Consider the following 115,343-nt stretch of genomic DNA (forward strand, 5'->3'; position numbering starts at 1 on the left):
GCGGAACTGGACCGAGACCGATTCACCCCGCGTCTGGTTCCGTATCCGGCGGACTACGGCAGGAGTGTTCCGTACGCCGAGAGCCTCGCCGCGGGTGGACGGGCACTGATCGCCGCCGTCGAAGCGACGCCGAACCGTGTGGTGCTTGCGGGGTATTCCCAAGGCGCGGCCATCGCGGGTGACGTCGCCGCCGCGATCGGGCGCGGCGAACTACCGCACCTCGAGGTGATCGCGTGCGCGCTCATCGCCGATCCCCTGCGTCCGGCCGGACAATGCCTCGGGCCGGATCCGGGCGGGTACGGCATCGCAGGCGAGCGGAATGTCGAGGGTGTTCCGACGTATTGGGTCGCGGCGCCGGGCGATCCGATCACCGCGCTGCCTGCTGGAAACCCGCTCCGCTCGATCGCCGACGTGAGTGCCTACTTCTGCGTCGCCTCCCCGCAGGCCATGCTGCGCTGGGGAGAGAGCCTGGTCGAGGTGGCGGTGCACCGTCGGTTGCAACGATGGTGGTCGCCGCAGCACTGGCGAAGCTGGGGTTCGGCCGCGGCCTTCGCTCGGGGCTACCTCGTGGACGGGCGGCATACCGACGACTACATACGGCACGGACATGCCCGCCGCCTCGCCGAGGCGATCAACCGCGACTGCTCTCCTGCCACCAGGGCGGCCATCCGGTGACCGAGCACCTCGACCACCTCTTCCTGGATCGCTCTCAACTCCGCGCCCTCGCCGAACTTCTCCGCGAGATACCCGGCATCGCTGACGATCTCGAGCTGACACGCACCCGTCAATCACGGCTGAGCACTCGCGGCGGCTACCGGATGGATCGCAGGGCGAGCGAACAGCCGTTGCCCTTCAACCCCGCCGCGGCCGCCGCGGCCGACGAACTCCACGCGGTACTGGTCTCCTGGGCCCGTCTGGTCTGCGAAGAGCGGGGACTCGCCTACGACGGTTCGCCCTCCACCGCCGGCCTGGCCCGATGGCTCGATCGGAATCTCGTCGCACTCGCTATGACCGCAGGCGCCGAGACGGCGCTCGACGAGATCCGGTCAGTTGTTCAGGCCGCACTGCGGGTCATCTGCCCGCCGGCAGCGCCGATCGTGTGGGACGAAACGAAGGTAAAGCAGGCCCGCGAGCATCGACTCAACGCGTCCGGGATAGCCACATTGGCAAAGGAACTGGGCGAGGAGTACCGAAATCTCACCGTCCGGCGGATCCGGACGCTCAGGGATGCCGGAAAGATCGCGCCGATACCGGGGCCGTGGGCGCCAGAGTGGCCGGAAATGTTCGTGGTCGGCGAGGTAGTGGACGCACACCTGGCATATCCGACGCGAGGGCGGCTGCCTGCTGACAACAGGAAGCGAAGGTAAAGGCTGCAACGCAGTGTGTCACTACATATTTGACTCGGAGGCTTATCGCCCCATCTCTGTCGAGATGGGGCGATCTTCGTTTGCAGGGTCGAATAGCCGCTCTGCCTGGCATTTCTATGCATTTCGGTATTCGGGGGTTGACATCGTGCGCGCTATAGGCCAAGCTTTGTGCAGCGCCAGAGCTGCGCCCTCATCCCGGAACCCTCCCGGAATCCCACTCTCCCAAATCTTCTCGATATCACTCGTCGTGGCCCTGTGCGTCCGAACCCGGACGCCCGGGGCCACAGTCGTTCCAACCGGAGTTCCCCAGCTCCCGCGAACATGCGGCACGCCCCCGAAACCCTTCCGATGTCGATTGACAAGCGGGGCAGAGCTTGCCGCATCAGCCCGGACCCGCCGCCGTCTCCCGCCACCTCGGTGCGCTGTCGCAGACGCCGGGCCGATGGCCGGGCTGCCGCTCCACCCCCGGCCTGCCCCTCCAGGCCGAGGGTGGGGCCTCCATCCCCCGGCCGTGCTCCGGTCGGCCATCCGCGAGGAGGCAGCGATGGACGACGCCGTGCGTGAACTGCTGGAGTTGAACGCTCACGGCGCATTACCGACGACGCCCACCATCGACCTGGCCCACCAAATCATGCGCGTACACCGCGAATGCGCCACCGACTACTGCCGCCGCAAGGACCAAGCGCTGCGAGCCCTGATCACCCTAGGCCGCATCGTCCCCGACTCCTCACGCAGCCGCTGACCCCACCAGACCCGCCCCGCCCGGCTCCCCTCTCCCGCAACGCAACCGCGGTCGCAGGCGGTCCGAGCCGCGGGGCGCCCGCCCCACCCCCGGTTTTGCTACGAGCCGGGGGTGGGGCATCCCATCCACGGAGAGGAGGTGAACCCCGATGCTCGCTCTCGCCTTCGACCTACTCGAACTGGTCTGCCACCTCGTGCCACTGATCCGGCCTTTCGTCGGCATCTGATCCAGCCGGTGGCGCCACGCCGGAAACCTTTCCGCCAGCCTCTCGGTACCCCGCCAGAACGCTCTCGGCATGGCCGCACTCTACGCCGCGTCCTGCACGGTCCAACGCTCGGAATGCCGACGTTCCATCCAACGGCATCACGGGATCTGAACGGGTTCTCGTTTCACCGGCTTCGGTCCGGGCGGCATTGCCGCCTCCGGACTCCAATTCAACTGATAGATGAGGTGATTTCGCATGGCGAGATTCGCATCCAGCTCGGAACGGTCTGTCTCCGGACCGCGCTGCGCGACAGGGCCGGCGGTGTGAGGTGGATCTGTCTTGGGTTCGCGACAACGCGGGCTGGTTCGCGAGGCTGATTCCGAAAGTGAATACCGGTTCGGGTTCTTCGAGTCAGGCTTCGGCCTCACCGGGCCGGGTCGAGAACTTTCACGGAATGACGCCGGAGAGTGCGGCTCGGATGGTCGGGCGGATTTTCAATGTGCAGGACATGGTGCGGGCCATCGAGCGACAGATCGATCCCAAGTCCGATGTGCCGCAGGTGAAGCCGATTGTAGACCCGCAGGCGTTCACGGACTTGGACGAGAACGGCAAACGGATTCCGAAGCCCGATACGGTGCCGAATCCGCAGGGTCCGCGGTGGGCGCCGACCGATCCGGTGTTGACGGATCTGCCTCCGGCGATCACGACGGTGGATCCGAAGGTGACGCCGACGGATCCACCGTACTACTCCGATAGCCCTGGTCTTGCGCCTGCGAAGCCGGAGCCGCCGCGGTTCAGTTATGTGGATCCGGATACCGGCGAAGTCAAGCCGATGAAGCTGCCTTCCACCGAGCCGGAGCCCGGTGTGCTGCGGTCACCGGGTGGCACGGTGGGTGTGGACAACTTCGACGGCAGCACGTGGGAGCTCCAGCCGGTCAATCCTGATTCCGCGAGCGCCAATACTACTCGGCATCTGATCTATAACGGAGCCGATGGTGAGCAGAAGACGTTCACGGCGTCCTATGACGAGAACGGCAAGCTCATCGGCATTTTCGATCCGCAGACGAGTGCCTACGTCAGTTTCGGTTACCAAGATGACGAGCTCATCGTCACCGGAACCGGGCGGCTCGATCCGGGCAGCGTCGTGGCGACCACCGATGAGGTGGAGTCCTTCTTTCAGCTGGTCGTGCCGCCGCTCAGGGGCGCCCGGCCCGCGATCCAGGGTGGAAAGGGGCTGTACAACCTCCTCAAAGACGAACCGCCCCCCGCAGCACCGGCGGCACCTGCCAAACCCGATATCAATCGGCCGCCCGTCGTCAGGCCGCCGTATCCGGACGGTCCGGAGATCCCCGACGTCCCGGACCTCCCCGAGATCCCCGGATTACCGAGCGGGCCCGAGCTTCCCTTTGTCCCGGACAAACCCGAGATCCCCACCGCCCCGAAGAAACCCGAGATCCCCAATCCCTCTGGCACGGGGGGAGATACGAGTCCGGGTGCACCCACTGTCGAGTCTGTGCCGAACCCTCCGCCGGCCACCACACCGCCGAAAGAGTTGCCCACGCCGCCCGAGTTCGGCCCGGTCGATCCGGGGGATCCCGGTGGGCACGATCCGACGACGCCGCCGGAGATAGAGGGTGACGAGGAGGCGGGGCCGAGTCTTCCGTCGGACTCAGGACCTGTCGATGAATCCGGTGATGATGGACCGCCAGAGGACGAGTGGGCGAGGTACGAACGGCAGGAGGCAGAGCGACGGCACCGCGAACAAGAGGAGGCGTGGGGTGATCAGCAGGAGGAGGAGCGCGAGCCGGAAAGGCAGCCGCCCCCTGTCCATAGACCGAATCAATGGGATCGGACCAAAGGTGGAAGGAAGAATTTCGGCCCGGATGACATCGACGCCCTCACCCAGGCCAATTTGGTACACATCCTCCGCGGTGACTCCAATGCTGAAAAGGATGACGAGAATGGGATCGGAGGCGGGCACGGCTTCGGCAGCGGTGTCCCGGGCAAGACCGTGTTTCCCGAGCGCTGGGGCGACCCCGAGGATGTGGATAATCCCAGTACGCAGATCCTCGATGTCATCGAAGATATTGCCAGAAACCCGGACAGCCCGCCGACGTGGCAGCCTCAGAATAAGACGTGGTTGGCCGAAGGAGTGCGTGAGGGCGTCCGTATCCACGTCGTCGTCGATCCGAGCGGTCATATTGTTACGGCTATCCCCAAGGATGGTCCCGGGGTCATGCGCAACGATGAGAACGGGGTACCGCGACCGCTCCGATAGTATGGTCGAATGCCGTCGGCGATTACTCGTCACGTGGCAGTGAAAGAGGAGGGGCCTGCTGTGGCTCGAAGTAAGATCGGATTGCACGATAGATCGACAGCTCTGCTGGAGAAGCTGGTCAATCGACTGCCCGCCGGGGATGTCGAATACGCCGAAATAATGTCGTTCGGCGGGGAGACGGGCTTACTCGTCGACGTACTCGCGGGTTCCCTTTTCAATCAGAGGATACCGATAACGCCCGACGAGTATGCTGAACTGTGCGATATACTTTCCAAGTTCAAGATCCCGGTACGGCATGGCAGATTCATCAATAATCGTGACGAGGTGATCGCGGACCTGGTTGTGCGCGATCGTTTGGTCGAGGGCCCGGTATTCGCGGTCGTTGCGAGTGAACTGCCGGGTTTCGATGCCTTCGAGGCGTTGGGCCATGACGAACTGCGCCATCTCGAATCGATTGAGCATCGAGTAACCGGATTGCCGGTGAAGACGTTCGACTGGGTTCTGCTGGAATGGGCCACCAGTGTTCTGAGACTGGAAAGCGATTCGACGCGGAAGAGTGACGAGTGGAATGCTTGGACGGTTGACGATCTGCTAGACGAGTTGCGAATTAGAGACGCTATCGAAGCCATTCTTCCAGAGTTGGACGAGCCTCTTCGCCTGGCGGTCGAGAGATGGGTTTCCGAATATGATCGGATATATTTATCATTCACCGTGGAGGATTCTCGGCGCTGGATAGCGTGGAAGGCGAAACGCTCGAAGCTCGAGCTGGCGTGGTGGTGGTATCGCATTCCGGAATATGGGCCGGTGGCGGTGGAGTACGAGAGTTTTATCACGGGCTTCGAGGAATGGAAGCGCAAGCGCGCAGCCGCGGGCGGTACTGCCGAGTATTGATCGGCCTGAGTGCTCCCGGCACCTTGACTATTCGACTTCGTCGTGTCCCGCTGACCGGATATCGACGGCCGGTCCTGGTCCGAGCAGGAAAAGTCCGATTCCAAGCCGAATCGGAACCTTTGCTCGCGGCGTAAGGCCGACGAAGTGTGGGCGGAGCAGGTTCCTCAGCGGCGGAACGACGAGTAGGCCACTCGCACAACATTTTCGATCCTCATCGAGACGGAGCCTCGAACCGTAACGGTTCGAGGCTTCTCGCATTCCCGGATCGAAATTCACTTCTCCTCGGACCGCTTCGGCGTGTCCGGCGTTGCGAGATCGACAACTATCACTACCAACCCAACAGAGCGGCACGCGAAAACTATGTCTGACAGAGAAATCGTTCGATCCGTACGGTTCGGTAACCATCAGCCACCGTCGGGCTACACCAAAACCGATACCGGGCAGCTGGTTACGCCGGAGTTCATGGCTTTGATCCAGCATGCGCTGTCCGGCAAGCTCGCCGAATCCGAGGCGACCGCGGAACTCGATCCGCAGGTGCGCGCGCTTGCGGAGGAGTTGTCCGTGATCCACCTGCCGGAATGGCGCGACAGTGTGGGACGCAAGCGCGCCGAACCCGCTGTCACGAGTATCAAACAGGCCACCCGGGTCGCGGACTACCTCGTCAAGCGTGGCGTGCGAGTGCATCCCGAACTGGAGGAGATCCGTTGGACGCCGACTCCGGGTGGAATGCCGGGTGCGTTCGATATCGGGTTACACGTCACCAAGGACGAGGACGGGCAGTGGCCCGCACCCGACCCGGAATCGTTCTACGACTTCGACGATATCGAGGTCGAGCAGACCGATGAGGGGCTTTGGTGCGCAACCCATCCGCGTGGACTCGCCGTCGAGGCCACGACCAAGACCGAAGCCTACGCCGGGATCGTCGATCGACTGCGCGAGCGGATCGAGCGGGCCCGAAAAGCCGATGAAAGGCGGCCGCACGATGAGTGAACGAATCATGTTCGCCGATATAGAGAAGACGCTTGTCGACTACCTGACCACCGAACTGGCCGCGCTGTCGGATACCGCGCAGGTCGTGACACGGGTTCCCGACCCGCGACCGACGCGGATGGTGCGCGTCCTCCGGAACGACCGCAAACGTCGTAACGACCGTGAGGATCGCGAGGGCATACGCGGACCCAACCTGATCTTGGACCGACCACGGGTAATCCTCGAGTGCTCCGATGATGCCGGAGCCGCAGGCGGTTTGGCCGCGACGGTGCGCGCCATACTGTCGGTCGCGTCGCCCGGTTACCTCGGCACGGTGTGGTGCGACTACATCGATGACGTCGGCGTGGAGAACGATACCGACCCCGCGACGAACGCCCCGCGGCAGCTGATCATCGTCGATCTGTGCGTACGAGGGAAGCTTCTCGCCTGACTTCGGCACTGGCATGTGCCGACACAATTGTGCAGAGCATCGCTCTCACATGACTCCCGTCCGGGAGTCGCACAACTGAAAACCGAATCCCTAGGGCCTGCGCAACAATCCCGAAGGGAAAATCGAAATGGCACTGCCTTCCAGCAAGTACATCGGCGCCGGCACCCCGGACATCGCCGTGACCGGCGGCGTTCTGGTGGCCCCCCTGGCCACTGCGCTGCCGACCTCGGCCTCGGACGCACCGAATGCCGCGTTCAAGGCGCTCGGCTACGTCTCCGAGGACGGTATCGAGTCCAAGGGCGAGCGCAAGATCGAGACGATCAAGGACTGGAACGCCGACATCATCGCGCAGCTGCAGACCGAACACTCGGTGCGCTTCGCACTGACCCTGTACGCGGTCTGGGACCAGGACGTCCTGAACGAAGTGTTCGGCTCGAACAATGTGACGGCCACCGCGGCCACGTCCACTTCGGGCAAGCTGATCAAGGTCGAGGAGACCGGTTCGGTGCTGCCGCACCGCGCCTGGATCTTCGACATGAAGAACGAGGACAAGAAGCTCCGCATTGTCCTCCCGAACGCCAAGATCACCGCGGCGACCGAGAAGAAGTTCGTCTCGAAGGAGCTGGCCGGCTTCAACATCACCATCGAGGCGTTCAAGAACGACGCCGGTGTGAAGGCCTACCGCTACCTCGACGACGGTAACCGCACCGCCTGATAAGCCCCCAGCGGCGGCGGGAATCGAACCTATGCGCAGGCCCGCCCGCCGCCGCTGGGCCTCTCCATCGAAGCCTGCGCACACATATGAGATGAAAGGGTCCGCGAACCAATGGCCTCCCCGAAAGTGCCGAACACCATTGACGAGATCACCAGGGTCAAGGAGGACTTCGTACATCGCATCGGCGACGTCGAGGTTCGTCTTCCCTCGCTGTCCTACCTGAAGCCTGGCTTCATTCGCCGTATCCGGCGTATGAACAGTGTCGATGCGATGTATACCCTGATCGAGATGAGCGCATCTCCTGCCGCGCTTGCGGTACTGGACGACATGGATCCCACCGAATACCAGGCATTGCTAGATGAATGGCGCGCGCATTCGGGGGTCGGCCTGGGGGAATCCTGAGCCTCGATGCTCTGGTCGAAGAGCACACCGAGGCAATTGAATACGACTTGATCGCACTCGGACTCAGATTGCGTCAGCTGGGGTCGGAGGAACTGAGCTGGCGTGACCTCAAAGCCATCGTCAGACTGGCGCCGGTCGACTCGGCGCTGTCCCGGGCTATGCGGCCCGACGACTATCGGTGGCAACTCAACGAGCACCTGCTCGCCTCGATGGCCGACTCGCTCCGGTGGCTGGTGTGGTCCAAAACCACCGCGGCCCAGCAGAATCGCGACCGGCCCGAGCCGATACCCCGGCCCGGGTTGAAATCGACCACCGAGCGTATCGGGACTTCAGTCGGTGTCGGTGAACTGAACAGGTTTCTCGGCTGGGCTGATCGCCAAGAGTGAAGTATCAGCTCGATCGAGCGCGATAAATTCGCGCCATCTCCTTACGATCCTCCCAAGAGGGCGGTGTGAGCATGGACTTCAATTCGGAGGTCGATATGGTGCGAAGTTTCTCCGGTTGATTCTGAAAGTATCGAAGAGTGGATAAGAGTGAATTTGCATTGTCCACCCAGAGCGTAGTTGGTACTCGCCAGGGGCCACTGTCAGAGGAATTAGGCGGTAGCCATTTCGACAGAGGCCTGGACGGCGCGGGGCGCGAAATCATTGCTCCCGTGGAGCACTGTAGTGTGATAAAGGCTTCGGACGAGCCGACGTCACCACCTATTTCGGTCAATGATATCCACGGAAACTCCCAGTCGCACCTATGTGTGGAGATGCGCAGACTGTGTGGTGTCAAAATCAGAAGACCGGTACGGATGTATCTGATATCGTGCCAACCGATGTAAATTGTTATCGAGAACATTATGGCCCCTGCGGCGATCAGCAAGGCACTTCGCTCGATGAATCCGGATAGTGTGGCACCGAGGCTCAAAGTCGTCAATCCGCCGAAGAACACTAGAGTTCTGACCGGCCGGAACCTGTGCCGTAATGAGAATGTTTGCAATTCTCTGTCTGATTCTATGGATGGGGAGCGGGTGCTACGCGCAGCGGTGTCCAGGATGATCCCGAACGCCGCTCCAGATACGCCGATCAGTGCAACCGCCAGCGGCACCGGATCTCGCCGCTGAATGGCGACGGCAGTGACTAGAACGGCCAGCAAAGCAAATGGCGACATCAGCAACAGCCAGCTGATTCCTCGGCCTTCCGGCCAGACATACTGCCATCGATAGTCTGGTGGCGAGCCTGCCGTGCCGGGCATGCTGGGTGCATCCATGGAACCCCTCCGTGTAACTAAATCGTCAATCGTCATGCCTGGTCGGATCGGTCGTCGCAACCATGACGGGTCGATTGTCGCACAAGGGTGAGGGATTTGCAGTACATATTTCATCAATAATTGTCGACAGGAGTGTGGTCATGTCGGATGACGAATTCAGCGGCAGCCTTCTCGATGTGTTGAAGACAGTGAAAGAAGGCAAGAATCGGTCGGAGAATCCGAGTTCTCAGACGGGGGGCCCGTCGGCAAACGCCGCGCCAACCACGACCGGCAGTAGCAGCGAGGTCATGAACATCCTTGTGCCCCAGGCGCGGCCCCCGGCTGCTCCGGCGCCGGCGCAGAACCTTCCCTACCCCGTCGGTGGTGGTCCAAAGTTGGATCCCGGTCAGAGTGTGACGCCGCCGGGTGGCACGACTATACACAACGGCGGCGTGGGCGATATCGGTGCTTCCCCTGCGGCGCCATCCGTGTTGGGCCTTATCGATGTTCTGGCGATTGTCAAAAATGATGACATCGCCGCGCATACCGGCGCGAAGATCGATCTCTCTGATGCGAATCGAACAAACCCGAGGCCAGTGACGGTTACGCTGCCCTCAGGAGGCAAGTTCTCGATCCGGACGAGTATGGGCGACGATTTCTATACGCGATCCGTGGTAATGACCGGGCCGGACGGTCAGCCATACGTAGATTTCGATTCGACGACCCGCCGATTCAATGAGCCGATACTCGGCTTCGGTACACATTTCGATATGGAAGAGGATGCCGACGGAAATCCGAAGCGGGCAATCATATATGGGTCTTCGTCCGCTAAGGAGATACTATTCGGACCTGAGGGGCTGACGATCGTTCCGCTGGATCCGAAGCAGCGGGAATTCAAATTGCTTCCAGCTCCGCTCGACACCGGGATCATTGCTGTCAATGGTACCCAAGTAGGTTCGCTAGAGGGGGTGCGGGTTGTTTCTAACACGACAGCGTCGGAAATGCAGACAGGCGCCAATTGGCTGGATAGATACGCGTATCGTCTATTTCCTGGAGCGATCGATAACGTTGAGCTTGCGACACGTGACCTGACCGTCACAGCTCCGGGGGGAAAGTCTGTTCCGCTAGGCGTCGGAAGGCTTAGTGGTGCGATCGGAGCAACAACACTGCCGCTGGCGATCTGGGGTGATATGCAGGGTGGTGATTCCTTTCAGCGGGCATCAGTCCGTGAGGGTACTGGACTGTTGACCGGATTGGCACTCAGTGCCGCCACGGGTGCTGGGCTCGGATTTTTTGCGGGCGGCGTCGGAGCCGTTCCTGGTTTCTTTGCAGGTCTGATTGCTGGGATGGCGGGCTCGTACGCCGGATCGAAGGCGATGGACTACGTTCTTCCTCCGGATTTCGGCGGACCGGACGGCAGGGTCGAGAATCCGCCGCCCACGTGGTTGCTGCCCGACGATCCGGCATCTCTGCGGGAATATATCGGTGCTCTCGAGCAGTCGGAGCCTGAGAAACCGACGAACCACGGATATGTCGGCCGCGGTCCGGCGAACTATGATTCGTACAACACCAAGAAATATCTGCACGACGAGTGGCAAACACAAATCGATGCCGCACGCGAGAAACTCGGTCAGGTCGAGAATCCGAAGGCGGAACATCGTGCGGCCGGTGGGTACATCTCGGGCCCGGGCGGGTCTACCGACGATTTGATCCCCGCCTGGTTGTCCAACGGTGAATATGTAGTCAATGCTTCGGCAACAGCCGATAATCTCCCGATCCTGCAGGCGATCAACTCGGGGTGGGTGCCTTCCGCCGATCTGCTGCACGGCCTGGTTCCGGGATTCTCGCCAGTGGGGTGGACCGGCGTGTACACAACTCCGAAACGAACACTGGATCCTGCGGAATGGTCATCGATCATGCCGCCGCAGCCCGAGAGTGGGGGCAGCGGGATAGATCTGGAGGCGCTGATCGAATCGTCGCGAATCCAGCCGATCAAGACACTGGAGTCCCCCGGTCCCAGTCCGTGGAAGCTGAAGACGCTGGAATTGCCCGGTCCGAGTTTGAGTGTGCCAGATGATTCGCGGCAACGGCCGGCAACCTCCGATGAGAATGCGGGCCCGTTCGGACTGGACCAGAATGTCCTGGCCCGGGGCTTCCTCGAGGGTGCGATCGCCGGAGCGAAGGGCGGGCCGTTCGGCATGCTCGGGGGCGGCGTTTCCGGACTTGCCGTCACTGCGGGGGGCGCGATCGGCACCGCCATCGGTACGGCGCTGATGCCCGCCCTGGGCCCCGCGGCACCGCTCGGCCCGGTTATCGGCGAGGCTCTCGGCTCCACTATCGGCCAGATGGGCGCGGAGGCGCTGCTCGAACCGGTCGAGCAGGTTGTCGGCTACGCGGCCGATACCGCGAAGGAGGTTATCGGTAACGGTTTCGGCCTCGTCGATCTGGCGGAAGGCCCCGGCGGTTACACACCGCGACAAGACATTTACAACTTCAACGGTATGGATCCGAAGAGCGCCGCGATTGCGGTCGAGCGGGTCCGCCGGCGCCGTTCATTGGCGCAGCAACGTGGAGGAGGGCTCGGGCGATGACCTACCAGCTCTTGGATAGACACGATACGAAGATCGTCGTCTGGGACGTCAACGGACGGGTCTGGCACCTGTCCGGGGCGAACGGCGGTCGTGAGGGCGTGCGATTGTCGAAGCAGACCGGCAATATGTTCGCACCGGTGAAGCTGCTGGTCTCCGAAGGGGCGCGGCAGGACGGGGCGACCTTCCTGCGATCGGTGCGGTCGAAGAAGGAGTGGGATTTCGTCGTCATGATCTCTGCCGCCGCGAAAAACGGCAGCAACAACACGGTGCGGGATTTCTACGCCGTGCACGACGCCTGGTTCCGCGGTTGGTCCACCGACAAACCGGTCACTGTCGGGTATTACACCCGCCATCAGGGGTGGCGATTCCAGCAGGCGCAGGTCGATGCGCCGCCCGAGGCGATCGGCGATGTCGATCCCGCGCGGAATGCTCTCGCGATCTACAAGATGTCGGCTGTCGCGATGGACCCGCTGGAGCGGCACTTCGACGAGACCGCGGTGTGGACCAACTCCAGCGGCATCGGCGAAGGTATCGTGCGGGCCCGCAACGCCGCCGATCAGCCCGCTTGGCCGCGGTACACGATGAACGGACCGGGCCGCTGGTCGATTCTCGACCCGGTCGGCGGCGATCTGCTGCGGATGGTGCAGACCCCGACGCTGCCCGCGAACGCGACACTGCGCATCGACACCCATCCGCGGCATCGCACAGCGCGCACATACACCTCCGGTGACAGTGATCCCGTCAACGTATGGGGACAGCTGGCCGGTCGCCGCTGGCTGGCCGCGCTGCCGCCGTGGAGCGCGACCGATATCACGGTCAAGGTTGAGGGCGGCAACACGCAGTCCAGCCTGATCGTGGCGATCACCCCTCGATCCTCCAGGCCGTTCTGATGAGTACGCAGATCTGGGACCCGCACGCCGAATCGCGGCGGATGGACGAGGCACACCGGGACGAACAGCGAGAGAGTCGCAATCCCGATGTGCTGGTCCGCTATTGGGACAAGTTCATGCGCGAGGTCGGAGAGGAGCACAGCTACCTCTCGCTGGAGTTCACCTATCCGCGCAACGCCGCCGGTGGCCTCAAGATGATCTGCCCTCGTGACATGGTCCACTTCGACCATCTGTTCAACAACGAGGACGAAGAAGACGCGACCATCCCGATCACGGTGAACACCAAGGGTTTCCGCTGGGATGGTTACATCACCAAGGCATCGATCGTGCGCGACGAGCACGGCGTGGAGACGGTCGACATCGAGGCCATCCACTGCTGGAACCACATCGCGACGATCTGTTGCTGGGCGAGCCCGTTCGCGCCGATCCTGGCGCAGTTCCCGCGCCATCACATCCTGTTCGGCCCCGCCCGCAGCCTCATCACCACCTACCTCACCACCAATCTGATGCGCTTGCAGGCGCCGGGCTGGGCGCCACCGGGTACCAGCGACGACCCGGACTGGGCGGGCGTGGGCAACACGCTGTTCCCGATCGCGGTCGTGCCGGTGAACCCGCTGACCGACACCAGCCGATGGAACGCCGCCTCGGCGCGATTCGACATGGCGGACAAGCTGTTCGGGCCGATTCTGGAAGACTCCGGCGTCAACCTGACCGCGCGGTTCTTCCTGCCCGGCGAGGACGAGCAGCCCGCGCCCGAATGGTTCTATCTCGAACGGCCGACGGTGGTACTGGAGACGGTCGACAAGTCGGGCGTCACCGGTCCCACGGGCACGCTGATCGACGGAATCATCTCGTGGATCGAGGAATTCACCGACGACGGCACCACGCCGGTCCGGTATCCCAATTTCGACTCCACCACCGAGTACGAGGCGGTCTACGGACATCGGGGCAGGCTCGGCACCACCAGGAACTTCCCCTGGGTGTGGTACTTCGAGGGCGAATACTCCGGTATCGGGCCTTCGGAGGTGGCGCTACACAAGCCGACAGCCACCGATGTGATCATCGGCGGCCGGTCGCCGGGCTGGGTGAACGCGGGCATCGAGATCGCGATCAAGAGCCTGCTCGGGCTGTTCGGCCTGGACTGGCTGTATCGAGGTCAGCTCAACGACGTGTTCCTCGCGTGGATGGTCTACCGGGACATGCGACGGGTGGAGCGCGCGGGGCCATATGCCTTCCGCGAGCTGTACATCACGGGCAGCGACAAAGCTTTCACGCTCGACGGCCTCGTCGCGGGCCTGCAAGGGCTGCATCTGACGCGCGGCTACACGAGCAAGCGCGTCACGGTGGAGGACAACGCGCCATACATCCTCGGCAAGGACTTCGAACTCGGCGACCAGATCGGCTTCGCGCTCGGCAAGCACATCTTCACCGACTACGTCACCGAGCTGACCTTCCTCGACGACCGCGAGACCTCCGCGAAATGGCAGATCGTGGTCGGCGACGGTTCCGACGAAGAGGACTCGACGGTCAAGGCGTGGCAGCGCCTCGGCCGCGTCGCCGCGGCGATCAAGGATCTGGCCACCGACGTCGGCGCCGATCTCGACCTGCTCATCTTCTGAGCCTTCGAACAGGAGAATCCATGGCGGACATCACTTTTCCCGCCCATATCACCATGCTCCGGGAGACCGACGTCGACGGTCTGCCCATGCTGAACGCGCAAGTCTCACTCACCGACGACGTGGCTGCACTGCCGCTGCCTCCTGGCCCGGCGGGTGAACCCGGTCCGCGTGGTCGGCCGCGATCCACGTTCCGCAAGATGGGCGCGATCGCCGACGCGGCCGCCCGCCCCTCCGGCCTCGGCCCCGAGGACCGCGGCAAGTGGTGGCACCGGCTCGACGACAACGGGATGGACGTGTGGACCGGGGCCGAATGGCGGCATTCGCCGGCCGCCGTCGGGCCGCGAGGCCCGATAGCCGCGGCGAACTCCATCACGGTGACTTCGACGGTGCACCAGGAGAACCTGACCGTGCCCGCCATCGAATTCACCGGCCAGGGCGCAGAGCAGCAGCTCGAAGTCACCGTGCCCGCGGGTGAGCCCGGCCCGAAGGGGCCGCCGGGTGCGTCCGGCGCGATCACCGCCTCGCCCGACTACGATTCGACGACCGTGCCCGGCCGGGGTTCGGTCTTCGCCTACCACCGGGCAGGGCGGAAGTTCCGCGCGGCGCCCACACCGCTCGGCACCGGCCCCTGGTCCTGGTATCAGGAGGATTTCGCCGCCGAACAGGTGGCGGCTACCAGCCGGATCGAGGCGGGCACGTTCACGATTCCGGCGCAGCCGTTCGACTGGCGGCCGGTCGTGTACGGGCACGGCTATTCCTATTCGGTCAACAACGGCTCGCAAGGTGCGGAGCTCCTGGTACGGCTGCACCACGCGCAGGGTCCGATCGTCGGGACGGGAGCAGCGGCCTCAGGTGGCTGGATGTACCTGCCGATCCTCCCGTGCTTTCGAGACGGGAGCACCACGAAGGCGATGTCGCCCACGTCGGATTTCGCGATCGTGCCCGCCGGACAACCCGCCAACTTGGTGGTCTCGGCGGAGCGCACCGGGAACGGTAGCGGCGACATCGGATTCAGCAACACGCGAGCATCGCTGGTCGTGTTCGCCCGACCCATTGAATGAGGTGACATGTCCACCGTAGGCGATTACTTCGCGTCGACCGCGATCCGCGGAATCGACGAGGGCATCGGAACGCGAGGCGTGGTGCAGGCGATGCACGGCACGCCGAGCGACGGCTCCCTCGAACTGATGACCGGAACCCCTGGCCCGCAAGGCGAGCAGGGAGACGCCGCACGGCCGTTTCGCTGGGAAGGCGACATCGCCGACCATACGGCGCTGACGGCGTTGGCCGCCAAACTGACAACAGCGCATGCAGGCAAGGCGTGGCGGGTGGTCGCGACCGACACACTGGTGTACTGGAACGGACGGGGATTCGACTCGTTCGCGCAGGCGTTCGGTGCGCACGGTCCCGACGGCGAAACCTGCACCGTCAGCATCGGCACGGTCGATACCGGTCCGGTGGGCTCCGAACTGCAAGTGACGGTCGTGGGCGAACCACCAGACCTGGTGCTCAACCTGACCGTTCCCCGTGGCGTGCAGGGGCGCAAGGGCGATCCTGGCGGTCCGGGACCGTTGCGGAACGCCCCCGACTACGCCGATGGCATCCACGCCGACGGTGCCGTGCCGGTATGGGACGACACCATCGGGAAGTGGAAGCCACGCCCGTATCCGGGTTTGCGTGGCCCATGGAGCATCGTGGAGGGCCAGGCTTGGGACGGCGGCGCAGGCTTCGCCGCGTCGCAGCTCAACATCGCGACGGCTACCAAGACCGTTGCGCAGCTGAATATTCCGGCACAGGATGTGGCCTGGCGGCCGATCGTCACGGGCGGCGTGGTGGTCGGCACCACCGAGGCGTGGAATCAGTTCACCACCCGTGTAGACGCGGAAGTGCGCATCGGCACCGCCGACGGCCCCATCGTCGCCCTCGGCGCCGGCATGGTGACAGGCGCTGACTCATACAACCGTTTCCAGCCGTTCTACGCGACCCGCGGACTCACGCCGGACAGCGCAGTCGGCGTGGTCGCGGCCGGTCAGGCGGTGACGCTGTACGTGGTACTGCGTCGCAATGCGGGCAGTTCCAATTACGACTACTCCATGTCGCGCGCTCGGATCGTGTGCATGGCCCGACCTGTGGGGGCGCTCTGACAATGGAAAATCAGACGAATGATGCGCCGGTCGTCTTCGACGACGACGTGATGATCACCATGCGTGGGGTCGCCGACTCCGTCGGGTTGCCGTACACGGTGAATTCGCTCGAGTTGGTCGATCGCGAAGCGTTGGCCGAGCTGCGCGAAGGGTCGGTAGGGCCGATCGGGCCGGAGGGCGCGGCGGCGTGGCCGTGGCAGTGGCAGGGCGACGTCGCCGACGTGGCGGCCCTGACCGGTCTCGGACTGACGACCGCCGACGCACGTAAGGCCTGGCGTGTGGTCTCCGAGAACGCCGTCTACTTCTGGACCGGCCTCGAATTCATCGCCTTCGACAATGCGTTCGGCAAGGCGGGTCGGCGTGGACCGGCCAACCAGCTCACCGGAGCAGCGAGCGCGGGAGCACCGGGGTCCGCCGCATCCGCGCAGATCACCGGGATCGCACCGAACCAGCGGCTGGAGATCACCTTTCCGCGCGGTGCGGCGGGTGACATCGGCGACCCAGGCGCCGAAGGTCGTATCCAGGACGCTGCCGACGTAGCGCTCGATGCGGAGCATTCGCTCGGCGAGGGGTTCGTGCTGCGCTGGGACGCGGCAGCGCAGAAGTTTCGTCCTGCGCCGAACCCACGCCTCGGCGGCGCATGGGTCATCGGCGAAAAGCAGTTCGCCGACGTCACGAATATCGCCGAAGCGTCGAAAGTCGTCGCGGCCATCACCATTCCGGCGCAACCGATGGCATGGCGGCCGATCGTCGAAGGCGCCGTGGTCCAGAGCTCGCCGAGCGGCACACGCTGCGATGCCGAGGTCAGGATCGGCCATCCCGACACCGGCGACCTCGTCGGCTACGGGTGGGGATACGCCGTCAGCACGCTGGCGTACGTGACCCTGAACTCGGTGTACGAGTATCCGATGCAGCCCGGCGCGACCGCCGCCGTGGTGCCCGCCAATCAGACCGTCACCCTCTACGTGGTGGTACGGCGAGTGGTCGGCGCGGGAACGTACACGGTTCGCTCCAACTACTCGCACCTCATCGTGCAGGCGCAGCCCCTCTGAGCCAACGCGCTTCTCCGTCACCGGCGTACACGACGTCGGTATCTCCCGATCCGGCATGCCGCTGGGCTGCCCGATGTTCGAAAGGCACTGATCCATGGCTGATCTGCCCCCTCTGAAATACGGCAAGGTCGTCGGGCGTTTTCTCGCCAACGTCATCGACGGACCCGACCTTGGCGACCATCCCGAATTCCTGCCGCTGAACGGCATCGTCACGTTCACGGCCGAAGCGCCGAAAGTACTCGTTTCGCAGGCACTTCCGGCTCCGGCGACCTATGTGCAGCTGCCGAAGCACTACGAATGCCCGCTCGATGAGTTCGGCTACCTCACCTGGCGTGGCAAGCGTGGCGTTCGGCTGGTGGCGCCGAGCGCCCACACCAACCCGTCCGCGTGGACTTGGCGGGTGTCCTTCGAGCTGTCCTACGACGGCGAGCGGGTGCCGATGGAGTCCTTCAGTTTCACGGTGCCCGAATATGTTCCCGGACCGAACCCGGAGGATCCGGATACCGACTCGACCGGTCTGGTCGATCTGACGCTGGCTTCGCCGGTGCCCGGTTCCGCAGGTGATGCCGTCGTCATGGGACCGCGCGGCGCGGGCATCCAAATCGACGGTCAGGTGGCGACCTATGCGCAGTTGCCCGCTTCGCCCGCCGAGGGCGCGCAGTACGTGGTGCAGGCCGATGGGTTGCTCTACGTGTACCACGCCGCGGCGGGCGGGTGGTCGCCGAACGGCCAGGGTGTGGTCATTCGCGGACCGGCGGGGACCACGCAGTGGTCGGGGATCTCCGGCAAGCCGGCCACGTTCCCGCCGACCATCGGTGACACCGCGACAACCGCTGTCGCGGGCGACGATCCACGCCTGACCAATGCGCGCACGCCGACCTCGCACACGCATCCGGCCAACCAGATCTCCGATTCGTCGGCGCTCGGCCGATCGGTGCTGACCGCCGCTGACGCCGCGGCAGCGCGTACCGCGCTCGCGGCCGTGTCGAGCACCGATCCGCGGTTGTCCGACGCTCGCACCCCGACGGCCGCGGGCCAGGCGTACGACATCGCCTTCAAGTCGCATAGCGGCTCGCGTGCCGTTGGCGCCGGTAACTCGATGCCGGAGGGCCTGCGGATCGAACGGCCGATCAAGATCACTTCGGTGACCTACCGCGGCGAGACCGCCGGCACCGGCAACCTCGTGGTGGAACTGCGCAAGAACGGCTCGGCCATCACCGGCACCGCCGCCACCATCGCGGCCGCCAACCATGCGCTCGACACCACCGTGACCGGCGACTGGAACTTCGCGGCGGGCGACCGGCTCACGGTGCACGTCACGACGGCGGACAACCCGGCGGGCCGTGGCTTGCAGGCCGCACTGAAGGGGGTGACCCTCTGATGCCGGGCTTGCAGATGGGCGGACCGTTCTTCCAGCCGCCGCAGGAACCGCCGCCGCCCGAAGGCGAGGTCCCGGGTTGGGCGACCGCGGAGGCGGGATATCCCGGTGCGACGACGCCCGAGGAGGTGCCGACAGAGCCGGAGCCCGCAGGGCCGGAGCAGCCCGCTGAGCCAGAGCCGTCGGCGGAGCCGGATCAACTCACGGAGCCGGTCGCGGCGGATAGCGCACGACCGGTTGCCGGGGAAGTGAGCGGGTGATGCCGCATGTGATTGTCAACGCCAACGGGTTCACGCCATCCGCGATGACCAAAAGCGCCGCGTCGAGCATGGGCGGCGCCAATCAGTGGACTGTCGTCGCCGGTTGGACCGCGGACCCGGCCTACCCGGGCTCCACCGTTTCCGACAACGGGTTGCGCGCGCAGGGCAGTGCCGCCGCGAATGTCTCGGCTGTGCTGCCCTTCTCGGGGGCGGCAATGAGTGGGAACCATCAAGCGCGATTACTGGTCAACAACGTGGTTGTGGCGACAGGGCCGGTCGCCACCGGTACGGCCGGAACGATGACTGTGAGCGCGAACGTCTCCGTCTCGGTGGACGATCTGGTGACGGTCGAGACAACGCACGACGTCAATGGTGCCGGTTGGCAGGCCAGCATCACCGCCGGTTCGGGCACCTACGTGCGGATCAGCTGACCTGCACACCGCGCGTGTCCAAACGGCCGGGGCAACGGCCTGGCCGCACCGTTTCGGGAAGGGAGAGTGCGATGCCGTTTCTCATATTCGGCGCCCCGCCTGTGGTCGTAAGCCCCATGGGTATGAACAAGAGCGGCGTCCAGTCCATTGCCGGCAACACCACGAATCAGAAGATCACCGGGTGGACGCCGCGTACCGGCTACACCCAGACGGTCGTCACCGGCAGCGAACTGATCGCCGACGGCCCCGGCCCTGTGGTCGTGCACGGCCGGATCGAACTGACCCAGAGCTGGGCGACCAGCAGCCAGTTGAGCGTCATGGTCATGAAGAACGATGCCCAGGCCGCCTCGGCCGTGTTCGTCACGCAGACGTCGTCGCTGACGCTTCCCGGCACACCACTGACGCTCGTTGCCGGTGACCGGGTCTGGGTCCGTATGACCAATAGCGACCTTTTCGCGAATGCCACCGTGCAGACCGGTGCAGGAACCCATCTGTCCTTCGATCCCACATGAACACAATGCCGCGTGGCTCACGAGCCCATGGTGCTCGGCCGTGCGGCGAAAGGCAGGACAACCATGACATGGACCGGAGATCCGGTCTGGCTCGCAGACGTGCTTCGTGACGAGGGTCTGCGAGTCGTGGAGTTTCCCGGATGGCGCGAACGCGGCCACGGCGACTTCGGCGAGATCTGGGGCATCGTCGCCCACCACACCGGCGGTTCACATACCCCGGCTTCCGAAATCGCCTACGGATTCGCCCATTTGGAGGGGCCGCTGTCGCAACTGCACCTGGCGAAGGACGGGACCGTGACGGTCGTCGCCGCGGGCGTGTCCTGGCATGCGGGGCGCGGGCGATGGCCGGGCCTGCCGGAGGACAACGCGAACTATCACACGATCGGCATAGAAGCCGCGAACAACGGCACCGAGGGGTGGTCGCGCGAGCAGTACGACGCGTACGTCGGCTGCTGCGCCGCGATCCTGCGCAAACTCGGCCACGGTGCCGATCGGGTGATCGGACACAAGGAATGGGCCGGGCCCAAACAAGGCAAGTGGGATCCCGGCGCCATGGATATGGACATGTTCCGCGCTGATGTCGCGGAACGATTGAAAGGCGGTGTGCTGATGGCACTTTCCGACATGGAGCAGCGTGAGCTGCTGGACATGCTGCGTCGCGTGCACTACGAGCTGACCTACGATTTCCCATCGCGGGTCGCCGACTCGGAATACCGCGACACGTTGGCCGGGTATGTGCTGAACTCCGATGCCTCGGACTACCGTACCGAACAGCGTTTGAAGGCGCTCGAGCTCAAGCTCGACCAGCTGCTCGCGGCTCGAGACAGTGCACAGTGATGCGGATCAGCAGCCTTCCCGAACCCGCCCTCGTCCGCTCGGTGCTGGTCACCGTAACAGGCGTCATCGCCTTCGTGCTCGGCCGTGAAGTCGACACGGCGTGGATCGAATCCGTGCTCGCCATCTACGGCCTGCTCACCCCGGTGATAGCCGGTCTGCTCATCCGACCTGCGGTCACGCCGATCGCCGATCGGACAGCGAGCGACGAATGACGGCTTCGTGGCTCAGCCCTGAGCTCGTGCAAGCCGCCGGGATGGCACTTGCCTCTGTCATCGGCACGGTCACCGCATGGCAGGCGCGCGAGGTCGCCAAACTGCGCGCGCGGGTCGAAACACTGGAAAATCAAGCGCTGGACGACAAACGGCGCTTCCGCGACGCGATTCGCTTGATTCGGGCACTCCGGCAGCACATCGACGAACTGCGCGGCTTCCTGCGCATCCATGTGCCTGGCCAGGAACCTCCGGAGGCGCGGTACAAGGTACCTGAATCCTTGCAGGAAGAAATCTGACAAGGTCCTTTCGCCCCGCGCGGCAATAGCCGTCATTAGATCCGATTGCAGGCAGAGCTGTCCTGTGTTCCGTATTCGATCGTGGCGCAATTCGATCGGTGGCGCAACGGCATCGTATCCGTTCGGCTCGCCGCACCAACGCGGCCGGTCACGGCGCCAACGGCAGCGCGGTTCTCGATCGCATGCCGAATGCGGTGATTCCCAGGCAGTTTATCGATCGGCTGCCCAAGAGGTTCATCCCCGCGTCGCCGCAGTCCTGCCCGCGCCTTTGGGGTGTCTGCGCGTCAATGCGGCAGTCGCCCTTGCCCGCGTTGGTCGACTCGCGGTCGCAGGCCGTATTCGAATGCGGAATGGGCGATTTCATCTAGAACGCGGCCGCTGCGGAAAAGGCGGTAGCCGACGCGAATGCTATCGATTTCTATGAGGTGTCATTGTGGTGCGTCCGATTGTGGAACAGAACCTTTCGTGGGTCGGTGACCGCGCAATCTGGTTCAGGAGTGTCTCTCTCGCCGCGATGGCGGGTCCGACACCGCTGAGAATCCGAGGACCTTCGATTACCACGGGATGACACCGGCCAGCGCCGCGCGGAAGCTGGAGCGAATCGATGCCGCAAGAAACCTGACGCTGACGGCCGACACCGTCGGTACCGCCGCTCCAGTCCGCGCCAGCTCGATCGCCTTTAGCAGTCAGTCGATTCCGGTCGTCAGACCGGTGGGGAAGCCGTCCGATCCGACCGGGGTCGGTGAGCCTGGCGGCCGGTACCGCACCGGCCGATGCGGGACGAAGAAGGAATCCCCGCTGTACCCGTGGCACCGAAGCAGGACAAACCTGCGACGCCCCCACCCGTCGCGCAGCCGCCCGCCACGGCTCCCGCGCCCGCTCCAGGTTCCACCTTGCTGGACATGCCCGACACTACTGGGCACGCTCCAGGCGATACCTGGACCGGGACGACGCTGGACGAACGTCCCGTCAAATACACCATTCCCGAGGGAAACGGCGGGAACACGGTCGATCTCGAGATTCAGAACCCCAACGGCACGGTCGATCGGTGGCGAATCGTCCGCAATGAACTGGGCGGACTGAAGCACTGGCACGACGATGCCGACGGCAATTCCTCGTATGCGGAAAGACCGACAGCGGACGGTGACTGGTATTTCCAGAGCTTCCGCCCCGGAACCTCGACATCGGGAGCGCCGAGCCGCGAGTTCACGGCCGAAGCGGACCTCAGCAGGATCTATACCCCGTCCTACGGCGCGGATGGCGACTATCTCGGTACCGACGTCGGCGTTCTTAACGGGCGCGGGCTGTATGACAACCAGCACGTCGACCAGTACCAGAACACGACGTTCACGAGAACGGTGCCGAACGACGCAGGCGGACTCGACAGCGTTCTCGTAGGTCAGGTCGACAACACCGGGCACGGCTGGTGGGCAGACGAACTCGATCGCCGCTGGGACGTGTACGTCGACGACAACGGAAACCCCGCCAGGCGCCGGTACGACCCCGTCACGCAGCAGCGAAGTTTCGTCTACCAGGACGGGAACAACACGAAGAACGAGACGATCGATTCGTCCGGACGAATCGTGAACTCATTGACGTTCGGCCCAGGCAATGAACTGCTGTCCTCGCTTTCGCGCGACAGCGGCTTGTTGATCGAAGGGAAACCGGGCAAGAACGGCGAGCTCGAATACACATTCCGCGACGAGCGCGACCGGCGCAGAGGCCGTCTCACCTACCTGCCCAACGGTGGAATGCGCTTGTACTACGACGGCTACGAGGTGGTCGAGTACGACGGATCGGGCCAGGAAGTCAAGCGCTACAACAGAATGGGCGACCGCTCTGTCCAAGCCTGGCTGGGAGAGGAAGCAACGTCTGCGTTCCTCCGCGCCGCCGGAGGCGCTGCCGAAGGCATCGGCGGGCTGACCGGGATCAACAGCTACATCAACATGGCCGGCCAGGTGCTCGGCTACAACCCGCGCCTCGCCACGCGAGACGAAGTACTCACCGGGCTCGAGCAGGGCTTGCGGTCCTTCCACCACGCCACCCGCTACTTCCACCTGGTCTCCGCGCGCGAGCTGACCATGTACCGCACCGGCAACCAGGGCCTCGCCGAAACACTCGCCAACATCCGGCCGAGCTTCCTCGCCGCCGCCAACGAGGAGTCCAAGCTCCTCATCGGCACCGACTGGACCGGCATTTCCGACAGCCCGGGCGCGGTCCTCGGTAACGCGACCTTCGGCATCGTCTCGTGGTTCGTCCCGACCAGGGTTCCGAGGATCCCCAAAGCCGTTGTCGGACGCGGAACCGACGTGTTCACGCCTACACCCCCGACTGCGCTGACAACTCGCTGGTCGGAGGAATTTGTCTTTCACAGCGACCTCATGTCGCCTCGAAACCCCGGTGCAACTGCACGCACTTCGAGGACGAGACCTACTGAACCGACCACGCTTACCAACCTCTCCGGTCGGACACCCGCATGGGTACCGAGTTTTGCGGTGAACGGTTTCGAAGCGTTGAGACGCGCTCCTCGCCAGGTTTGGGCAGGGATCGAGCAAATGGGCGCTTCGGTAGTTGTAGCCGCGCGACAGACTTGGGAGGTCCTATCGAACCCCCACGGCGAATTGGTGACGCCGGAGGGCATCCGAGTTCATTCAAGTTCGCTTGGGAGCGGAGGACGTCCATGGTCACCGCGGCCGTACCAGCCAGCTCTCGAACCGGGAAGGGCGACCAAGTCCATCCGGCAGATCAGAAATATCCGGGACCGTGTGCAAAGATGGACGCAGGGCGAAGTCAACGCCAGGGAGCGGACCGGTGGAGGGCCTGAGCGCGCATATAAGGTACCCAAGAACAGCGACAAGAACTTTCCGATCGAGCAGGATACAGTCAGGAAAGTTGATGTACCGATAGACCTTCCGGACGGGGGCGTCATCGCGCTGGAAGTAAAGATGTATCAGCGTTACCGGCGCGTAGAAGTAGCACCCGGTCAGTGGGTGACGCGGGAGTTCGAAGTCCCCTTGAGTGATCACATCAAGAATCAGATCGCAAAAGATGTGGCGCTTCGTAAGGCTGACCCTGGTTTCCGTCCCTTGTGGGAATTCATGTGGGCTGGACCGAGTCCGGAGTTGCGCGCTGAACTGATTCGTGCTGACATTACTTTCGTCTGGCATCTATAGCGACGGAGAGAAATGGACTCGAAGGAAATCAGTATTGCCGAATGGGAGCGCGGGCGGCGTGAAGCGCTGCGCGGACTTCTCGATGCCCTGGGGGTGGATGACATCGATCTGGAGACGGATCCGGTAGCATTCCTTTCCATTTTGGACGAGTTTGTCGCCGCTCAGGATTATTCGAACATGGACGAAGGTGATTGGATATGGTTGCACACTATCTTGGCAGCCTATGTGGCTCAGGTTTTCATCGTCGAGTACCGGGCAAAATGGGATCTCATCACCGATGAGCGCGGACCTAATTATGTTCTTCTAGTTGCTGGGCGTGATGGAGTGGAACGCGCTATCTCGCCTATGGACATAGTCTATGAAGACTTGCGCCGATATTCGCCGCCGGAGCTTGCTCGGATACTGGCCGTTGCGGAGGAGGTCGGAGGGCTTTAGCTCGAAGAACGTTCACATGTATCGCTTCACATTTGAAACCGATGACAAATCCGAAAACTTTTTCATGGGCGTAGTGGATGAAATGGTGGACATTTTCGGCATATCCGAAAGCGAAGCCATAGCTCGGATAAACTATCACTTCGATGGTCGAGTCATAACTGGGCCTGACATGTGATCGGCTCTGAGCCGGAAGACTTCTGGGCCAAGGACATCATGTATGGACACCATACTTTGTGGTGGCGCAACGAAGATTCAGCCACGCCGCTTTCGCTTCCTCCTGAGTGATCGCTTCCCCGAAGGGGCGGGATTCAGATGTCTGAAATGTGAATTGACGAACTGAGGAAGCTCGATGAACAGTGAAGCGGAGGAACAATTCGAATTCGAAGAGGTTATCGAGGAAGAGAAGGCCAGAGCCGTGGAAGCCGTCGAGCAATACAAGCGGGACCTGGAGAAGTACAAGGATTCCCATTTGTCCGACGAAGATAAAGAGAAGTTCAATGCCCCGTGGGGGCCTTGGTAGCCGCGACCGGCGCTGGCATGTTCGGCGGGCTGGCCAGGACTCTCGTCGTGGGCTGTGCACTCGGCCGGGTTCTGCCGGGAAGAGATCGTCGAGTTGACCGAGCTGGTAGAGCAGTTCTGCGCTGACGCCGGTGAGCTGATCGGCGCTCCGCCGTCGCTGGGGCTGTTCACCTCGATCTGCGTGACACTGACCTCTGCGGCACAACCGAACTCAGGCCGAGCTCGCCGAACAGTACGAGACCTCGCAGCCGACGATTTCCCGGGCGATCACACATCTCACGCCGTGGCTGGAACGTGCGGTGGCATCGGCGGTGCCGGTAGCCGAGGAACTCGCGCGGTTGAGGTTAGGGGCGACCTTTTTCATCGTATGACCGAAATCAACGGGGTACCGTCGCCAGTGGTAGCCATCGGCGGAGGAGTACGCGATGAACGACGTTCCACCGAATGAAGTCGGGCGCAGGCTGCGCGAGATCCGAGCCTGGCGTGGGCAAAGCCTCGAGGTCGTCGCGGGTCTGGCTGGTATCAGCTTCGGGTACCTCGGCCGCCTCGAGCGCGGGGAGCAACCGCTATCGAATCGCGCCACCCTCGAGGCGCTGGCGCGGGCGCTGCAAGTAGCACCATCCGAGTTCACTGGTCGACCATGGGAAATACCCGATGGCCCTGGAACGGAAGCCTACGCGGGCGTGGTTGCGGTGGAAGAAGCGCTCGACGTGTGCCAACTCGGGGAGGACCCTGGCACGCAGATCCGGGAATGGCCGACGGTTCAGGCGGACCTCGCTCGACTGGAGCAACTTCGGGCCGTAGCCGGGTACCAGGAGATTGGTAACCAATCTCCTGCCCTACTCATGGAACTGCACGCCATGTATGTCCGGCAACCCGACCTTCGTCAGCAGGTCCTTAGAGGAATGATTGGCTGCTACTTCGCGATGATGGTGATGGCGAAGCGCCTGGGCGTTCGGGGGCTACCACTACTTGCCGCCAGAGCTGCCCAAACCTGTGCGGAGGAGCTCGACTCGCCTGCCTGGCGGGGAGCGGCTATGTGGATGCGAGGCAATGCCACCGGTTCACTGTCCCGCCCACAGCAATACAGTCGCGCAGTCACGTTGGCGGATGAGCTGACTAGCAGTTTGAACGACCAAAACGTTCTTCAGGCGTACGGGATGTTGCACCTGTCGGCGGCGCTTGCTGCCGCGGTTCAAACCGATCGGGCCACCGCCGATACTCACCTCGGCGAAGCGGCGGCCGTCGCCGGTCGGATGGACAAGGACGTGGGTGAGTTCGGGCGCATGTGGTTCGGCCGCGTCAACGTCGGAATCTGGCGCTCCTCTATCGGCATAGAACTGGGCGACGGCCCCAAGGCCGTAGAAGCTGTGCGGGGACTGGCCATCGAATCCATACCCGATGCGGCCCGACTCGCAGGCTTCTACGCCGAGGCTGGTCGCGTAATGCTCGCCGATCCGAAGCATCGGAACGCCGGGCTTGATCTTCTTCTCAAGGCTGAAGATATTGCTCCCCAACGTATTCGCAGCGATCTTTTTGTCCGGGAGGCTGTGGCCGGCCAACTTCGCATCGCTCGCCGGGATGCGGGCGGCCGGAATCTGCGCGGCCTGGCCTGGCGTCTCGGAATTGCGCCCGATCTCGCGCCGGGGAACTGACCTCGTCTCCCCCTGCCCTTCGAGGACAAATCCCTTGTGGCCCAGCTCATAACGTCGACCTCGGCCCCGACGCGGGGGTGGATCGCCGATTCCTCCTCTCGGCTGCATCAGCGCGGCTATGGCTGCTGTAGCTGGTGGTGATGCCCTCGGCGTCGGGTGCTTCCAATCGGATTGCAGGGAGGCGCAGGGGAATGGATACGAGCAATGGCTGGGGATTGTTTTCGGCGGGGGTTGCCGAGCTGGAACGGATAGTGGCGTATCTGAAAGACGCAGACGCACACGCCGATGAATGACACAGAGATCCCGGCGTCGCTAGAGAGCAGTTAGGCAATCCGCCCCGTCTCGCAATGAGACGGGGCGGATTTTCGCGTTGCAGGAGCGAGGATCACCTCGCCGTATCGGGGCACCGTCACAAGGGTGTTCGCATCAACAGAACGTTGTACTGGGTGTGCTGGGTGACCAGGAAATAGAGGTCGCGGCCGGTTTGGTACGGGAAGATCATCGGTGCGTACGCGGTGGGAAGGGCGCGGGCCTCGATGAGGACCCTGGGTTCGCTCCATGGTCCTTCGGGGGCGGCCGCGGTACGCATGACGACGCTGTTGAACGGATCGGTGGTCAGCATGACGAACTGACCGAGGTAGTCGTTCCACATCACCGATAGTTCGGCCACGCCGCCCAGGATGGGCGCCGCGGTCTTGGCGTCGCCGGGCTTCCACGCTTTGCCGTCCCAGTATTCATAGGCGTCGATATTGGCGATATCGGATTCTTTTGCGCGGGAGACGAATCCGGGATTATTGCGCCCGGCGGGGGTGCCGTACCGGTAGATGTAGCCGCCGGCCTTCAGGAAGGCGTTCTGCTGAAAGTTCTCGTGACCGTCGACGTTGGCGCGGCGGGTGTGCGTGAGCGGCGTCCACGTGGTGCCGCCGTCGTGCGAGGCGGCCAGCGTGGAGAAATTGGTGTGCCACTTGCCGTGGTCGCCCCATTCCCGGACCGACATCAGGCTCATGTACTGCACACCGCCCACCGAGATGCCCGCCGTGGGAATCAGACTGATCTCGATGCCGGGGATCTTCGGGCTGGGCAGGGGGTTCGGCACCACGTCCTCGAAGAGGATGCCGTTGGCGGGGTCGTGTGTCGAGCTGCGGAAGAGCACGTTACTGGTCCAGGCCCAGATGCTGCCCGCCAGCAGATTGGGGAAGCCGAGTCCCGCGCTGTCGCCGAACGCGGTGATCATGCGGCCGTTGCCGTCGTCCCACATGATGCCGAGATCGGTGCCGAGCACGTTGAAATTCTGCGTGCGGTTCGGGCTGTCCATGCCGGTCACCTGGAAGACGGCCTTGGTCGGGCCGGGCAGGTTCGGCAGTCCGTGGATGCCGTTGAGGGCCGGGATCGGTATGACGTTGTTGGGATCGGCCCCGGCCGGCGCGGCGGCGGCGAGGGTGAGGACCGCGGCGAGCGCACCAGCACCGGCGAGTGCGGACAGCGAGCGAGTCATCCGGCAATTCCCTTCTTCTGGGACGCAGTGTGCTCGCTCATTGTGCCTGTTCGCGGCCCCGATGTCGCTTACATCGGCGCACGCGCGCCACGGGTTCGGCCGATGGTTACCAGTCGGTAAAGCCACCAAGGCCGTTCGGGAAGTTCAGGGCTGTAGACGCGCATGCTCATGGTGCGTACCCGGCGCGTGGCGAGGTCGCGCACCAGCAGCCTGCCGCGCGGGATGTTTGCGGAGCGCACTTCGCTGGTCCACATGCGGTCCCAGTCGGGGGAGCGGCGGCAGCGCTCGGCGATCTCCTCGACGCGCTCGCGCGGCGCGAGCGGGGACAGCATGCGAAACGCGTCGACCAACAGGTGCGCTTCGACGGCCCACTCCACGATCACCCGTTTGGCGGCCGAGTCCAGAAACATCCACTCCAGCATGTTCGATCGAGCCGCGGCCCCCGGAAAGGTCCGTTCGTAGGCGGAGTTCGCCGCGACCAGATCCTGCGTCGGCATTCGCTGATAGCAGGCCGGATCGGGCAGGCTGTCCAGGTCGTCCAGGTCGTCGGGAGTCGGCACCCCCGGTCCCGGTCCGTAGGCGGCCTCGAAGAAGTTCGGCAAGGTCAGCACGACAATGTGCCTGCGGTACCAGGTCGGCACTTCGAGCGCGTCGAAAAGCCGTTCGAGCAGGGGGTAACTCGGCGTAATCGCACCCGTTTCGACTCGGTCCAGCACCGGCTCGGCGAGCCCGGCTCGTTCGGCCAGATGCGCGGGCGCCAAGCCAGCGGCGAGTCGTCGTTCGCGCAAATAAGCGCCGATGCCAGTCGCGTTGCGCATCACCTCGGGCACCTCTGCCGACACCTTCCGCGCCGAACTGTGGGAGTCGGGAGGTTCCTGCCGCCTCCCGGGAGCACGCAATCTACCGGAGAGCATCGGCGTCGAGCGCTGATCGGACGTCACGAATCGACAACCTAGACGACAAACGGCCCGGAGATGATCTCCGGGCCGTTTTGTCGTGTGCCTGTTATGAAGATGCGTCAGAACGCCGCTTCGTCCAGCTCCATGATGTCGTTGTCCAGGGTGGACAGCACGGCGCGGGTGGCGGTCAGCTCCGGCAGGACGTTGCGCGCGAAGAACTGCGCGACAGCGATCTTGCCGTGGTAGAACGCCTGGTCGGCGCCGGTCGCGCCGTTGTCGAGCGCGGCGATGGCGATCTCGGCCTGACGCAGCAGCTGCCAGCCGATGAGCAGGTCACCCACCGAGAGCAGGAAGCGCACCGAACCGAGGCCGACCTTGTACAGCTCGCTCGGCTGCTCCTGGGCGCCCATCAGGTGGCCGGTGAGCGTGGCGGCCATGGCCTGGACGTCCTCCAGCGCGGTGGCCAGCAGCTTGCGCTCGCCCTTGAGGCGGCCGTTGCCCGCCTCGGACTCGATGAACTTCTGCACCTGGCCGGCCACGTGGGCCAGCGCGACGCCGCGGTCGCGGGCGATCTTGCGGAAGAAGAAGTCCTGCGCCTGGATCGCGGTGGTGCCCTCGTACAGCGAGTCGATCTTCGCGTCCCGGATGTACTGCTCGATCGGATAGTCCTGCAGGAAGCCGGAACCACCCAGGGTCTGCAGCGACTCGGTCAGGTACTGGTAGGCCCGCTCGGAACCGACGCCCTTGACGATCGGCAGCAGCAGGTCGTTGACGCGGGCGGCCAGGTCGGCGTCCGCACCGGAAACATGCTGCGCCACATCGGCGTTCTGGTGCGCCGCGGTGTACAGGTACACCGCGCGCAGGCCCTCGGCGTACGCCTTCTGCATGGCCAGCGAGCGCCGCACGTCCGGATGGCGGGTGATGGCCACGCGAGGCGCGGCCTTGTCGGTCATCTGGGTCAGGTCGGCGCCCTGCACACGCTCCTTGGCGTAGTCGCGCGCGTTCAGGTAGCCGGTCGACAGGGTCGCGATGGCCTTGGTGCCCACCATCATGCGGGCGTGCTCGATGACATCGAACATCTGCGCGATGCCGTTGTGCACCTCGCCGACCAGCCAGCCCTTGGCGGGGATGCCGTGGCCGCCGAAGGTGACCTCACAGGTGGCCGAGACCTTCAGGCCCATCTTGTGCTCGACGTTGGTGACGAAGACGCCGTTGCGCTCACCGAGCTCGCCGGTCTGGTGGTCGAAGTGGAACTTCGGCACGAAGAACAGCGACAGGCCCTTGGTGCCCGGTCCCGCGCCCTCGGGGCGAGCCAGCACCAGGTGCATGATGTTCGGGAACAGGTCGTCGGCGTCGGCGGAGGTGATGAAGCGCTTCACGCCCTCGATGTGCCAGGAGCCGTCCTCCTGCTGGACCGCCTTGGTGCGGCCTGCGCCCACGTCGGAACCGGCGTCGGGCTCGGTGAGCACCATGGTGGCGCCCCAGCCCTGCTCGGCGGCGATGGTCGCCCAGCCCTTCTGCTCTTCGGTGGCGTTGTTGTAGAAGATGTTCGCGAAGCCAGGACCCGCGGCGTACATGAAGGCGGCCGGCTGCGAGCCCAGCAGCAGTTCCGCGATGGCCCAGTAGGCCGCGCGCGGGATCGGCAGGCCGCCGAGCTCCTCGGCGACGCCCAGCTTGTCCCAGCCGCCGTCCTGCAGCGTCCGGTAGCTCTTCTTGAAGGATTCGGGCAGCGTGACCGTGTGGGTCGCGGGGTCGAAGACCGGCGGGTTGCGGTCGGCGTCGGCGAAGGACTCACCGAGCGGGCCCTCGGCAAGGCGGCGTACTTCGTTGAGCATCTCCTTGACGGTGTCCGCATCGAGGTCGCCGTAGGCGCCGCTGTCCAGGATGGAACCAAGGCCCAGAACCTCGAAGAGGTTGAACTCCAGGTCGCGGACGTTGCTCTTGTAGTGACCCATTGTCAGTACTCACTCTCCGTTGAGTTGGTGCGGTCGGTTGGTGCCGTTCCCGCCCGTTGTTCGCTCCACCGGGTAGTCGTGCCGGTTTTCCGCATGCTACTCGCGGGTAACTTATGCGCCATATTACCGGTCGGTAATGAGGACGCAAAGAGCTGAGCAGGCAGTGTGATGCGTTTTACAGCGTTTGATGGGCGCGTCGTCGGCGCGCCGTGCGACGGAAGCCGCCAGGCGCAGCGAACGCGCAGCGTCCCCGGGTGCGAAAATGAGCGCGATGCGCATCGAGACGAGTGCCGGACCGGCCGAGGTCGAGCTCGAGCAGCCCCGCAGGCCCGCGTTCCTGCTGCTGCTCACGCATGGTGCGGGCGGCGGGGTGGACACGAAGGACCTCCTCGCGGTGCGTGATTCGGCGCTGCGTCTGGGTGGCGCCGTGGCGCGGGTGGTGCAGCCCTATCGGGTCGCCGGGCGCCGGGCGCCCGGCTCGGCGGTCAAGCAGGACGAGGCGTGGCTGGAGATTGTCGCTCGGCTACGCGGCCGCAAGCGCATTCCGCTGATCCAGGGCGGGCGCAGCAATGGGGCGCGGGTAGCCTGCCGAACCGCCGTCGCGGCCCGGGCTCGCGGCATTCTCGCGCTCTCGTTTCCGCTGCATCCGCCGGGCAAGCCGGAGAACTCTCGCCGGGATGAGCTGCTCGCCCCCGGCGACATCGAGGTGGTGGTCGTCAATGGAGCCAATGACCCGTTCGGCATTCCCGACCCCGCCGATGCCGCCGAAGTGCGGATCATTCCCGGACAGCCGCACTCGTTCCGCGCCGGATTCGATCTGATCGCGGAGACCGTCACCCCGTGGTTGGAGCGCTGGTCCTGAACCCCGGGCTCTCGGCGCTGTGGGTGAGCGCGCTCGTCAACCGTGTGCCCAGCCCCTGATCACGCGGTCCGGGTGCTCGTCAGGCAGGTTCGGTGGGCGTCTTGCTCGCGTGTCTCACTCGGCCGACGCATACTCGGCCGGGCGAGTGGCGATGACCAGGGCGTCGATGGCATCACGGGTTTCGGTGGGCCGGTACACGCGGTCGGCGATGCGCACGCGAATGCCGTGGGCGGCGATCACCGGGCCGAGGTCGGCGACGATGTCGTCCGGGGTGAAGAGGATGGCTGGGTCCTGTGGCCCGCCGCAGCCGTCGGTGAGGTTGGTGGTGTCGTGGCCGAGGACGAGCAGGGTGCCTTCGGGAGCGAGCAGGCCGGCCGCCTTGCGAACCACCGCGCGGCGGTGCTCGGGGGGCAGGTGCAGGAAAACCATCAGCACCAGCTCGAACGGCCCGGTGATACCCGCCGAGTCCAAGTCTGTGACGTCGGCGCACTGCCAGGTGATGCGACCGCGGACCGAGCGGGACAGCCGGGACGCCACGGTGCGTCCTTTGTCGATGCCCACCTGGGAGTAGTCGACGGCATGTACCTGCCAGCCGTGCGTGGCCAGCCAGAGGGCGTTGCGACCCTCTCCGCACGCCAAATCGAGTGCGCGGGGGAACTCAGGTGGCTCACCGTCGGGTGTGGCGGGCTGCAGCGGCGTCCGCCGTTCCAATCCGTAGACGTGTTCCACCACGGTGTTGTTCGGCGGTGCGCCCCAGACCAATTCCGTTTGCGCGTAGCGCTCGTCCCAATCGGCCGCATCCATATCGTGAGTCTATTGATCCGCGATCGGGGGTTCGCAAGGTTGCCAGTAGGTACATCCGGGCGCGGCGAATCAGGGTCGTCCGGATGGGCCAGGTTGTACGCGCGAATCCAACGCAGCGCCGCCACCGATTCCTCGGCCCGCCGCGGGCGCCATGCACCGGCGAGCACTGTTTCCGGGTCGCCCTCTCCGGCGGTGACGAACCGGTCCTGTTGAGGTCGAGCCGCGTCGGATCGGCACGTCGCGAGTTACAGCGTGGTGCGCATCAGCACGACGTTGTATTGGCTGTGCACGGTCGTGAGGAAGTACAGATCGCGGCCCGTCTGGTACGGAAAGATCGATGGCGCGTAGGCACTGGGCAATTCGCGCGTGTCGATCAGCACTTCCGGTTCGCTCCAGGGGCCGACCGGAGAGGGTGCGCGGCGCATCACCACGGAATTGAACGGGTCGGTGGTGAGCGAAATGAACTGCCCGAGATAGGAGTTGTACATCACCGACAGCTCGCCGACGCCCCACATGATGGGTGCCGCGGCATTCACGTCGTTCTTACGCCAACCGTTTCCGTCCCAGTATTCGTATTCGCTGAGATCGGCGATGTCCCGCGCCCGGACGCGAGCCACGTGGGCGGTGTGGTTGCGCCCGGACGGGGTGCCGTATTCGTAGATGTATCCGCCATCGGCGAGAAACGCGTTCATCTGGAAGTTGGCGTTCCCGCCCTCGTTCGGGCGCCGGGTTTCCGGTAATTCGGCCCAGGTCTCGCCGTTGTCGCCGGAGACGGCCAGCCCGGAGAAGTTGGTGCTCCATCGTCCGACATCGTCCCAGCTCCGCACCGACATCAAGCTCATGTACTGCACCCCGTCGACCGAGATGCCCGCGGTGGGAATGCGGCTGATCTCCAGGAAGGGAATCTTCGGGCTCGGGATCAGGTCACGTGCCTGGCCGAACACGTCGCGGACCACGCTGTCGAAATAGATGCCCTCGGCCGGATTGGTGGTATGGCTGCGGAGGAGGATATTGCTGCGCCAGGCCCACATGCTGCCCGCGAGCAGATTCGGGAAACCGAAACCGGCGGTGTCGCCGAACGCGGTGAGCATTTCGCCGTGCCCGTTGTCCCACATGATGCCCAGATCGGTCCCGAGCACGTTGTAGTTCTGGGTGTTGTTCGGACTGGCCATACCCGTCACTTGGAAGACCGCCCTGGCGCGGCCGACCAGATTGGGCAGTCCGGTCGTGCCGTTGAGCACCGGAATCGGGTTGATGGCGTTCGGATTGGCGATGGCGGGGGTAGCCGCTGGGCAGAGCAAGGCCGATACACCCGCCAGCGCCGAGAGCAGCAAGCATGCGGTCTTGATCAAGTCTGTGAGCCCTCCGGTTTCGTGCCGGGAGCGATGCGAAACACAGACGTCCCGCGATACACAGACTCCTTCGCAGTGTGCCTCGCACCGCTAGTTGGACTGGCTGGCAAATCGTGCAAATGGTAGCAGCGGAACCGGCGGACACGGGGCTTCCGTCTCAGACTGGTTAGCGTTCAGCTACCTTGCTGTTAGATTGCTGACTGCCTTCCGCAGGATCAGCGGGAGTTGGGTGGCGCGCTCGACGGCGAAGGTGCGCCGCGGCGCGGCGTGCCAGGTCTTATCGAACAGCCGCTTGGCGGCCGCGACGGCGTGCTGCGGCCGGGCCGCGATCTGGCCGGCCAGTTTCTCCGCCTCGGCGACCGGGTCGGCCGCCACCTCGGTGACCAAGCCGATCTTCGCCGCGTAGGCGGCGTCCACGGTGTTCGCGGTCATCGTCAGCAGGAGCGCCTTATCCACGCCTACCAGCCGGGATAGCGTCGCCGCGCCGGTCATATCGGGGACGAGGCCGTGCTTGGCTTCCATCACGGAGAACTCCGCGTCAGGGGTGGCGAAACGGACGTCGGCGGCGAGCGCGAGCTGGAGTCCGCCGCCGTAGCAGCGTCCGTGCACCGCCGCGATCACCGGGACCGGCAGGCGACGCCACGCCCAGCACGCTTCCTGGAAGGCGTTCGTGCCGCGCCCGGGCAGCGGCACGAAGTTCCGCACGATTGCCAATGGATCGCTGGAAGCCGCCGCGATGTCCATTCCGCTGCTGAAGCTGGGTCCGTTGCCGGACAGGATTACCACGCGTACGCCCGGGCGGCGAGCCACTGATTTCGCGCTAGCAATCAGTTCGCTAATCATGTCGATGGTCAGGCCGTTGTGCTTGTCGGGCCGGTCGAGCGTGACGTAGGCGCGGTCGTTGTCGAATCGCAGCGCGATGGTGGTGCCCATTCTCGAATCTTACTCACGAGTCAGTTCGGCTGGAAGTCGTCGTGGTGAGCGCGTCGGCGCCCTCGGGAGCCCGCATACTGGTCCGGGTGTCGGATGCCGGCGCCACCGCGGCAGCCGCCTCCTCCGTGCGGTCGGCGATCTCGCCGCGGACCCGTTCACCCTGCTCACCGAGAGGAGCGCCCGATGACCGACCTGGTAGGTGTCGAACGGCGCGATGCGATCACCGTGCTGACGGTCAACCGTCCCGAGGCGCGTAACGCGATCAACCTGATCACCGCGCAAGCCATCGAGGTCGCCGTCGACGAGTTCGAAGCCGATGCCGCCGCACGCGTGCTCGTACTCACCGGTGCGGGCGGAACCTTCAGCGCCGGAATGGATCTCGTCGCCGCCTCGAAGGGCGAGATGCCCATCACCCAGCACCGCGGTCCGCTCGGCATCACGGCGAAACCACCGGCGAAGCCAATGATCTCGGCCGTCGAGGGCTTCGCGCTGGCCGGTGGTTTCGAGCTGGCTTTGTCCGGCGATCTCATCGTCGCCGCCCGAGACGCGCAGTTCGGCATCCCGGAAGTCAAGCGCGGTCTGGTCGCCGCGGGCGGTGGTGTGCTGCGGTTGACCCAGCGGCTGCCGCGCAGCATGGCCGCGGAATTGGCGCTCACCGGCGGACGAGTCGGCGCCGAGCGGCTCTACCAGCTCGGCTTGGTCAACCGGGTCACCGAGCCCGGTGCCGCGCTGTCCGCAGCGCTGGAGCTGGCGGCCGAGATCGCCGCGGCCGCCCCGCTCGCGGTGGCGGCGAGCAAGCGGATCATCGACGAGTCACCGGATTGGCCGGTCGCGGAGGCGTTCGCGAAGCAAGGCGAGATCGCGTTGCCCGCACTGTTCTCCAAGGACGCTGCCGAGGGTGCGCTGGCGTTCGCGCAGAAGCGCGAGCCCCAATGGCAGGGCCGCTGAACCGAACGTCACCGCGCCCGCGTGATCGTCTCGAATAGGACCTGTGCGCACGCGGCGGGATCGTCGGGGAATGGACTGTGCCCGCTGCCGTGCAATGTGACGTGCTCGGCGGCGGGCAACGCGCGACGCGCCCTGCGGCTCTGGGTGGCGTAGGTGAGCAGGATGTCGCGGCTGCCCCAGGCAATTGTCACGGGAATGTCGGTGAGCGAGCCGATTTCGTGCAGTCGCGCGTCGGTGAACGAGGCGAGCGCCTCGTCGAATCCGGTCGCTTCGACCGCGCCGACGGCCGTCTCCAGCGCCACCTGCGGGTCCAGGGCCCAGGGCTTGCCGAAGATCAGTGAGAGAAAGACGGTCCGCCCCGCGGCGTTCCCGAGGATGAACGGCAGTGTGGGCCGGACCAGCCGCGCGAGCGCCTGCGACTTACCCAGCGACTGCTGGCACCATACGCGACCCGCCGTGTCCCAGAATCCGATCGGCGAGTACGCGGTGACCGAGCGGGCCAGACCGCGCGCCCCCATATTCAGCGTGATCAGACCGCCCATCGAATTACCCGCCAGATGCGGCCGCTCGATTCCCTGCACTTGGAGAAATTCGGTGAGCGCGTCGGTGAGGGTGTCGACGGTTGTGTGTGCGAGCGGGTTCGACCCGCCGAATCCCGGTAGGTCGACCGCGATCACGTCATACGACGCGGCGAGGGTGTCGATGATGGGTTCCCATATTTGCCAACGGCTTCCGACCCCGTGCACCAGCACGAGCGGTTCTCCCGCGCCGACCCGGTGATGGTGCAACGTCGTCATGCTCGTCGTCTCCATTCGTCCGCGGCCTGCGCCAACCCTAACAGCAGTCAGCGGCCATCAGTTCGAATCGACCGAGCCGTGCTCCATAGCGTGACTACCGCTGGGTGCCGTTTGCGCTGGAAAACCGGCCTGGTGCCGGGTGCCGCACCCTGGGTACGATAATTGGTATGGCAACCCGTAAGGTGACCCTTTCGCTGGACGAAGCCGCTTGGTCATACGCCGAGCAGGCGGCGGCTCGCGCGGGGATGTCGCCCTCGGCGTGGATATCGAAGGCCGCGCGCCGGGAAGCTGTGCGCACCGGTGTCGGCCCGGTGTCGGATGTGACCGCCGAGGCCGCGGCAGACGCGGCCGAGCTGGCGGCCGCCGAGGAGGCGATGCGTGCGTCGGGGTGAACTGTGGATCTACAACCCGCATGGTTCGCCGCGTCGCAGAACGGTCGTGCTGATCAGCAGTGATGGCATCAATGAATCGCCGCGTCCGTGGCTGATCGCCGCCGAGGTGATCGAAGAGGATCCGCGCGACATCCTCGCGGTTCCGGTGCAGGAGCACGGCTGGGTGCATGCGGGCAATATCGGGCGCATCTTCCGCGGATGGCTGGCCGAGCGGGTCGACGTGGTGGACACCGACACCCTGGAGCGGCTCGACACCGCGTTGCGAGCGGCGATGGATCTGTGAACACCGTTCATGGAAATCGTTGTGCAGCAAGCTCTCCGCTGCTTTTCGGCGCGTACGACTACCGCGACGCGCCGCGGGGCATTATGGTGGCGACGCCACTGACGGTGGCCAGTCGAGGAAGAGGAGTCAGGTGCGGATCTGCATGATCGCCGCGGCGCTGATCGCGCTGCCGGTGCTCGCGGCATGCGGCAGCGACAAGGACACGGCGGCGCCCACGGTGACGCAGGCCGAGCTCGCCCAATCGCTGCAGGACAAGGGCCTCAAGAACAAGCAACTGGCAGACTGCGCCGCCAAGGTGTTCATCGACCAGGGTATTTCGCAGGCCGGACTGCGGGTCATGGTCAGCGACGAGTACGACGTGAAGGCTCCCAACCAGGAGACGCTGGGAATGAGCAAGGAAGACGCGGACAAGGCGCGCTCGGCCAGCGGTCGCATCGCCAGCGAGTGCATGTCGGCGGCGCAGCCGCGCTGAGTCGACGGTCCGGATGCGGGCGCTGACGGCGTCGACCGGCAGCTTTATCGCGGCAGATGCACACCCCGAGCAGCAATCGACGTTTTGGTGGCGGGCCGGTAGTGCGCAGCGTCCGCGTTGAGCGGCCCTACCGCCTCTTACAGCGCGACAGTGAGTTCCACCCGCGCCGCCGAGCCCGCTTCGAGCCCTTCCGCGACCCGCACCGCCTTCTTCACCGGCAGGACATAGGTCGCCCGGGACTTGTCCGGGAACAACGACGTCGACCATCGGCTGTTGCCGACGACCACATGCACCCGCACGGCCCCGAATCCGCCCGCCCGATGCGCGTACCGCTCCTCGATCTCGTCGGCCACGTCTTCGGGCACCGACACGAAATACCATGCGGCATCCCCTTGGTGCTCCCACACCTCTGCCGTGAACGAGTACCGCGAACCAGCCACGCCGCGACTGTATCGGTAGGCACCGACACCCCGACCTCCACCGCCGACGGCCACCACATAGCAGCACGTCTACACCGCGTGCTCTTCGGCTTGCTGCGGAAACTTGTCGGCATAGCGCCCGTGCCGCCCGCCGAAACCCAGTAGCGTTCAGCGGCAATCGGGAAGCGGACACCGTATTTCGATCGCGCTGCGCGCAACCCGTGAGCCTCTGGCGGGGATGCGCGATCGTGGGGTGATGACGACCACGGCGAAATCCACGAGCGACGCCGAACCGGATGCGAAGGTGCTTCCTCCGGCGCGCGAGCTGGAAGCCGCGCAGCGGAAAGTCACCGTCGTCGTCGGCAATCCGAAACCCGCTTCCCGGACCCTGACCGCCGCCACCCTGGTCGCGAAGGGGCTGCGGCCGGACGCGGAGCCCACCGTGATCGATCTCGTCGGTTTCGGTCCGGGTCTGCTGAGCTGGGGCGATCCGGCGGTGGCCGAGGCGGTGCGCACCGTGGCCGACTCGGAACTCGTGGTGTTCGCCAGCCCCACTTTCAAGGCGACCTACACCGGTCTGCTCAAGCTGTTCCTCGAACGGTTCGACAATGGAACCGGGCTCGCGGGTGTGCTCGCGGTGCCGGTGATGCTCGGCGCTGGGCCGGCCCATGCCCTGGCGCCGGACTTGCTGCTCGAGCCCGTTCTGGTCGAGATCGGGGCCACCGCGGCGTTGCCGGGGCTCTATCTGTCCGACCGCACTTTCGCCGAGGACGGCGTCATCGACCGGTACAGTGGGCGGTGGCGTTCGGTCGCCCAGGCACTGACCCACAGCTCGAAGGCTGCGAACCATGCATGACCTGTTCGAATTCCCCGCCGACGGAGCCAGTCTGCGTCGCGCGTTCGCCAACTTCCCCAGCGGTGTCGTCGCGGTCTGCGCGGAGATCGGCGGCGCGCCCCACGGCCTCGCGGTCAGCACATTCGTCCCCGTCTCGCTCGACCCGCCGCTGGTCTCGTTCTGCGTGCAGAACTCCTCGGCGACCTGGCCCAAGCTGGCCGCCGCCAGCCACCTCGGCCTGAGCCTGCTCGGCACCGATCAGCAGTCCGCCGCCCGGTCGCTCGGCACCCGCGACGGCGACCGCTTCCGCGGCATCCACCTGCACCGCGGCTCCGGCGACGCCGTTTTCATCGACGGCGCTTCCGCCTGGATCGAGGGCGTCCAGGAAGCCAACGTGCCCGCCGGCGATCACGCCGTCGTCATTCTTCGCATCCACCGCATCGCCACTCGCGCCGACGTCGACCCCCTGGTGTTCCAGGGCAGTCGCTTCCGCCGGTTGCATGCGGAACCGGCCAACGGCGCGGCCTGAGACCCGAGCGCCCAGGCTTTCTCCTACCTCTGCACGCGTTCGCGAGTCTTTCTCACGGGGAGGGGTGTTCGTCATCCGCGACGAACATCCGATCCTGGGGGCGATGGCCTTCCGGCCCTGGGAGATCACCGACGACTACCTCGGCGGCGGTGGCAGCCGCATGGATTGGCGCGGCTTCCCCGAGCTCGTTCCCTGCCCACGGGGGTGGACGCTGCCGGACGGGGCGCCTCGGATCCCACTGAACTTCGTCGTCGCCGCCCGGCGGCCGGGATGATGGCACGGTCCTGGGCGACGTTCGACGAGCAAAAAAACCCGCCCTGGTCTGGGCGGGTTCTGGTTGGAGCCGATGACGGGAATCGAACCCGCGCTGTCTGCTTGGGAAGCAGAAGTTCTACCATTGAACTACATCGGCCTGCGTACCGAGATACATCGGAGACTGTAGCAGAGTCCGCCGGTGCTCCGGGAAAAGTCCTGGTAGATGCTTCTGACCTGCGGTGATTCGCTCCGGGTCGGTCGGGTTGAGGACGCGGCTGCCGCCCAGTCTTGATCTTGCTGTCAACCGTTCGGGCGATTCGCGCCCGAACGGGCGGCCGCTGTTTCCGGACGAGCGCCGACCGAGGCCAGCGAGCCGGGTGGTTGATGCGGCATTGCGGGCCTAGCGTGCGCTCGGACGACGTAGTCTTGTCGTCGGAGGAATCCGAAGATGACCGTATCGCTCGACGATCCTCACACCGTTCCGACGAGGCACTGGCACCGGCTCGACGACGGCAGGCTGCAGTGCGACGTCTGCCCGCGTGCCTGCAAGCTGCGCGAGGGGCAGCGCGGGCTGTGCTTCGTGCGTGCCCGCATCGACGACCAGATCGTGCTCACGACTTACGGCCGTTCCAGCGGGTTCTGTGTCGATCCGGTCGAGAAGAAGCCGCTCAACCACTTCCTGCCCGGCTCGGCGGTGCTGTCTTTCGGGACAGCCGGTTGCAACTTGGCGTGCAAGTTCTGCCAGAACTGGGACATCTCCAAGTCGCGCGAGATCGACACCCTGTCCGGCCGCGCGGAGCCCGATGAATTAGCAAGCGCCGCAGAGAATCTCGGTTGCCGCAGTGTCGCGTTCACCTACAACGATCCGACCATCTTCTTCGAGTACGCGGCCGATATCGCCGACGCTTGCCGTGACCGCGGCATCAAGGCGATCGCGGTGACCGCAGGCTACATGTGCCCAGCACCGCGCGCCGAGTTCTACTCCCACATCGACGCGGCCAACGTCGACCTGAAGGCGTTCACCGAGGACTTCTACCGCCGAGTATGCGTCGGACACCTGGACGACGTGCTGGACACCCTGCGGTACTTGCGGCACGAGACCGACGTGTGGTTCGAGATCACGACGCTGCTCATTCCCGAGCACAACGACAGCGACGCCGAGATCGCCGCCGAGTGCGCGTGGATCCGCGACGAACTCGGCGACGACGTGCCGCTCCATTTCACCGCGTTCCACCCGGACTACAAGATGCTCGACATCCCGCCCACGCCGCCCGCGACGCTTACCCGAGCACGCCACATCGCCCTCGCCGAGGGCCTGCGCTTCGTCTACACCGGCAACGTGCACGACACCGACGGCGGCACCACCTCCTGCCCGTCCTGCGGCATCGCCGTCGTCACACGGGATTGGTACGTGATCCGCCGATACGCACTCACCGACGACGGACGCTGCGCACAATGCGGAACGCAACTGCCGGGTGTCTACGAGGGGCCGGTCGGGCGGTGGGGAAGCAAGCGGTTGCCGGTGCTCATCGCGTGACGCCACCGAGCAGACCTCATGGGTAAACCTCTTCGGTTTCCGTGTGATCGGAACCGTGCGCCTGCCGGGCCGATCCGCAGGTCAACAACCCCGTGCGGCTTCGCTCATCGCCTCCGTCAGCGACTCGCCCAATGCGGTCAATGAGCCGGACTCGCGCAGTTGGCGCAAACCTTCCGCGGTGTGGCCGGACGCTTCGGCGAGCCGATGTGCGGCAGCCTCGCGTGCTGCCGATTCGGTCGCCAGTGTTTGCCGCACTCGCCAGAAGTCGGCGATGGCGAGGTGGGCGTAGGTGCTGTGCAGGACGCCTTCGATGGGCCGCGGATGCGAAAAACACGGCGGGTGATAGCGCGGCTCGGTATCCGAGCGGTCGTACAGTTCGAAGGCGTCCATCATCGCGCCCAGCTTCACATGCTGAAATTCGTGCACCAGCAGTTCGGCGAGTGCGACCGGGTCCAGCCGCAGGGCCGCGATGCCGACTGCGCCGAATGCCAATCTGGCCGAGGCACTTCGGTCTGTCGGGCCGTCTGCTTGCAGCGGCAACACGGTGCGCAAACCGGCGCGAAGGCCGGGAGCGTATGCGGGCAGATGGGTATCGATGAAGTCGACGGCGTCCGCGAAGGCTGCCTGCCACTGGCGCGACTCGGCATCGCTCAGCCGCCCCGTGGGGTGGATCTCGCTGCCAACGTACGGGAGCATGCGATAGGGGTCGGTGTCTTCCAGAGTGACAGTCAGACCCGCGGAGGTCAGCCGACGCAAGGGCTGGGCCATGGCGAGCCCGGCCACCGCACCGGTTTCGATCCATACCTGTTCCACTGCACTGGCTTTCAGTGCCCCGAACATCGGCAGCGGCGCCACTCCGTCCCGGACGGGCACCGGTAACCGCATATCCCTGCCTGCCCGCACTGCCGCGCTCGCCGCGACCGCTTCCAGGTGATGGACGTCCGCAGGCGCGAACTCACCCTCGGCGGCACCTTGAAGCAACCGCACCGCCCACACCCGCGTGTACGGGTGCGCCAGCACGTCTGCCACCGCATCCGGTGCCGATGCGTCCAGAGAGACCAGAACGTCCCATGCGGCGGCGAACCGCGGGTCGCTGCGCGGTCCGAATGTGCCTACCGCCGCCAATAACTCGCGCTGCAATGACGACTGAGCCTGCACCAGCCAACTCACTGCGGCGGTGTCGCCGAAACCCGATGCCAGCTGGGCGAATTGATTTTCCGACAGACTGTGCGTCGATTCAACGGCCGTCATGGCCCTCCTTCATGCGCTCGTCGAACGCGGCACGGTGTTCCGCGGCAGCGCGCATGGCGGCAGTTTGCGCCTCGGCCGCGACCGGTTCGGCCAGCCATGGCTGCATGGTCTCGCTCATGCCCTGCACGAACCGTTCTCCCAATGCGGTCAATGACCCGGACGCCTGGAGTTGGCGAATCGCCTCGGCGGTCATCATGCGCCACCGCACGAATTGTTGCTCCGATTCCTCGCGCTGCGCACCCTCGGCCTGCGTGCGATGCATCCGCCAGAAATCGGTAACGCCGATGTGGGCATAGGTGCCCTGCAACAGTCCTTCGAGCGGACGAGGATCCGGGCGCCATGGCGCATAGTGCACCGGCGCGGTGTCGGAGCGGTCGAACAGCTCGAACATGTCGAGTACCGCACCCATCTTCACGTGCTGGAATTCGTGGATCAACGGCAGGGCGGCCGACACACACGTACGGCGCAAGCCGATACCGACAGCACCGAACGCCAGCCGCATAGAGGCGCTTCGATCGTATTTTTCCTCCGGCTCCATCGGCATCACGGCACGTAATCCGGCGCGCAAGCCCGGTGCGTACACCGGCAGGTGCGCGTCGATGAAGTCGATCCCTTCGGCGAAGGCGCGCTGCCACCGGTTCGCTTCGGCAGCGCTCAACCGCTCGGCCGGGTAGGTGTGGCCTAGTCGATAGGGGTCGGTGTCTTCCAGCGGGACAGTCAGCCCAGCGGCGGTAAGGTGCCGCAACGGCTGTGCGAAGTCCAGTTCGTCGACGGAGCCGGTATTGATCCACACTCGATCGTCGGCCCCGGCTTTCAGGGCGCCGAAGGTCGGCAAGGGCGCTACCCCGTCCCGCACCGGGACAGGCAATCGCAGATCCTTGCCCGCACGCAGCGCCGCGCTGGCGGCGATGGCCTCCAGGTGGTAGATGTCCTCGGCGGCGATCTCGCCGCGACTCACGCCTTCGAGTAGTCCGACTGCCCACACCCGCATGTAGGGATGTGCCAGCACCTCGGCCACTGCGGCCGGAGCGGTGGAGTCCAGCGATACCAGTACGTCCCACGCCGCCGTGAAGCGCCGGTCGTTCTGTGGGCCGAATCTACCCACCGCGGCCAGCAACTCGCGCTGCAGCGACGATTGTGCCTGGGCCAGCCAATTCACCGTCGCGGCATCACCGAAACCGGCTGCCAGCTGGGCGAAACCATCTTCGGTCAAGCTATGCGCAGCTTCATCGGCCGCTCGTGCCGAAGTCTGCGCACCACCGCGGCCTGCTGCTGATTCTGTCGCTGCCACGTGATCGATCATCTCCTCGAGATCGGCGCAATAAACGGAAGGACTGTCGAAGCCGGCACCCGGCCGGTAGCGGTGCGGATAGAAGCCCCCACCGCACACCTGGACCAGACGGCACGATCGACAGGTAGCGCTGACACCGTCGATGCCATCCCGTCGGACGGTGATACCGGGAAGCACGGCCGCCTCGTCCAGGGAGTTGTCCCACACGTTCAAACCGGTGGCCGCCGCGCCGTCGTAGGCGGTCTTGAGCGAGTCGACCTGCTCCAGGGTTCCGTCGGTTTCGATCACCAGCAGGTCCACCGGATCGAGCCCGATGGCTTCGGCGGTGCTCGGCCGGCCGTACATCGCGGCCACTACGGATTCGAAGGTGCGGATCGGCACCGGTCGGCCGTCGGCGTTCCAGGCGTCGAACATCGCTATCAGCCATTTCGCATACTCGCCGCCGCCGTTCGTCGGGTTCGCCGGGTCGCGCGGGGTGTGCAATCCGGGCGGCTGATGCTCCCAATTCGCATGCGGAAGAAGGAGGTCCATGCGCGGAGGTTCCTGCTCGAGCAGCCCCCGATAGACGGCGATCGGGTCGTTGGCGATATCCACAGTGCACAACAAGCCCGAATAGAGCGCGCGGTACTGCGGCTTCCGCAGCAGGTCCAGACTCCCGAGCACCTGGTCATAGCTGCTTCGGCCGTTGCGGTACAGCCGATGCCTGTCGTTGGCGGCGCGATCGCCGTCGAGCGAGACACCGACTCGCACGTTGTATTCGGTGAACAAGTCGAGGTACTCCTCGTTCAGTTGCACCGCGTTGGTGTGAATGTGCAGATTGAGACGGGAAACCGGGGAAATGGCCGTGTCCAATGCGGCCAGGAAATCCCTGGTGCGGTCCACGCCGAGCAGCAATGGCTCACCGCCGTGCAGCACGATCGCGACTTCGGGCAGCGAATGCCGCGCCGCGTGTTCGGCGATACGAAACGCAATCCTGGCGGCCGTCTCCGGGGCAAGCCCCATCGGGCGGCCGCGCCAGGATTGGTCGGCGTGCTCATACATATAACAGTGATTGCACGCCAAATCGCACCGGCTGTGCACCTTGATCACAAACTGACGGAATGGAGACGGTCTACGATTCATGTGGCAGCCGGTGTCGACGCTGATCTAGACGAGTGCGGAACTGAACGAAATTCCGGTGGTCGAGGAGTTGCCCAGGCTGGACAGCAGTTCGGGCAGACTCTGTGACGAGAGCTGGCCGAGCGGCGTGTTCCGCAGATCGGTCACAGCGGAAACCACGGTCTGGTCATTCGGCTTCATGATCATTCTCCTTGTGAGCGAAGCCCTTTGGGGCTCGAGTCGAATGTTACGCACACCGGCTTCGACGCTCGTTCCCATCCATGGGGATTTCAAACATACTGGAGGACAGCAAATTTCATGAAGTGCCGACCGAAATGCACTCTGTCCATGTATGTTTCGATCGCGTACCTCTGCACGTAGCTCTGGATCGTTCACGTTGTTTCGCTCCGTAGTTCGGACCGGGCAACAACCCCAGGTTCTCAGAAATGTCGTCGTCCACCGTGAACCGGGTTTCTGGCGACTATGGCGCCGGCCTCGATCTTTCGCCGACGTCGGCGGATGGATTCCCCCGCGTCGCGTGGAAGATGCTCGCGGGGATGCTCGGCAAGTCGTGTCGAATGCTGGTCCGAGTGCGCGGATCGCCGCCAGCTGTCGCTAATCGACGAAATGCTGAACAGCTACCTCGGGAGGATCGCCGTTGCGTCAACCTCGATGCGGTGCCTCTGGCCGGGCTGTGCTGGTCTACTCAGACCTTGTGACCGGAGGACTGGCGCGACCGGATCGAACGCGACTCGATACCGGTTGGTGATCGCATTTCTTCTCCGGATTCCCCGCCCATATCGGCGAAACCCGCCCGATTGCCCCTGGCCACGAAGTTCTTCTGGACAGGCTCCGAGTAGCGGTAGATGGTCAGGCAGAGGATGACCCACAGTGTGCTGATGCACCAACCGCCGAGGATGTCGGTGGTCCAGTGGACGCCCAGGTAGATGCGGGACAGGCCCACCGCGACGATGAACACGGCGGCGGCGGTCGCGGCGAGGGCACGCACAGTGGCGGCGCGCACACTGGGAAGGGCCACCACCGTGACGACGCTGATCACGACGAACGAGCCGACGCTGTGGCCGGATGGGTAGGACAGGTTCTCCACCGAGATGAGGTGGTCCTCGATGGGTGGGCGATCCCGGCCGACCAGGATTTTTCCGCCGCGGACGAGTAGCCCGGCTCCTAGGCTCGCACCCGCGACGAGCGCCGCCGAGGACCAACGCCGCCGCCAGGACAGAGCGAGGCACGCCAGGGTGGCCAGCACCGTCATGGCTACGGTGCCGCTCAGCAGACTGACCGTTACCGCGATCGGTGTCAGCACACCGTTGCGGTGTGCGATGGCCCACTCGGTGATTGTTCGGTCGATTCCACCGTGGCCGTCGTCGCCGAGCGCGACCATGGTGAAAGCGGCGGTGCACACCATCAACAACGCAGTGAGCACCCCGATTGCGATGGAAATCCGTCGGGAGGTCACTCCTCCACGGTGCCACTACCAGCCGCTGGAGGTTGACCGGGGTCCTTCGCACTGCCGGGAAGTGCCGAATCATCGCCCCGATGTCGGCAGGCTGAAGTGCGGCGACGAGCAGGCGCTACGCTCGTCGGCGTGCTGCTTTCCGATCGTGACATCCGTGCGGAGATCGCCGCTGGGCGTCTCGGCGTCGAGCCGCTGCTGGAGAACCTGATCCAGCCGTCGAGTATCGACGTGCGTCTGGACCGGATGTTCCGGGTGTTCAACAACACCCGATACACCCACATCGACCCGGCGCAGCGGCAGGACGAACTGACCAGCCTGGTCGAGCCGGAAGAAGGCGAGCCGTTCGTCCTGCATCCCGGCGAGTTCGTGCTCGGCTCCACGCTCGAGGTGTGCACGCTGCCCGACGACCTGGCCGGACGGTTGGAGGGCAAGTCGAGTCTTGGCAGGCTCGGCCTGCTGACCCACTCGACCGCGGGTTTCATCGACCCGGGTTTCAGTGGCCACATCACGCTGGAGCTGTCCAACGTGGCCAATCTGCCGATCACGCTGTGGCCGGGGATGAAGATCGGCCAGCTCTGCCTGCTCAGGTTGACCAGCCCCGCCGAGCATCCGTACGGCAGCGCCGTGGCGGGCTCGAAGTATCAGGGCCAGCGCGGACCGACGCCGTCGCGGTCCTATCTCAACTTCCCGATTCCGGCGGCGGCGATCGACGCCGCCGAGTCGCGCTGAGCCAGCGCCGGGTCCGCTTCGTCGACTGTGCGGAAGCGGTCCCGGCGGACGGCAGCGGGAACTGATCGCGGAGGTGATCAGTCCCCGCCGCCCGCTCCCACCGCGAGCGCCGTAGTGAGGATGACGGACAGCGGCGGAAGCGTGTCACCGCGGCTCGGCGGGTTGACCCAGAAGCACCCTTCCCGGGTCCAGCGGCCGAGGCCGGTCGGCAACATCACGGCACTGCCGACGGCCGGCAGCCCGATATCCAACCGATTGAGCACCTCGAGCACCTGGGGTCCCGGTCGGCTGTCCGGCTCGGCGAGGAAGCTCCATCGGATCTGTCTGGCCAACATGGGACCCCTCATCCCCTGTTGTTCCAGTGCGGTGCGCACCTTTTCGGCACGTGCGGTCGGCAAGTGAACGACGCAGACGCGCCCGGTGACCGGGAGCATGGCGAAACCACCACGCTCGGTGACCGGTAGCCCGAACTCGTGGCGATAGAAGGCCACCCAATCGTCCACGGTCCTGAGCTTCTCGACATTCACGGCGAACTCCTTGCCTTTCCCCTCAATGGTCCCGTCCCGCCCGCTGATTCGGCATCGCCCGAGAGCGTGCCTTCCGCTGCCCTTCCGCTGCCTTTGATAGAGCGCGTATTTCAACTGTGGCTCTGCTCACAAACCCCTCGTACTCTGGAAGGAATCCGTTCGGAAGGGATGAACCGTGGTCAGGCATTGGTCAGGCAGAGAGGCCCGAGCCCTTCGCGATGCCAAGCGGATGAGCATCAGAGAGTTCGCCGCCCATCTGGGGGTGCACGAACGTTTGGTGTCCAAGTGGGAGGCCGGGGGCGTCCGGGTCCACCCACGACCGATCAATCAGGCCGCTCTGGACACGTCCTTGGCCAGGTCCGACGAAGTGGTGCGGGCGCGGTTCGCGGCCTTGATCGATCAGCCTGTGATCGATCGAAGCATCCCGCCGGGTTTCGACGCGCGGGGCGGCGCCTCGGCACGCGGCCCGTATTCGACCGACGCGGATCTTCTGGCTCTCATAGACGCCGGTGCGCTGAGAGGTGCTGCACTAGCAGCGATTTCGGAGAGGGATCTGATCATGGCGGCTGCCCACGAGGCCAGCGAGCACGCCGGCAAGGCCGAGAGTACCAATGTGGGTGCGACCACCCTGGAACAACTCGACGCGGATGTCGCACGGATCGCGAACGATTACGTGCACATCCCGCCGGTTCCGATGATGGTGGAGATGTTGCGGGTGCGCCGCCGGGTGTACCGGCTGCTGGAGGGCCATCAGCGGCCTGCGGATACCAGCCATCTGTATCTGCTGGCGGGCACGCTCTCGGGCCTGCTCGCCAACGCGAGTACCGATCTCGGTCATTACGACGCCGCGGGCGAACAGGTCCGGGCGGCTTGGGCTTATGCGGAACTCTGCGGGCACAACGGACTTCGCGCCTGGACCCGCGGCATGCACGCCTTGATCGAGTACTGGTCGCAGCGCCCCCGCCGGGCGGTCCAGCTCGCGCAGAGCGGGCAGGAGTTCGCCGAGTCCGCGACCGCGCATGTGCGACTGCTCAATATCGAGGCGCGGATCTGGTCCGCGCTCGGCAGTGCCGCCGACACCGACCGATGCATCCGGGCCGCCGCCGACGCCCGCGAGATCGGCGCGACCGACGCCCTGCACGACGAGGTGGGTGGCGTCTTCGGGTTCAACGACGCCAAGGCCAATTACTACGCCGGAGCGACCTACATCCACCTCGGTCAGGCGGAGCACGCGCTGAACGCGACCAAGCGGGCCATCGAACTGTATGCGAAAGGGCCTTCCGAGCAGCGTTCCTACGGCGCGGAGTCCTTGGCGAGGGTGGACTGCGCGGCCGCTCACCTGATCAACGGCAGTCTGGACGGGGCGTCCGAGGCGCTGCATCCGGTGCTCGCCCTCGATGAGGACAAGCGCATCGCGCAGCTCGAGGAACGGTTGAACGGCGTGCGCAGACGGATCGCCACCCCGGCCTTCAAGGACGCCGTGGAAGCGCGGCGTCTGGACGAGCGGATCGAGGAGTTCTGCGGCTCCACGGCGGCCAAGGGCATCCCGCCGGGCAACCCGTGTTGATGTATGACGCGTCACATTCAACCGCGCCGGGGCCGCCGTCGCGGCCGCGGTCACCCGATGGTCGCGCGGACGCGTGACTTATCCAGTTGCGACGGATGGCACCATGGGACGCGTGAGTCCTAGTCAGCATCCGCACCGCCCCCCGCGTCTTCTGGAGCAGTCCACGAAGCTGCAGAACGTCGTCTACGAGATCCGTGGACCGGTACACGCGCACGCGGCACGGCTGGAGGCCGAGGGCCATCGCATCCTCAAGCTCAATATCGGCAATCCCGCCCCGTTCGGGTTCGAGGCGCCGGACGTGATCATGCGCGACATCATCGCCGCGCTCCCGTACGCCCAGGGCTACTCCGAATCCAAGGGCATCCTGTCGGCGCGGCGGGCGATCGTGACCCGCTATGAATTGGTGCCCGGCTTCCCCGAACTCGACGTGGACGACGTCTACCTCGGCAACGGCGTCTCCGAGCTGATCACCATCACCATGCAGGCGCTGTTGGACAACGGCGACGAGGTGCTGATCCCGGCGCCGGACTATCCGTTGTGGACCGCCATGACCAGTCTGGCGGGCGGCACCCCGGTGCACTATCTGTGCGACGAGTCCAACGGCTGGCAGCCGGATATCGCCGACATCGAATCGAAGATCACCGACAAGACCAAGGCGCTGCTGGTGATCAACCCGAACAACCCGACCGGCGCGGTGTACTCCGCCGAGGTGCTGCAGCAGCTGGCCGATCTCGCGCGCAAGCATCAGCTGCTGCTGCTCGCCGACGAGATCTACGACAAGATCCTTTACGACGACGCCAAGCACATCTCGTTGGCGACCATGGCGCCCGACCTGCTGTGTCTGACCTTCAACGGGCTGTCCAAGGCCTACCGGGTCGCGGGCTATCGGTCCGGCTGGCTGGCGATCACCGGTCCCAAGGAGCACGCGGCCGGTTTCCTGGAGGGCATCGACCTGCTCGCCTCGTCGCGGTTGTGCCCGAATGTGCCTGCGCAGCATGCCATTCAGGTCGCGCTCGGCGGACATCAGAGTATCGAGGACCTGATCCTGCCCGGCGGCAGGCTGCTCGAGCAGCGCGATGTCGCCTGGGAGCGGCTGAACATGATTCCGGGTGTCTCCTGTGTGAAGCCGAAGGGCGCGCTGTACGCGTTCCCCAAACTGGATCCGAATGTGTACGAGATCTACGACGACTCGAAACTGATCTTGGATCTGCTGCTGCAGGAGAAGATCCTGATGGTGCAGGGGACCGGCTTCAATTGGCCCAACCATGACCATCTCCGGATCGTGACGCTGCCTTGGGCACGGGATCTCGCGGTCGCCATCGAACGCTTCGGCAACTTCCTGTCCAACTATCGCCAGTGAGGGCGGGCGGCCGGCGGGGCTCGATAGACGCCCCGCTTCGAGCCGGTAAACAAACCATATGTACGAATATCTGTCGGATTTGGCGACTGCCTAGCGCAAAAGAAGTACTTTTGTGTACAGTAGTCCTCGGCACCACAGAGTGCCTGGTCGGATTGCCTACCCCCCTGGGCACATCCGACCTCGGGTTCGGCCGCCTACCCCCCTGGGCCGCCAGCCCGCGGGCGGCGGAGACATCCCCCTGCTCTCCGCCGCCCCCTCCAAAATCCGCCTTTCTTTTCGATCGGATCGCTCCGTCTGTGTATCGTGGCCACCGCTCTGATCTTGAAAATGAAATCCTTTAGGCTCGGCCCGGGCAGAAACACGTCGGACAGGTAGGAGCGCGGTGAGCGACCACCACCATCACCACGATCACTCGGGACCGATCGCGATCGGTGCCACCGCGGCGCGCGTGGTCATCGGGTTACTCACCGTGATCGGCGTCGCAGTCGTCCTCGGTGCGATCGCCCTGTGGCCGAGCGAGCAGCACGTCGATATCCCACTGCCGATGCAGAACGCCGGCGGCGGCGCGGTAGAGACCGAAGCGGGCACCGTGGTGATGCAGGACATCGGCCCGTGCGGCAGCGCGTCGCTGGGCAAGGTGTTCCCCGACAAGCCCGAGCCGCCACGTACCAATGCCTACACCTGCCAGCGCAGTGTGATCGCGATCGAGTCCGGCCCGCACAAGGGCAACCACACATTGTTCGAGATCGCGCCCGGTCCAGGACAACCCGATCTGCGCGCCGGCGACGAGATCCGGGTGGTCCGCCAGGCCGATCCGAGCGGAACGCCGCTGTACTCGTTCGAGGACTACTCGCGCGGGTTGCCGCTCACCCTGATCGCCCTGGCCTTCGTGGTGGTGATCATCGCGGTGGCGCGCTGGCGCGGCGTTCGTGCGCTGCTCGGCCTGGTGTTCGCCTTCGCGGTGCTGGTGATGTTCCTGCTGCCCGCCTTGCTGGACGGCAAACCCGCGGTCCCGGTCGCGTTGGTCGCCGGCGCGTTGATCCTGTACGCCGTGCTGTATCTCGCGCACGGGGTGAACCTGCGCACGAGTTCGGCGCTGCTGGGCACGCTCGCCGCGATGCTGCTCGCCGCGGCACTGTCCTGGCTCACGATCGAGTTGACGCATCTGACCGGGCTTTCCGAAGAGCAGAACACCAACGTCGCCACGTACATCCAGCACGTCAGCATCACCGGGTTGCTGCTGGCCGGATTCATCATCGGGTCGCTCGGCGTGCTCAACGACGTCACCATCACGCAGGCGTCGGCCGCGTTCGAGCTGGCCGCCATCGACGAATCCGCCTCCCGTCGCGAGGTCTTCGCCGCCGCCATGCGCGTGGGCCGTGACCATATCGCCAGCACCGTCTACACCCTGGTGCTCGCCTACGCCGGTGGCGCGCTGCCGCTGTTGCTGCTGTTCAGCGTGGCGGGGCGGTCCATTCGCGACGTGCTGGCCGGTGACGCGGTCGCGATCGAGATCGCGCGCTCCGCGGTCGGCGGCATCGCGCTGGCGCTTTCGGTGCCGTTGACCACCGGCATCGCGGTGCTGCTCGCCCGCCCGCTCGGCGCCAAGCAGCCGGTCCCGCCGCCGCGCCAGCGGCACGCCCGGCACGCTCGGGTCTGAGTGGTTCTCCTCGGTAGCCGCGCCCTCGGCCCCAGCCATGTGCGGGCGCACGGTCGTGCTGCCCAGGCACCTGTGGAAACCGCCACGGCGCTGACGATTGCGGCGACCATGTGTGAGGTGCCTGTCGGCGGTTCGCGCACCGGTCAGTTCGCGATGGGTGGCGGCACGACTCGCTGATGTCGCTCACCTTGCGAGGCTGCTCACAACAGAGCTGGGACGAGACCTGCGATGCGTAGTCGATTCAGCGTGGCGGCGGCGGGGGGAAGGGAAAGACCTCCGGCGGGATCGTGGGGACCACGATAGGCGGAAGGCCGGGCACCACAATGGTGTTCGGGCCGGGTGTCGGCGGCGCCTCGCTGGTGGTTTGCCGTCGATTCGGCGGCGGCGCGGCGGCCGACTCGTGCGCGGATGGTTCCGTCGTGCCCGGTGCGACCGCGATCTGCGGATCGAGCATCGTGGTGCGCGGCGCGGTGGTCGGCGATAACGAGGGCGAACCCTCGTTGGTGTGCGAATCGCGTTCCAGCACCTGCGGTCCGTAGCCGAGGCCGAGCCCGATCGCGGCGACCACCGCGAGCGCGCTGACCGTCAACACGGCGCCGCTGATCTCGCGTTTGCCGCGCTGAGTGGGTGCGGATAACCACGCGGGTGAGAGTTCGTCGTCCAGCACCGGGCTCGCGGCGGGTGTCTCCTTGCGGACCGGCCGAGCCAGGAGCGCGGCGCCGCGGGCCATCACGGTCTCCGGACTGTCCGGCACGATGACGGGCACGCCCATCCAGCGCTCGAGCACCTTGGCGACCAAGGGAATCCGGGCGCAGCCGCCGATGGCGAGCACCCCGTGCACCGGGCGGTCCGAGCGCACGATCACATCGCGCGCCATCCGCGCCGACGACTCGATCGCCAGCATGATCAGCGACTCGAAGTTCTCCTGCGCCAGCAGCACCAAGCCCTGCTCGCTGGGCAGCGCTACTGCCGTGTTGGTGCTCAGTTGCTCCTTGGCCTCCCGGCACAGCGCGTCCAGCTCGGCCAGGCCCGCCGCGTTCGGCGGATGGGCGATCCGGCCCGACGCGATCTGCTGCTCGCGAATCAGCGAATCGAGATAGTCGCCGCTGATGTCGCTGGTGCGTTCACTGTGCCGGACTTCACGGGTCTGCGTGTCGACAACGCTCACCGACAGGCCCGAGCTGCCCAGGTCATAGACGACCAGCGAGGAGATACCGCGAATATCGCCGGTGGCCTGCGCGAACTCCAGCGCGGCGACGATCTCCGGGACGAGTTCGTAGTTGGTCAGCTGCTGACGAGCCATGGCCGCGCGGATGGCGCGGGCGTGCTGCTCACTGCGATAGGCGATCGCGGTGGCGCCGATTCCCGGTGTGGCTTCCAGAGTGACCCCGATGGCTTCGGCCGCCAGTTCTTCCACGCTCTGCCCGGCAACCGGAATGGTCTGCAGATCGAAGGAATGTGGGGAGACATGCCCGTGGGGGTTGCCGGCGTGCGGTCGCGCCATTCGGACAGCGCCGGCCCCCACCGAAACTCCCAGTACCGAACTCATCAGCTGCCCATCTCGTTAACACTTCACGACATGCGAGCCCGCACCGCACGTCGGCGGAGGAGGCGCGCTGGACGGACCCTACCGCCGGCGATCAGCTGTGCTTAAGGCGGACTGGTCATCTGTCTGGCAGTAACCCGCCTCGCTCCGCAACTCTACGGTGTGCCGAGTCCCGCGTACACCCATCCAGCGTCTCTCCAGGTGGCACGATTGAGACAGTTCCGGCCGTCGATGATCGAGCGCGCCCGCACCACCCGGTCCAGATCCTGAGGCCGCAGCGCGGTGAACTCGTCCCACTCGGTGAGAACGAGCACGACGTCGGCGCGTTCGCATGCCTCGGCGATCGAGGTCGCGTAGTTCAGCGTCGGAAACACCCGGCGCGAGTTCTCCAGTGCCTTCGGGTCGTACACGGTCACCACCGCACCGTGCAACTGGATCATGCCCGCCACATTCAACGCGGGCGAGTCGCGGACGTCGTCGGATTCCGGTTTGAACGCCGCGCCGAGCACCGCGACGTTGGCGCCGAGCAGCGAGCCGCCGCAGGCGCGGGCGGCCATGTCCACCACCTTGGTGCGACGACGCATGTTGATGTTGTCGACCTCGCGCAGGAAGGCCACGGCGTGATCGGCGCCGAGTTCACCCGAACGGGCCATGAACGCGCGGATGTCCTTCGGCAGGCAACCGCCCCCGAAACCCAAGCCCGCGTTGAGGAATCGGCGGCCGATGCGCGCGTCATAACCGAGGGCGTCGGCCAGCATGGTCACGTCGGCGCCGGTCGCCTCGCACACCTCCGACACCGCGTTGATGAACGAGATCTTCGTCGCCAGAAACGCGTTCGCGGACACCTTCACCAATTCGGCAGTGGCCAGGTCGGTCAGCAGGAAGGGGACCTCGGCGGCGAGCAGGTCGGCGTAGATCTCGCGGATCAGCTGTTCGACCCACCCGGCTGCGTCGCGGTCGCGGTCGACGCCGAGCACCAGCCGGTCCGGGCGCAAGGTGTCCTTGACCGCGAAACCCTCACGCAGGAACTCCGGATTCCACGCCACTTCCACCTCGGTGGGACTCAGCGCGCGGGCGCGGTCACCGAGCGCCGCCGCCGTGCCGACCGGAACCGTCGACTTGCCGACGATCACCGAAGGACGCTCCAGCATCGGGGCCAGCGTATCCACCACGGCGTGCACGTATTTCAAATCGGCGGCGTACTCCCCTTTCTTCTGCGGAGTGCCCACGCCGAGGAAATGCACCTCCGAGTGGGCGGCCGCCTCGGCATATGAGGTGGTGAACCGCAACCGGCCCGCGTCGAGATTGCGGCGCAGCACATCCTCGAGTCCCGGTTCATAGAACGGCACCACTCCATCGGACAGCTTCGCGATCTTGCCCGGGTCCACGTCGACCCCGATCACGTCGTGCCCGAGTTCAGCCATGCACGCCGCGTGCGTAGCCCCGAGGTACCCGGTTCCGAAGACTGTGCATCGCATGATCGATTGGTAAGCCCCGACGGTGGCCACGCCACGTCACCGAGGCAAGTGTCCGGGCAACAGCAGATGTACATGCGGCGACATCGGCGGTCGCGGCCCGTTGACCTGGTCGGATCTGTGCGATGTCCGGCTAGCATCGGCGTGGTGCGACGTCATCGGTTGGCCTGGGCCCTGCTCGGTGCTGGTCTGGTGGTCGCGGTCGCCGTGGTCGCGCTCTGGCCGGTCTACGTGCGTCCACGGACCGACGCGCCTGCCCCTGCGGACGCGATTCTCGTCCTGGGCGGCGCGCACGACGGGCGCGAACAACTCGGCCTGCGCCTCGCGCGCGAGGGATACGCGCCGCGCGTAGTGTTCTCCGATCCTTATGACAACAGCGCGATGCTGAACCGCATCTGTCACGGCGGCTACAGCTTCGAGGTCCTGTGCTTCGATCCCGCACCGCGGACCACCCGTGGTGAGGGCCGGGAACTTGCCCACCTCGCTCGCAAACATAATTGGCGGCGGGTCATCGTCGTCACGTTCACTCCGCACGTCTCCCGGGCCCGCTACATCTTGCAAAAGTGCTGGGACGGAGAACTTCTCTTCATCGACCCCCAACCCGATCTCTCCGTGCCCCGTTGGGCCTACGACTACGCCTATCAGTCGGTGGGGTTCGCGAAAGCATTGTTCGAGGACTGCTAGCCGCAGGTCACGATGTGGTGGCAGGTGACGTCAGTTTGACTCGATGAGAGAATCAAACGTACATTCTGTCGCGTGGCGCGATGGTCGCCGCGGAAGCAACGATGTGGACCCTCCAGGAGGGCAGATGGAGTACGACTGGTCGGCGGAGGATCTGGCGTTCCGGGACGAGGTGCGCACATTCCTCGCCGCGAAGCTGACGCCGGAGTTGCGGCGGGCCGGGCGCTTGGCGACGAGCGTGTATCCCGACCATGAGGCGAGCATGGCATGGCAGCGGATCCTGCACGAGCACGGCTGGGCGGCGCCCGCCTGGCCGGTGGAGCACGGCGGATGCGACTGGAGCCGCACACAGCACTACATCTTCCATCGGGAATCGGCACTGGCCGGTGCGCCGGCACTCTCCCCGATGGGGATCAAGATGGTGGCGCCCGCGATCATCGCGTTCGGCACCGCCGAGCAGAAGGCGTTCTATCTGCCGCGCATCCTGACCGGTGAAATCTTCTTCTGCCAGGGCTACTCCGAGCCCGAGGCCGGATCGGACTTGGCGGCGCTGACCATGGCCGCCCTCGACGACGGCACGGATTTCGTCTGTACCGGCAGCAAGATCTGGACCACCCATGCCACCGAGGCGAACTGGATCTTCTGTCTGGTGCGCACCTCGCGCACCGGCAAGAAGCAACAGGGCATCACTTTTCTGCTGATCGATATGACTTCGCCGGGCATCGAGATCCGGCCGCTGGTGATGACCTCCGGCGAACAGGTGCAGAACCAGGTCTTCTTCGACAACGTGCGGGTGCCCAAGAGCAATGTGCTCGGCCGCATCGATGACGGATGGACGGTGGCGAAGTACCTGCTAGTGCACGAGCGCGGAGGAGCGGCCGCGCCGTACCTCCAGGTCATGGCACAGGACATCGCGATGGCCGCGGCGCGACAGCCCGGCCGGGACGGCAATCCGCTGATCGATGACCACGCTTTCGCGGCGAAACTGGCCGACTTGCGGATCCGCACCGACGTGCTGGAAGTCCTGGAATACCGCACGATTTCCGCGATGGCGCGGGGCAAGGACCTGGGCCCCGCGTCGTCCATGCTCAAGATCCTCGCGTCCGAACTCAGCCAAAGGCTCACAGAGCTGGCGTTGGAAGCCGCCGGTCCGCGCGGCCGCGTGTACCAGCCGCACGCGACCGCACCGGGCGGCCCGATCGCTCGGTACGTCCCGCCGGCCGACGGATACCTCAGTGGCGCGGACTGGCAGGCCGTCGCGCCGCTGCGTTATTTCAACGACCGGGCGGGCTCGATCTACGCGGGCAGCAACGAGATCCAGCGAAACATTCTCGCCAAAGCAGCATTGGGGCTCTGATGGACTTCACACTCACCGAGGAGCAGGAAATGCTCCGCTCCGCGATCGCCGGATTCCTCGGCGCCCGCTACGACCTGGAAGAAAGCCGCGCGGCGGCGAAATCCGAGGTGGGCTGGCAGCCCGCCGTCTGGCGTGGGTTCGCCGACGAACTGGGGATTCTCGGCGCGACCCTGCCCGAGCGGGTGGACGGATCCGGCGGAGGTCCGGTCGAATTGATGGTCATCGCCGAGGAACTCGGCCGGGCGCTGGTCGTCGAGCCGTTCATCGACACCGTGGTGATCGGCGCTGGACTGCTGGAACGCTGCGGTGGCGAGCAGGCCGACGACGTGCTGCGCCGAATCGTTTCGGGTAACGCGCGCGTCGCATTCGCCGCACTGGAACCGAGCTCCGGGCACACGCTGTACGACGTATCGACCACCGCCTACCGTGACGGCGATTCGTGGGTGCTCGACGGCGCGAAGGTCGTGGTGACCGGCGCACCGCTGGCCACGCAGCTGCTGATCACGGCGCGCACTTCCGGCGAGCGCCGCGACAAGGCGGGGATCTCCTTGTTCCGCCTCGAATTCGACGCGAGTCGTCCGCCTGCCGGAGTCGAGGTGCATTCCTATCGGACCATCGACGACCGGGTCGGTGCCGACCTGGTGTGCACCGGCCTGCGCCTGCCCGCCGACGCATTGCTTGGCACGGAGTCCGACGCCTGGACGGTCATCGAACCGACCATCGCGGAGGCGACCGCGGCGATCTGCGCCGAGGCTGTCGGATGCATGCGGAAAGTGCTCGCCGACACGCTCGACTACGCCGAACAGCGCCAGCAGTTCGGTCAGCCGATCAGCGGGTTCCAGGTCTTGCAGCACCGCATGGTCGATATGTATATCGAACTCGAACAAGCCATCGCCGCCGTCTATCTGGCGATCCACTCGTTGCGCGCCCCGGCCGCGGACCGCGCGCGGGCGGTGTCGGCAGCGAAAGTCACCATCGCGCGGGCAGCGCGGTTCGTCGGCCAGAACGCCGTGCAACTGCACGGCGCGATGGGCATGACCGAGGAACTGGCCATCGGCCACTATTTCAAGCGTCTCACCGTCATAGAACACGAATTCGGTTCTAGTGACGAGCATCTCGACCGGTACGCCGCGCTGACCAGACCGTAGTTCCGCAGCGTACAAAGGAAACGACAGAGCCCGGGTCCCAAGGGACCCGGGCTCTTATCGCTGGTCGAACGCCGTGCTCAGTTCTTCCGGCCCGGTGCCTTGGCGCCGGCCTTGAAGCCGAGACCGCCTGGCTTGGCGGTGGGCGGAGCGACCTCGGATGCGCCATTGCTGCCGCTGCCGTTACTGGTCGGCTCCGGCTCGGCGGCGGATTCGGCCGGTGCCGCGGAAACTTCCGCGGCAGGCGTCTCGTCCGTCGCGGCGGGGGCCGCGGCACCGGGCGCCTTGGGACCGGGCCGCTTGAAGCCGGACTTCATGGCCAGACCCTTGGCGGGCACCGTCGGCTTCGTCTCGACCGGCTTGGCGTCGGTCGGCGCCGCTGCCGTCTCGGCGGGAGCCTGTTCGGCCGATGGGGCGGACGCCGCCGCAGCCTTGGCGCCGGGCGCCTTGGCGCCGCCCTTCATGCCGAGTCCCTTGACCGGCTTGGGCGCCGGGGCCTCGGCCGCAGGAGCGGATTCGGTGGCTGGGGCCGCGGCAGCCTTGGCGCCGGGCGCCTTGGCGCCGCCCTTCATGCCGAGTCCCTTGACCGGCTTGGGCGCCGGGGCCTCGGCCGCAGGAGCGGATTCGGTGGCTGGAGCCGCGGCAGCCTTCGCACCGGGCGCCTTCGCGCCGCCCTTCATCCCCAGACCGCCGGGCGCCTTCGCGGGGCCCTTCATGGCCAGGCCCTTGGCCGGCTTGGCGGGAGCCGCGGTCGCGGATTCGGCGGCTGGGGCCGCGGCAGCCTTGGCGCCGGGCGCCTTCGCAGCGCCCTTCATCCCGAGACCGCCCGGTGCCTTGGCCGGACCCTTCATGGCGAGACCGCCGCCGCCGGGCGCCTTGGCCGGACCCTTCATCGCCAGGCCACCGCCGGTGGGCGCAGCCTTGGCGGGCGCAGGGGCTTCGGCCGCCGGGACGGGTTCCGGCTCCGGTTCCACCGCGGGCGCCTTCGGCTCCTGGATGACCGTGAGGTTCTCGGTCAGCACCGACGGCTCGACGCGCTCGATGGCGTCCAGCATCAGCTGCGCGACGTCCACCACCTCGACGCCTTCTCCCTCGCCCTTCTCCTGGCGGGCGGTGACGCCGTCGGTGAGCATCACGCGGCAGAACGGGCAGCCGGTCGCGATCTTCGCCGGTGACGTGGTCAGCGCCTCGTCGACCCGGTCGATGTTGATGCGCTTGCCGAGCTGCTCTTCCATCCACATCCGCGCGCCACCGGCGCCACAGCACATGGACCGCTCGCCGTGCCGCGGCATCTCGACCAGCTTCGAGCCCGAAGCCGCCATCAGCTCACGTGGCGCGTTGTAGACCTTGTTGTGCCGGCCCAGGTAGCAGGGGTCGTGGTAGGTGACGTTCTGCGACACCGGCGCCACCGGAATGAGCTGCTTCTGGCGCACCAGGCGGTTGAGCAACTGGGTGTGGTGCACGACCTCGTAGCTGCCGCCGACCTGCGGATACTCGTTGTTCAGCGCGTTGAAGCAGTGCGCGCAGGTGACGACGATCTTCTTCTTGCGCTGCTCGACGCCCTCGAACACCGAGTTCAGTAGCTCGATGTTCTGCTGCGCCAGCTGCTGGAACAGGAACTCGTTGCCCGCGCGGCGCGCCGAGTCGCCGGTGCAGGTCTCCTCGGCGCCGAGCACCATGAACTTCACGCCCGCGGTGGCGAGCAGCTCGGCGACCGCCTTCGTGGTCTTCTTGGCGCGGTCCTCGTAGGCGCCGGCGCAGCCGACCCAGAACAGGTACTCGTAGCCGTCGAAGCTGTCGGCGTCCTGGCCGAAGACCGGGATCTGGAAGTCGAGTTCGTTGATCCAGTTCAGCCGGTCCTTGGCGTTCTGGCCCCAGGGGTTGCCCTTGTTCTCCAGGTTCTTGAACAGACCGGCGAGCTCGGAGGGGAACTCCGATTCGATCAGCACCTGGTAGCGGCGCATGTCGATGATGTGGTCGACGTGCTCGATGTCCACCGGGCACTGCTCGACGCACGCGCCGCAGGTGGTGCAGCTCCACAGCACCTCGGGATCGATGATGCCGTTGACCTCGGCGTCACCGACCAGGGGACGCTCCGCCTCGGCCTTGGCCGCCTCGGAGATCTTGGCCAGCTTCGCCTCGTTCGGGTTGCCCTCGGCGTCCACCAGGCCGACCTCGTCGCCGCCCATGTCTTTGCGGCCGCCGGCCAGCAGGTAGGGGGCCTTGGCGTAGCCGTGATCGCGCAGCGACATGATCAGCAGCTTCGGCGACAGCGGCTTGCCGGTGTTCCAGGCGGGGCACTGCGACTGGCAGCGGCCGCACTCGGTGCAGGTGGTGAAGTCCAGCCAGCCCTTCCAGGAGAAATCCTCGATCCGGCCCGCGCCGAAGGTGTCGGTGTCCGGGTCGGCGGTCTCCATGTCGACCGGCTTGCCCTTCGACATCATCGGCTTGGCCGCGCCCAGCGCGACGCCGCCGTCGTCCTCACGCTTGAAGTAGATGTTCGGGAACGCCGAGAACCGGTGCCAGGCCACGCCCCAGGTGATGTTGCGGCCGACGTAGTAGAGGAACGCCATACCCGACATCAGCTTGATGAAGGCGAAGATCGACACCATTACCGGGCTGGCGGGCAGCAGCTTCGCCACCTGCATGGTGAAGAAGTCGGTCGCGGCGTTGGAGTGGTGGTAAGTCGCGATCTTTCCGGCCTTGACGAAGATCATGCCGAGGCCCTCGAGCAGCACGATGGCCTCGATGACATAGGCCGGACCGAACTTGGAGCCGCTGAACCGGGAAAGCCGCTCGGGCACCCGCGGGTGATTGAGCTGACGCAGGATGATCAGCGTGAGGATGCCGACCACGGTGCCGATGCCGAGGATCTCGTCCCACAGGTGGTAGATCGCCAGGTCGCCGATGATCGGCCAGTGGAACGCCGGGTCGAACGTCTGCCCGTACGCCTCGAACCACAGCATGGCGCCGCCGAGGAAGCCGATCATCACCAGCCAGTGCGCCCAGCCGACGGTGCGGAATTTGTTCATGCGCGTATGCGCGAGAAACTCCACGATCATCTGCTTGAAGCGCGGGAAGAAGGGCCGCCAACGATCCGGCGCGGGCTGTCCGATCATGATGGCGCGCGCGATATTGCGGACGCCGCCGATGAACGACGCCCAACACAGGAGGCTGAGCGCCGCCCCAATCGTGCCCAGCGTCACTGTCAGGGCATTCATGTCGCGACCTTTCTTTAGAGGCACCACGAGGGCGGCCGGTCTGTTACCGCCTCGGTTGGCTCGTATCCTAACTGGCGGTAAGTTACCCGCCAGTAACAACCCCGTCCATCGTACGATCGGCTTTTGGCATATAGCCCCCCATGCTGGGGCTTGACCCATTATTTACCTGTGATCAATATCACAATATGGTTCTCGCCGATCTACCTGCTGGTCCGGTGACCATCACGGTAAACGGCGCAGCATTCCGCCCGGTCGGTAAGGATCGGCTTAGTCCCCATGGCTGATAAGGCATCTCGCTTAAAACGGGGCGTTCCATTAGGCTCACGACGTTCAAATAGCTGTGCCCGTCTTCACACCGCTCGGGGAGGATCCGGAGCCGACCACCCGGATTTGATGGAAAGAGCTCTCGCGTGCTGGAGACCAGCCGGTGATGACGACCCTGATGATGGATTGGAAACTGAATGAAACTCCGCAGAACCACCGCGGCGGCTGCGATGGTCATCGGTGCGATGACCATTGGTCTGGGGACGGCTCATGCTGACGAGCCGGCTCCCGCGCAGACCGATCCCGGTGTGCTCTACTCGGTGAAGCTGGTCGACAAGACCGTCGTCGCGGCGCTCAAGGGTGGAACCTTCTCGGTGACCGAGCAGGAGGGCGCTACCGTCGACGAGCCGAAGACCACGGTCGCCAATGTGCACGACGACAAGGGCAACACCCTTGTCTCGTTCCCGCTGAACGTGGATGTCGACGGCAAGCAGGTGCCGGTCAAGGCCGACGTCAAGAAGGACGGCACCGTTCTCGAAGTCACCCCCGACCGTCCGGCCGACCTCGTCGTCTCCGACAAGCCGGTCGTCGCGAAGCCGGTGGTGGCCAAGGACATCGCCTCGCCGATCGAGAATCAGCGTGCGCAGAACGAGTTCGCCAGCAACTTCGGCATCGCCACAGCCGTCGGTGGGTTCATCGGCACCGCGATCGGCGCGGTCGTCGGCTGCATCTTCGGTCTTCCGCTGTTCGGCGTCGGCTGCCTCGCGGGCCTGCCGATCGGCGCGGGCATCGGCGGCATTCTCGGCACCGTCGCAGTCGGTGGGCCGACGCTGGTCGCCGCGGGCATCGAATTGCTGAACACGTTGCAGGCGCCGGACGGCACCACCAAGTGGGCCGAGAAGCCGGTCGCGGCTCAGCAGCCCAACTGATCTTTCGATTCGAAACGACGAGTGGCCCGCTCTCTCCGGAGAGTGGGCCACTCGCCGTTTCCGGGCATGATCAGGACTGGTGACAGAACAAGGCCGCCGTCGTCACCCGGTCAGATCGAGCAGGCCGCGGACGACCACCTCACCCAGTTCCTCGCCCAGCCTGCCGAACGAGCGCTCGACCATCTCGAACATGCCGTCCTCGCGCACCAAGAGAACCGTGCTCGCCCTGGTGCCGTGCACAGTGTGCGCGATGAATCTGGCCGAAAGCGCTCGTTCCATCTCGTATGGAACTCCGGTCAGCGGTAACGCCTCATCCGGTGCCTCGGTGCGATCGGCGAGCACGTCGAAGTAGCGGTCCACCGCACCGGGATCGCAGCGCACGACCTCGCGCAGCTCGGTCATACCGGCCCGCACCTTGGGCCAGATGGGCTGTGGAGCGGCCAGATCCGCGTCGGGCTCGGTTGTACCCGCGGAGGTGACGAACGTGCCGTTGGAGAGGCCGTGGAAGCCCGGAGCCAGCTCGCTCGGCTCCGCGGCGCTGCGGTTGGAATGCCACCACAGCGTGCGCAGGTCGGAGACCACCAGGTTGTAGCCGTTGTAGTCGTCGGGCGCCGCCGCGGCATCGAGCACGTACTTTTCCGGGCCGGGAAATTCTCCGGCCGGGTGGCGGTCCGAGGCGCCGCGCAGGAAGTCCATCAGCAAGGCGCCACGAGAACGGGCGTCGATGCGCTGGTCGTTGGGGTTGCGCACATTGGTGACCGCGGCGAAGCGATTGTTGCCCTGCGGCTGCGCCGTGAGGCCGAGCCAGGTGCCGGGAGGTTCGCCCGCGGCCCGGCCGGTGGCTCCGGTGTCGCGTCCGGCGATCAGGCCGGGCACCTCCGGCCACCGGCGCATCGACTCGGTCGGCCGGGTGTAGAACTCGTCTCGGTTGGCAGCGACGATCAACCGGTATTCCGGATGGGCGCGCCAGCCGATCAGCACCAAACACATGCTGTCCAGAATGCCCGACCGGCACGGCACCCGACGCTGCGTTTCCCGCATCGAAGGCCGCGGAAGGGCAGTGGAAGGGACCGAAGACGGCGAAAAGGCCGACAGCCCAATGGCTGCCGGCCTTTTCGCGTCCTGCTGTCAGTTGGTGCGCACGCGGAGCCCAGGGTTGTCCGAGAGCACGACGTGCACCGGCTGCGCGAACAGCTGCGGCACGTTACCCGTGAGCGCGCCGATGATGTTCGGGATCTCGCAGATCGGGTAGTCGGCCACCGACGACGCGCTGGAGATGCCCAGAGCGAGCCTTCCGGTCACGATCGGACCGCCACTGTCGCCGGGCAGCGCGCAGATGTTGGCCGAGAAACTCTGGGTGAGTTCCCGCTCGCCGACCTGCACGGTCTGGTCGACGGCGTTGACCACGCCGCAGCTGAAGCCGGTGCGCGCACCGGACTTGCACACCGGAGCGCCGACGACCGGGGTCGCCACGCCCTCGATCGGGATCGGCGCCACGCCGGGCGCGCGGACGCCGTTGTTGGCGAAGCGGTCCTTGGCCTGGTCGTTGATCCGCACGATCGAGTAGTCCTGCTCACCGAGCACCGACTTCTGGAACACGCCCAGCTGGGCGCCGGCCCGGTCGCCGTTCAGCTCGTAGACGCCGGCGGCGTTGCCGGTGCCGGCCGAACCGAGGTCCGGATTGCAATGCCCCGCGGTGATGTTCACCGTATTGCCGTTGCGGTCGGTGCCGTTGAAGCCGAGCGAGCAGCGCAGCGAGCTGCGTCCGGCGATCGAGGCGAAGCCGTCGCCGCCCGCGAGCGGACCGCGCGCCTCTCCGGCGATCTCACCCGCCTGCACGGTGGCCTGCTCGCCGGCCACCGGCGGGGCCATCACGATGACGCGCGCCGGATCGATGAAGTTCGGCATCGGCAGGCCCGCCTGGTCGACGCGCACCGCGATGCTGTTGTTCACGGTGTCGACCACCGCGCCGCGCACCAGCGACCGCACCGCCTCGGGCTGGCCCTCCAGCCAGCGCTCGAACGCGCTCTTCTCGCCGCGCAACGCCGCCTCGCTCTTGGCTACGTTGCGTACCTCGAAGCCGGCCGACTCCGCCGCCTTCTTGGCCTCGTCGGCGCCGGGACCCTGAGCCAGGGCCACGACTGCCCTGCCCGCCTCGTCGAGCCAGGAACCGGCGAACACCGACGGGTACTGCCGCTGGGCGGAGGTGGCGAACGCGGCCACCTGCTGGGCGACTTCCGCGCGGTGCAGATACTCGTCGGGCGAGATCTTCAGATCGCGGACCACGGCGGCCACCAGTTCGGCGGGCAGGCCGGGCGCCTGATCGGGTTCAGCCGTAGCTACTGCCGCCGTGGGCCCGAACAGCAGGATCGCCGCCGAGGCGGCGATCACTGTTTTTCGGATTCCGGTCTGTCGCGCAGCTGATCGGGGAGGACCTATACGTGGCAGGAGCATGAGCAGACTATATGGGGTTCTGCCCGGTATGCCTACTCATGTTGTGTTCTTGGTTGTCCCGATAGCCCATCGGCCGACGATATGTCCGTCGCCACATGCGTAGAGGGTGAATTCAGCCCGCGTTCGGCCGGGTTCGCACCGCGATGCCGCTGCCGATACCGCCACCGGAGGAGGCGTCGATATCGTCCAGGATCGCCCGGATCGGGATGCCGAGCGAGGCGGTGCCGCCGTACTGCGCCAAGCCGACATTGGCCTCGTTGCAATTCGGCGCGTCCGCGGCGTTGGAACCGCTGGTGATGCCGAGCGCCAGCGTGCCGGACACGATCGCCCCGCCGCTGTCACCGCCGAGCGTGCACGCCGAACTGGCGAACCCGCGCACGGTCTTGCTCTCGCCGGCCGCGGTGTAGAGCTGGGTCTCCACCCGGTCGGCCACGACGAAGCCGCAGGTGAACGTGGACGACTGGCCCGACTTGCAGACCGGCGCCCCGATGACCGGGTCGGCGGTGCCGGTGATCCACAGTGTGGTGCCGTTGGCGCCGCGCACCGAGGGCTGATCCATGCCCGCCCGCACCGCGCGCTCGTTCAGCTTGATCACCGAGTAGTCCAGCGCGGTCGGGCCACCCAGCGAAGCGCGCACGAAGGTGCCCAGTTCCGGGCTGGCCGGAATGTCGCGCACGTTGGGGTAGTAGACGGTGGCTTCCTGGTTGCCCTTGCCCAGGTTCGGATCGCAGTGGCCGGCACTGATGTTCAGCGCGTTGCCCGCCGCGTCCACACTGTTGAACCCGAACGAGCAGACGTCGACCGCCTGCAGCGACGCGTCCTGCAGCGAACCGGGAGTGCTGATGTAGGTGTCGCCGCCCATCGGCCTGCGCTCGACCGGGCCCCCGCCGTTCGGCGACAGGATGACCTTGATGTTCGCCAGCACGGTCGGCAGGTTGAGCAGGTGGCCGACGGGGGTGTTGGCGACGCTGAGCACCAGTTGGCTGTTCAGGAAGTCGATCGCCACCGAGTTGATCACCTCGGAAATATCCCGCGGCAGACCGCTGATCCACTGGTTGACCTGCACCAGCGAGGTCTCCAGGCTGTCCGCTGAGACCGGAGCCAGTCTGGTCTGGTAGCCGTCGGCCGCGGCGATCTTGGCGGCGTCCAGCGAGGTGACGGCCACGACGGGCTTGCCGTCGGCGCCGATCCAAGCGCCCGCGTAGGAATCCGGTCGCTCCGAACGGAAGTCGCGAGCGTAGTCACGCAGCTGCTGGGCACGCGCGGCGCGGTCCAGGTATTCCGTCGGGGTCATCTGCAGATCGCGTGCGATGGCCTGCACCAGTTCCGGCGGCAGATTGTCCGCGGCGAGCTGTGCGGGGGCCTCGGGTACCGCCGAGGCTGCCGTCGTGCCGAACAAGGGAGCCAGGAGAACGGTCGAGGCGATGGCGACAGCCTTGACCGCGGCGCGACGCGCCACCAACTTGCGCATGAAGTCCCTTCGTCGGCACGCACGTGCCAGCTAAATCCGTGGCCATGGACGTAATCCGTTGGCACACAGTCTTCGTCCAGCAACTGACCGCTGTGGCGAAATTCATCCGACAACAGGGTCAGCGCAACACTCTAGGCCACAAACCCGCAAAGGGCGCTACTAATCACCGACTACCCGGTATTCCCATTCCGGGGATGGTCGGGATGGGCGGTAGCTGCTGGTACGGGTTGCGGGTGGTCGTGGTGGTCCGCGTCGTCGGGGAGGGGGTGGTGGGTGGAGTCGTAGTGGGCGGTTCGGTGGTCGTCGGGGTGATCGGCTCGGGCGTTGTCGTCTCGGGGATCACGACGGGCGGCTCGGGTTCCTCGGTGGTGGTGGGCACGGTGGACGACACGACCGACGGGGTCGGCGCAGGGGCGGGCACCGACGTCTGCTCGGACTTGGCGTCGGGCAGCGGCGGCACCGGCGTCCGGTCGCCGTCGCGGAGCAGGACGGCAACCACGATGCCGCCGAGCACCAGCCCGAGCGCCGCGGCCCCGGCGACCAGCAGCGGCGTCCGCTTCTGGTTCTTCGCGGGAGCTGGTGCCTGCGCGTCTTTCTCGGGCGAGACCGGTTCGGTGGCCGCGACGGGTGCGGCGATCGGGATGGCCGCCGAATACGCCTGCGGTGGCGCGTCGGCGGCGGACACCGCGGGGATGACGATGGTGTCCACCGTCGAGTTCTCCGCCGTCGACGGATCCGGCGGCGTGGCCCCGGCCGGAGTGGCGAGCACCGCCGCCAAGGCGCCGCGCGCCGCGTCGTGGGCGAAGGAGCTTCCGTACGCGCCGGTTTCGGCGCCGGGCAACTCGCCCTCGCTGACCAGCAGCACCGAGCGGAGGCCGAGATAGTCCAGCGCATCGCGCAGCGAACGCACGTGCTCGGCGGGCCAGTGCGCCGGATGCGTCGCGTAGAACTCGGCCGCACCGCTCAGATGTTCGGCAGCCAGGTTGATCAGGCAGAACAGAGCGGTCGCGACCAGATCCTCGGCGCGGTACGCCTCGCCCTCGTCGACCGAGATGCCGGTGGGATCACCGACGGCGCGCACGAATCCGGTGATCGAGTGCGAGTGCCCGGCGGGCGCGGGACCGCCGAGGACGGTGTCGCCGTCGTCGGACATGTGCAGGACGGACTCCCGGACGATGTACCGCGGTTCCTCGTCGCCGTCGGTGACGATGACCGCAGTGCACTCGTCCTCGGCGACGCGCAGGCCGACCCCAGTGGCCATCCTCTTCTACCTCGCTTCGGCGTTCCCGCTGACGGAACCGCACCCGGTCACACCAGAAGCGAGCCGTGTCCCATGGCGCGGAGCATCGACAATAACTCCGAACGGGAGCGGGCACCGACCCGGCGTCGAATGCGGGCCACGTGGTGCTCGACCGTCTTGGCGGAAATGTACAGGCGCGCGCCGATTTCCCGATAGGTGAGTCCGAGCAGGACGAGCTCGGCCACTTCGCGTTCGCGTTCGCTGAGGATCGCGGTCTGCGGCTTCGCCGGCGGCGTCGCGGCCGCGGCACCATTGTCAGCGGCGGCGGGAGCGGACGGGCGCGGCGGCATCTCCTGCGGACGGGCTTCGGCGCGGACCGTGCGGGCGAGTTTGAGCAGCGCGGTGGCCGTCGCCGAATCGGGTGCCGCGAGCGCCGCCTCGCTGGCCAGCCGGGCGCCGTCCCAGGTCATGCCGATCTCGGTCAGCGCGGCGACGGCCGCCTGGACCGGTGCGGTGGCGACCTGGCCGCGCAGCACCAGCACCCAGGTGCGGCCCGCGTCGGCGAGCACGGCCGCGTGCCGGTCGCCTGCCTCGGCCGCCGCCTTCAGCGCGCGCGCGTGCGGCAGCAGTTCCTCGGGGCTTTCGTGTGCGATCGCGGCCTGCACGCCGTACCAGTGGAAAGCGTTGGACCAGGCAGGTGGCTCGTCCAAGCGACGAAGCAGCGCGAGCGCGGCGTCCACCAGCGGCGCGATCCGGCGCTCGTCGCGCATCCGGATGGCCGCCAGCCACAACTCGCCGATCGGCAGCAGCGACAGCAGATCGGCTTGCACGTCGTCGAACAGCGGATACGCCGCCTGCCACGCACGGGCGAGCGCGGTGTGATCGCCGCTGCGCCGGGCGAGACCGACCGTGACGCCGTGCGCGAGCAGCCGGTCACGGACGTCCAGCTCGGCGTGGTCCAGCGCGGCCACCGTCGCGGCGGCGGCGCGCTCGTCGCCGCCGAGCATCGCGGTCCAGGCCGCGAGCACGTCGAGCTGGTGGCAGTGCAGCCCGCTCGCGGTGGCACGTCGTAATGCGTCGCCCGCGCGGCGCGGCTCACCGGTGCCGAGCGAGAGCAGGGTCGCGATGGAGGCCGCCGTGCACGGCAGGAAGCGTTCCACTCCCGCGTCCGCCTGCGTCGCCTGCACCAGTGCGGATACCGCGGCGGCGGTGCCGTTGCCCGGTTCGACGGTGTCGGTGAGCGCGGTCGCGATCAACCGCGCGTGCGCGTCGGCCTCGGTCGGCGGCCACTGCATCGCCGACGCGGACATCTCCTTGGCGCCCGCGGCGTCGCCCGCCAGGCACAGCACGGTCGCGCCGAGCGCCCAGTCCGCGCCGACCCGGTCCGGCCCGAGCCAGGTGTACAACTGTGCCGCTCGACCGACCAGGCCACGGCGGGTAAGCACCGCCGCGCAGATCCGCACGGCGGTCGCGAGATCTGCGTCCGGGCCGCTCGAACGCGCCAGCATGGGCTCGGCCAGCCGCATGGCCGTCTCGCCGTCGCCGGCGCGCGCGGCCGCCTCGGCCCAGCGCAGCGCGATCGGATCGAGGTCAGCGCCTGCGGAAGCCGCGGCTGCGTAGTAGCGGACCGCGTCGCGACCGGCCTTCTCCGCGGCGGCGACGAGGAACTCGGCCAGGCGCGGATCGCGGACACCGGATTCGGCGAGCTGCATGGCCGTGCGGTCGCGCAGCAGGCCGGCCTCCAGCCGGGCGCTGAGCAACCGGCGTTCGACCGCGACGAACCTGCGGTCGCCGAGCAGCGTGCGCAGCGGCCCGACGGCCGGCTCCAGCAGCAGGTCGGCGTCGGTGACCAGCGCACTGGCCCTGGCGCGGTCGATGAGATCCTGCGCGACGGCCTGCTCCACGCCGAGCACCTCGGTGAGCTCGCTGGAGTCGAGTCCGGTTCCGGTGGTGGCGACGACGAGTGTTTCCAGCAGATCGGGCTCCAGGTTGTCCAGCAGCCCACGCGCCCACGCGGCGACGGCCGTGTCGACGGCGGCGATGCCCGCGTCCAGCCGCGCCGAGCAGGCCGCGGTCAGCGCGGCGACCACACCGCCGCGGATACCCCCGGTCTGCAGATGGATGTGCTGGGCGACCTGGCGCGGCACCATCATGCCCAGTTCCCTGGCGAATGGCGCCATATCCGCGACGCCGAGCGGGCGCAGATCGGCTACGCGCCCCCGCCGGGCCACCGCTTCGGCGAGCGTCCGCAGCCGCGTGTCGTGCGGGCGCGGCTGGGTGGCGACGACCACCGTGCGATGACCTGATTCGACTGTGGAGCAGAGGTATTCGAGCTCGAACTGGCCGAGCGTGTGGGCGTTGTCGATGACCAGTGCGGGGCGGGCGGTCTCGGTTGTCACCCCTGCCGTCCCGGTGACAACCGCGCTCGGCGCGTGGGACACCGCGTGTGAGCCATTGCCCGCGTGTGTGTGCCGCAAGGCGGCGGTGTCGTCCTGCAATGGGACGCCTCGGGCGCGCAGGCGAGCCCGGATCTCCGCGAGGAGGGTCGATTTGCCGGTTTGCGAGCGACCGCGGATCAGGTAGACGACCGGCTGTTCGTCGACGGATTCCAGGTCGCGGAATATGTCGCGGGCGCAGGGAAGGGTGTCGAAGGCGTTCTCAGCCACCGGAGCCTCCCAGGATCTCGCCGGGCGCGCGCAGCACCGTCCCGACCGAGTCCCCGACGCCGTCGATGGTGTCGGTCAGCACGCCGGTCGGCAGGCTCGGGGCGCTCGGCACCGTGGGCCGCGGCTGCTGCGGCGTGGGTTGCGGGTTGGTCGGTGCCGGAGCGGGGGACGGCTGCGGCTGGGGTTGCGGCTGAGGGGCAGGTTGGGGTGCTGGGGATTCCGCGGGAGCGGGCTGGCCGGGAGTTTGCTCGCTGTTCGCAACCGTCGCGGTGGTGCCTTCGGCGGCGGACGAGGGCGAACCTGCTGCTTGCGAAGCGCTGGTTGCCGGGCGGCGCGTCGAAGTCGCGGCGTCGGTGGCGGCGACACCCGTCGCGGGTGCGGACGGATCGCCCGGCTGTGCTCCCGTCGTCGCAGCGACCTGCGCCGCGCCCGTGGTCGACTGCTCGGTCGAGGCGGGATGACTCGGGCCCGAGTGGATACCGGTTCCGATCGCGAGCGTCCCGCTGGCCAGCAGGCCGATGGCCACGGCGGCACCCGCGACAACGGCGACACGCCGCTTGCTCGTCACCGCCCGACGGCGTGCCGGGCGATCCTCGGGCAGCGCCGCGATCCTGGGCGCGGGGAGTGCTCTGGGCTGGGGCACGGTCTCGTCCTCGTCGTCCGGGCCGACCAGCGGAAGCTGATCGGTCTCGGCGGCGAGCAGATCGGCGGCCAGCAGCGCGGCGCCGCGTGCCGTGGTGTGCTCCGGGTCGGGGGCGGCGACCACAGGCAGCCCGAACTCGGACGAGATCAATTCCGCGACCAGGGGGATCGCGCCACCGCCGCCGGTGAGCAGGACGCGGCCGACATCGCCGATTTCGAGCCCAGCGCGGTGCACCGCGTCGCGAATCAGATCGATCGAACTGGACAGCGGTCCGCGCAGCAGGTCTTCCAGTTCGCCCCGCACCAGCCGCACGGTGCTGCCGCGTGGGTCGGCGGGATCCAACCGGACCGGAACGACCGTCGCCGTATTTATGGAAAGCTCTTCTTTCGCTTTTCTGCAGCGCTCGCGCAAAGCCGACAATTCGCGCTCCACCACTGGATCGAATGGATCGAAATCCGCGGCGAGCACCGCATTTGCCAAGACATAGCGCATGGTCAGCAGATCGAATTCCGCACCGGCCACATCGGTGTTGCGCAACGGCGTGCCGAGCAGACTGGCGTGCTCGCCGGTGCGCACCACCGAGACGGTCAGCCCGGTGGCGCCGAGGTCGTAGACGACCACCGCGCCGTCGCCGGACCGGCCGTGCGCCGCGTCCAGCCAGCGGATCGCGGCGGTGGGCTCCGGAACCAAGGTCACCTCGCCGAGCCCGGCCCGTTCGAGTGCGTCGCGCTGGATCTCGACAGTGTGCCGCGACCACCAGCCCGGATGGCAGGCGACGATGGCCTCGGTGGCGGATTCTCCTGTGTCGGCGGCGATCTCGTCGATCAAGCAGCCGATCGCGGTGGCGACCAGGTCGGGCGCGGAATACGAGGAGCCGTCCTCGGCGAGGATGCCAACCGGGTCACCGACCCTGGCGAGGAAACCCTCCAACAGGACGTCACTGGAATGGCGGCCGGTGGCGCTGGCGCCCGAGCCGAAAGTGGGTGCCATGTCCTGCGACAACCGCAACACGCTCGGATGCGTGCGTAGGTAACCGCCGCCGGACGGGCCGATGCCGTCGTCGCCATCTTCCGTTGCCGCCACGGCGACCGAATTCGACGCCCCGACAGTGATGCCGAGCGCCAGGCGCTGTGTCATTCGAGAACCCCGTTCGAAAAGCTGTCTGGTCCGGTGTCGCTGCTGTGTAGTTCCGAGATGATGCGCAGGCGTTGGAGCCACGCCGACGCAACCGTTCTGTCGGTAGCTGGCCATCAGCCGTTACTTCGTTAGGGGAAAGGTTGGGGAAATTCCCCTAATTTCGCCTGCACCCCTACCGAGTACCCACGAACGGTCGTAGGGGTTCGCCCCGTTTCGGCGTAACGGGATGCGCTCCTAGCGTGATTTGCATTCCAACGACTGCGGATCAGGGAGGTCCGCCGGATCTCAGGAGACGATTCTCATGACACCCAACGCGATTCTGGAGTTCATCCTCGATCTGCTGCGGAACGAAGAGGCCGCGGTCGCTTACTGCGCGAATCCCACTCAGGCGCTGGCCGCCGCCGGCTTGAGCGCGGTGACCCCGGAGGACATCACCCTCTGCGCTCCTATGGTTGCCGAGTCGGCGCTGGTCACCGGCGGTTCCCAACTGCAGGCCATCGTGGCGGCGGGCGTGCAGACCGGTGCGGCGGCCGCAGTGGGCGCGGCGGGCGCAGTAGGCGCGGCCGCGGTCGCGAATGCTGGTGTCGACCTGGGCGCGGACCTGGGCGTCGACCTCGGCGTCGGTGCGGGCGGCGGAGCCGGCGCCGGTGTCGATCTCGGTGTGGACAGTGGTGTCGATATCGGTCTGGACACGGGCATCGACTTGGGTCTGGACACTGCGATCGACACCGGTCTCGAGATCGGCGCAGGCCTGGGTGCGGGGCTGGCCGCAGGCCTCGACACGGTGGTGGACGCGGGCGCCGACCTGTCCGCGGCGGTTGGCGGCCTGCTCGGCGCGGGCGCCCAGGTGATCAGCGGTATCGGCGGCGGCATCGACCTCGACACCGACCTGTCCACCGGCCTGGAGGGCGCGGGGAACGTCGGCGCGGGACTGGAGACGGGCATCGACGCCGCCATCGGCACGGGGGCCGACCTTTCCGCCGGCCTCGAGGGCGCGGTGGATGCGGCTGCGGGCCTCACGACCGGCCTCGGCGCAGGTCTGCAGGGCGCGGTGGACGCGACGACCGGCTTGACGACTGGTCTGGGAGTGGGTCTGGATGGTGCCATTGATGCGACGATGGGTCTGACGACCGGTCTGGGCGCTGGCTTGGAAGGTGCCGTGGGTGGTGCGGCGGATTTGGCCACGGGGCTGGGCGCTGGCTTAGAAGGTGCCGTGGGCGGTGCGGCGGACTTGACCACGGGTCTCGGCGCGGGCCTTGGAGGTGCCGTCGGTGGCGCGGCGGACTTGACCACGGGTCTCGGGGCGGGCTTGGAGGGGGCTGTGGATGCGACGACCGGTTTGACGACTGGCCTCAGTGGTGGTCTGGAGGGTGCTCTGGATGGCGCCGCGGGTGTCACTACGGGCTTGGGCGCGGGTCTGGATGGCGCGATCGACGCGACGACCGGTCTGGGCGTTGGCTTGGAAGGCGCCGTAGGCGGTGCCGCCGACGCGACCACGGGCCTTAGCGCTGGCTTGGAAGGGGCTGTCGGTGGTGCGACGAACCTGACTACGGGTCTCGGCGCGGGGCTGGAGGGAGCAGTGGATGCGACTACCGGTCTGGGGGGCGGCCTCGAGGGTGCTCTGGATGGCGCCGCCGACGTGACCACCGGCTTGGGCGCGGGTCTCGATGGTGCCGTTGGTGCGGCAACGGACCTGACCGGCAGCCTCGGTGCGCAGGCGGGTGCGGGTCTGGATGGCGCTGTGGGTGCCGCGGGCGGGTTGTCTACCGGCGTCGGTGGGGCTCTCGGCGGTCAGGCGGGTGCCGGGCTCGACACGGGTCTTGCGGGTGCGGTGGACGGCGCAGTGGACGTGACCACCGGCCTGGGCGCGGGACTTCAGAGCGCTGTGGGCGGCGCAGCCGACTTGACCACCGATTTCGGCGTTGGTGGGCAGGCCGGCGCGGTTCTCGGCGGCGCTGTGGATGGCGCCGCGGACCTGACCACTGGCTTCGGTGCCGGTCTCGGGGGTGCCGTAGGCGCGGCGACTGACTTCTCGGCGGGGCTTGGTGCTGCCGGCGAGGCGGGTCTCGGTGCCGGCTTGGATGGCGCTGTGGATGCAGCCGGTGGACTGACCACCGGTGTGGACGCGGCGCTGGGCGCTGGCGGGCAGGCCGGCGCAGGTGTCGGGGGCGCTGTGGATGGTGCGGCGAACCTGACCACGGGCTTGGGTGCGGGACTTCAGGGGGCTGCGGGTGCGGCGACTGACTTCTCGGCGGGTCTTGGTGCTGCCGGGGAGGCTGGTGTCGGTGCCGGTTTGGAGGGCGCTGTAAATGGGGCTGGTGGTTTGGCCACGGGTGTGGACGCCGGGCTGGGCGCTGCCGGGCAGGTTGGCGCAGGTCTTGGGGGCGCTGTGGATGGTGCCGGGGACCTGACCACGGGCTTCGGTGCAGGGCTTGGGGGTGCTGTGGGTGCGGCGACTGACTTCTCGGCGGGTCTTGGTGCTGCCGGGGAGGCTGGTGTCGGTGCCGGTTTGGAAGGCGCTGTGAATGGGGCTGGTGGTTTGGCCACGGGTGTGGACGCCGGGCTGGGCGCTGCCGGGCAGGTTGGCGCAGGTCTTGGGGGCGCTGTGGATGGTGCCGCGGGCCTGACCACGGGCTTCGGTGCAGGGCTTGGGGGTGCTGCGGGTGCGGCGACTGACTTCTCGGCGGGTCTTGGTGCTGCCGGGCAGGCTGGTGTCGGTGCCGGTTTGGAAGGCGCTGTGGATGCAGCCGGTGGACTGACCACGGGTGTCGACGCGGCGCTGGGCAGTGCCGCGGAGACGGGGGCGGACCTGGGTGCGGGGGCATCGACCGGATTGCACGGCGCCGCGGACGCAGGCGCGCAGATCGGCAGCGGACTGGAAACCGGTTTGTCGACCGGGATCGGTGGCGCGTTCGAGGCCGGAGGCCAGGCGGCGAGCGGGCTCACCGGCGGAATCGATACCGCGGCGCAGGGTTCGGGCAATCTCACCACGGGGCTGGGCGGCAACTTCTCCTCTGCCATTGGCGGTGCGGGGAATGTCGGAACGCAGGCGACGGCGGGTCTGGAGACCGGGCTCGCGACGGGGCTCGGCGCGGCCGTCAGCACCGGCGCGGAACTGGGCGGCGGCCTGGACGGCTCGCTGAACACCGGAGGTCAGTTCGGGACGGGGCTGGAAACCGGACTCGGCGCGGTGCTCGATGCCGGGGGCGAGGCCACGACCGGACTGTCCGGCGGCGTGGACGGCGTGGTGCACGCCGGTTCCGGTCTCGAGACCGGGCTCGGCGGTGCCGTCGACGCTGGTGCGCAGGCTGGTGCCGGACTGGGTACGGGTCTGTCGGCGGGGTTCGATGCGGGTGCGCAGGCTGGTGCCGGACTGGGTACGAGTCTGTCGGCTGGGCTCGATGCGGGCGCCCAGGCAGGCGCTGAGCTCGGATCCGGCTTGTCGACCGGAATCGACGGCGCGATCGGGGCGGGCACGCAGGCGGGCGCGGGTCTGGAGACGGGCTTGTCCACCGGCCTCGGCGCCGCGGGCAACGCGACGGCCGGACTGTCGGGTGCTTCGAGCGCCGGTGCGCAGTGGGGCTCGAGCCTGGACAGCGGAATCAGCGGCGGTATCGATGCCGGTACGCACGCTACCTCCGGCCTGTCCGCGGGCCTCGACACCACGTCCGGGCTCGGTGGCGGACTGAACTCGACCGTCGGCGGCGCGGCGGACGCGGGCGCCGGACTCGGCGGCTCGGCGAGCGGCGCCACGCACGGTGCGGTGGACACCGGGGCGGGTCTCGGCGGCAGCGTCGGCTCGACCGCGAACACGTGGTCCTCGCTGGACGTGTCGAGCGCCTTCGGTTCGGGCCTGGACAGCACCACGGGTGCGCAGACCGACGCGGGCCTGTTCGGCGACGCGCACGCGGGCACGGACCTCTCCGGTTCGACCAGTGCCGACCTGACGGGCGACACTTTCCTGCACTGACAGTTGACCGGTTCGACGGAAAGAGGTCCATACCGCGATGGGGACGCCCGCGCCGAACGCCACGCCACCGGCGGTACCGCTGCTATCGGTACTCGGTGAGACCATCGCGGCGGCGCGCGCCGCGGGCCGCAACGATCTGGTCGGCCGCCTCGAGGTGGCGGCCGACCGGGTCCGTGACCCGCGCAGGCGGATCGTCGTCGCCGGGCAGCTGGACCAGGGAAAGAGCCGTTTCGTCAACGCGCTGCTGAACCTGGACATCTGCCCGGTCGGCGACGACGCCACCACCGCGGTGCCGATGCTGCTGTCGCACGGCCCCGAGCCGCGGGCCGAGCTGGTGCTCGCGGCGCACGGCGACTCCAGCGGCGCGGAGACCAGAGTCGCCGTGCCGATCGCGGAGATCGGTGCGATCGAGCCGCGGTCTCCCCACGCGCAGGGGCGGCGGATCGTGCGCATCGAAGTCCAGATTCCCAATGCGCTGCTGGCCGACGGCATTGTCCTGATCGACACTCCCGGCGTCGGCGGGCACGGCAACGCCCACGCCGCGGGTGTGCTCGGGCTGGTGCCCGCCGCGGACGCGGTGTTGGTGCTGTCGGACGCGTCGACCGAGCTCACCGAGCCGGAACTGTCCTTCCTGCGCCAGGTGCGCGAGCTGTGCCCGACGGTCGCGCTGCTGCTCACCAAGACCGACCTGTACCCGCACTGGCGCCAAGTGCACGACGCCGATCTGGGCCACCTCGCGCGAGCTCGCCTCGACGTGCCGATGATCCCGGTGTCGTCGCTGCTGCGCAGCCACGCGATGCTGTTGCAGGACAGCCAGCTGGGTGTCGAATCCGGGTTCGGCGTGCTCTACCAATTCCTGCGTGACCAGGTTGTGGCACGCGACCAATTGGCCACCCGTGCGGCGGTCGCGCGTGATATCCGCTCCGCCGCAGAACATCTCGCGCTCGCGCTGGGCAGCGAGCTGGTCGCCGTCCGCGATCCGGCCCAAGGCGCGGCGGCGGTGCGGGAGCTGCAATCCGCCCGTGCGGCCGCCGAGGAACTGCACCGCAGAACCGCGGCGTGGCAGCAGACCCTCGCCGACGGCATCACCGATTTGGCCGGGGATGTCGAGCACGATCTGCGCGACCGGTTGCGCACCATCGCCCGGAGCACCGAGGAATGGATCGACGAGCACGATCCCGGCAGGCATTGGGACCGCATCGCCGAACACCTCACCGGCACGGTCGACACCGCGCTCGGGGACAACCTGCTGTGGACCCACGCACGGGCGATCCAGCTCGCCGAACGGGTCGCCGAGCACTTCTCCGAGGTCGGCGCGGTCGACCTGCCGGACGTGCGGCCCGGCCTGCGCGCCGACACCGGCCGCGCCATCTCGGGCACGCTCGCCGATCTGGAACCCGACATCGGTTTCGGCAGCAAGCTGCTCGTCGGCATGCGCGGTTCTTACGGTGGCGTGCTGATGGTGGGCCTGGCCAGTACCTTCGCCGGGCTCGCGCTGCTCAACCCGATCTCGATCGGTGCCGGACTCGTGGTGGGCGGCAAGGCCTTCCGGGACGACAAGCAGGCCAGGCTGGCCAAGCGGCGCAACGAGGGGAAGGCGGCGGTGCGCCGCTTCGTCGACGACGTGGCGTTCCAGGCGGGCAAAGAGTCGAAGGATCGCCTGCACCGCATCCACCGTGCGCTGCGCGATCACTACGCGGGCGTCGCCGAGCGCAGCCTGCGCTCGATCGATGAGTCGCTGCGCGCCGCGCAGGAGGCGGCGACCATGGTCACCGCCCGCCGCTCCGAGCGTGGCGCACAGCTCGAACAGCAACTGCGCGTGGTGGCCGAGCTGCGCCGTTATGCCGATGCCATGCAGACCGCGCTACCGATGGGACCCGCCGGTACGGTAGCTCCGTGAGAAGTGAAGGTGGCACGGTGCCGAGCATCGTCGCCGAGGCGCATCGGCTGGTCGGCGCGGCGCAGGCGGCGCTGGCGAGCGAACCGCGGCCGCGCGCGCTGCTGGCCGACTGCGCCCGCCGGCTGGACCAGCCGTTGCGTGTGGCGCTGGCCGGTTCGATCAAGGCGGGCAAGTCGACGCTGTTGAATTCCCTTGTCGGGCAGGACATCGCCCCCACCGATGCGACCGAGTGCACCAGGGTGGTCACGTGGTACCGGTACGGCTCCACCCCGAGCGTGACCGCGTATGCCGCGGACGGCGCCCGCGCGCACGTCGTGGTGCGGCGCGGCAGTGGTACGCACGGGCTGACCTTCGACCTGGATCGGCTCAACTGGAGCGCCCCTATGCCGCGCGAGGTCGACCACCTCGAGGTCGAATGGCCTGCGGCGGCGCTCGCGCACACCACCATCATCGATACGCCGGGAACCTCATCGCTGTCGCGGGAAGTGTCCCGGCGCACCGCGCGGCTGTTGACGCCGGGGGAGGACGAGGAGCGTGCGGAGCGCGGCATCGCCATCCCGGGCGCCGACGCGGTCGTGTATCTGCTGCGCAGGCTGGACGCGGCGGACGTGCAGTTCCTGGAGCGCGTGGGTGCGGGGACCGCGGCCAACGGTGGTCCGGGGGCGGCGGGTCCGCTCGGCATCGTCGGCGTGGTTTCCCGAGCCGACGAGATCGGCGCGGGCCGGATCGACGCGTTGCACTCGGCGCGGGAGGTCGCGGCGCGTTTCGCCGGGGAACTCGAGCGAACCGGCTTGTGCCAGGCCGTGATCCCGGTCGCCGGGCTGCTCGCCTTCGCCGCGGCGACATTGCGCCAGCAGGAGTTCGCCGCGTTCGAGACACTGGCAAGCCTGCCCGTCGACGAGCTGAGCGCCGCGCTGCTCTCGGCGGATCGCTTCGCGCGCGCGGATATCCCGCTGCCGGTGCCGCCGGAACTGCGCGCACAGCTCGCCGAACGATTCGGCCTGTTCGGTATCCGCATGGCGGTCACCCTGATTCGCCTCGGCGTGCGCGATTCGGCCACGCTCGCAGCCGAATTGACCAGCCGCAGCGGGGTCGACGAACTGCGCTCGGTGCTCGACGTGCAGTTCGGGCAGCGCGCCGACCAGCTCAAGGCGCATTCCGCGCTCACGGCGCTGGCGCGGGTGCTCACCGCCTACCCGGGCACACCGGCCGACCGCGTGCTGCCCCGGGTGCGCACGCTGCTCGCGGACGTGCACGGTTTCGCCGAGTTACGCCTGCTCGGCCGCTTGCGCACCGACGAACTGGCCTTGCCCGCGGACGATCTCATCGAGCTGCATCGCCTCATCGGCGGCTCGGGCATAGCGCCCCACCTGCGTCTCGGCCTGCCGATCGACGCCGCGCCCGCGGTGCAGCGCGCCCAGGCTGTCGACGCGGTCCGGAAATGGCGCGCCCGCGCCCGCCACCCCCTCGCCGATCAGTTCACCGTTACCGCCTGCCTCACCGCCGCACGCAGCGCGGAAGGCGCCTTGAGTCTGCTCCCGGAATAACCCCCTCCCAGCTGGTGCGCCGCGGTGCCGGCCGCACTCCCCAGGGTGGCCTCCAGCGGGCCGAAACGCCTGGCTGCGGACGGTGTAGCCGAGGTGCCGCCGGGTATGCCGCCGGTAGCGAGAGGAGGCCACGATGAGCCAAGAGGATGTCGTACACGAACTGCTCGTCCGTGCGGGCACGGGATACGCCGAAGAAGCCGGTATCACGCTCGAGGACAAACCGTCCGCGCTGTTCCAGCTGCTCATGCTCGCCCAGCTGCTCAGCACCCGGATCGCCGCCGAGATCGCGGTAGCGGCGGCGCGGGAGCTGATCGCCAACGGCTACCGCACCCCGCACCGGGTCGCGGACGCGGACTGGCAGGAGCTGGTCGACGTGCTCGACCGGGCGCACTACGTCCGGTACGACGAGAGCGCCGCGACCCGCCTGGGCGCCAATGCGTCGCGGGTGCTCGACCGGTACCACGGCGACTTGCGTGAGCTCGCCAAGAAGGCGGACAACGACCCGAAGCGTGCCGCCGAATTGCTGCAAGAGTTCCAAGGCATCGGCGCGACCGGAAGCGACATCTTCCTGCGCGAGGTCCAGGACATCTGGACCTGGGTGCGACCGTACTTCGACGAGCGGGCCCTGCGCGGCGCCAAACGCGTCCAGCTGCCGGAAGACCCCGCCCGGCTGGGCGACCTCGCCCCGGACCACCACACCGCGGATCTCGCCGCGGCGCTCGTCCGGGTCACGCTGGATGAGAAGATCGCCGACGACGTCCTCGCATCCGCCCCGTGACGTGCCGAGCGCTCAGACCGGTGTGACAGCCCGGCCGCGCGGGTCGATCAGGATCTTCGCGTGCCGCTCCGGGTTGCCGAGGGCGGTGAAGGCGTCCGCCACGCCTTCCAGCCCGACGGTTCCGGTGATCAACGGGGTCGGATCGACTTTTCCGTCGGCGAGCATGTGCAGCGTGTCGCGGAACTCGCCCGGGTCGTAGCCCAGCACGAACCGCAGTTCGATCTCCTTGTTGATCGCCATCGCGGGATGGAAGCGGTCCGCCTCCATGCACACGCCGACCACGACGACACGCGACAGCGGCGGCGCTGCCGTGAGGATCTGTTCGAGGATCCCGGGCACGCCGACACATTCGAAGATCACCGGCCCGGCCGGTCCCGCGTTCAGGGTGTGCGCCAGCCGGAAGACGTACCACCAAGGCAGGTTGGGGACCCGTCGCAGCCGTTCCATGGTGTCGAAACCCAGGCCGAGGATGTCGGTGACGCCACGAATCCGCCCCTTCTTCGGAGCGGCCTCCCACGGTGATTCGGTCGCCGGGTCGACCACGACGTCGGCGCCGCACGCGGTCGCGAGTTCGCGACGGAGCGGCGAGAAATCGCTCGCCACCACGGTGCGCACGCCCGCGGCCTTCAGCATGCTGATCACCGCGAGGCCGATCGGTCCGCAGCCGATGACGAAGGCGGTCCGGCCCTTGCCCACCCGGCCCCTGCGCACGGCGTGCCAGGCCACCGCCATCGGCTCGGTCAGCGCGGCGTGTTCGGCGGACAAGCCGTTCGGCACCGGCATGGTCATCGATTCCTGGACCACCACCTGCTCGGCGTAGCCGCCGGGCGCCGCGGCCGAAAGCCCGACCAGATGCGGTTGCGTGCCGTGCCGCACGATCGGCAGCGCCACCACGGGGGTGCCCGTCTTCCACCGCCTGCGGCAGTCGGGGCCGTAATCGACGACGGTGCCGCTGAATTCGTGTCCGAGCACTACGCTCTGCTGCGAGCGCATGAAATGCTCGTAACCGGTGGCCACCGCCAAGTCGGCCAATTCGTCGGCGTGTGTGCGGGCGTGCAGGTCGGAGCCGCAGATGCCGCAGCGCGACACGTCGATCAGCACCTGACCGGCTCCTGGTCGCGGCATTGGCAGTTCGGCGATCTCGAACTCGGCGGCGGTGACGACGGCGGCCCTCATGGCGACTCCTCGGATCGACGGCGCGCGGCGGGCGGCCCGATCAGGCCACCCTGGTCGTCACCCTAGTGCGCGCACACCGTGCCGGAACGGGTTGCACCGTCACGCGCCGACCGCGGCTTCCTCGGCCGTGCGGCGGTCATAGGCGTCGCGGGCCGAGGCGATTTCGTTCTGATGCGACTCGGTCCAGGTGACCAGCGCCTTGATCGTGGTGTGCAGGCTCGCGCCGAGCGGGGTGAGCGCGTAGTCGACCCGCGGCGGGATGGTCGGGTACACGCTGCGCAGCACCAGGCCGTCGCGTTCCAGATGCCGCAGGGTCTTGGTGAGCATCCGCTGGCTCACCCCGTCGATCGCGCGCTTCAGTTCGGTGAACCGCAGGCTGCGCTGGTCCAGCAGCGCGATCACCAGCAGTGACCACTTGTCCGCCACCCGGTCCAAAATCTGGCGCACTTCGCAGTCCACCCTGGTGTCCCACTGCAGCACGTCGTAGTCGGCCTCGGCATCGCCGCAGTCGGTCGGGGCCGGCGCGCTGTCGTCCATGGGCCGATTCTGCCCAGTTCAGCGGTCGGCGCGCCATTCGCCACCGGCTCCGGGAATTATTCGCGCGGGTCCTCCGTTGAGCATTTCGACAAGATTGAGTGTGATCGACTCAAGTTTCGGTTGACTCCCGGCCTCCTGCCGATGCAGGATTGAGCCGACCACGCTCAGTGTTGCTGGGGCCGTGCTCCGTGAGGTGCGAGGGGCGAGGTCTCGCGGCGTCCGGTATGGGCGCCGAAGGGCGGTTGTTCGCCCAGCACCGACACAGATTGGTACGTCAACTAGGAGGAAACACAATGGCTCGTGCGGTCGGAATCGACCTCGGGACCACGAACTCGGTCGTCGCCGTTCTCGAAGGCGGCGAGCCGGTCGTCGTAGCGAACTCGGAAGGATCGCGCACTACCCCGTCGATCGTCGCGTTCGCGAAGAACGGCGAGGTGCTGGTCGGCCAGCCTGCCAAGAACCAGGCCGTCACCAACGTCGACCGCACCATTCGCTCTGTCAAGCGGCACATCGGCACCGACTGGTCGGTGGACATCGACGCCAAGAAGTACACCGCGCAGGAGATCAGCGCCCGCGTGCTGATGAAGCTGAAGCGCGACGCCGAGGCCTACCTCGGTGAGGAGATCACCGACGCGGTGATCACCGTGCCTGCCTACTTCGAGGACTCGCAGCGTCAGGCGACCAAGGAGGCGGGCCAGATCGCGGGCATGAACGTGCTCCGCATCGTCAACGAGCCCACCGCGGCCGCGCTCGCGTACGGCCTGGATAAGGGCGACAAGGAGCAGACCATCCTGGTCTTCGACCTCGGTGGCGGTACCTTCGACGTGTCGCTGCTGGAGATCGGCGAGGGCGTCGTCGAGGTTCGCGCCACTTCCGGTGACAACCACCTCGGTGGCGACGACTGGGACGAGCGGGTCGTCAAGTGGCTGGTCGACAAGTTCAAGGGCAGCTCGGGCATCGACCTGACCAAGGACAAGATGGCCATGCAGCGGCTGCGTGAGGCCGCCGAGAAGGCCAAGATCGAGCTCAGCTCCTCGCAGAGCACCTCGATCAACCTGCCCTACATCACCGTCGACGCCGACAAGAACCCGCTGTTCCTCGATGAGCAGCTGACCCGCGCCGAGTTCCAGAAGATCACCTCGGACCTGCTCGACCGCACCCGCGCGCCGTTCCAGTCCGTGATCAAGGACGCGGGCATCAAGGTGTCCGACATCGACCACGTCGTGCTCGTCGGCGGTTCCACCCGCATGCCCGCCGTCACCGACCTGGTGCGCGAGCTCACGGGTGGCAAGGAACCCAACAAGGGTGTGAACCCGGACGAGGTCGTCGCCGTCGGCGCCGCACTGCAGGCCGGTGTGCTCAAGGGTGAGGTCAAGGACGTCCTGCTGCTCGACGTGACCCCGCTGTCGCTGGGCATCGAGACCAAGGGCGGCGTGATGACCAAGCTCATCGAGCGCAACACCACCATCCCGACCAAGCGCTCGGAGACCTTCACCACCGCCGACGACAACCAGCCGTCGGTGCAGATCCAGGTGTTCCAGGGCGAGCGCGAGATCGCCTCGCACAACAAGCTGCTCGGCTCCTTCGAGCTGACCGGCATCCCGCCCGCCCCGCGCGGCGTGCCGCAGATCGAGGTCACCTTCGACATCGACGCCAACGGCATCGTGCACGTCACCGCGAAGGACAAGGGCACCGGCAAGGAGAACACGATCAAGATCCAGGACGGCTCCGGCCTGTCCAAGGAGGAGATCGACCGGATGGTCAAGGACGCCGAGGCGCACGCCGCCGAGGACAAGGCCCGCCGCGAGGAGGCCGAGACCCGCAACCAGGCCGAGTCGCTGGTGCACCAGACCGAGAAGTTCATCAAGGAGAACGAGGACAAGGTCCCCGCGGACGTCAAGACCAAGGTCGAGGCGGCCATCGCCGAGGCGAACGAGGCCCTCAAGGGCACCGACATCGCCGCGGTCAAGGCGGCCGTGGAGAAGCTGGCGACCGAGTCGCAGGCGCTCGGCCAGGCCATCTACGAGGCCTCGGCCGCGGATGCCGCGGCCTCCGGCAACGGCGCGGCGTCGAGCGCCGCGTCGGATGACCAGGTCGTGGACGCCGAGGTTGTGGACGAGCCGGTCGACACGGAGAAGAAGTGAGCGAGGGAAACGCCGAGAAGGAACCGATCACCTTCGTCGACAACCGGAAGATCGACCCGGAGACCGGGGAGATTCGCGAACCGGTCGCGGACAACGGCGCCGCGGCCGGTCCGGCCCCGTCGGGCAACGGCGCTGAACTGGACAACGGCGTGGATGCTCAGGCACTCGCCGAGACCATCAGCGGCGAACTCGCCGAGCGCACCGCCGATCTGCAGCGGCTGACCGCGGAGTACGCCAACTACCGGCGCCGGGTCGAGCGCGACCGCAAGGCCACGATCGACGCCGCCAAGGCGTCGGTGGTCACCGAATTGCTGGGCGTGCTCGACGATCTCGACCGGGCGCGGGCGCACGGCGACCTGGAGTCGGGTCCGCTGAAGTCGGTGGCCGACAAGCTGGCGGTCGCGCTGCAAAAGCAGGGTCTCGAGGAGTTCGGTTCGGAGGGCGAGCCTTTCGACCCGACCCTGCACGAGGCCGTGCAGCACGAGGGTTCCGGCCACGATCCGGTGATCGGCATTGTGATGCGCAAGGGCTATCGCTTCGGCGATAGGGTGCTTCGGCACGCGCTCGTCGGGGTAACCGATGGCGTGGCCGATCTGACGGAAGCCGGCGAGGCAGAGACCGCTGATCGGGTGACGGAAGAGGCATCGGACGTTGATGCCGGCGCGAACGACAATTAAGGACGCGAGAGGAGGAGATGCTCGGTGAGCCAACGGGAGTGGATCGAAAAGGACTTCTACAAGGAGCTGGGTGTTTCCTCCACTGCCTCGCAGGACGAGATCAAGAAGGCCTACCGCAAGCTCGCGCGTGACTTGCACCCGGACGCCAATCCCGGTGATACCAAAGCCGAGGAGCGGTTCAAAACCGTCAGCGAGGCGCATGCCGTGCTGTCGGATCCGGCCAAGCGCAAGGAGTACGACGACACACGCAAGCTCTTCGCGGGCGGCGGATACAGCCGGGGCGGCTTCGGTTCCGGCGCGGGCGGGTTCTCGCAGGAGTTCAACCTCGGGGACATCTTCGGCGGCGCGACCGCAGGCGACGGTGGCCTCGGCGACCTGCTCGGCGGTCTGTTCAACCGGGGCGGCACGCGGACCTCGAGCCGCCCCCGGCGCGGCTCCGACGTGGAGACCGAGACGACCCTCGGTTTCCGGGAGGCCGCCCAGGGCGTCACGGTTCCGCTGCGGATGACCAGCCCCTCGCCGTGCACCACGTGTCACGGCAGCGGCGCCAAGCCGGGGACGAGTCCGCGAGTCTGCCCGGTTTGCAACGGAAACGGCGTGGTCAGCCGCAACCAGGGCGCGTTCGGCTTCAGCGAGCCGTGCGACGAGTGCCGGGGCAGCGGTTCGATCATCGACGATCCGTGCGCCGACTGCCGCGGCAGCGGAATCCAGAACCGCACACGCACCATCACGGTGCGGATTCCCCCTGGAGTCGGTGACGGCCAACGGATCCGGCTGGCCGGTCAGGGCGAGGCGGGGCTGCGTGGGGCGCCCTCGGGCGACCTCTACGTCACGGTCCACGTCAGCCAGGACAAGGTCTTCGGCCGCAGCGGCGACGACCTGACCCTGGTACTTCCGGTCAGCTACAGCGAATTGGTGCTCGGCACCACGGTTTCGGTGCCCACGCTGGAGGGCCGGGTCGGCGTCAAGGTGCCGCCGGGCACCGCCGACGGCCGTATCCTGCGAGTGCGCGGCCGCGGCGTGCCCAAGCGCGGTGGCGGCGCGGGTGACCTGCTGGTGACCGTCAAGGTGGCGGTGCCGCAGAAGCTGGACAGTGACGCCGTGGATGCGCTCCAGCGCTACCAGGAGGCGGAGCGGGCCAGTGGTTTCGATCCACGTGCGGGATGGGCGGGTGCGTGATGTCCTCTGAACCGAAGAACGCGTCCGGTGGGGCGCGCGCCGAGTTCTTCATGATCTCGGTGGCGGCCCAGCTGGCCGGCATGCACGCGCAGACGCTGCGCACGTATGACCGTCTGGGACTGGTTACGCCGCAACGCACTTCGGGCGGCGGGCGGCGCTACTCGGCCAGGGATGTGGAGCTGCTGCGCGAGGTGCAGCGGCTGTCCCAGGACGAGGGCGTCAACCTGGCGGGCATCAAGCGCATCATCGAACTGACCAATCAGGTGGAGGACCTGCGCCAGCAGGTCGCCGAGCTGTCGGCCGAGCTGGAGCGGATGCGGGCGGGCTACCGTCCCGATCTCTCGCCTCCGCAACGCAGTACCGCGTTGGTCGTCTGGCAGCCGCGCAATCGCCGCGACGACAGCCACCGCCGGCGGTAACCACACCACCAGGCCCCCGGCCTCCGATCGCGCATCGCGATCCGAGTCCGGGGGCCTTGCCGTATCGGTGGGCCGCCGTCTGATTTGCTGGCGGTAAACCGGGATATGTACGTCGTATATCGTACAAATCACGCGATTTTCGCGTCGAATCACCTGGGAGATTTCACCATAGATTGGTCGACGGTATCGGCGGCGTACGGATGTTCCGTGGTCGCGGCGTCGGTTCGAATGTTGCCCTGCAGTCGCTGGAACAGACCGATCGGGACGTAATTTTCCAAGCGGGCCATGTAAATTCGGCGGGCATCCGGCCGATTTGGCGCCAGATCCGCCGTCTTGCAGTCGGTTTCTCTGGCGTGTCTCGCTTGGCGCCCTCGTTTTACCGAAATTACACGCGTGATGTTCCATCGAAGGATTCCGTAGCTGGCAAACCTCGCCTACACTCCTTGCCATCGGCTGCTGTCGAGTGGCCCCGCAGCACCTCACTCGTCGGCATGATTCGTGTACGAGTGCGAAATGGGGTTGTGAGAGCAATGGATTCACGCACTGTCGCTTTGATCAGAACCACATTCAAGGCGGTTGCTGCGGAGGATGGGGGGCCGGAAAAACTGGCCAGATCGTTCTACGCGATCTTGTTCACCGACTACCCGCACGTCCGCGATTTCTTTCCGGCCGCGATGGACTCCCAGCGCGATCGCCTGGTCAAGGCGATCTCCTACGCGCTGGACCGGTTGGAGGAGCCCGAGAAGCTCCTACCCTTCCTCGCCCAATTGGGCAGGGACCACCGTAAATACGGCGTGCAGGCCGTGCACTACACCGCCGTGGCCGGCGCGCTGAAGACGGCCGTCAAGGTGTTCGCGGGAACCGAGATGTGGACCGACGAGGTCGACCGGGCCTGGGACGAGGGCCTGAAGATCATCTCCGACACCATGATCGGCGCGGCGGACAAGGAGAGCACGCCGCCGGTGTGGACCGGCACCGTCATCGAGCGGCGCGAGGTGCTGCGCAACCTGATCGTCGTCCGGCTGCAACTCGACCAGCCGATGCGGTATGCCGCGGGCCAGTACCTGAGCGTGCAGATTCCGTCGCGGCCGCGGATGTGGCGGTACCTCTCACCCGCCGTGCCCGCGAACGCCAACGGTGAGATCGAATTCCACGTCCGGGGTGTGCTCGGCGGCTGGGTCAGTTCGGCCATCGTCGCCCAGACCGCTGTCGGCGACCAATGGCTGCTCGGCTCGCCGCTCGGTGGACTCGGTATCCCGCGCAACACCAAGCGCAAGATGCTGATGGTCGGCTGCGGCACCGGCCTCGCGCCGCTGCGCGCGCAGCTCATGGCGATGGCACAGCGGCGAACCAATCCCAAGGTGCACCTGTTCATCGGGGGCCACCATCCGTGCGACCTCTACGATCTGGATACGTTGAACGACCTGGCGTTGGCCAACCGCTGGCTCACCGTCACGCCGGTGACCGAGCACGAGGACAACCCGTGGTGGCACGTCGAACCCGACGAGCCGCGCGGCCCGTGGCCGAGCCTGGAGCCGCGGGTCATCGGGCAGATCGGCAAGGTTGTCGCGAGCTTCGGTCCCTGGGCCGACCGCGACGTCCAGATCGTCGGTTCGCCCTCGATGGTGCAGACCACGAAGTTCCGTCTCATGGCTGCGGGGACGATGGCCAAGAACATCCGCCACGATCCGCTGTTCTGACTTTGTCGCGCCGAGCTTGTTCAGAGTCCTTCGAATTGGATCAATTCCGCCGGGGTGCCGGTTTCGAGCAGGCGCTCGACGGTGGTCTGCACCATCGCGGGGGAGCCGCAGACCAGCACCTGGTGGTCCAGGAACGCGCCGTGCGAGCCGACCACGTCGGCGAGCGTGCCGTACAGCAGGTCGTCGGGCGGGAAGCCGATGTCCACCCGGGACTGCTCGTACCACTCGTCCACCCAGTCCGGGTCCTCCGGGCTTTCCACCACGGGAATCACGGTGAGCCAGGGCAATTCACCGGCCAGCAGGTACAGCATGTCCTCGGCGTACAGGTCGCGCGGGTATCGCCCGCCGACGAACAGGTAGGTGCGCGGCGGCTCCGGCTTCCGGGCCAGATCGAGGATCTGCGCGCGCATCGGCGCCAATCCCGTGCCGCCCGCGATCATCACCACCTCGGCGCCGTCCGGGTCCACCCAGAATCCGCCGAGCGGAGCGCCGATCCGCCACTCGTCGCCCGGCTGGGTGTCGGCCACGATCGCGCCGCTGCACCAGCCGCCCGGCACCGTGCGCACGTGGAACTCCAGTTTGCCGTCCAGCGAGGGCGGCAGCGCCGGGGAGAGCCTGCGCCGCACACCAGGGTGCTGCGGCACCCGCACCTCGACGGACTGGCCCGCGGCGAACGGCACGAACTCGCCGATCAACCGGATCACCGCGAGGTCGTGACGCAGCCGATGATGGCCGACGACGGTCGAGGTCCACTCCGGCGCCTCATGCGCGCCGTTACCGAGCATGCTCGGATCCCCCACCGGGGCCTCCTTCATTTACACAGGGTCGCAGCTGATGATCTGCTCGGGCGTGCCGACGGCGATGAGTGCGCGCCGGGTGTCCGCGATCATGCGCGCCGACCCGGCGATCTGGATCTGCCGGTCCGCCCACGCGCCGAAGCTCGCGACCACGGCGCCCAGGTTACCGATCAGCCGCCGGTGCATGCCGTACGGTGCGTCCTGCGCTGGATGTGGGTACCACCACGGGTTGGTCTTCTGCTCGCATACCGGAACGATGGTCAGCCACGGGTTGCTCTGCGACAGCTGCCACATGTTCTCCACGTCGTACAGGTCGCAGGGGTAACGGCCGCCGATGAAGAAGTGCACCCGCGGGTTGATGCCGCGCTGGCCCATCTCGATCAACTGGGCGCGCAGCGGGGCGATGCCGGTTCCCGCGCCGATCATCAGCACGTCACGGCCGCTGTCCCGGTCGACGTGCAGGCCGCCCAGCGGTCCGGCGATCTGCCACCGGTCGCCGACCCTGGTCTCGTTGACGATCGCGGGGCTCACCCACCCGCCGCGGATCTTGCGCACGTGGAACTCGATCTCGCCATACGGATTGGACGGGATCGCCGGCGAGAGGTAACGCCACATCTTCGGGCGCTGCGGCACGCAGACCGGCACGTACTGCCCGGCCTGGTAGGGCACCGGCCCGTCGGACTGCAGGCGCACGATGGCCAGGTCCTCCAGCACGCGGCGATGACCGACCACGGTCGCCTCCCAGTACGGCTGGGACTTGTCGGAGTTGGCGCCGATGGCCATGGACGCGGAGATCAGGATGGTGATGTCACGCCAGCCTTCCTCCAGGCCGCGGTGCCAGGCGGCGCCGTTGTAGACCCGGAACGCGGCCAGCAGGGCGCGCCCGGCGATGTCGTAGTGCGCGGCCTCGACGCCGAATTTGCGGTGGTCGCGGGCGAGTTGTTCCAGGAACTTCTGGGCCCGGTCCCAGTCCTCCAGGTGGTCGAGCACGTACTGGATGGCCGTGGCTATCCGCTTGGCCTGCATGTCCATGGCGGGTGGGAACAACTCGCGCAGCCGGGGGTTCTCGGCGAACAAATGTCCGTAGAACGCACTGACCAACCGCTCGGGTCCATTCGGCGATTCGATCACCGAACGAAAATTGGCGCGGACCAGCGCAGCCGAACGCGCATCCACGACGTCGAGCTTCCTTTCCCTCAGTTCTGCCCGGGGACATACCCGTTACCGGCGGTCTCCCGCCGACAAGTATCCCCGAAAATGCCGTGGTCGTGTTGGGTATAAGGCGTAAGACCCGGCCGAACGGTAATCGGTGGGCAAACGGCGATGTCACTGACCCGCTCTGGGGGCGTCGCGGAAGAGCCGCACCGAAACCCTCGCCGCGTCGTCGCGGTGAGACGGCCGGTCAGGCCCCGGCGGCAGCACGGACCGCGGGCACGACCTGCTCGGTATAACGACGGATCTGCTCGACCGGTTCCCCGTCGGTCGGCCAGAAGACGAATCCGTCGATCCGCTGGTCGCGGTGCAGTGCCAGCAGGTCGTCGACCCAGCGCTCGGGCGGGCCCTCGAGGAAGCCGTGGTCGGCTCCGTCCGCGGTGATGGTCCCGGACACGTTGTAGACCCGCCGCACCTCGAGCGGATCCCGGTCGGCTGCCGCGGCGGCGTCGTCGATGCGCCTGCCCGCTTCGGCGAGCAACTCCGGCGGCGCCCACGCGGCCGAGGGCACCCAGCCGTCGGCGAGGCGACCGGTCAGCTCGAGCATGCGCGGTCCCTTCGCGCCGACCCAGATGCCGGGACGGTGGCGCGGACGTGGGCCGGGGTGAGCGCCCGCGAGCGAGTAGAACACGCCCGGCACGCGGACCGATCGCTCGTCGCTCCACATCGCCCGGATCACCGCGATCGCCTCGGCCAGGGCTCGCACCGCCTCGCCGCCGGTCCGGCGCGGCCCGCCCATCCCGGCGACGGCATCCCAGAAGGCGCCTGCGCCGAGGCCGAGATGTATCCGGCCGTCGCTGACGATATCGAGAGAGGCCACCGATTTCGCGAGAATCGCGGGGTCACGCAACGGAAGGTTGGCCACGTCGGGAAAGAAGCTCACCCGCGTTGTGCGCGCCGCGAGTGCGGTGATCAGCGTCCAGGTGTCCAAGAAGCGGCGCTGATAGGGGTGGTCCTGGATGCCGATCAGGTCGAGCCCGGACCCGTCGGCATACGCGCTCAGCTCGGTGAGCTGCCGGTAGTTGTCGGCTTCGGGAATCAGGAACAGGCCGAATTCGGGCGGTCGGGTGCTCACGCACACCTCCGGGAGGTCTCGCGGGACGTCGATCCAGCGTCAGGGCCGGAGGTGGCGCTCAAATGGCGAGCACGGTCTTGCCGCGCGCGCCGGGCGCGCCGATGACCGCGGGACCGTCCGCGAGCGGAACGGTCGCGTCGATCGGCACCACTACGTCGCCTGCCGCGACCCGCTGGATGAGCCGGGCCAATTCGGGGGCTTTGCCCTTGGATTCGATGTTGCCGCCCTTGATGGACCGGGCGCGCAAGGCGTCCTCGTCGGCGGCGAAGGTAGTGGAGTAGACCGTCCCGCCGTCGCGGACGAGGGCGGTCAGCTCGGTGAGCGCCTCGGGCGGGCTCACCAGGTCGAACAGGACGTCGATGCCCTCGGGATGGGCGGCGAGAACCTGGTCGCGCACCGGGCCCGCGGTGTAGTCGACCGTCTCGGCCGCACCGAGACGGGTGATCTGGTCGGCGGAGTCGCCCCGCGCCGTCGCGATGACGTGCGCGCCCGCGATATTGGCCAGCTGCACCAGGAACGAGCCGACGCCACCGGTGGCGCCCACGATCAGCACGGTCTGGCCGGGTTGGATATTGGTGGCGTCCACGAGATCCTGCGCGGTGACCCCCGCGGTCGGCAACGCCGCGGCCTGAACGGTCGGGACGCCGACCGGGATCGGTACCAGGGTGCCGCCTTCGGGCAGCACCGCGTACTCGGCGAAGCTGCCGTGGCCGACCGGCGGTGTGAGGAACTTGCCCACCACCCGGTCGCCGACCGCGAACCGGCTGACGCCGGCGCCGAGCGTGGCCACGGTGCCCGCGCCGTCCACCCCGAGGATCATCGGAAAATCGTGCGGCAGCTTGCCGTCCAGTATTCCGGAGGCCACCTTCTGGTCGAACGGGTTCACCCCCGCCGCCTGGAGTTGCACCCGCACGGTTCCCGGCCCCGGCTCGGGTATCGGCATCTCGGCTAGCTCTGGTGTCGCTCCGAACTTCCGTACCACGATCGCGCGCATCCGTTGGCTCCTCGACTAGGGCTGAATGGTGATGCATCGACTGACGGCCGTCGCCATCGTAGGCACCCGAAGGTCATCTACATGCGCAATCATCGCATCGGCGGTGTCGGAGTCGTCGTTTTCGCCGATATCGGGGCGTAGCGTTCGACTTGATCCGGCGAGCGGGCACGAGCGTCGGAACGGCTCGACGAAAAGATCCAAAACTTGAGTGGAACAGACTCAACCTTTCGAACGTTGGACGGATAGGAACGGTGCCGAGCCGGACGGTGGTCGTGCGAGATCGCGCTGGGCGCCGTGCGAATCGACTAGTAGGAAGGTGACTCGTGGACTCGTTCAATCCCACCACCAAGACCCAGGCGGCCCTGACCGCCGCACTGCAGGCGGCCTCCGCCGCGGGCAATCCGGAGATCCGTCCGGCGCACTTGCTGGTGGCGTTGCTGGATCAGACCGACGGCATCGCCGCGCCCTTGCTGAAGGCCGTCGGAACGGATCCGGCGGCCGTGCGCCGCGAGGCACAGGACATCGTGGACCGGCTCCCCCGGGCGACCGGCGCCACCACATCACCACAGCTGGGCCGGGAGGCGCTGGCCGCGATCACCGCCGGCCAGCGCCTGGCCACCGAACTCGGTGACGAGTACGTCTCCACCGAGCACGTCATGGTCGGTCTCGCCGACGGCGACTCCGACGTGACGATGCTGCTCGAGAAGTACGGCGCCACCGCCGACGCGCTGCGATCGGCGTTCACCGCCGTGCGTGGCAGCGCGAGGGTGACCAGCCCCGATCCGGAAGGCACCTACCAGGCGCTGGAGAAGTACTCCACCGACCTCACCGATGCCGCCCGCACCGGCAAGCTCGACCCGGTGATCGGCCGGGACACCGAGATCCGCCGTGTGGTCCAGGTTTTGAGCCGCCGCACCAAGAACAACCCGGTGCTGATCGGCGAGCCCGGCGTCGGCAAGACCGCGATCGTCGAGGGTCTGGCCCAGCGCATCGTCGCGGGCGACGTACCGGAGTCGTTGCGCGGTAAGTCCGTCGTTGCGCTGGATCTCGGCGCGATGGTCGCCGGCGCCAAGTACCGCGGCGAATTCGAGGAACGGCTCAAGGCCGTGCTGGAGGACATCAAGAACAGCGCGGGCCAGATCATCACCTTCATCGACGAGCTGCACACCATCGTGGGCGCTGGCGCCACCGGGGAATCGGCGATGGACGCGGGCAACATGATCAAGCCGATGCTGGCCCGCGGTGAGCTTCGCCTGGTCGGCGCGACGACGCTGGACGAGTACCGCAAGCACGTCGAGAAGGATGCCGCTTTGGAGCGGCGCTTCCAGCAGGTGATGGTCGGGGAGCCGTCGGTGGAGGACACCATCGGCATCCTGCGCGGCATCAAGGACCGGTACGAGGTGCACCACGGCGTGCGCATCACCGACTCCGCGCTGGTCGCCGCGGCCACGCTGTCGGACCGCTACATCACCTCCCGGTTCCTGCCGGACAAGGCGATCGACCTGGTCGACGAGTCCGCATCGCGGTTGCGCATGGAGATCGACTCCCGCCCGGTGGAGATCGACGAGGTGGAGCGTGCGGTGCGGCGCTTGGAGATCGAAGAGGTCGCCTTGAGCAAGGAGACCGACGAGGCCTCCAAGCAGCGACTGGACAAGCTGCGCGCCGAACTGGCCGACTCCAGGGAGCGGCTCAACCAGCTGACCACCCGCTGGCAGAACGAGAAGAACGCGATCGACCAGGTGCGCGGGCTGAAGGAGCAGTTGGAAGCGCTGCGCGGTGAATCGGAGCGCGCTGAGCGCGACGGTGATCTGGGCAAGGCGGCCGAGCTGCGCTACGGGCGCATCCCGGCACTGGAGAAGCAGCTCACCGAGGCCGAAAAGTCTTCTGCCGCGGCGGGCGACGGCGAGGTCATGCTCAAGGAGGAGGTCGGACCCGATGACATCGCCGAGGTGGTGTCCTCGTGGACCGGCATCCCGGTGGGCCGGATGCTGGAAGGCGAAACGCAGAAACTGCTGCGCATGGAGCAGGAGCTGGGGCGTCGCGTGGTCGGGCAGACCGAGGCGGTGCGGGCGGTGTCCGACGCGGTGCGCCGGGCGCGCGCCGGTGTCGCCGACCCGAACCGCCCGACCGGCTCGTTCATGTTCCTCGGCCCGACCGGTGTCGGCAAGACCGAGCTGGCGAAGGCCTTGGCGGACTTCCTGTTCGACGACGAGCGCGCCATGGTCCGCATCGACATGAGCGAGTACAGCGAGAAGCACTCGGTCGCTCGGCTGGTCGGCGCACCGCCCGGTTACGTCGGCTACGACCAGGGCGGCCAGCTCACCGAGGCGGTGCGGCGCAGGCCCTACACGGTGGTGCTGTTCGACGAGATCGAGAAGGCGCACCCGGACGTGTTCGACATCCTGCTGCAGGTGCTCGACGAGGGCAGGCTCACCGACGGCCAGGGTCGCACCGTGGACTTCCGCAACACGATCCTCATCCTCACTTCCAACCTGGGTGCGGGTGGTGATCGCGAGTTCGTGATGAACGCGGTCCGTTCGGCCTTCAAGCCGGAGTTCCTCAACCGCCTCGACGACGTGGTCATCTTCCACGCCCTCGACGAGGAACAGTTGGAGAGCATCGTCGACATCCAGCTCGATCAGCTGCAGAAGCGGTTGTCGCAGCGCAGGCTGAAGCTGGATGTCGGCGATTCGGCGAGGTTCTGGCTCGCGGTCCGCGGCTACGACCCGGCCTACGGCGCCCGGCCGCTGCGCAGGCTGATCCAGCAGGCCATCGGCGACACCCTCGCCAAGGAACTGCTCGCCGGAGAGATCACCGACGGCGACAACGTCAAGGTGTCGGTCAGCCCCGATGGTGACGGCCTGATCGTCGGGCGATAGGCACCCGGCCGGCGCACGTGGAGCGTCAGCTCCGCGTGCGCCGTGGCTGCGCAGAAGTGGTCATGCGGCTCCCACAGACCGCGAGGACGAACATGGTGCCCGCCAGCAGCACACCGGTGCCTGTTGTACCGAACCCACTGAGGAGGTAGCCCGCGAGCAGCGTGCCGAAGGCGGCGGAGCCGTCGACCACCATCGAGAGCATGCCGACCGTCCGGCCGAGGGTTTTCTCGGGGATGACCTCCACGCGGAAGATGGTCAGGAGAACGTTGACCATGACGCCGACTCCGCCGACCCCGAACCAGGCCACCGCGAGCACCACAGGGTTGGAACTCAGTGCGATCAGTAGCAGCAGCGCCGCCCAGGCCCACAGCGCGCTACGGTAGACCCGGGTGCGGCCGAACCGTCTGCTCAGCTTCGTCGCGATGGCGGAGCCGATGATGCCGCCGACACCGGCCGCGCCGAGGACGACGCCGATCGTCCACGCCGGCCCGTCGCCGCCCTCGAGTTCAACCATGATCAGCAGGATGCCCACCTGGATGACCAGGTTCGACAGTCCGCCGATCACGGTCGTGGTGCGCAGGAACGGTTCGTTCCAGATAATCCGGGCACCATCCCGGATAAGGTTCCATGCTCCCGGACCGGACCGTTCGCGCTGCGGTGGCTGCGCGGCAGTACCCCATCGGATCGACTGCAGGGTTTCCCGGCAGAAAACGTACGACGCGGCGTTCACGGCGAAGGGCAGCCATGGCGCCAGGCCGTAGGCGGCAGCACCGGTGGCCCGGCCGACCACCAAGGCGACGGGCTGTTCGGCCTCGAACAGCGACAACGCGGAGCCGCGATGCTCGTCGTCGACGATGTCACGGATGGAGGTCAGTTCGCTGGCTTCGAAGAAGACATAGGCAGTGCCCTCGACGAAGGCGGTGAGCATGAGAAGCAGTGCGAGATAAGGCATCTCGAACATGACCACCACGATGGCCGAGCAGGTCGCCGCCAGCCCGGCCGACTGGCAGAGAAGCAGGGTTCGTCGCCGATTGCCATAGTCCGCGGTGATGCCCGCCGGGATCTGGAAGATCAGACTCGGTACGGTTACCGCGAACCCGACCCAGCCCGCGAGTGCGGGGGAGTGGGTCACCGACAAGACCAGCAGCGGATAGGCGAGGCGCACTCCGAAGAACCCGACCAGCGAGACCGCGTTACCCGACCACAGCAACGCGAAATTCCGGTCTACGCGGATAGTTATGGTCCGCGGTTCCCTCATTCGCCTGCCGCCGTGGTGATGTCGACCCTTACCCCGGATTCGATGTGGCGCATTGGTTTCTCCACGTCGACGCGATAGACCGAGCCCATCCCGTCACGATAGCGGTAGGTGTAATGTCCAGCGCCGCATACTTTGTCACCAGGCAGGGCAGGTTCGCTCAGGCCGCGATGCCGATTCGGCGAGCAACCGCCGGATCGTCGGAATGCAAACCGATCGGGTCATCCAGCACAGCGAGAAACTTCGCGTGCCGCGGCCCGAGGGGAAGTTCGGCGATGGCAGCGTGTGGAAAAGCGATCCGGCCGCCTGATCCGGAACTGTCGATCCGAGATCGGCCGGTGCTCGTACCACCACGGCAGGTCGCCGATGTCCCCGGCTGCGGCAACCAACAGCGCCGGCCCGGCCGACTCGGGTTCGGCCGATTACCTGGTGTGCATTTGCCTGATTTCAGGCCCGCACACTAGCGAAGCGAAACCAAGCATTGTCCGTACGCGGCCGTAAGGGTGCCGCGAACACGCCGCGCTGCAGGCGCTGCGAATTGAACACGGCCTACGCTGGAATGCATGACCAACCCGAACGATCCGTGGGGACAACGGCCGGAAGATGCGCCGACCGAGTACCTCGGTCCGCCGGGCAAGTCCGGATACGAGGAACTGGCGCACACCGAGGCGTACGGCACCGGCGCCCCATCGGAATACCCTCCGACCCAGCAGTACGGGGGGTGGGCGCCGCCGGGGCCGAATGCCACGCGAGAGTTTCCGTCCTACGACGCTCAGTGGGCCGCCTACCAGGGCGGTGGTGACAACCGGTGGCCGGGCACGGCGGTGCCGCCCGGCGGCGGCGCTCCGCCGGAACAGCCGCGGCCACCACGGCGCAATACCGGCCTGTGGATCGCGCTGGGTCTAGGCGTCGTCCTGTTGATCGGCGCGGTCGGCGTGGCGGCGGGGTTGCTGTTGGGCGGCAGCGACTCGGGTTCGAGTGACACGGCGGCGGTTTCGTCGGCGCCGGTCACGACCAGGTCGGTTCCCGGCACGAGGACCGGTGCGCCGACCCCGCCGAGCGGGCTGCCGGGCGTGCCCGGCCTCGGCGATGTCGATGGCCTCGGCGCGACCATGGGAACCATCACGGCCAACGACGGGGGCACGCTGACTGTGAGCACGGTGCTCGGCGACACCATTGCCGTGCGCACCGACGCGAACACCCAGGTGATCTCGCTGTCGGGCACCAAGGTGTCCGATCTACCCACCGGCGAACTCGTGCTGATCCAAGGTGACAAGGCGGCGGACGGATCGATTCAGGCCAAGGTCATTATCGGCACCTCGCTGCCCGGCGGCCCGCGATGAGCGACCGGATACGCCACGTGCCGGCGGCGACGGACCATGTCCGGCTGCACCGCAGGGGTGGCGGCCTCGCCTTCGCTCGGGGCATGAGGTCGACGACGGACTATGTCCGGCCGCGCCGGTTATGCGGCCGCCTCCGCTCGGTCCGGCCCGGCGCGGGGGCAATGACGGACTATGTCCGGCCGCGCCCGTTAGGCTAGGCGGCGATGACGGCAATCTGGTTCGGACTGGCGGCGATCGCGCTTGTGGGCGCGATCGTATTGCTGTATTTCGATCGGCTCCAGCGGCAGCGGACCGGTCACGCGCGACAGGTCTGGGCGAAGTCCCAGGGCTACACCTACGTGTCCGTCGAGCCCGCGCTGCCGTCCACGTGGCGGCGTGGCGCGATGGCCAAACTGGGCTATCTGTCCGCGGTCGACGTGGTCTCCGGCATCCGCAAGGGCGAGAAGTTCGTTCTGTTCGACCTGGAGGATGCCGCGACCCTGGTCGCCGTGCGCAGGCAGATCGGCTCGGACATCGACGTGGACATGCGGCTGAAGACCGCCGCACCACCCAAGGACCACGATCTGGAACTGCTCGGCGCCATCGGGGGCCGGGTGGTCTTCGCGACCAACCCCGAAATCGCCAGACACGCTGTGGATCAGCGCATGGTCGCCTTCATCGAGAATCTGTCGGACACCGTGCAGATGCTCTGGAGCGAGGGCAACTGGACGCTGGGCATGCTGTCGGTCGGCACGTCCCCGAAGGACTGGGAGAACGGGATCGACGCGGTGCTGCGCCTGTCCGGCCTGCTGCACGTGTTGCCCCCGGTCAGCGAGCCGCGCTTCGACGGCGGCGGGCACGACCCGAGCCGTCCGCGTGCACGCGAGCGTCAGCGGGATGCGGAGGACGACGCGACGGGCAGCCCGGCCATGCCGCGGGTGCGCGGGGAGTCGGACAGCGACGAGCAGCCGTTCGACGACGACGTCTACGCGAACGAACGAGCGCCGCTGTCCGCGGTGGACGAAGCCAGGCCGGAACCTCCGCGGCGTCCTTCGCTCGCCGTGGTGCCGGACGCGCGCGCCCGCGTCCGGGAAGACGACTGGGCGGGCGAGGAGGACCTGGCGCGCGAGGAGCGCGACGCGCAGCCCGCCGCGGAGAACCGGTCCGGTGCGGGCGACCCGCCCGGCGGCCCGTTCCACCCGGGGTTCCGGCCCTATCAGGGACCCGTGCCGAAGTGACCGGCCGCGCGCCCAGCGCAGCCGGCTCCGCTCGGCTGCGGCCCATCGCGCTGTCATGACCGACCACCCGCATCCACGTCTGCAGAACAGGCGCAGCCGGACGAAGTCCGTCATCAGCTCCGCGCCGGGCCGAGCGAAGGCGAGGCAGCCGCCCGGCGGGGCCTGTCCGGTGGCCTTGGTCACCGGACCGACCTCGGGCATCGGTCACGGCTACGCGAGTCGGCTGGCCGCGCTCGGCTACGACTTGGTGCTGGTCGCCAGGGACGAGCAGCGTCTCGAGGCCCTCGCGGCCGACCTCGAGCACCGCTTCGGCACTCGCTCGCAGGTGCTCGTCGCTGATCTGGCGCGGGCGCCCGACCGCGAGCAGGTCGCCGCGCGGCTGGCCGACGGCGTCGAATTCCTGGTCAACAACGCGGGATTCGCGCACTCCGGGGAATTCTGGACGGTGCCGCCCGAGCAGTTGCAGGCGCAGCTGGACGTCAACGTGACGTCGGTGGTCCAGCTCACCAGGGCGGCGCTGCCGTCGATGATCGCCGCGGCGAACGGCCGCGTGGTCAACGTGGCCAGTGTCGCGGGCTTGGTCCCCGGACGAGGCTCGACGTATTCGGCGTCCAAGGCCTACGTCGTATCCTTCACGGAAGGGTTGGCAGGCGGATTGGCCGGAACCGGAGTGCGGGTCCAGGCCCTGTGCCCGGGCTTCGTGCACACCGAATTCCATGAGCGAGCCGGCATCGAGATGTCGTCGCTGCCGAAAGCGCTGTGGCTGAGCGTCGACCAGGTAGTGGCCGGTTCGCTGCGTGATCTGGAGAAGGATCGGGTGCTCAGCGTGCCCGGTATGCAGTACAAAGCGCTCACTACCGTCGGCGGAATGATCCCGCGAACCCTGGCGGCCCCGACTGAATCGCGGGCTGTTCAACGCACGCGGAAGGACTTAGACATGATCGACCAGGTGATTACCAACGACAGGGACAGATTGGCCACGCTGGTGCGCGAGCTCGCGGTGGTGCACGGCCGGGTCACGCTGTCCTCGGGCAAGGAGGCCGACTACTACGTCGACCTGCGCCGCGCGACCCTGCACCACGGCGCGGGCCCGCTGATCGGCAAGCTGCTGCGCGAGCTGGTCGCGGACTGGGATTTCGACGCGGTCGGCGGCCTGACCATGGGCGCCGACCCGGTCGCGCTTGCGGTGATGCACGCGCCGGGCCGTCCGATCGACGCCTTCGTGGTGCGGAAGGCCGCGAAGTCACACGGCATGCAGCGCCAGATCGAGGGCCCGGACGTCGCGGGCAAGCGGGTGCTGGTCGTCGAGGACACCACCACCACCGGCAATTCACCCGTGACCGCGGTGCGCGCGTTACGCGCGGCAGGCGCTACCGTTGTCGGTGTCGCCACCGTCGTCGACCGGGAAACCGGCGCCGATCAGGTGATAGCCGCGGAGGGACTGGAGTACCGGTCGATCCTCGGCTTGAAGGATCTCGCCCTGGGATAACCTGGTCGATGGTCTGAGTACGAGAAGGTGAAGGGTCGTGTGAGTCACCAGTGGTGAGCATTGCAGTCAATAGAAGTCGCGAGAACGTTGCGATGCTCGGAATCGGTGCTTACCGACCCAAACGCCTGGTCAGCAATGCCGAAGTGTGCGAGGTTCTGGATTCCACCGATGAGTGGATCTACGAGCGCACCGGCGTCCGCAATCGGCGCTGGATCAGCGGTGACGAGACGCTGCGGTCGATTGCCGCCGCGGCCGGGGAACGCGCGATCGTCAACAGCGGCGTCGACCGGTCCAAGATCGGCGCCCTGATCCTGGCCACCTCCAGCTGGCTGACGCTCACTCCGCACGGCGCCCCGCAGGTGGCCTACGACATCGGGATGAACGGCGTCCCCGCCTTCGACCTGACCTCCGGCTGCGGCGGGTTCGGGTACGGCCTCGGCGTGGCCGCGGACATGATCCGCTCCGGCTCCGCCGAGTACGTCCTGCTCATCGGCGCGGAGACGATGACCGTGGGGCTCGATCCCACCGACCGCGGCACCGCGATGATCTTCGGTGACGGCGCGGGCGCGGTGGTGGTCGGCCCGAGCGAGGAGAACGGCATCTCGCCGACCGTGTGGGGCAGCGACGGCGAGAACGCCGCCGCGATCATGCAGGACATCGACTTCTTGGAGTACATGCACCGGGCCCAGGCCATGCAGGGCCTCGATCCGGAGCTCGAGCCGGTCGGCCGGATGTCGCTGCGGATGGAGGGACCGCGGGTGTTTCGCTGGGCCGCGGTCACCCTGCCGCGGGCGTTGTCCACCGCGCTGGAGGTGTCCGGCGTGGCCAAGGAGGACATCGAGGTCTTCGTCCCGCATCAGGCGAATGCCCGCATCAATGAGCTGATGAAGAAGAACCTCGGTCTGGCCGACGATGTCCCGATGGCGGGCGACATCGAGAACACCGGCAACACCTCGGCCGCCTCCATCCCGCTCGCGATCGAAGAGATGCTGGTAACCGGCAAGGCCAAAGGCGGCCAGACCGCGCTGCTGCTCGGGTTCGGCGCGGGCCTGAGCTATGCGGGCCAGGTGGTCACCCTGCCGCCCGCCCCGGCCGAGCCGAGCTTCTGAGCCGATGCGCCCGTATCGAGCCGGGTTCCTCGTCGCGGCGGCGATCACCGTCTACGGTGCCGTCACCGGGCGGGAGAAGGCGCAGTGGATCGCGAAGCCGCTGCTGATGCCGCTGCTCGCGGCCGACGTGGCGACTCAGGGCGCCGAGTTGCCGCGCACCGACCGCACCGTGTTGATCGGGTCGCTCGGCGCGGCGACGGTCGGCGACATCTTGCTCATCGACCCGGACGACGACCGCCGGCTGATCGCGGGGGCGTCGTCATTCGCGGTGATGCAGGCCGGATACTCGGCGCTGTGGTGGCGGAAGGGCGGCAGGCCCACCGCCGGGGCGGTCGTACCTCGCGTCGCGGCCTGGCTGGGTGCGATCGGGTTACTGCGGGCGAAGGCGCCGTCGGTGGCCGCGCCGCTGGCGGCTTACGGCGTCACCTTGGGCGCCGCGGCCGCGTTGGCTTCCGATCCCGCGCTGGCGCCCGCGGCGAAAAACCTTGCGGGCGTGAATGTTCCCGGCGCGGATCCGCGCAGTCGCCTCGGTCTCGGCGCGCTGCTGTTCACCGTCTCCGACGGGCTCATCGTGCTGCGGCGGTTGTTCGCGCGCGGTGCGGGTGCTCGCCGGGTGACCGAAGGCGTCATCCTGGCCACCTACGCCGCCGCGCAATATCTGCTCGCCGATCCGAAGGCGCATGTGCGGACCGTGGTCACAGCACCAGAATGATCCGGTCCCGGTTCGCCGGATCGACGCGGATCGAGAGGACCTCACCGACCGCGAACCGGGGTTTGTCGGCCGGGGTGACATCGAAGACGATCGTCCCTCGATAGCTTTGCGATCCGGGCACGGTCAATTCGAGATCCAGTTCGGTGAGCTCGGTGGAGTGGTCGGTGCGCTGCAGCGGATGCACGCCTTCGACGGTCGCCCACCCTTCCAGGCCGTGCCGCCACAGCTTCCGATCGGCCTTCGATGGTCGCGCCGCCAGAATCATCCCGATCCCCGCGCAGGATCCGAACAATCCCACCAACGCGACGATCTGATAAGGCACGGTCCCCGGCGGCGTCCGATGCACCACCCACCCCAGCCACAACGCCAGCAGCACCAGATACCCGGCCGTTACCCCGAGCACCGTGTGCAGTATCCGCTCGTGATCCATGCCAGCCTCCACCCCGAGTGCCAGACTTACAGGATAGGTCCGTCGCACCCGGTGCGGAACACTATTGGCCGGCGCGACTGCTGGTCAGTGCGGCTATATCGATGGTGATCGGTGTTCCGGCGACGTCGAGTGTCACCTGACCGGATTGCTCCGCGACCAACTCGTAGTCGCCGTCGATCAGGTGATAGGCGGCGAGGCTTGTGGGATCGTCGATATCGATCAACCAGTAGTAGTTGATGCCCGCCTCGGCGTACTCGAAGAACTTTGTGACTCGGTCGGTGCGTCGTGAACCGGGCGACAGGACCTCGACGGCGAGCAGCACGTCAGCAGCATTCCAGCGCGGCAGGTTGGCATTGATGCCCGCTTCGGGCACCACGATGATGTCCGGGACTCGAATAGTCGGCAGTCGGCCTGCGTCGATCAGCACTTCCGTGTCGGCGAGTACACCGAGGGTGGGCGGTAGTTGCGGTTCCAGCTGTGCGGACAGCCGCAAGAACGCGCGCTGATGTAGCGACACCGGCTTCGGTGACACGACCAGGACCCCCTCGACGAGCTCGTAGCTCCGACTGCTGTCTTCCGGCAGCGCGATCCAGTCCTCCAGGGTCAGCAGATGATCAGGCCAGTGCATTTCGACGGTCATCGCTTCCTCCCTCCCCGCACGGCTACCGCGTTGTGGCCAGTCTTGCACAGCAAGTCGACAAAGCAGAGCCTCGTCAACCTTTGAGTCGCAATACCGCCAGAACCCGGCGGTGATGCGTATCGGACGGCGGCAGATCGAGCTTGGTGAAGATATTTCCGATGTGCTTCTCCACCGCCCGTTCGGTGACGCTCAGGGCGGTGGCGATGGCGTTGTTGGACAGACCCTGGGCCATCAGCTCGAGCACCTCGCTTTCGCGCGGGGTCAGGCGGGCCAGCGAATCCTGCTGACGCGAGGCGCCCATCAATTGGCTCACCACCTCCGGGTCGAGTGCGGTGCCGCCTGTTGCGACGCGGCGCAGTGCGTCCACGAATTCCCTGACGTCGGCGACCCGGTCCTTGAGCAGATAGCCGACGCCACTCGCGCCACCCGCGAGAAGCTCTGTGGCGTAGCGGGTTTCGACCCATTGGGAGAACACCAGTACGCCGGTCATCGGGTATTTGCGGCGCAGTTCGATGGCGCCGAGCAGCCCTTCATCGGTGTAGCTGGGCGGCATTCGCACGTCCACCACGGCGACGTCGGGATTGTGCAGGCCCACCACGTCGGCCAACGTGCTCGCGTCGCCGACCATGGCGACCACTTCGTGGCCGCGTTCGGCGAGCAGCCCCGCGAGCCCGTCGCGCAGAATGGCGCTGTCCTCGGCGATCACGACGCGCAGTCCGTCGCTCATTTCTGCGCCTCGCCTGCGCTCGGCTCCGTCATGTGCTACGGGCGGTGTGTGCTCGTTCATCGCGACCCCGCCAGCGGCAACAGGATGGTCACCACGGTCGGTCCGCCCGCCGGGCTCTGCACCGTCAGCGTTCCGTCCACGGTGCGGGCTCGCGCCGCGAGACCGGACAGCCCGCTGCCCGCGCCGATCGCGCCGTCCGCGGGCGGCACCACGCCGCCGATTCCGTTGTCGCGCACGGTCACCGCGATGGTCCGCGCGTCGCGCGGTAGGACCGAGACCCACGCGCCGGTGGCGTGTGCGTGCCGCACCACGTTGGTCAGCAGCTCGGCGACCGAGAAGTACGCGATCGCCTCGATGGCCGGGCTCGGACGCTCGGGCAGGTGCACCCGTAGCTCCACCGGCACCGAGCAGCGCGCGGTCAGCGTCTCCAGGGCCGGTTCGAGCCCCAGTTCCAATGCGGGCGGGTGGATTCCGCGTACCAGCTCGCGCAGTTCGGTGAGCGCCTCCTTCGAACTGGCGTGCGCGTCGGCGATCAGGTCGCTGGGATCGCCGCCCGCCGCGAGCCGGTCCTCGGCCCGACCCAGCGCCATCGCGATGGTGACCAGTCTGGCCTGCGTCCCGTCGTGCAGGTCGCGTTCCAGCCTGCGCAGCGTGGCCGCGGAATCTTCCACCGCGGTCCGCCTGCTCTCCTGCAACTCGATCACCCTGCGGTCGCGCGCCGTCGCGCTGAGCAGGGCGATGGTGAGCAGGCCGTGCACCCAGCAGACGCCGCGCACCAGCCAGGGCAGCACCAGGCAACCCAGGATGCCCAGCAGCGCGAACCCGAGCACTTTCGGCCAGCTGTCGACGTAGAAATCGCCGAACTGGACCATGGATTGGTGCTCGACACCGTTCTCGTCGACATTGGTCGGGTGGATCAGCGCCCACGGGATCGGGGAGATCGCGGTGAACATGGTCATCGCCACCGTGACGAGCACCAGATACCCCACCGCCACGCCGAGCACCGCTTGCGCGAGCAGGAACAGCACCGCCCGCCAGCTCACGCGATCGGCGAAGGCACCCTTGAGAAATCCGATGACGCCGCGTCCGGGCGCGAACGGTGGCGGCGGCGTGACGGTGACGCCGAGCAGGTCTTTGGCCAGCGCGCGGTAGATCCGTCCCCAGACCCGTCCACCGAGCAGCACCAGCGCGAGCACCGGCAGGCCGACGATGGTGATCGCGACGTACAGGCCGCCGCCGAAGCCGAAGAACAGGTAGGCGACGGCCGCACAACCGAGCACGAAAACCGTGAGGACATAGACGAGTTCCTTCCAGAACCGGGCACGCAACGGCGCGAGCAGCACGGTGCGCAGCACGTGCTCAGCCGGTTCCGGCTCGCCAGGTGGCGGCTCGAGCACGAGGGTCGGTTCGGTGTCTGTCTCGGTCATGGCTCCATGGTTGTCGCCTGGGCGCGAACGTTCGAGGGAGCTGGCCGCCGAATGGTGGTGTAGCCAGCCACACCGCTACCATCCTGCGGATGAGCTACCCGCCGCAGCAGCCGCCGTACGGCTACCCAGCCTATGGCGCCTACGGACCGCCGCCGGACCACCCGCAAGCCACGACGATTCTGATCCTGGGCATCCTGAGCCTGGTGCTATGCCAGATCATGGGCCCCTTCGCCTGGGTGATGGGCAAGCGCGCACTCAACGAGATCGACGCGTCCGGTGGCGCCATCGGCGGCCGAGGCAACGTCAACGCCGGCTACATCTGCGGCATCATCGCTACGGTGCTGCTGATCCTCAGCCTGTTGATCGTCGTGCTTTTCGTGGTGCTCGGCTTGGTCGGCGCCTTCGCGGGAAGCTCGTCCAGCTACTGAGTTCCAGGCCCGGCCACCCGTCGTCGGCGTGGTGGCCGGAATTAGCATCGTCGGTGTGAGTCATCCAGTGCCGGACGCAACGGACCAGGACCTACCCGGGCCGACGGAGTGGGGTGCGCACTCGCACGGCGTCGGTCCGTGGGCCGTCGAGCACGCGGAGCCGCTGCCGGAGGACCCACGTCTGGATCCGGAGCTGCTGGCGGGTGGCGACCGCCGCAATGTGGTGGACGCCTATCGGTACTGGAGCCGGGAGGCGATCGTCGCCGACATCGATCGGCGCAGGCACCCGTTCCATGTCGCGATCGAGAACTTCGGGCACGACGCGAACATCGGCACGGTGGTCCGCACGGCGAACGCCTTCGCGGCCGCGGCCGTGCACATCGTGGGCAGGCGGCGCTGGAACCGGCGCGGCGCCATGGTGACCGACCGCTACCAGCACATCGAGCATCACGCGGATATCGGCGAGCTGCTGGCCTTCAGTGAACGCGCGGGTCTCACCGTGGTCGCCGTCGACAACGTGCCGGGTTCGGTACCGCTGGAGACGGCCACGCTGCCGCGCCAATGCCTGCTGCTGTTCGGCGCGGAGGGTCCGGGGGTCACCGAGCATGCCAAACAGGCCGCCGTGATGACGGTGTCGATCGCGCAGTTCGGTTCCACCCGCAGCATCAACGCGGGCGTGGCCGCGGGAATCGCGATGCACGCGTGGATCCGGCAACACGCCGATCTCACGAAAGCGTGGTGAGCGCCCGAGCGCCTGAGCAGGCGATCTTGCAGGTTATGGAGCGAAGCACCACGATTTCACATCGCTTTCGTAACAAATCGGACGCATAAATGCGTTCAATCCTGGCACCATTGAGTCATGACCTCGCGGAGCGACGATCTCGACGTGCCGCACGCGGAGCAGGCCGAACCGGCTTCCGCGGCACCGCACCCGCCGGCCGGCCGTGCCCGGGCGGCGGGCCGGGATGCCGTCGCTCCCGCGACACTGTGGTCCGGGCGCGCCGACATGGCCGAGTCCGCGATCGTCTCGCGGCACCTGCGCGCGTTGTGGGCGCTGCCGGGCACGGCGCTGGGCGTGGTGGGCTGGCCGGCCACCAAGCGCGAGCGAATCTTCGGTTCGTGGCACTACTGGTGGCAGGCACATCTGATCGACTGCGCCGTCGACGCCGCCAACCGTGTGCCGACTCCATTGCGCCGTAAGCGTCTTGCCGCACTGGCGCGCTCGCACCGCATCCGCAATCTCACCGGCTGGACCAACCGCTACTACGACGACATGGCCTGGCTGGCGATCGCGCTGGAACGCGCCGAGCGAACCCAGGGCACCACGGTTCGCAGCGCGTTGGCCGCGCTGGAGAAGACCCTCTATGAGGGCTGGCAGCCGCAGATCGGCGGTGGACTGCCGTGGCGCATCGGCGCGGACTATTTCAACGCGCCCGCCAACGGGCCCGCCGCCATCGCACTGGTGCGCCTCGGGCGGATCCAGCGTGCCAAGGAGATGGCCGACTGGCTGGACGCGACGCTGTGCGACCAGGAGACCGGCCTGATCCTCGACGGCATCCACCTGCCCTCCGGCGAGATCGAGCGTCCCGTCTTCACCTACTGCCAGGGCGTGGCGCTCGGCCTGGAAACCGAGCTGGCGGTGCAGACCGGCGAGGCCAGGCACATCGAACGCGTGCACCGGCTGCTCGGTGCCGTCGAGGAGCACATGACCACGGACGACGTCGTGCACGGTGGGGGTGGCGGTGATGGCGGACTGTTCAACGGCATCCTGGCCCGTTACCTGGCGGTGGTGGCCGTGACGCTGCCCGGCGAGGACCCCGCACGACTAGCCGATCGCCGGGCGGCGGCCGCGATCGTGCGCGCGTCCGCCACGGCGGCCTGGGCCAACCGGCTCGAGGTCGAGGGCGAGCCGCTGTTCGGGCACGACTGGAGCAAGCCCGCGCAACTACCAGGTGGCAGCGTCGGAGCTGGATACTTCACTCCGGGCGGTTCGGTGACCTCGTCGAAGGTGCCCGAGCGCGATATGTCGGTGCAGTTGTCCGGCTGGATGCTGATGGAGGCGGCCTACCAGGTCAGTGCCGCGGGTCTGTGATCCCGGGGCAGTGCTGGGCCTCCAGCACCACGGTCGGCGCGTCGTCCAGATCGAAGTCCTCGGCGGGCCGGGACATCTCCTGCCGGTAGTGCCGCACACCGAGCACCGTTCCGATGATCAAGCCCAGCACCAGCGTGCCGATCACGATCGGCTCCAGCCACTGCACCCGTTCCAGGAAGCTGCCGGCGTAATAGCCGATGAGCAACAGCACCGGCGCCCAGACGATCGCGCCGATGGTGCTGGCCACGGTGAACTTGCGGTGGTCCATGCCTGCCGCGCCCGCGACCGAGGGGCACAGCGTCCGCACCCACGGAATCCACCGCGCGACCAGCACTGCGACGAACCCGTGCCGATGCAGCAACTCCGCAACCCGCTGCAGGTTACGGACGTTGATGTACCTGCCGTCCTTACGGGCCACCAGATGGTGTCCGGCGCGCTGCCCGACCACATATCCCACCTGGTTGCCCGCGATCGCCGCGACCATCGCGCCCACGGACAGTGCCCACACATGTGCTTCGCCTGAGGCGTGCGACGCCATCACGATGCCCGCGGTGACGAGCATGGAGTCGCCCGGCAGGAACAGCCCGAGGATCACCGCGCATTCCAGGAAGACGAAGGTCAGCACCACTGTCCAGACGAGCGCGGGGCCCGCCGACATCAGCGGATCGAAACTGCCCACAGCTAGGGGCGCAGGCGCCGTAGACACCGGCTCAGCGCGAGGGCTCGCTGGTGGAAGCGGTCAGCTCGGCCGTATCCGCCTCAGCCGTCCCGGCCTCCGGCGCGTTGCGGCCGAGCAGCTTCTTCGCCACCGCGGTGATGCCGGGCAGGATCGACACGAACACGATGAGCAGGAAGATCGCCTCGACGTGGTCCCGGATGAACGCGACGTTGCCGAGGAAATAGCCGAGCACCGTGACGCCACCGCCCCAGAGGATCGCGCCGACGATGTCGAACGCGACGTACTTGCGGTAGTCCATCTTGGACACACCGGCCAGCACCGGCATGAACGTACGCACGATCGGCACGAAACGGGCCAGGATGATCGTCTTGGGCCCGTGCTTCTCGAAGAACTCGTGGGTTTCCGTCACGTAATGCTTCTTGAAGAACCGGGTGTCCTCCTTGTGGAACAGCGCGGGCCCGATCGCCCGGCCGATCCAGTATCCGGACTGGTCGCCCAGGAACGCGACCAGGACGGTGGCGGGCACCAGCACCCAGATCGACACCGGCGGATTCGGCTGCGCCGCCAGCAGGCCGCCGGTGAACAGCAGCGAGTCGCCGGGCAGCAGCGGGAACAGCAGGCCGGTCTCGATGAAAACGATCACCAGGATGGCCGGAAGCACCGCGTTCTTCAGCCACGTCTCCGTGAGCAGGTGCATCGGGTCGAGCAACTCGGTCAGCGCGAGGTTGCTCGTCACCGATTCTGTCGCTGCCTGCAGAATCACGTGGCCTCCTGTCCCGATACGGCTGGCCTGCATCGCTTGCCACCGCGTCGGAAGCTGCCAGCGCAAATTACCGGCCCCACAGTACCGGCTTCCCCGGAGAATGCTCGCGCTGTGCGCGAAATTACTCGCGAGTCAACTATCCACTCCATCCCTGCATACCAGGCGAAACACCGCTGCCTTAGGGTGAACACTGACAAAATAGGTCTTTGCCGCAACAACTACGGAGGTCTTACTGTGCCCATCGCGACTCCGGAGGTCTACGCCGAGATGCTCGGTAGGGCCAAAGCCAACTCCTTCGCCTTCCCGGCCATCAACTGCACGTCGTCGGAGACGATCAACGCGGCCATCAAGGGTTTCGCGGACGCGGGCAGTGACGGCATCATCCAGTTCTCCACCGGCGGCGCCGAGTTCGGTTCCGGCCAGGGTGTGAAGGACATGGTCACCGGTGCGGTCGCGCTCGCGGAGTTCGCACACGTCGTGGCCGCCAAGTACGACGTGACCATCGCGCTGCACACCGATCACTGCCCGAAGGACAAGCTGGACACCTTCGTTCGCCCGCTGCTCGCGATCTCCCAGGAGCGGGTCAACGCCGGGCAGAACCCGCTGTTCCAGTCGCACATGTGGGACGGCTCCGCGATCCCGATCGACGAGAACCTGGAGATCGCGAAGGAACTGCTGAAGGCCACCCACGCCGCCAACATCATCCTCGAGGTGGAGATCGGCGTCGTCGGCGGCGAAGAAGACGGTGTCGAGGCCGAGATCAACGAGAAGCTCTACACCTCGCCGGAGGACTTCGAGAAGACCATCGACGCGCTCGGCGCGGGCGAAAACGGCAAGTACCTGCTCGCGGCCACCTTCGGCAACGTGCACGGTGTCTACAAGCCCGGCAACGTGGTGCTCAAGCCCGCGGTGCTGGCCGAGGGCCAGCGCGTCGCCGCGGCCAAGCTCGGGCTGTCCGCCGACGCGCAGCCGTTCGACTTCGTCTTCCACGGCGGCTCCGGTTCGCTGAAGTCCGAGATCGAGGACTCGCTGCGCTTCGGCGTGGTGAAGATGAACGTCGACACCGACACCCAGTACGCGTTCACAAGGCCGGTCGTCGGGCACATGTTCGGCAACTACGACGGCGTGCTGAAGATCGACGGCGAGGTGGGCAACAAGAAGGCCTACGACCCGCGCAGCTACCTGAAGAAGGCCGAGGCGTCGATGGCGGCGCGCGTGCTGGAGGCGTGCAACGACCTGAAGTCCGCCGGACGCTCGATCAGCGCCTGACCCTGATACCCCTCAGGGGCTCGAGTGCACATGAGTCTGGATGTGCGCGTGCTCGGGCCCGTGCGACTGCTCGTCGGCGGTGAGCCGGTAGCGGTCGGCGGGCCCAAACCGCGAGCTCTGCTCGCCGCGCTCACGGTGAATCGGCGGCGTGCGGTGTCGTCGGCCGCTCTCGCGGATATGGTGTGGAACGAGGATCCGCCCGACTCCTATGCCGCCAGCCTGCAGGTTTTCGTCTCGAATATCCGCAAGGCGCTGCGGAATTCCGGAGTCGACCCGGCTACCGTGCTGCGCACCGAGTCGTCCGGGTATCGATTGGAGATCGACGAGAGTGCCTGCGACCTAGGCCGTTTCGAGGCGGCGCGGGAACAGGGCGCTCGCGCCGCCGAGGCGGGCGATCACGCGGGCGCCGCCCAGCTGTTCGCCTCGGCGCTGCGCGAATGGAGCGGCCGGGCGCTGTCGGATCTGGCCGGTCTGCAATTCGCCGACGGCTTCGCCACCGCCATGGACGAGGAGCGGCTGCTGGCCGCCTCGGCGCGGATCGACGCCGAAATAGCCTGTGGTCGTGCGTCGTCGGTGATCGGCGAGCTGGTCGCGATGACCACCGAGCAGCCGCTGCGCGAACCGCTGTGGGGCCAGTTGATCACCGCGCTGTATCTGTCGGGGCGTCAGGCGGACGCGCTGGAAGCGTGCCGGAAGGTGCGCGGAGTCCTCGCCGACGAACTGGGCATCGACCCGGGGCCCGCGCTGATCGATCTGGAACAGCGGGTGCTGCGGCAGGAGCCGCTGAGCACGGTCGAACTCCGTCAGGTCGAACGGCTGGCCGCGGCGATGACCGAGACGGTCACCGAAGTGCCGCGCGCGGTGCGCAGCGGTCAGCTGCGCCTGCCGAACGGCCGGGTGGTGGCGATCGCGCAGGGCGGTCTGCGCATCGGCCGGATGACCGACAACGACCTGGTCTTGGAGGACCCGCGGGCGAGCCGCTACCACGCGCACATCATGCCCAGCCGCGCCGGACTGCTGATCAAGGATCTGCACTCGGCCAACGGCGTGTTCGTCAACGACGATCCGATCGAGCACGGCGCGTTGCTCGCCGACGGCGACCAGATCCGGATCGGCGCGACGATCCTGACCTTTCAGGCCGTGCACTAGTCGCAGGCGATCCCGTCGCCGTCCCGGTCCAGATGCGCGTTGAAGCCGGGCTGCCCGCGATAGAGCGGGCCGACGCCCTCCGCGCGGACCTGGTCGCAATCGGTATAGATCTTGTGCGACTCGGATTCCTCCGGCGACGAGTGGTCTTCCCGGGGGCCGGAGCGATTATGCGGAATCGGATGATCGTCGTGCGGACCGGCGATCACGACAGCGGATTGCGGGGCGGCCGATGCCGCCGGCGGCACCAGCACGCAGGCCCCGGCCGCCAGCAGCGCCGCCCCGATCGCGGGCGCGAGGCGGAGAACTGAGTTACTCACCTCTCCATCCTGCTCCCCGGATCGGCCGCTGTGCCTGTTCACTCGCAGGCTATTCCGTCGTTGTCCCGGTCCAAGTGGGGTGCGTAGCCCGGTTCGCCGCGCAGCAAAGGCGCTTTGCCCGCGTCGCGCACGGCGGCGCAGTTCTTGTAGTAGGTCGGCGCTGCGTCGCCCGGTTCGGCCGCGGCCACGGACAATCCGAGGACGAGCACCGCGATGGTGAGCAGGCAGGCCGAGGCGATGCCGAGCACGGTACGCAGCAGGGTGGTCTTCATGGTGATCAGTCCTCGGTTCAGGGCTGGCGCGTTGGAACACGCTCGGCCGCAATGGGTTCGAACTATTCCGGAGCTGCGCTCGGACGTCCAGCCCCCTTGGCGGGAGCCGTCACGAGGTGCCCGGTGGCGGGGCCGCCCGCCACCTCGGGAAAATGTAGCAGAGTATTCCTCTTAAATCGGCGTGTCGGTGTGCACCCTTCCGAAAGCCGAAGGAGGTAGGGTCGGTCCGCTGGTTCGTGTCCGCAAGGTTCGTGTCCACAACGGATTTCGAGGGGTTGGCGATGGCCATGCGAATGCTGGCCGCGGTCGGCGCGATGGTGGTCGGCGCGGGAATGCTCGTCTACGCCGATGGACCTGCCGCCGCGGCGCCGGACGGCCCGGTGGGCGTGGGGCCGTGCGCGACCGACCCGGTGCCGACCCACGAGCCGCTGGTGCCCAAGACGCTCGAGGTGCCGATTCCTTATCCGGTGGTCACCGTGCTTCCGCCCGTGGCGCCGGAGCCCGCGCCCACGCGGACACGGATGGAGCTGCCGCCGGACCCGTGCACCAACCCCTGCCCGGACCTCACCGACCTGCCGGGCGCGCCACCCGGTCTCGCCGCGCAGCTCGGGATTCCGGAGATCCTGTTGAATCCCAAGCCTTTCTACTTCGCGCTTCCCGGTCCGAGCCCGGACCCGGGCCCGGTGCCGCCGCCACCTCCGCCGGCACAGCCGCCGGTCGAGCCGGCGGCGCAGTCGCCCGCCCGGCCCGCGCCGCGCTTGAGCCCCGCACGTGAGGTGGCCAAGCTGACCGGCGCGAACTCGGTGAACCGCACCGACAAACGCTGGCAGGTGGACGGCACCGATCTCGGCATCATGTGGGAGAGCGCGCCGGGTGAGATCGCGACCGTGTTCGGCGATACCGTCGGACGCGGCTTCCATCCGCCGGGTGGCATGGGGCTGGATTGGCGCAGCAACGTGCTGGCGTTCAGCACCGACCGCGACCTCGCCGACGGGATGACCTATGACCGGATGGTCACCGACGACCGCTGCCACGCCGCCGAGGTGCTCTCCAGCCGCAAGCTGGACAACGTCGAAGTCACCACCATCCCTACCTCGGGTTTCGCACTCGGCGAGCGCCAGTATCTGAGTTACATGTCCATCCGCACCTGGAACAGCGCGCCCGGCACGTTCTTCACCAACTACGGCGGCATCGCCTACTCCGACGACCACGGCCAGACCTGGACCAAGGACCCGCACGCCCGCTGGGACAACATCTTCGGCCTCGCCAATTTCCAAGTGAGCGCGATGGTTCCGCACGGCGGATACGTGTACATGTTCGGCACCCCCAATACGCGTCTCGGCGCGGTCGGGTTGGCCCGAGTACCTCAGGATCAAATCCTCAACACCACCGCCTACCAGTACTGGCGGGACGGCACATGGACCCCCGTCGGTGGATTCGCCTCGGCCACACCGATAGTGAACGGCCCGGCAGGCGAACTCTCGGTGCGCTACGACGCCGCCCGAAACGTCTGGCAGATGAGCTACCTCGACACCGCCAAGGCCGCCATCGTCGTCCGCGAAGCGGATTCACCGCAGGGCGCGTGGTCGGAGAGTACGCCGACGGTCACCGTGTTCAATTACCCCGAGCTGTACGGCGGTTTCATCCACCCGTGGTCGTCGGGGTCGGACTTCTACTTCACTTTGTCGACCTGGAGCGATTACAACGTGTACCTGATGCATTCCGTGCTTGCCGAGTAATCCAGTCACGGCGCCTGGGGTCGGCAAATCAGGCCGGTCGCCGGTGCTCACGGTCTCACGTGGAGCGTTGTCTGGATTTCGCTCGC

104 protein-coding genes, 1 tRNA gene and 1 pseudogene (2 of these 106 running past the window's edge) are annotated in these 115,343 nt (G+C 67.1%); 66 read left to right on the top strand and 40 right to left on the bottom strand.

All coding sequences use genetic code 11. The annotated features are described in order from the left end of the window. From IU459_RS01820 to IU459_RS01865, 10 genes are all read left to right on the top strand, one after another. A protein-coding gene (locus tag IU459_RS01820; RefSeq protein WP_195127641.1) for an alpha/beta fold hydrolase crosses the window boundary here: on the top strand, positions 1–675 show its 3' portion. The gene continues 240 nt to the left of window position 1, outside the view; only the last 675 of its 915 coding nucleotides appear in the window; its start codon lies beyond the left edge, outside the window; it ends in the stop codon at positions 673–675. Beyond that, the gene (locus IU459_RS01825) at positions 672–1,367 is read left to right on the top strand and encodes a hypothetical protein (protein WP_195127642.1); all 696 of its coding nucleotides are present in this window, start codon (positions 672–674) and stop codon (positions 1,365–1,367) included. The genes IU459_RS01820 and IU459_RS01825 overlap by 4 nt, the downstream gene beginning before the upstream one ends. 544 nt (positions 1,368–1,911) lie before the next feature. Next, positions 1,912–2,109, top strand: coding sequence for a hypothetical protein (locus IU459_RS01830; protein ID WP_195127643.1), 198 nt, complete (start codon positions 1,912–1,914; stop codon positions 2,107–2,109). 704 nt (positions 2,110–2,813) lie between these two features. Beyond that, positions 2,814–4,592, top strand: coding sequence for an EndoU domain-containing protein (locus tag IU459_RS01835; protein ID WP_195127644.1), 1,779 nt, complete (start codon positions 2,814–2,816; stop codon positions 4,590–4,592). Between the two features lie 9 nt (positions 4,593–4,601). Continuing rightward, positions 4,602–5,483, top strand: coding sequence for a hypothetical protein (locus tag IU459_RS01840; protein ID WP_195127645.1), 882 nt, complete (start codon positions 4,602–4,604; stop codon positions 5,481–5,483). 360 nt (positions 5,484–5,843) lie between these two features. Beyond that, positions 5,844–6,473: a hypothetical protein gene (locus tag IU459_RS01845; protein ID WP_195127646.1), complete on the top strand. Its 630-nt coding sequence runs from the start codon at positions 5,844–5,846 to the stop codon at positions 6,471–6,473. Then, the gene (locus tag IU459_RS01850) at positions 6,466–6,903 is read left to right on the top strand and encodes a hypothetical protein (protein WP_157128872.1); all 438 of its coding nucleotides are present in this window, start codon (positions 6,466–6,468) and stop codon (positions 6,901–6,903) included. Before IU459_RS01845 ends, IU459_RS01850 begins: the two co-directional genes overlap by 8 nt. A gap of 127 nt (positions 6,904–7,030) precedes the next feature. Then, positions 7,031–7,618, top strand: a complete 588-nt coding sequence (locus tag IU459_RS01855; RefSeq protein ID WP_067466078.1) for a hypothetical protein — start codon at positions 7,031–7,033, stop codon at positions 7,616–7,618. Positions 7,619–7,729: 111 nt separating this feature from the next. Continuing rightward, positions 7,730–8,020 (top strand): hypothetical protein, encoded by a 291-nt coding sequence (locus IU459_RS01860; protein WP_195127647.1) that lies wholly within the window; start codon positions 7,730–7,732, stop codon positions 8,018–8,020. Between the two features lie 47 nt (positions 8,021–8,067). Beyond that, positions 8,068–8,406 carry a DUF5361 domain-containing protein gene (locus IU459_RS01865; RefSeq protein WP_195127648.1) on the top strand — a complete coding sequence of 113 codons (339 nt, stop codon included), beginning with the start codon at positions 8,068–8,070 and terminating at the stop codon, positions 8,404–8,406. A gap of 4 nt (positions 8,407–8,410) precedes the next feature. Here the strand turns inward: IU459_RS01865 and IU459_RS01870 are convergent, their stop codons facing one another. Next, positions 8,411–9,277: a hypothetical protein gene (locus tag IU459_RS01870; RefSeq protein WP_195127649.1), complete on the bottom strand. Its 867-nt coding sequence runs from the start codon at positions 9,275–9,277 to the stop codon at positions 8,411–8,413. Between the two features lie 140 nt (positions 9,278–9,417). On the opposite strand from IU459_RS01870, the gene IU459_RS01875 reads away from it, so the two are divergent. The 17 genes from IU459_RS01875 to IU459_RS01955 all read left to right on the top strand — a co-directional run bounded on the left by IU459_RS01875 (position 9,418) and on the right by IU459_RS01955 (position 27,260). Continuing rightward, positions 9,418–11,847 (top strand): hypothetical protein, encoded by a 2,430-nt coding sequence (locus tag IU459_RS01875; protein ID WP_195127650.1) that lies wholly within the window; start codon positions 9,418–9,420, stop codon positions 11,845–11,847. Beyond that, positions 11,844–12,737, top strand: coding sequence for a phage tail protein (locus tag IU459_RS01880; protein WP_228837175.1), 894 nt, complete (start codon positions 11,844–11,846; stop codon positions 12,735–12,737). The genes IU459_RS01875 and IU459_RS01880 overlap by 4 nt, the downstream gene beginning before the upstream one ends. Next, the gene (locus IU459_RS01885) at positions 12,737–14,356 is read left to right on the top strand and encodes a phage tail protein (protein WP_228837176.1); all 1,620 of its coding nucleotides are present in this window, start codon (positions 12,737–12,739) and stop codon (positions 14,354–14,356) included. The genes IU459_RS01880 and IU459_RS01885 overlap by 1 nt, the downstream gene beginning before the upstream one ends. A 20-nt stretch (positions 14,357–14,376) precedes the next feature. Then, on the top strand, positions 14,377–15,417 hold the full coding sequence (locus tag IU459_RS01890) for a hypothetical protein (protein ID WP_195127651.1): 1,041 nt from the start codon (positions 14,377–14,379) through the stop codon (positions 15,415–15,417). Between the two features lie 6 nt (positions 15,418–15,423). After that, the gene (locus tag IU459_RS01895) at positions 15,424–16,500 is read left to right on the top strand and encodes a hypothetical protein (protein ID WP_195127652.1); all 1,077 of its coding nucleotides are present in this window, start codon (positions 15,424–15,426) and stop codon (positions 16,498–16,500) included. Between the two features lie 2 nt (positions 16,501–16,502). Continuing rightward, positions 16,503–17,552, top strand: coding sequence for a hypothetical protein (locus IU459_RS01900; RefSeq protein WP_195127653.1), 1,050 nt, complete (start codon positions 16,503–16,505; stop codon positions 17,550–17,552). Between the two features lie 94 nt (positions 17,553–17,646). Then, complete coding sequence (locus IU459_RS01905; RefSeq protein ID WP_195127654.1) at positions 17,647–18,933, top strand: hypothetical protein; 1,287 nt, start codon at positions 17,647–17,649, stop codon at positions 18,931–18,933. Beyond that, complete coding sequence (locus IU459_RS01910) at positions 18,933–19,190, top strand: hypothetical protein (protein ID WP_195127655.1); 258 nt, start codon at positions 18,933–18,935, stop codon at positions 19,188–19,190. The genes IU459_RS01905 and IU459_RS01910 overlap by 1 nt, the downstream gene beginning before the upstream one ends. Next, positions 19,190–19,621 carry a hypothetical protein gene (locus IU459_RS01915; RefSeq protein WP_195127656.1) on the top strand — a complete coding sequence of 144 codons (432 nt, stop codon included), beginning with the start codon at positions 19,190–19,192 and terminating at the stop codon, positions 19,619–19,621. Before IU459_RS01910 ends, IU459_RS01915 begins: the two co-directional genes overlap by 1 nt. 71 nt (positions 19,622–19,692) lie before the next feature. Beyond that, positions 19,693–20,133 (top strand): hypothetical protein, encoded by a 441-nt coding sequence (locus tag IU459_RS01920; RefSeq protein ID WP_195127657.1) that lies wholly within the window; start codon positions 19,693–19,695, stop codon positions 20,131–20,133. 63 nt (positions 20,134–20,196) lie between these two features. After that, positions 20,197–20,970: a peptidoglycan recognition protein family protein gene (locus tag IU459_RS01925; protein WP_195127658.1), complete on the top strand. Its 774-nt coding sequence runs from the start codon at positions 20,197–20,199 to the stop codon at positions 20,968–20,970. Beyond that, positions 20,970–21,182, top strand: coding sequence for a hypothetical protein (locus tag IU459_RS01930; RefSeq protein WP_195127659.1), 213 nt, complete (start codon positions 20,970–20,972; stop codon positions 21,180–21,182). Before IU459_RS01925 ends, IU459_RS01930 begins: the two co-directional genes overlap by 1 nt. Beyond that, positions 21,179–21,478 carry a hypothetical protein gene (locus IU459_RS01935; protein ID WP_195127660.1) on the top strand — a complete coding sequence of 100 codons (300 nt, stop codon included), beginning with the start codon at positions 21,179–21,181 and terminating at the stop codon, positions 21,476–21,478. The genes IU459_RS01930 and IU459_RS01935 overlap by 4 nt, the downstream gene beginning before the upstream one ends. Before the next feature lie 902 nt (positions 21,479–22,380). Continuing rightward, complete coding sequence (locus IU459_RS01940; protein ID WP_195127661.1) at positions 22,381–24,651, top strand: hypothetical protein; 2,271 nt, start codon at positions 22,381–22,383, stop codon at positions 24,649–24,651. Between the two features lie 12 nt (positions 24,652–24,663). Further along, positions 24,664–25,086: a hypothetical protein gene (locus IU459_RS01945; RefSeq protein WP_195127662.1), complete on the top strand. Its 423-nt coding sequence runs from the start codon at positions 24,664–24,666 to the stop codon at positions 25,084–25,086. A 349-nt stretch (positions 25,087–25,435) separates the two neighbouring features. Further along, complete coding sequence (locus tag IU459_RS01950) at positions 25,436–25,606, top strand: hypothetical protein (RefSeq protein ID WP_195127663.1); 171 nt, start codon at positions 25,436–25,438, stop codon at positions 25,604–25,606. A gap of 424 nt (positions 25,607–26,030) precedes the next feature. Further along, entirely contained in the window at positions 26,031–27,260 is a 1,230-nt protein-coding gene (locus IU459_RS01955; RefSeq protein WP_195127664.1) for a helix-turn-helix domain-containing protein, read from the top strand. 409 nt (positions 27,261–27,669) lie between these two features. Here the strand turns inward: IU459_RS01955 and IU459_RS01960 are convergent, their stop codons facing one another. The 3 genes from IU459_RS01960 to IU459_RS01970 form a co-directional block, all read right to left on the bottom strand. Further along, on the bottom strand, positions 27,670–28,755 hold the full coding sequence (locus IU459_RS01960) for a DUF4185 domain-containing protein (RefSeq protein ID WP_195127665.1): 1,086 nt from the start codon (positions 28,753–28,755) through the stop codon (positions 27,670–27,672). A gap of 68 nt (positions 28,756–28,823) precedes the next feature. After that, complete coding sequence (locus tag IU459_RS01965) at positions 28,824–29,573, bottom strand: helix-turn-helix domain-containing protein (RefSeq protein ID WP_195127666.1); 750 nt, start codon at positions 29,571–29,573, stop codon at positions 28,824–28,826. A 200-nt stretch (positions 29,574–29,773) separates the two neighbouring features. Then, entirely contained in the window at positions 29,774–31,609 is a 1,836-nt protein-coding gene (locus IU459_RS01970) for an acyl-CoA dehydrogenase (RefSeq protein WP_195127667.1), read from the bottom strand. Positions 31,610–31,880: 271 nt separating this feature from the next. Here IU459_RS01970 and IU459_RS01975 point away from each other — a divergent pair, with 271 nt between their 5' ends. After that, complete coding sequence (locus IU459_RS01975; protein ID WP_195127668.1) at positions 31,881–32,471, top strand: alpha/beta hydrolase family protein; 591 nt, start codon at positions 31,881–31,883, stop codon at positions 32,469–32,471. 114 nt (positions 32,472–32,585) lie between these two features. Here the strand turns inward: IU459_RS01975 and IU459_RS01980 are convergent, their stop codons facing one another. From IU459_RS01980 to IU459_RS01990, 3 genes are all read right to left on the bottom strand, one after another. Next, positions 32,586–33,275, bottom strand: coding sequence for a class I SAM-dependent methyltransferase (locus IU459_RS01980; protein ID WP_195127669.1), 690 nt, complete (start codon positions 33,273–33,275; stop codon positions 32,586–32,588). A 245-nt stretch (positions 33,276–33,520) separates the two neighbouring features. After that, complete coding sequence (locus tag IU459_RS01985; protein ID WP_195127670.1) at positions 33,521–34,627, bottom strand: DUF4185 domain-containing protein; 1,107 nt, start codon at positions 34,625–34,627, stop codon at positions 33,521–33,523. 177 nt (positions 34,628–34,804) lie between these two features. Beyond that, positions 34,805–35,548 carry a crotonase/enoyl-CoA hydratase family protein gene (locus IU459_RS01990; RefSeq protein WP_440446454.1) on the bottom strand — a complete coding sequence of 248 codons (744 nt, stop codon included), beginning with the start codon at positions 35,546–35,548 and terminating at the stop codon, positions 34,805–34,807. Positions 35,549–35,743: 195 nt separating this feature from the next. Between IU459_RS01990 and IU459_RS01995 the strand changes: the two genes are divergently transcribed. Further along, positions 35,744–36,508: a crotonase/enoyl-CoA hydratase family protein gene (locus tag IU459_RS01995; RefSeq protein ID WP_195127672.1), complete on the top strand. Its 765-nt coding sequence runs from the start codon at positions 35,744–35,746 to the stop codon at positions 36,506–36,508. Between the two features lie 8 nt (positions 36,509–36,516). Here IU459_RS01995 and IU459_RS02000 read toward each other — a convergent pair whose 3' ends face one another. Next, positions 36,517–37,305: an alpha/beta fold hydrolase gene (locus IU459_RS02000; RefSeq protein WP_195127673.1), complete on the bottom strand. Its 789-nt coding sequence runs from the start codon at positions 37,303–37,305 to the stop codon at positions 36,517–36,519. A 167-nt stretch (positions 37,306–37,472) separates the two neighbouring features. Between IU459_RS02000 and IU459_RS02005 the strand changes: the two genes are divergently transcribed. From IU459_RS02005 to IU459_RS02015, 3 genes are all read left to right on the top strand, one after another. After that, positions 37,473–37,697, top strand: a complete 225-nt coding sequence (locus IU459_RS02005) for a hypothetical protein (RefSeq protein ID WP_063016531.1) — start codon at positions 37,473–37,475, stop codon at positions 37,695–37,697. Continuing rightward, the gene (locus IU459_RS02010) at positions 37,684–37,980 is read left to right on the top strand and encodes a hypothetical protein (protein ID WP_195127674.1); all 297 of its coding nucleotides are present in this window, start codon (positions 37,684–37,686) and stop codon (positions 37,978–37,980) included. Before IU459_RS02005 ends, IU459_RS02010 begins: the two co-directional genes overlap by 14 nt. Positions 37,981–38,122: 142 nt before the next feature. Further along, positions 38,123–38,452: a hypothetical protein gene (locus tag IU459_RS02015; protein ID WP_228837177.1), complete on the top strand. Its 330-nt coding sequence runs from the start codon at positions 38,123–38,125 to the stop codon at positions 38,450–38,452. A gap of 137 nt (positions 38,453–38,589) precedes the next feature. On the opposite strand, the gene IU459_RS02020 is transcribed toward IU459_RS02015, so the two are convergent. After that, positions 38,590–38,892 (bottom strand): DUF1905 domain-containing protein, encoded by a 303-nt coding sequence (locus tag IU459_RS02020; RefSeq protein ID WP_195127676.1) that lies wholly within the window; start codon positions 38,890–38,892, stop codon positions 38,590–38,592. A 235-nt stretch (positions 38,893–39,127) separates the two neighbouring features. Between IU459_RS02020 and IU459_RS02025 the strand changes: the two genes are divergently transcribed. The 3 genes from IU459_RS02025 (at position 39,128) to IU459_RS02035 (ending at position 40,509) form a co-directional block, all read left to right on the top strand. Continuing rightward, positions 39,128–39,727 (top strand): NAD(P)H-dependent oxidoreductase, encoded by a 600-nt coding sequence (locus IU459_RS02025; protein WP_195127677.1) that lies wholly within the window; start codon positions 39,128–39,130, stop codon positions 39,725–39,727. Then, the gene (locus tag IU459_RS02030) at positions 39,720–40,235 is read left to right on the top strand and encodes a flavin reductase family protein (protein WP_195127678.1); all 516 of its coding nucleotides are present in this window, start codon (positions 39,720–39,722) and stop codon (positions 40,233–40,235) included. The genes IU459_RS02025 and IU459_RS02030 overlap by 8 nt, the downstream gene beginning before the upstream one ends. Before the next feature lie 64 nt (positions 40,236–40,299). Next, a complete protein-coding gene (locus IU459_RS02035) occupies positions 40,300–40,509 on the top strand; it encodes a hypothetical protein (protein WP_440446451.1) in 210 nt (69 codons plus the stop codon). A gap of 64 nt (positions 40,510–40,573) precedes the next feature. On the opposite strand, the gene IU459_RS02040 is transcribed toward IU459_RS02035, so the two are convergent. After that, positions 40,574–40,647, bottom strand: a tRNA-Gly gene (locus tag IU459_RS02040). 291 nt (positions 40,648–40,938) lie between these two features. Between IU459_RS02040 and amrS the strand changes: the two genes are divergently transcribed. Further along, positions 40,939–42,027, top strand: coding sequence for an AmmeMemoRadiSam system radical SAM enzyme (gene amrS / locus IU459_RS02045; RefSeq protein WP_195127679.1), 1,089 nt, complete (start codon positions 40,939–40,941; stop codon positions 42,025–42,027). A gap of 81 nt (positions 42,028–42,108) precedes the next feature. Here the strand turns inward: amrS and IU459_RS02050 are convergent, their stop codons facing one another. The 4 genes from IU459_RS02050 to IU459_RS02065 all read right to left on the bottom strand — a co-directional run bounded on the left by IU459_RS02050 (position 42,109) and on the right by IU459_RS02065 (position 47,144). Further along, positions 42,109–43,278 carry an HEXXH motif domain-containing protein gene (locus tag IU459_RS02050; protein WP_195127680.1) on the bottom strand — a complete coding sequence of 390 codons (1,170 nt, stop codon included), beginning with the start codon at positions 43,276–43,278 and terminating at the stop codon, positions 42,109–42,111. Further along, complete coding sequence (locus IU459_RS02055; RefSeq protein WP_195127681.1) at positions 43,265–45,691, bottom strand: FxsB family cyclophane-forming radical SAM/SPASM peptide maturase; 2,427 nt, start codon at positions 45,689–45,691, stop codon at positions 43,265–43,267. The genes IU459_RS02050 and IU459_RS02055 overlap by 14 nt, the downstream gene beginning before the upstream one ends. A gap of 24 nt (positions 45,692–45,715) precedes the next feature. Further along, on the bottom strand, positions 45,716–45,868 hold the full coding sequence (locus IU459_RS02060; RefSeq protein ID WP_195127682.1) for a hypothetical protein: 153 nt from the start codon (positions 45,866–45,868) through the stop codon (positions 45,716–45,718). A 505-nt stretch (positions 45,869–46,373) separates the two neighbouring features. Next, positions 46,374–47,144 (bottom strand): phosphatase PAP2 family protein, encoded by a 771-nt coding sequence (locus IU459_RS02065; protein WP_195127683.1) that lies wholly within the window; start codon positions 47,142–47,144, stop codon positions 46,374–46,376. A gap of 129 nt (positions 47,145–47,273) precedes the next feature. Between IU459_RS02065 and dcd the strand changes: the two genes are divergently transcribed. Continuing rightward, the gene (dcd, locus tag IU459_RS02070; protein ID WP_195127684.1) at positions 47,274–47,873 is read left to right on the top strand and encodes a dCTP deaminase; all 600 of its coding nucleotides are present in this window, start codon (positions 47,274–47,276) and stop codon (positions 47,871–47,873) included. A 77-nt stretch (positions 47,874–47,950) separates the two neighbouring features. Here the strand turns inward: dcd and IU459_RS02075 are convergent, their stop codons facing one another. After that, positions 47,951–48,400 carry a hypothetical protein gene (locus IU459_RS02075; protein WP_195127685.1) on the bottom strand — a complete coding sequence of 150 codons (450 nt, stop codon included), beginning with the start codon at positions 48,398–48,400 and terminating at the stop codon, positions 47,951–47,953. A 229-nt stretch (positions 48,401–48,629) separates the two neighbouring features. On the opposite strand from IU459_RS02075, the gene IU459_RS02080 reads away from it, so the two are divergent. The 3 genes from IU459_RS02080 (at position 48,630) to IU459_RS02090 (ending at position 52,987) form a co-directional block, all read left to right on the top strand. Next, positions 48,630–49,967 (top strand): helix-turn-helix domain-containing protein, encoded by a 1,338-nt coding sequence (locus tag IU459_RS02080; RefSeq protein WP_195127686.1) that lies wholly within the window; start codon positions 48,630–48,632, stop codon positions 49,965–49,967. A gap of 103 nt (positions 49,968–50,070) precedes the next feature. Continuing rightward, the gene (locus tag IU459_RS02085; RefSeq protein ID WP_195127687.1) at positions 50,071–51,327 is read left to right on the top strand and encodes a pyridoxal phosphate-dependent aminotransferase; all 1,257 of its coding nucleotides are present in this window, start codon (positions 50,071–50,073) and stop codon (positions 51,325–51,327) included. A 382-nt stretch (positions 51,328–51,709) separates the two neighbouring features. Next, the gene (locus IU459_RS02090; RefSeq protein ID WP_195127688.1) at positions 51,710–52,987 is read left to right on the top strand and encodes a YibE/F family protein; all 1,278 of its coding nucleotides are present in this window, start codon (positions 51,710–51,712) and stop codon (positions 52,985–52,987) included. A 241-nt stretch (positions 52,988–53,228) separates the two neighbouring features. Here the strand turns inward: IU459_RS02090 and IU459_RS02095 are convergent, their stop codons facing one another. Both IU459_RS02095 and IU459_RS02100 read right to left on the bottom strand, forming a co-directional pair. Continuing rightward, a complete protein-coding gene (locus IU459_RS02095) occupies positions 53,229–54,536 on the bottom strand; it encodes an Hsp70 family protein (protein ID WP_228837179.1) in 1,308 nt (435 codons plus the stop codon). A gap of 152 nt (positions 54,537–54,688) precedes the next feature. Continuing rightward, positions 54,689–56,011 carry a UDP-glucose dehydrogenase family protein gene (locus IU459_RS02100; RefSeq protein WP_195127689.1) on the bottom strand — a complete coding sequence of 441 codons (1,323 nt, stop codon included), beginning with the start codon at positions 56,009–56,011 and terminating at the stop codon, positions 54,689–54,691. A 144-nt stretch (positions 56,012–56,155) separates the two neighbouring features. Here IU459_RS02100 and IU459_RS02105 point away from each other — a divergent pair, with 144 nt between their 5' ends. From IU459_RS02105 to IU459_RS02115, 3 genes are all read left to right on the top strand, one after another. Beyond that, on the top strand, positions 56,156–56,692 hold the full coding sequence (locus tag IU459_RS02105) for a YdcF family protein (protein WP_324198700.1): 537 nt from the start codon (positions 56,156–56,158) through the stop codon (positions 56,690–56,692). 124 nt (positions 56,693–56,816) lie between these two features. Next, a complete protein-coding gene (locus IU459_RS02110) occupies positions 56,817–58,046 on the top strand; it encodes an acyl-CoA dehydrogenase family protein (protein ID WP_195127691.1) in 1,230 nt (409 codons plus the stop codon). Beyond that, complete coding sequence (locus tag IU459_RS02115; protein ID WP_195127692.1) at positions 58,046–59,194, top strand: acyl-CoA dehydrogenase family protein; 1,149 nt, start codon at positions 58,046–58,048, stop codon at positions 59,192–59,194. Before IU459_RS02110 ends, IU459_RS02115 begins: the two co-directional genes overlap by 1 nt. Positions 59,195–59,271: 77 nt before the next feature. On the opposite strand, the gene IU459_RS02120 is transcribed toward IU459_RS02115, so the two are convergent. Further along, complete coding sequence (locus IU459_RS02120; RefSeq protein ID WP_195127805.1) at positions 59,272–62,412, bottom strand: (Fe-S)-binding protein; 3,141 nt, start codon at positions 62,410–62,412, stop codon at positions 59,272–59,274. Between the two features lie 461 nt (positions 62,413–62,873). On the opposite strand from IU459_RS02120, the gene IU459_RS02125 reads away from it, so the two are divergent. Next, positions 62,874–63,605 (top strand): hypothetical protein, encoded by a 732-nt coding sequence (locus tag IU459_RS02125; RefSeq protein ID WP_195127693.1) that lies wholly within the window; start codon positions 62,874–62,876, stop codon positions 63,603–63,605. A 102-nt stretch (positions 63,606–63,707) separates the two neighbouring features. Here the strand turns inward: IU459_RS02125 and IU459_RS02130 are convergent, their stop codons facing one another. The 6 genes from IU459_RS02130 to IU459_RS02155 all read right to left on the bottom strand — a co-directional run bounded on the left by IU459_RS02130 (position 63,708) and on the right by IU459_RS02155 (position 73,216). Continuing rightward, complete coding sequence (locus IU459_RS02130) at positions 63,708–64,595, bottom strand: NRDE family protein (RefSeq protein ID WP_195127694.1); 888 nt, start codon at positions 64,593–64,595, stop codon at positions 63,708–63,710. 138 nt (positions 64,596–64,733) lie between these two features. Next, complete coding sequence (locus IU459_RS02135) at positions 64,734–65,996, bottom strand: S1 family peptidase (protein ID WP_324198701.1); 1,263 nt, start codon at positions 65,994–65,996, stop codon at positions 64,734–64,736. A 175-nt stretch (positions 65,997–66,171) separates the two neighbouring features. Beyond that, positions 66,172–67,530: a S1 family peptidase gene (locus tag IU459_RS02140; RefSeq protein ID WP_195127696.1), complete on the bottom strand. Its 1,359-nt coding sequence runs from the start codon at positions 67,528–67,530 to the stop codon at positions 66,172–66,174. A 163-nt stretch (positions 67,531–67,693) separates the two neighbouring features. Then, positions 67,694–68,791 carry a hypothetical protein gene (locus IU459_RS02145; protein WP_195127697.1) on the bottom strand — a complete coding sequence of 366 codons (1,098 nt, stop codon included), beginning with the start codon at positions 68,789–68,791 and terminating at the stop codon, positions 67,694–67,696. Positions 68,792–68,838: 47 nt separating this feature from the next. Next, entirely contained in the window at positions 68,839–71,436 is a 2,598-nt protein-coding gene (locus tag IU459_RS02150) for a LuxR C-terminal-related transcriptional regulator (RefSeq protein WP_195127698.1), read from the bottom strand. Further along, a complete protein-coding gene (locus tag IU459_RS02155) occupies positions 71,429–73,216 on the bottom strand; it encodes an Hsp70 family protein (protein ID WP_195127699.1) in 1,788 nt (595 codons plus the stop codon). Before IU459_RS02155 ends, IU459_RS02150 begins: the two co-directional genes overlap by 8 nt. Positions 73,217–73,517: 301 nt before the next feature. Between IU459_RS02155 and IU459_RS39250 the strand changes: the two genes are divergently transcribed. From IU459_RS39250 to IU459_RS02175, 4 genes are all read left to right on the top strand, one after another. After that, the gene (locus IU459_RS39250; RefSeq protein ID WP_267469753.1) at positions 73,518–77,186 is read left to right on the top strand and encodes an IniB N-terminal domain-containing protein; all 3,669 of its coding nucleotides are present in this window, start codon (positions 73,518–73,520) and stop codon (positions 77,184–77,186) included. Positions 77,187–77,223: 37 nt separating this feature from the next. Then, the gene (locus tag IU459_RS02165; RefSeq protein ID WP_195127700.1) at positions 77,224–79,086 is read left to right on the top strand and encodes a dynamin family protein; all 1,863 of its coding nucleotides are present in this window, start codon (positions 77,224–77,226) and stop codon (positions 79,084–79,086) included. Further along, positions 79,083–80,633: a dynamin family protein gene (locus IU459_RS02170; protein WP_195127701.1), complete on the top strand. Its 1,551-nt coding sequence runs from the start codon at positions 79,083–79,085 to the stop codon at positions 80,631–80,633. Before IU459_RS02165 ends, IU459_RS02170 begins: the two co-directional genes overlap by 4 nt. A gap of 133 nt (positions 80,634–80,766) precedes the next feature. After that, positions 80,767–81,411 carry an endonuclease gene (locus tag IU459_RS02175; protein ID WP_195127702.1) on the top strand — a complete coding sequence of 215 codons (645 nt, stop codon included), beginning with the start codon at positions 80,767–80,769 and terminating at the stop codon, positions 81,409–81,411. Between the two features lie 12 nt (positions 81,412–81,423). Here the strand turns inward: IU459_RS02175 and IU459_RS02180 are convergent, their stop codons facing one another. Together IU459_RS02180 and IU459_RS02185 are read right to left on the bottom strand one after the other, a co-directional pair. After that, the gene (locus IU459_RS02180) at positions 81,424–82,587 is read right to left on the bottom strand and encodes a zinc-binding dehydrogenase (protein ID WP_195127703.1); all 1,164 of its coding nucleotides are present in this window, start codon (positions 82,585–82,587) and stop codon (positions 81,424–81,426) included. A 99-nt stretch (positions 82,588–82,686) separates the two neighbouring features. Further along, positions 82,687–83,124, bottom strand: coding sequence for a winged helix-turn-helix transcriptional regulator (locus IU459_RS02185; protein ID WP_195127704.1), 438 nt, complete (start codon positions 83,122–83,124; stop codon positions 82,687–82,689). A gap of 293 nt (positions 83,125–83,417) precedes the next feature. On the opposite strand from IU459_RS02185, the gene dnaK reads away from it, so the two are divergent. The 5 genes from dnaK (at position 83,418) to IU459_RS02210 (ending at position 89,243) form a co-directional block, all read left to right on the top strand. Continuing rightward, entirely contained in the window at positions 83,418–85,268 is a 1,851-nt protein-coding gene (gene dnaK, locus IU459_RS02190; protein ID WP_195127705.1) for a molecular chaperone DnaK, read from the top strand. Then, the gene (grpE, locus tag IU459_RS02195; RefSeq protein WP_195127706.1) at positions 85,265–85,945 is read left to right on the top strand and encodes a nucleotide exchange factor GrpE; all 681 of its coding nucleotides are present in this window, start codon (positions 85,265–85,267) and stop codon (positions 85,943–85,945) included. The genes dnaK and grpE overlap by 4 nt, the downstream gene beginning before the upstream one ends. A 24-nt stretch (positions 85,946–85,969) precedes the next feature. Beyond that, a complete protein-coding gene (gene dnaJ / locus IU459_RS02200) occupies positions 85,970–87,124 on the top strand; it encodes a molecular chaperone DnaJ (protein ID WP_195127707.1) in 1,155 nt (384 codons plus the stop codon). Further along, entirely contained in the window at positions 87,124–87,543 is a 420-nt protein-coding gene (locus tag IU459_RS02205) for a heat shock protein transcriptional repressor HspR (RefSeq protein ID WP_195127708.1), read from the top strand. Before dnaJ ends, IU459_RS02205 begins: the two co-directional genes overlap by 1 nt. Before the next feature lie 530 nt (positions 87,544–88,073). After that, positions 88,074–89,243: an FAD-binding oxidoreductase gene (locus IU459_RS02210; RefSeq protein ID WP_195127709.1), complete on the top strand. Its 1,170-nt coding sequence runs from the start codon at positions 88,074–88,076 to the stop codon at positions 89,241–89,243. Between the two features lie 20 nt (positions 89,244–89,263). On the opposite strand, the gene IU459_RS02215 is transcribed toward IU459_RS02210, so the two are convergent. From IU459_RS02215 to IU459_RS02230, 4 genes are all read right to left on the bottom strand, one after another. Further along, positions 89,264–90,028, bottom strand: coding sequence for an FAD-binding oxidoreductase (locus tag IU459_RS02215; RefSeq protein WP_195127806.1), 765 nt, complete (start codon positions 90,026–90,028; stop codon positions 89,264–89,266). A 30-nt stretch (positions 90,029–90,058) separates the two neighbouring features. Then, entirely contained in the window at positions 90,059–91,216 is a 1,158-nt protein-coding gene (locus IU459_RS02220; protein WP_195127710.1) for an FAD-binding oxidoreductase, read from the bottom strand. Between the two features lie 226 nt (positions 91,217–91,442). Then, positions 91,443–92,327 (bottom strand): LLM class flavin-dependent oxidoreductase, encoded by an 885-nt coding sequence (locus IU459_RS02225; RefSeq protein WP_195127711.1) that lies wholly within the window; start codon positions 92,325–92,327, stop codon positions 91,443–91,445. Between the two features lie 58 nt (positions 92,328–92,385). After that, the gene (locus IU459_RS02230) at positions 92,386–93,321 is read right to left on the bottom strand and encodes an NADP-dependent oxidoreductase (RefSeq protein WP_195127712.1); all 936 of its coding nucleotides are present in this window, start codon (positions 93,319–93,321) and stop codon (positions 92,386–92,388) included. A gap of 323 nt (positions 93,322–93,644) precedes the next feature. On the opposite strand from IU459_RS02230, the gene clpB reads away from it, so the two are divergent. After that, a complete protein-coding gene (clpB, locus tag IU459_RS02235; RefSeq protein WP_195127713.1) occupies positions 93,645–96,200 on the top strand; it encodes an ATP-dependent chaperone ClpB in 2,556 nt (851 codons plus the stop codon). Positions 96,201–96,225: 25 nt separating this feature from the next. Here the strand turns inward: clpB and IU459_RS02240 are convergent, their stop codons facing one another. Further along, on the bottom strand, positions 96,226–97,458 hold the full coding sequence (locus IU459_RS02240) for an MFS transporter (RefSeq protein WP_195127714.1): 1,233 nt from the start codon (positions 97,456–97,458) through the stop codon (positions 96,226–96,228). Between the two features lie 560 nt (positions 97,459–98,018). Between IU459_RS02240 and IU459_RS02245 the strand changes: the two genes are divergently transcribed. The 6 genes and pseudogenes from IU459_RS02245 to IU459_RS02270 all read left to right on the top strand — a co-directional run bounded on the left by IU459_RS02245 (position 98,019) and on the right by IU459_RS02270 (position 103,325). Further along, entirely contained in the window at positions 98,019–98,798 is a 780-nt protein-coding gene (locus IU459_RS02245; protein WP_195127715.1) for a DUF5666 domain-containing protein, read from the top strand. A gap of 203 nt (positions 98,799–99,001) precedes the next feature. Next, positions 99,002–100,015, top strand: a complete 1,014-nt coding sequence (locus IU459_RS02250; protein WP_228837180.1) for a hypothetical protein — start codon at positions 99,002–99,004, stop codon at positions 100,013–100,015. A 55-nt stretch (positions 100,016–100,070) separates the two neighbouring features. Beyond that, positions 100,071–100,950: pseudogene (locus tag IU459_RS02255) on the top strand (SDR family NAD(P)-dependent oxidoreductase). A gap of 2 nt (positions 100,951–100,952) precedes the next feature. Next, entirely contained in the window at positions 100,953–101,504 is a 552-nt protein-coding gene (pyrE, locus tag IU459_RS02260) for an orotate phosphoribosyltransferase (RefSeq protein WP_195127716.1), read from the top strand. 50 nt (positions 101,505–101,554) lie between these two features. Continuing rightward, the gene (locus IU459_RS02265) at positions 101,555–102,613 is read left to right on the top strand and encodes a beta-ketoacyl-ACP synthase 3 (RefSeq protein WP_195127717.1); all 1,059 of its coding nucleotides are present in this window, start codon (positions 101,555–101,557) and stop codon (positions 102,611–102,613) included. A 4-nt stretch (positions 102,614–102,617) separates the two neighbouring features. Then, on the top strand, positions 102,618–103,325 hold the full coding sequence (locus IU459_RS02270; RefSeq protein WP_195127718.1) for a lysoplasmalogenase family protein: 708 nt from the start codon (positions 102,618–102,620) through the stop codon (positions 103,323–103,325). Here IU459_RS02270 and IU459_RS02275 read toward each other — a convergent pair. From IU459_RS02275 to IU459_RS02290, 4 genes are all read right to left on the bottom strand, one after another. Next, positions 103,309–103,755 (bottom strand): hypothetical protein, encoded by a 447-nt coding sequence (locus tag IU459_RS02275; protein WP_195127719.1) that lies wholly within the window; start codon positions 103,753–103,755, stop codon positions 103,309–103,311. The genes IU459_RS02270 and IU459_RS02275 overlap by 17 nt on opposite strands. A 61-nt stretch (positions 103,756–103,816) precedes the next feature. Further along, positions 103,817–104,395 carry a Uma2 family endonuclease gene (locus IU459_RS02280; protein ID WP_228837182.1) on the bottom strand — a complete coding sequence of 193 codons (579 nt, stop codon included), beginning with the start codon at positions 104,393–104,395 and terminating at the stop codon, positions 103,817–103,819. A gap of 73 nt (positions 104,396–104,468) precedes the next feature. After that, a complete protein-coding gene (locus tag IU459_RS02285) occupies positions 104,469–105,122 on the bottom strand; it encodes a LuxR C-terminal-related transcriptional regulator (protein ID WP_195127720.1) in 654 nt (217 codons plus the stop codon). 56 nt (positions 105,123–105,178) lie between these two features. After that, a complete protein-coding gene (locus tag IU459_RS02290) occupies positions 105,179–106,549 on the bottom strand; it encodes a sensor histidine kinase (RefSeq protein ID WP_195127721.1) in 1,371 nt (456 codons plus the stop codon). 89 nt (positions 106,550–106,638) lie between these two features. On the opposite strand from IU459_RS02290, the gene IU459_RS02295 reads away from it, so the two are divergent. The 3 genes from IU459_RS02295 (at position 106,639) to IU459_RS02305 (ending at position 109,069) form a co-directional block, all read left to right on the top strand. Next, positions 106,639–106,977: a DUF4190 domain-containing protein gene (locus tag IU459_RS02295; protein ID WP_195127722.1), complete on the top strand. Its 339-nt coding sequence runs from the start codon at positions 106,639–106,641 to the stop codon at positions 106,975–106,977. A gap of 55 nt (positions 106,978–107,032) precedes the next feature. After that, the gene (locus IU459_RS02300) at positions 107,033–107,719 is read left to right on the top strand and encodes a TrmH family RNA methyltransferase (protein ID WP_195127723.1); all 687 of its coding nucleotides are present in this window, start codon (positions 107,033–107,035) and stop codon (positions 107,717–107,719) included. Positions 107,720–107,983: 264 nt separating this feature from the next. Further along, positions 107,984–109,069 (top strand): glycoside hydrolase family 76 protein, encoded by a 1,086-nt coding sequence (locus IU459_RS02305; protein ID WP_195127809.1) that lies wholly within the window; start codon positions 107,984–107,986, stop codon positions 109,067–109,069. On the opposite strand, the gene IU459_RS02310 is transcribed toward IU459_RS02305, so the two are convergent. After that, positions 109,050–109,727, bottom strand: a complete 678-nt coding sequence (locus IU459_RS02310; RefSeq protein ID WP_195127724.1) for a DedA family protein — start codon at positions 109,725–109,727, stop codon at positions 109,050–109,052. The genes IU459_RS02305 and IU459_RS02310 overlap by 20 nt on opposite strands. 52 nt (positions 109,728–109,779) lie before the next feature. Continuing rightward, the gene (locus tag IU459_RS02315; protein ID WP_228837269.1) at positions 109,780–110,445 is read right to left on the bottom strand and encodes a DedA family protein; all 666 of its coding nucleotides are present in this window, start codon (positions 110,443–110,445) and stop codon (positions 109,780–109,782) included. Positions 110,446–110,745: 300 nt separating this feature from the next. Here IU459_RS02315 and fbaA point away from each other — a divergent pair, with 300 nt between their 5' ends. Then, positions 110,746–111,780 (top strand): class II fructose-bisphosphate aldolase, encoded by a 1,035-nt coding sequence (fbaA, locus tag IU459_RS02320; RefSeq protein ID WP_195127726.1) that lies wholly within the window; start codon positions 110,746–110,748, stop codon positions 111,778–111,780. A 30-nt stretch (positions 111,781–111,810) separates the two neighbouring features. Further along, positions 111,811–112,929 (top strand): BTAD domain-containing putative transcriptional regulator, encoded by a 1,119-nt coding sequence (locus IU459_RS02325; RefSeq protein WP_195127727.1) that lies wholly within the window; start codon positions 111,811–111,813, stop codon positions 112,927–112,929. Here IU459_RS02325 and IU459_RS02330 read toward each other — a convergent pair. Beyond that, a complete protein-coding gene (locus IU459_RS02330) occupies positions 112,926–113,246 on the bottom strand; it encodes an excalibur calcium-binding domain-containing protein (protein ID WP_324198702.1) in 321 nt (106 codons plus the stop codon). The genes IU459_RS02325 and IU459_RS02330 overlap by 4 nt on opposite strands. Positions 113,247–113,284: 38 nt before the next feature. After that, positions 113,285–113,518 (bottom strand): excalibur calcium-binding domain-containing protein, encoded by a 234-nt coding sequence (locus IU459_RS02335; RefSeq protein WP_195127728.1) that lies wholly within the window; start codon positions 113,516–113,518, stop codon positions 113,285–113,287. Positions 113,519–113,799: 281 nt separating this feature from the next. Between IU459_RS02335 and IU459_RS02340 the strand changes: the two genes are divergently transcribed. Then, positions 113,800–115,257 (top strand): DUF4185 domain-containing protein, encoded by a 1,458-nt coding sequence (locus IU459_RS02340; RefSeq protein ID WP_195127811.1) that lies wholly within the window; start codon positions 113,800–113,802, stop codon positions 115,255–115,257. 47 nt (positions 115,258–115,304) lie between these two features. On the opposite strand, the gene IU459_RS02345 is transcribed toward IU459_RS02340, so the two are convergent. Further along, positions 115,305–115,343 carry the end of an inositol monophosphatase family protein gene (locus tag IU459_RS02345; RefSeq protein ID WP_195127729.1) on the bottom strand. 897 nt of this gene lie beyond the right edge of the window, so only the last 39 of its 936 coding nucleotides appear in the window; the start codon falls outside the window, past its right edge; the stop codon is at positions 115,305–115,307.

Source organism: Nocardia amamiensis (assembly GCF_015477605.1).
Taxonomy (GTDB): Bacteria; Actinomycetota; Actinomycetes; order Mycobacteriales; family Mycobacteriaceae; genus Nocardia; species Nocardia amamiensis_A.

Excerpts from the sequence above, each read along its gene's own strand:
- IU459_RS02025 (WP_195127677.1), top strand. The coding sequence starts at position 39,128 with ATGACGACCACGGCGAAATCCACGAGCGACGCCGAACCGGATGCGAAG.
- IU459_RS02120 (WP_195127805.1), bottom strand. The coding sequence starts at position 62,412 with ATGAATGCCCTGACAGTGACGCTGGGCACGATTGGGGCGGCGCTCAGC.
- IU459_RS02145 (WP_195127697.1), bottom strand. The coding sequence starts at position 68,791 with ATGGCCACTGGGGTCGGCCTGCGCGTCGCCGAGGACGAGTGCACTGCG.
- IU459_RS02185 (WP_195127704.1), bottom strand. The coding sequence starts at position 83,124 with ATGGACGACAGCGCGCCGGCCCCGACCGACTGCGGCGATGCCGAGGCC.
- IU459_RS02340 (WP_195127811.1), top strand. The coding sequence starts at position 113,800 with ATGGCCATGCGAATGCTGGCCGCGGTCGGCGCGATGGTGGTCGGCGCG.
- IU459_RS02080 (WP_195127686.1), top strand. The coding sequence starts at position 48,630 with ATGAGCATCAGAGAGTTCGCCGCCCATCTGGGGGTGCACGAACGTTTG.
- IU459_RS01860 (WP_195127647.1), top strand. The coding sequence starts at position 7,730 with ATGGCCTCCCCGAAAGTGCCGAACACCATTGACGAGATCACCAGGGTC.
- IU459_RS01830 (WP_195127643.1), top strand. The coding sequence starts at position 1,912 with ATGGACGACGCCGTGCGTGAACTGCTGGAGTTGAACGCTCACGGCGCA.
- IU459_RS02130 (WP_195127694.1), bottom strand. The coding sequence starts at position 64,595 with ATGTGTTTGGTGCTGATCGGCTGGCGCGCCCATCCGGAATACCGGTTG.
- IU459_RS02015 (WP_228837177.1), top strand. The coding sequence starts at position 38,123 with ATGATCGCCGCGGCGCTGATCGCGCTGCCGGTGCTCGCGGCATGCGGC.
- IU459_RS02305 (WP_195127809.1), top strand. The coding sequence starts at position 107,984 with ATGGCCGAGTCCGCGATCGTCTCGCGGCACCTGCGCGCGTTGTGGGCG.
- IU459_RS01855 (WP_067466078.1), top strand. The coding sequence starts at position 7,031 with ATGGCACTGCCTTCCAGCAAGTACATCGGCGCCGGCACCCCGGACATC.
- IU459_RS02050 (WP_195127680.1), bottom strand. The coding sequence starts at position 43,278 with ATGACGGCCGTTGAATCGACGCACAGTCTGTCGGAAAATCAATTCGCC.
- IU459_RS02210 (WP_195127709.1), top strand. The coding sequence starts at position 88,074 with ATGGATTCACGCACTGTCGCTTTGATCAGAACCACATTCAAGGCGGTT.
- IU459_RS01930 (WP_195127659.1), top strand. The coding sequence starts at position 20,970 with ATGCGGATCAGCAGCCTTCCCGAACCCGCCCTCGTCCGCTCGGTGCTG.
- IU459_RS01970 (WP_195127667.1), bottom strand. The coding sequence starts at position 31,609 with ATGGGTCACTACAAGAGCAACGTCCGCGACCTGGAGTTCAACCTCTTC.
- IU459_RS02310 (WP_195127724.1), bottom strand. The coding sequence starts at position 109,727 with ATGTCGGCGGGCCCCGCGCTCGTCTGGACAGTGGTGCTGACCTTCGTC.
- IU459_RS02215 (WP_195127806.1), bottom strand. The coding sequence starts at position 90,028 with ATGCTCGGTAACGGCGCGCATGAGGCGCCGGAGTGGACCTCGACCGTC.
- IU459_RS01850 (WP_157128872.1), top strand. The coding sequence starts at position 6,466 with ATGAGTGAACGAATCATGTTCGCCGATATAGAGAAGACGCTTGTCGAC.
- IU459_RS01915 (WP_195127656.1), top strand. The coding sequence starts at position 19,190 with ATGCCGCATGTGATTGTCAACGCCAACGGGTTCACGCCATCCGCGATG.
- IU459_RS02100 (WP_195127689.1), bottom strand. The coding sequence starts at position 56,011 with ATGCGATGCACAGTCTTCGGAACCGGGTACCTCGGGGCTACGCACGCG.
- IU459_RS02245 (WP_195127715.1), top strand. The coding sequence starts at position 98,019 with ATGACCAACCCGAACGATCCGTGGGGACAACGGCCGGAAGATGCGCCG.
- IU459_RS01955 (WP_195127664.1), top strand. The coding sequence starts at position 26,031 with ATGAACGACGTTCCACCGAATGAAGTCGGGCGCAGGCTGCGCGAGATC.
- IU459_RS02315 (WP_228837269.1), bottom strand. The coding sequence starts at position 110,445 with ATGCACCTGCTCACGGAGACGTGGCTGAAGAACGCGGTGCTTCCGGCC.
- IU459_RS01945 (WP_195127662.1), top strand. The coding sequence starts at position 24,664 with ATGGACTCGAAGGAAATCAGTATTGCCGAATGGGAGCGCGGGCGGCGT.
- IU459_RS39250 (WP_267469753.1), top strand. The coding sequence starts at position 73,518 with ATGACACCCAACGCGATTCTGGAGTTCATCCTCGATCTGCTGCGGAAC.
- IU459_RS02230 (WP_195127712.1), bottom strand. The coding sequence starts at position 93,321 with ATGCGCGCGATCGTGGTACGGAAGTTCGGAGCGACACCAGAGCTAGCC.
- IU459_RS02275 (WP_195127719.1), bottom strand. The coding sequence starts at position 103,755 with ATGGATCACGAGCGGATACTGCACACGGTGCTCGGGGTAACGGCCGGG.
- IU459_RS02060 (WP_195127682.1), bottom strand. The coding sequence starts at position 45,868 with ATGAAGCCGAATGACCAGACCGTGGTTTCCGCTGTGACCGATCTGCGG.
- IU459_RS01935 (WP_195127660.1), top strand. The coding sequence starts at position 21,179 with ATGACGGCTTCGTGGCTCAGCCCTGAGCTCGTGCAAGCCGCCGGGATG.
- IU459_RS02085 (WP_195127687.1), top strand. The coding sequence starts at position 50,071 with ATGGGACGCGTGAGTCCTAGTCAGCATCCGCACCGCCCCCCGCGTCTT.
- IU459_RS01890 (WP_195127651.1), top strand. The coding sequence starts at position 14,377 with ATGGCGGACATCACTTTTCCCGCCCATATCACCATGCTCCGGGAGACC.
- IU459_RS01840 (WP_195127645.1), top strand. The coding sequence starts at position 4,602 with ATGCCGTCGGCGATTACTCGTCACGTGGCAGTGAAAGAGGAGGGGCCT.
- IU459_RS02030 (WP_195127678.1), top strand. The coding sequence starts at position 39,720 with ATGCATGACCTGTTCGAATTCCCCGCCGACGGAGCCAGTCTGCGTCGC.
- IU459_RS01870 (WP_195127649.1), bottom strand. The coding sequence starts at position 9,277 with ATGGATGCACCCAGCATGCCCGGCACGGCAGGCTCGCCACCAGACTAT.
- IU459_RS02250 (WP_228837180.1), top strand. The coding sequence starts at position 99,002 with ATGACGGCAATCTGGTTCGGACTGGCGGCGATCGCGCTTGTGGGCGCG.
- IU459_RS01980 (WP_195127669.1), bottom strand. The coding sequence starts at position 33,275 with ATGGATGCGGCCGATTGGGACGAGCGCTACGCGCAAACGGAATTGGTC.
- IU459_RS02335 (WP_195127728.1), bottom strand. The coding sequence starts at position 113,518 with ATGAAGACCACCCTGCTGCGTACCGTGCTCGGCATCGCCTCGGCCTGC.
- IU459_RS02280 (WP_228837182.1), bottom strand. The coding sequence starts at position 104,395 with ATGACCGTCGAAATGCACTGGCCTGATCATCTGCTGACCCTGGAGGAC.
- IU459_RS01940 (WP_195127661.1), top strand. The coding sequence starts at position 22,381 with ATGCCCGACACTACTGGGCACGCTCCAGGCGATACCTGGACCGGGACG.
- IU459_RS02095 (WP_228837179.1), bottom strand. The coding sequence starts at position 54,536 with ATGAGTTCGGTACTGGGAGTTTCGGTGGGGGCCGGCGCTGTCCGAATG.
- IU459_RS01960 (WP_195127665.1), bottom strand. The coding sequence starts at position 28,755 with ATGACTCGCTCGCTGTCCGCACTCGCCGGTGCTGGTGCGCTCGCCGCG.
- IU459_RS01925 (WP_195127658.1), top strand. The coding sequence starts at position 20,197 with ATGACATGGACCGGAGATCCGGTCTGGCTCGCAGACGTGCTTCGTGAC.
- IU459_RS01885 (WP_228837176.1), top strand. The coding sequence starts at position 12,737 with ATGAGTACGCAGATCTGGGACCCGCACGCCGAATCGCGGCGGATGGAC.
- IU459_RS01995 (WP_195127672.1), top strand. The coding sequence starts at position 35,744 with ATGACCGACCTGGTAGGTGTCGAACGGCGCGATGCGATCACCGTGCTG.
- IU459_RS01950 (WP_195127663.1), top strand. The coding sequence starts at position 25,436 with ATGAACAGTGAAGCGGAGGAACAATTCGAATTCGAAGAGGTTATCGAG.
- amrS (WP_195127679.1), top strand. The coding sequence starts at position 40,939 with ATGACCGTATCGCTCGACGATCCTCACACCGTTCCGACGAGGCACTGG.
- IU459_RS01975 (WP_195127668.1), top strand. The coding sequence starts at position 31,881 with ATGCGCATCGAGACGAGTGCCGGACCGGCCGAGGTCGAGCTCGAGCAG.
- IU459_RS02175 (WP_195127702.1), top strand. The coding sequence starts at position 80,767 with ATGAGCCAAGAGGATGTCGTACACGAACTGCTCGTCCGTGCGGGCACG.
- IU459_RS02240 (WP_195127714.1), bottom strand. The coding sequence starts at position 97,458 with ATGAGGGAACCGCGGACCATAACTATCCGCGTAGACCGGAATTTCGCG.
- IU459_RS02125 (WP_195127693.1), top strand. The coding sequence starts at position 62,874 with ATGAAACTCCGCAGAACCACCGCGGCGGCTGCGATGGTCATCGGTGCG.
- IU459_RS01920 (WP_195127657.1), top strand. The coding sequence starts at position 19,693 with ATGCCGTTTCTCATATTCGGCGCCCCGCCTGTGGTCGTAAGCCCCATG.
- IU459_RS02205 (WP_195127708.1), top strand. The coding sequence starts at position 87,124 with ATGTCCTCTGAACCGAAGAACGCGTCCGGTGGGGCGCGCGCCGAGTTC.
- IU459_RS02180 (WP_195127703.1), bottom strand. The coding sequence starts at position 82,587 with ATGAGGGCCGCCGTCGTCACCGCCGCCGAGTTCGAGATCGCCGAACTG.
- IU459_RS01965 (WP_195127666.1), bottom strand. The coding sequence starts at position 29,573 with ATGCGCAACGCGACTGGCATCGGCGCTTATTTGCGCGAACGACGACTC.
- IU459_RS01875 (WP_195127650.1), top strand. The coding sequence starts at position 9,418 with ATGTCGGATGACGAATTCAGCGGCAGCCTTCTCGATGTGTTGAAGACA.
- IU459_RS02110 (WP_195127691.1), top strand. The coding sequence starts at position 56,817 with ATGGAGTACGACTGGTCGGCGGAGGATCTGGCGTTCCGGGACGAGGTG.
- IU459_RS01895 (WP_195127652.1), top strand. The coding sequence starts at position 15,424 with ATGTCCACCGTAGGCGATTACTTCGCGTCGACCGCGATCCGCGGAATC.
- IU459_RS02055 (WP_195127681.1), bottom strand. The coding sequence starts at position 45,691 with ATGAATCGTAGACCGTCTCCATTCCGTCAGTTTGTGATCAAGGTGCAC.
- IU459_RS02290 (WP_195127721.1), bottom strand. The coding sequence starts at position 106,549 with ATGACCGAGACAGACACCGAACCGACCCTCGTGCTCGAGCCGCCACCT.
- IU459_RS02270 (WP_195127718.1), top strand. The coding sequence starts at position 102,618 with ATGCGCCCGTATCGAGCCGGGTTCCTCGTCGCGGCGGCGATCACCGTC.
- IU459_RS01900 (WP_195127653.1), top strand. The coding sequence starts at position 16,503 with ATGGAAAATCAGACGAATGATGCGCCGGTCGTCTTCGACGACGACGTG.
- IU459_RS01880 (WP_228837175.1), top strand. The coding sequence starts at position 11,844 with ATGACCTACCAGCTCTTGGATAGACACGATACGAAGATCGTCGTCTGG.
- IU459_RS02140 (WP_195127696.1), bottom strand. The coding sequence starts at position 67,530 with ATGCGCAAGTTGGTGGCGCGTCGCGCCGCGGTCAAGGCTGTCGCCATC.
- IU459_RS02165 (WP_195127700.1), top strand. The coding sequence starts at position 77,224 with ATGGGGACGCCCGCGCCGAACGCCACGCCACCGGCGGTACCGCTGCTA.
- IU459_RS01845 (WP_195127646.1), top strand. The coding sequence starts at position 5,844 with ATGTCTGACAGAGAAATCGTTCGATCCGTACGGTTCGGTAACCATCAG.
- IU459_RS02325 (WP_195127727.1), top strand. The coding sequence starts at position 111,811 with ATGAGTCTGGATGTGCGCGTGCTCGGGCCCGTGCGACTGCTCGTCGGC.
- IU459_RS02000 (WP_195127673.1), bottom strand. The coding sequence starts at position 37,305 with ATGACGACGTTGCACCATCACCGGGTCGGCGCGGGAGAACCGCTCGTG.
- pyrE (WP_195127716.1), top strand. The coding sequence starts at position 100,953 with ATGATCGACCAGGTGATTACCAACGACAGGGACAGATTGGCCACGCTG.
- IU459_RS02115 (WP_195127692.1), top strand. The coding sequence starts at position 58,046 with ATGGACTTCACACTCACCGAGGAGCAGGAAATGCTCCGCTCCGCGATC.
- IU459_RS01910 (WP_195127655.1), top strand. The coding sequence starts at position 18,933 with ATGCCGGGCTTGCAGATGGGCGGACCGTTCTTCCAGCCGCCGCAGGAA.
- IU459_RS02005 (WP_063016531.1), top strand. The coding sequence starts at position 37,473 with ATGGCAACCCGTAAGGTGACCCTTTCGCTGGACGAAGCCGCTTGGTCA.
- IU459_RS02295 (WP_195127722.1), top strand. The coding sequence starts at position 106,639 with ATGAGCTACCCGCCGCAGCAGCCGCCGTACGGCTACCCAGCCTATGGC.
- IU459_RS02155 (WP_195127699.1), bottom strand. The coding sequence starts at position 73,216 with ATGACACAGCGCCTGGCGCTCGGCATCACTGTCGGGGCGTCGAATTCG.
- IU459_RS01905 (WP_195127654.1), top strand. The coding sequence starts at position 17,647 with ATGGCTGATCTGCCCCCTCTGAAATACGGCAAGGTCGTCGGGCGTTTT.
- IU459_RS02285 (WP_195127720.1), bottom strand. The coding sequence starts at position 105,122 with ATGAGCGACGGACTGCGCGTCGTGATCGCCGAGGACAGCGCCATTCTG.
- dnaK (WP_195127705.1), top strand. The coding sequence starts at position 83,418 with ATGGCTCGTGCGGTCGGAATCGACCTCGGGACCACGAACTCGGTCGTC.